90 protein-coding genes, 1 tRNA gene and 8 pseudogenes (2 of these 99 only partly in view) are annotated in these 115,343 nt (G+C 61.2%); 55 read left to right on the top strand and 44 right to left on the bottom strand.

The features are described from left to right. The 10 genes and pseudogenes from surA to AB4N42_RS05965 form a co-directional block, all read left to right on the top strand. Nucleotides 1-242: the final stretch of a peptidylprolyl isomerase SurA gene (gene surA, locus AB4N42_RS06010; RefSeq protein ID WP_033864455.1), read on the top strand. Its footprint begins 1,075 nt before the window's first position; the window shows 242 of its 1,317 coding nt (coding positions 1,076-1,317); its start codon lies off the left edge, out of view; it ends in the stop codon at nt 240-242. Further along, nucleotides 239-1,228: a 4-hydroxythreonine-4-phosphate dehydrogenase PdxA gene (gene pdxA / locus AB4N42_RS06005; protein ID WP_460115971.1), complete on the top strand. Its 990-nt coding sequence runs from the start codon at nt 239-241 to the stop codon at nt 1,226-1,228. The genes surA and pdxA overlap by 4 nt, the downstream gene beginning before the upstream one ends. Next, nucleotides 1,225-2,045, top strand: a pseudogene (rsmA, locus tag AB4N42_RS06000) (16S rRNA (adenine(1518)-N(6)/adenine(1519)-N(6))-dimethyltransferase RsmA). Before pdxA ends, rsmA begins: the two are co-directional and overlap by 4 nt. 107 nt (nt 2,046-2,152) lie before the next feature. Further along, nucleotides 2,153-2,533, top strand: a complete 381-nt coding sequence (gene apaG / locus AB4N42_RS05995) for a Co2+/Mg2+ efflux protein ApaG (protein WP_030139227.1) — start codon at nt 2,153-2,155, stop codon at nt 2,531-2,533. Continuing rightward, nucleotides 2,533-3,408: a symmetrical bis(5'-nucleosyl)-tetraphosphatase gene (locus AB4N42_RS05990; RefSeq protein WP_431147327.1), complete on the top strand. Its 876-nt coding sequence runs from the start codon at nt 2,533-2,535 to the stop codon at nt 3,406-3,408. Before apaG ends, AB4N42_RS05990 begins: the two co-directional genes overlap by 1 nt. A 33-nt stretch (nt 3,409-3,441) precedes the next feature. Beyond that, nucleotides 3,442-3,771, top strand: a complete 330-nt coding sequence (gene glpE / locus AB4N42_RS05985; protein ID WP_431147324.1) for a thiosulfate sulfurtransferase GlpE — start codon at nt 3,442-3,444, stop codon at nt 3,769-3,771. Between the two features lie 300 nt (nt 3,772-4,071). Beyond that, on the top strand, nt 4,072-5,994 hold the full coding sequence (locus AB4N42_RS05980; RefSeq protein ID WP_030139230.1) for a PrkA family serine protein kinase: 1,923 nt from the start codon (nt 4,072-4,074) through the stop codon (nt 5,992-5,994). 103 nt (nt 5,995-6,097) lie between these two features. Continuing rightward, nucleotides 6,098-7,369: a YeaH/YhbH family protein gene (locus AB4N42_RS05975; RefSeq protein WP_030139231.1), complete on the top strand. Its 1,272-nt coding sequence runs from the start codon at nt 6,098-6,100 to the stop codon at nt 7,367-7,369. Then, on the top strand, nt 7,366-8,931 hold the full coding sequence (locus AB4N42_RS05970; RefSeq protein ID WP_030139232.1) for a SpoVR family protein: 1,566 nt from the start codon (nt 7,366-7,368) through the stop codon (nt 8,929-8,931). The genes AB4N42_RS05975 and AB4N42_RS05970 overlap by 4 nt, the downstream gene beginning before the upstream one ends. Before the next feature lie 64 nt (nt 8,932-8,995). Then, nucleotides 8,996-10,222, top strand: a complete 1,227-nt coding sequence (locus AB4N42_RS05965) for a multifunctional CCA addition/repair protein (protein ID WP_258648402.1) — start codon at nt 8,996-8,998, stop codon at nt 10,220-10,222. A gap of 17 nt (nt 10,223-10,239) precedes the next feature. On the opposite strand, the gene folK is transcribed toward AB4N42_RS05965, so the two are convergent. Both folK and folB read right to left on the bottom strand, forming a co-directional pair. Continuing rightward, complete coding sequence (gene folK / locus AB4N42_RS05960) at nt 10,240-10,758, bottom strand: 2-amino-4-hydroxy-6-hydroxymethyldihydropteridine diphosphokinase (protein ID WP_030139234.1); 519 nt, start codon at nt 10,756-10,758, stop codon at nt 10,240-10,242. Continuing rightward, nucleotides 10,749-11,102, bottom strand: coding sequence for a dihydroneopterin aldolase (folB, locus tag AB4N42_RS05955; RefSeq protein WP_030139235.1), 354 nt, complete (start codon nt 11,100-11,102; stop codon nt 10,749-10,751). Before folB ends, folK begins: the two co-directional genes overlap by 10 nt. Nucleotides 11,103-11,176: 74 nt before the next feature. Between folB and plsY the strand changes: the two genes are divergently transcribed. Beyond that, nucleotides 11,177-11,746 (top strand): glycerol-3-phosphate 1-O-acyltransferase PlsY, encoded by a 570-nt coding sequence (gene plsY / locus AB4N42_RS05950; RefSeq protein WP_003206189.1) that lies wholly within the window; start codon nt 11,177-11,179, stop codon nt 11,744-11,746. An 8-nt stretch (nt 11,747-11,754) separates the two neighbouring features. Here the strand turns inward: plsY and tsaD are convergent, their stop codons facing one another. Beyond that, nucleotides 11,755-12,780 carry a tRNA (adenosine(37)-N6)-threonylcarbamoyltransferase complex transferase subunit TsaD gene (gene tsaD / locus AB4N42_RS05945; RefSeq protein ID WP_030139236.1) on the bottom strand — a complete coding sequence of 342 codons (1,026 nt, stop codon included), beginning with the start codon at nt 12,778-12,780 and terminating at the stop codon, nt 11,755-11,757. A gap of 199 nt (nt 12,781-12,979) precedes the next feature. On the opposite strand from tsaD, the gene rpsU reads away from it, so the two are divergent. From rpsU to AB4N42_RS05920, 5 genes are all read left to right on the top strand, one after another. Further along, nucleotides 12,980-13,195: a 30S ribosomal protein S21 gene (gene rpsU / locus AB4N42_RS05940; protein ID WP_002551877.1), complete on the top strand. Its 216-nt coding sequence runs from the start codon at nt 12,980-12,982 to the stop codon at nt 13,193-13,195. Nucleotides 13,196-13,674: 479 nt separating this feature from the next. Next, on the top strand, nt 13,675-15,633 hold the full coding sequence (dnaG, locus tag AB4N42_RS05935; protein ID WP_030139237.1) for a DNA primase: 1,959 nt from the start codon (nt 13,675-13,677) through the stop codon (nt 15,631-15,633). Nucleotides 15,634-15,700: 67 nt separating this feature from the next. Then, complete coding sequence (gene rpoD / locus AB4N42_RS05930) at nt 15,701-17,548, top strand: RNA polymerase sigma factor RpoD (RefSeq protein WP_030139238.1); 1,848 nt, start codon at nt 15,701-15,703, stop codon at nt 17,546-17,548. A 122-nt stretch (nt 17,549-17,670) separates the two neighbouring features. Further along, nucleotides 17,671-21,414, top strand: coding sequence for an EAL domain-containing protein (locus AB4N42_RS05925; protein ID WP_460115970.1), 3,744 nt, complete (start codon nt 17,671-17,673; stop codon nt 21,412-21,414). A 15-nt stretch (nt 21,415-21,429) separates the two neighbouring features. Beyond that, a tRNA-Ile gene (locus AB4N42_RS05920) sits at nt 21,430-21,506 on the top strand. A 59-nt stretch (nt 21,507-21,565) separates the two neighbouring features. Here AB4N42_RS05920 and AB4N42_RS05915 read toward each other — a convergent pair. From AB4N42_RS05915 to AB4N42_RS05900, 4 genes are read right to left on the bottom strand one after another with little or no spacing between them, the layout of a single operon-like run. Beyond that, on the bottom strand, nt 21,566-22,039 hold the full coding sequence (locus AB4N42_RS05915; protein ID WP_407683029.1) for a DoxX family protein: 474 nt from the start codon (nt 22,037-22,039) through the stop codon (nt 21,566-21,568). Nucleotides 22,040-22,065: 26 nt separating this feature from the next. Beyond that, nucleotides 22,066-22,821, bottom strand: a complete 756-nt coding sequence (locus tag AB4N42_RS05910) for an HvfC/BufC family peptide modification chaperone (RefSeq protein WP_407683028.1) — start codon at nt 22,819-22,821, stop codon at nt 22,066-22,068. Then, a complete protein-coding gene (bufB, locus tag AB4N42_RS05905) occupies nt 22,818-23,672 on the bottom strand; it encodes an MNIO family bufferin maturase (protein ID WP_258648417.1) in 855 nt (284 codons plus the stop codon). Before bufB ends, AB4N42_RS05910 begins: the two co-directional genes overlap by 4 nt. A gap of 27 nt (nt 23,673-23,699) precedes the next feature. Beyond that, on the bottom strand, nt 23,700-23,972 hold the full coding sequence (locus AB4N42_RS05900) for a BufA1 family periplasmic bufferin-type metallophore (RefSeq protein WP_030139242.1): 273 nt from the start codon (nt 23,970-23,972) through the stop codon (nt 23,700-23,702). A gap of 222 nt (nt 23,973-24,194) precedes the next feature. On the opposite strand from AB4N42_RS05900, the gene AB4N42_RS05895 reads away from it, so the two are divergent. The 13 genes and pseudogenes from AB4N42_RS05895 (at nt 24,195) to AB4N42_RS05835 (ending at nt 38,877) form a co-directional block, all read left to right on the top strand. Beyond that, nucleotides 24,195-24,767 carry a sigma-70 family RNA polymerase sigma factor gene (locus AB4N42_RS05895; RefSeq protein ID WP_030139243.1) on the top strand — a complete coding sequence of 191 codons (573 nt, stop codon included), beginning with the start codon at nt 24,195-24,197 and terminating at the stop codon, nt 24,765-24,767. Continuing rightward, complete coding sequence (locus tag AB4N42_RS05890; protein WP_407683026.1) at nt 24,764-25,405, top strand: DUF1109 domain-containing protein; 642 nt, start codon at nt 24,764-24,766, stop codon at nt 25,403-25,405. Before AB4N42_RS05895 ends, AB4N42_RS05890 begins: the two co-directional genes overlap by 4 nt. A 102-nt stretch (nt 25,406-25,507) precedes the next feature. Next, complete coding sequence (locus AB4N42_RS05885; RefSeq protein ID WP_460116371.1) at nt 25,508-27,937, top strand: hypothetical protein; 2,430 nt, start codon at nt 25,508-25,510, stop codon at nt 27,935-27,937. A 35-nt stretch (nt 27,938-27,972) separates the two neighbouring features. Further along, nucleotides 27,973-28,434: an Lrp/AsnC family transcriptional regulator gene (locus tag AB4N42_RS05880; protein WP_018607342.1), complete on the top strand. Its 462-nt coding sequence runs from the start codon at nt 27,973-27,975 to the stop codon at nt 28,432-28,434. 276 nt (nt 28,435-28,710) lie between these two features. After that, nucleotides 28,711-30,394 (top strand): annotated as a pseudogene (locus AB4N42_RS05875) (flavin monoamine oxidase family protein). 12 nt (nt 30,395-30,406) lie between these two features. Further along, nucleotides 30,407-31,201 (top strand): carbon-nitrogen hydrolase family protein, encoded by a 795-nt coding sequence (locus AB4N42_RS05870; protein ID WP_198797839.1) that lies wholly within the window; start codon nt 30,407-30,409, stop codon nt 31,199-31,201. A 48-nt stretch (nt 31,202-31,249) separates the two neighbouring features. Beyond that, nucleotides 31,250-33,691 carry a pyrroloquinoline quinone biosynthesis protein PqqF gene (gene pqqF, locus AB4N42_RS05865; RefSeq protein WP_460115969.1) on the top strand — a complete coding sequence of 814 codons (2,442 nt, stop codon included), beginning with the start codon at nt 31,250-31,252 and terminating at the stop codon, nt 33,689-33,691. A 170-nt stretch (nt 33,692-33,861) separates the two neighbouring features. Beyond that, nucleotides 33,862-33,936 (top strand): pyrroloquinoline quinone precursor peptide PqqA, encoded by a 75-nt coding sequence (pqqA, locus tag AB4N42_RS05860; protein WP_003177660.1) that lies wholly within the window; start codon nt 33,862-33,864, stop codon nt 33,934-33,936. Nucleotides 33,937-34,015: 79 nt separating this feature from the next. Continuing rightward, nucleotides 34,016-34,926, top strand: a pseudogene (pqqB, locus tag AB4N42_RS05855) (pyrroloquinoline quinone biosynthesis protein PqqB). Nucleotides 34,927-34,937: 11 nt separating this feature from the next. Beyond that, nucleotides 34,938-35,690 carry a pyrroloquinoline-quinone synthase PqqC gene (gene pqqC / locus AB4N42_RS05850; RefSeq protein ID WP_460115968.1) on the top strand — a complete coding sequence of 251 codons (753 nt, stop codon included), beginning with the start codon at nt 34,938-34,940 and terminating at the stop codon, nt 35,688-35,690. Then, nucleotides 35,687-35,962 carry a pyrroloquinoline quinone biosynthesis peptide chaperone PqqD gene (pqqD, locus tag AB4N42_RS05845; RefSeq protein WP_030139251.1) on the top strand — a complete coding sequence of 92 codons (276 nt, stop codon included), beginning with the start codon at nt 35,687-35,689 and terminating at the stop codon, nt 35,960-35,962. Before pqqC ends, pqqD begins: the two co-directional genes overlap by 4 nt. Beyond that, entirely contained in the window at nt 35,955-37,085 is a 1,131-nt protein-coding gene (pqqE, locus tag AB4N42_RS05840; RefSeq protein ID WP_085987043.1) for a pyrroloquinoline quinone biosynthesis protein PqqE, read from the top strand. The genes pqqD and pqqE overlap by 8 nt, the downstream gene beginning before the upstream one ends. Continuing rightward, nucleotides 37,051-38,877 carry an alpha/beta hydrolase family protein gene (locus AB4N42_RS05835; RefSeq protein ID WP_460115967.1) on the top strand — a complete coding sequence of 609 codons (1,827 nt, stop codon included), beginning with the start codon at nt 37,051-37,053 and terminating at the stop codon, nt 38,875-38,877. The genes pqqE and AB4N42_RS05835 overlap by 35 nt, the downstream gene beginning before the upstream one ends. Before the next feature lie 148 nt (nt 38,878-39,025). On the opposite strand, the gene AB4N42_RS05830 is transcribed toward AB4N42_RS05835, so the two are convergent. The 11 genes from AB4N42_RS05830 to bioB all read right to left on the bottom strand — a co-directional run bounded on the left by AB4N42_RS05830 (nt 39,026) and on the right by bioB (nt 52,065). Then, nucleotides 39,026-39,184 (bottom strand): YqaE/Pmp3 family membrane protein, encoded by a 159-nt coding sequence (locus AB4N42_RS05830; protein ID WP_003177654.1) that lies wholly within the window; start codon nt 39,182-39,184, stop codon nt 39,026-39,028. Nucleotides 39,185-39,516: 332 nt separating this feature from the next. Beyond that, nucleotides 39,517-41,295, bottom strand: a complete 1,779-nt coding sequence (locus tag AB4N42_RS05825; RefSeq protein ID WP_323154453.1) for an acyl-CoA dehydrogenase C-terminal domain-containing protein — start codon at nt 41,293-41,295, stop codon at nt 39,517-39,519. A gap of 269 nt (nt 41,296-41,564) precedes the next feature. Further along, nucleotides 41,565-43,361 carry an acyl-CoA dehydrogenase C-terminal domain-containing protein gene (locus AB4N42_RS05820; RefSeq protein WP_323154452.1) on the bottom strand — a complete coding sequence of 599 codons (1,797 nt, stop codon included), beginning with the start codon at nt 43,359-43,361 and terminating at the stop codon, nt 41,565-41,567. Between the two features lie 91 nt (nt 43,362-43,452). Beyond that, complete coding sequence (locus AB4N42_RS05815; RefSeq protein WP_030139256.1) at nt 43,453-44,742, bottom strand: GGDEF domain-containing protein; 1,290 nt, start codon at nt 44,740-44,742, stop codon at nt 43,453-43,455. Between the two features lie 225 nt (nt 44,743-44,967). Beyond that, nucleotides 44,968-46,773 carry a phenylacyl-CoA dehydrogenase gene (locus AB4N42_RS05810; protein WP_030139257.1) on the bottom strand — a complete coding sequence of 602 codons (1,806 nt, stop codon included), beginning with the start codon at nt 46,771-46,773 and terminating at the stop codon, nt 44,968-44,970. Nucleotides 46,774-47,049: 276 nt separating this feature from the next. Next, nucleotides 47,050-47,346, bottom strand: coding sequence for a hypothetical protein (locus tag AB4N42_RS05805; RefSeq protein ID WP_030139258.1), 297 nt, complete (start codon nt 47,344-47,346; stop codon nt 47,050-47,052). A 119-nt stretch (nt 47,347-47,465) separates the two neighbouring features. Beyond that, a complete protein-coding gene (bioD, locus tag AB4N42_RS05800) occupies nt 47,466-48,146 on the bottom strand; it encodes a dethiobiotin synthase (protein ID WP_030139259.1) in 681 nt (226 codons plus the stop codon). Then, nucleotides 48,143-48,952 carry a malonyl-ACP O-methyltransferase BioC gene (gene bioC, locus AB4N42_RS05795; protein ID WP_460115966.1) on the bottom strand — a complete coding sequence of 270 codons (810 nt, stop codon included), beginning with the start codon at nt 48,950-48,952 and terminating at the stop codon, nt 48,143-48,145. The genes bioD and bioC overlap by 4 nt, the downstream gene beginning before the upstream one ends. Continuing rightward, the gene (locus AB4N42_RS05790; RefSeq protein ID WP_323154449.1) at nt 48,945-49,676 is read right to left on the bottom strand and encodes an alpha/beta fold hydrolase; all 732 of its coding nucleotides are present in this window, start codon (nt 49,674-49,676) and stop codon (nt 48,945-48,947) included. Before AB4N42_RS05790 ends, bioC begins: the two co-directional genes overlap by 8 nt. After that, the gene (gene bioF, locus AB4N42_RS05785; RefSeq protein ID WP_460115965.1) at nt 49,669-50,847 is read right to left on the bottom strand and encodes an 8-amino-7-oxononanoate synthase; all 1,179 of its coding nucleotides are present in this window, start codon (nt 50,845-50,847) and stop codon (nt 49,669-49,671) included. The genes AB4N42_RS05790 and bioF overlap by 8 nt, the downstream gene beginning before the upstream one ends. Nucleotides 50,848-51,009: 162 nt before the next feature. After that, the gene (gene bioB, locus AB4N42_RS05780) at nt 51,010-52,065 is read right to left on the bottom strand and encodes a biotin synthase BioB (protein WP_030139263.1); all 1,056 of its coding nucleotides are present in this window, start codon (nt 52,063-52,065) and stop codon (nt 51,010-51,012) included. Between the two features lie 90 nt (nt 52,066-52,155). Between bioB and AB4N42_RS05775 the strand changes: the two genes are divergently transcribed. The 5 genes from AB4N42_RS05775 (at nt 52,156) to rarD (ending at nt 57,890) form a co-directional block, all read left to right on the top strand. Next, nucleotides 52,156-52,896, top strand: coding sequence for a ComF family protein (locus tag AB4N42_RS05775; protein WP_198797849.1), 741 nt, complete (start codon nt 52,156-52,158; stop codon nt 52,894-52,896). A 59-nt stretch (nt 52,897-52,955) separates the two neighbouring features. Continuing rightward, complete coding sequence (locus AB4N42_RS05770) at nt 52,956-53,720, top strand: TOBE domain-containing protein (protein WP_431147293.1); 765 nt, start codon at nt 52,956-52,958, stop codon at nt 53,718-53,720. 67 nt (nt 53,721-53,787) lie between these two features. Continuing rightward, nucleotides 53,788-55,689 carry a PhoX family protein gene (locus tag AB4N42_RS05765; protein ID WP_030139266.1) on the top strand — a complete coding sequence of 634 codons (1,902 nt, stop codon included), beginning with the start codon at nt 53,788-53,790 and terminating at the stop codon, nt 55,687-55,689. A 117-nt stretch (nt 55,690-55,806) separates the two neighbouring features. After that, nucleotides 55,807-56,781: a serine/threonine protein kinase gene (locus tag AB4N42_RS05760; protein WP_030139267.1), complete on the top strand. Its 975-nt coding sequence runs from the start codon at nt 55,807-55,809 to the stop codon at nt 56,779-56,781. A gap of 221 nt (nt 56,782-57,002) precedes the next feature. Beyond that, entirely contained in the window at nt 57,003-57,890 is an 888-nt protein-coding gene (rarD, locus tag AB4N42_RS05755; RefSeq protein ID WP_198797850.1) for an EamA family transporter RarD, read from the top strand. 216 nt (nt 57,891-58,106) lie between these two features. Here rarD and AB4N42_RS05750 read toward each other — a convergent pair whose 3' ends face one another. Continuing rightward, nucleotides 58,107-58,625, bottom strand: a complete 519-nt coding sequence (locus AB4N42_RS05750) for a glycine cleavage system transcriptional repressor (RefSeq protein WP_030139269.1) — start codon at nt 58,623-58,625, stop codon at nt 58,107-58,109. 578 nt (nt 58,626-59,203) lie between these two features. Here AB4N42_RS05750 and AB4N42_RS05745 point away from each other — a divergent pair. Then, nucleotides 59,204-61,381, top strand: coding sequence for a malate synthase G (locus AB4N42_RS05745; protein ID WP_460115964.1), 2,178 nt, complete (start codon nt 59,204-59,206; stop codon nt 61,379-61,381). 225 nt (nt 61,382-61,606) lie between these two features. Here AB4N42_RS05745 and AB4N42_RS05740 read toward each other — a convergent pair whose 3' ends face one another. Continuing rightward, on the bottom strand, nt 61,607-62,053 hold the full coding sequence (locus AB4N42_RS05740) for a response regulator (protein ID WP_030139271.1): 447 nt from the start codon (nt 62,051-62,053) through the stop codon (nt 61,607-61,609). A 253-nt stretch (nt 62,054-62,306) separates the two neighbouring features. Here AB4N42_RS05740 and AB4N42_RS05735 point away from each other — a divergent pair, with 253 nt between their 5' ends. The 9 genes from AB4N42_RS05735 to AB4N42_RS05695 all read left to right on the top strand — a co-directional run bounded on the left by AB4N42_RS05735 (nt 62,307) and on the right by AB4N42_RS05695 (nt 73,343). Next, nucleotides 62,307-64,247 (top strand): putative nucleotidyltransferase substrate binding domain-containing protein, encoded by a 1,941-nt coding sequence (locus AB4N42_RS05735; RefSeq protein ID WP_460115963.1) that lies wholly within the window; start codon nt 62,307-62,309, stop codon nt 64,245-64,247. Then, a complete protein-coding gene (locus AB4N42_RS05730) occupies nt 64,244-64,951 on the top strand; it encodes a 3'-5' exonuclease (RefSeq protein WP_460115962.1) in 708 nt (235 codons plus the stop codon). The genes AB4N42_RS05735 and AB4N42_RS05730 overlap by 4 nt, the downstream gene beginning before the upstream one ends. Nucleotides 64,952-65,288: 337 nt before the next feature. Then, complete coding sequence (locus AB4N42_RS05725) at nt 65,289-65,846, top strand: RNA polymerase sigma factor (protein WP_460115961.1); 558 nt, start codon at nt 65,289-65,291, stop codon at nt 65,844-65,846. After that, entirely contained in the window at nt 65,843-66,817 is a 975-nt protein-coding gene (locus tag AB4N42_RS05720) for a FecR domain-containing protein (protein ID WP_460115960.1), read from the top strand. The genes AB4N42_RS05725 and AB4N42_RS05720 overlap by 4 nt, the downstream gene beginning before the upstream one ends. A gap of 220 nt (nt 66,818-67,037) precedes the next feature. Next, nucleotides 67,038-69,464 (top strand): TonB-dependent siderophore receptor, encoded by a 2,427-nt coding sequence (locus AB4N42_RS05715; protein WP_460115959.1) that lies wholly within the window; start codon nt 67,038-67,040, stop codon nt 69,462-69,464. 230 nt (nt 69,465-69,694) lie between these two features. Next, a complete protein-coding gene (locus tag AB4N42_RS05710; RefSeq protein WP_460115958.1) occupies nt 69,695-70,825 on the top strand; it encodes a PepSY-associated TM helix domain-containing protein in 1,131 nt (376 codons plus the stop codon). Further along, nucleotides 70,822-71,004, top strand: coding sequence for a hypothetical protein (locus tag AB4N42_RS05705; protein ID WP_460115957.1), 183 nt, complete (start codon nt 70,822-70,824; stop codon nt 71,002-71,004). Before AB4N42_RS05710 ends, AB4N42_RS05705 begins: the two co-directional genes overlap by 4 nt. Nucleotides 71,005-71,339: 335 nt before the next feature. Further along, nucleotides 71,340-72,638, top strand: a complete 1,299-nt coding sequence (locus tag AB4N42_RS05700) for an MFS transporter (RefSeq protein WP_258648429.1) — start codon at nt 71,340-71,342, stop codon at nt 72,636-72,638. 75 nt (nt 72,639-72,713) lie between these two features. Next, nucleotides 72,714-73,343 (top strand): glutathione S-transferase, encoded by a 630-nt coding sequence (locus AB4N42_RS05695; protein ID WP_460115956.1) that lies wholly within the window; start codon nt 72,714-72,716, stop codon nt 73,341-73,343. Nucleotides 73,344-73,541: 198 nt separating this feature from the next. On the opposite strand, the gene creD is transcribed toward AB4N42_RS05695, so the two are convergent. The 4 genes and pseudogenes from creD to rloA2 all read right to left on the bottom strand — a co-directional run bounded on the left by creD (nt 73,542) and on the right by rloA2 (nt 77,761). Beyond that, entirely contained in the window at nt 73,542-74,915 is a 1,374-nt protein-coding gene (gene creD / locus AB4N42_RS05690) for a cell envelope integrity protein CreD (protein ID WP_460115955.1), read from the bottom strand. Between the two features lie 172 nt (nt 74,916-75,087). Continuing rightward, nucleotides 75,088-76,505: pseudogene (gene creC, locus AB4N42_RS05685) on the bottom strand (two-component system sensor histidine kinase CreC). Next, the gene (gene creB / locus AB4N42_RS05680; protein WP_202334991.1) at nt 76,505-77,185 is read right to left on the bottom strand and encodes a two-component system response regulator CreB; all 681 of its coding nucleotides are present in this window, start codon (nt 77,183-77,185) and stop codon (nt 76,505-76,507) included. Before creB ends, creC begins: the two are co-directional and overlap by 1 nt. A gap of 69 nt (nt 77,186-77,254) precedes the next feature. Beyond that, nucleotides 77,255-77,761 (bottom strand): retropepsin-like aspartic peptidase RloA2, encoded by a 507-nt coding sequence (rloA2, locus tag AB4N42_RS05675; RefSeq protein ID WP_202334990.1) that lies wholly within the window; start codon nt 77,759-77,761, stop codon nt 77,255-77,257. Nucleotides 77,762-78,007: 246 nt separating this feature from the next. Between rloA2 and AB4N42_RS05670 the strand changes: the two genes are divergently transcribed. Beyond that, nucleotides 78,008-78,895, top strand: a complete 888-nt coding sequence (locus AB4N42_RS05670; RefSeq protein ID WP_030139285.1) for an acyltransferase — start codon at nt 78,008-78,010, stop codon at nt 78,893-78,895. Here AB4N42_RS05670 and AB4N42_RS05665 read toward each other — a convergent pair whose 3' ends face one another. Next, the gene (locus AB4N42_RS05665; RefSeq protein ID WP_030139286.1) at nt 78,896-79,465 is read right to left on the bottom strand and encodes a DUF2780 domain-containing protein; all 570 of its coding nucleotides are present in this window, start codon (nt 79,463-79,465) and stop codon (nt 78,896-78,898) included. 306 nt (nt 79,466-79,771) lie between these two features. Here AB4N42_RS05665 and AB4N42_RS05660 point away from each other — a divergent pair, with 306 nt between their 5' ends. The 3 genes and pseudogenes from AB4N42_RS05660 to AB4N42_RS05650 all read left to right on the top strand — a co-directional run. Continuing rightward, nucleotides 79,772-80,200 (top strand): DUF3757 domain-containing protein, encoded by a 429-nt coding sequence (locus tag AB4N42_RS05660; protein WP_217860507.1) that lies wholly within the window; start codon nt 79,772-79,774, stop codon nt 80,198-80,200. Between the two features lie 95 nt (nt 80,201-80,295). Continuing rightward, complete coding sequence (locus AB4N42_RS05655; protein WP_460115954.1) at nt 80,296-80,871, top strand: hypothetical protein; 576 nt, start codon at nt 80,296-80,298, stop codon at nt 80,869-80,871. Between the two features lie 97 nt (nt 80,872-80,968). Beyond that, nucleotides 80,969-81,153 (top strand): annotated as a pseudogene (locus tag AB4N42_RS05650) (hypothetical protein); the annotation flags it as partial. A 152-nt stretch (nt 81,154-81,305) separates the two neighbouring features. Here AB4N42_RS05650 and fdhA read toward each other — a convergent pair. The 8 genes and pseudogenes from fdhA to AB4N42_RS05610 all read right to left on the bottom strand — a co-directional run bounded on the left by fdhA (nt 81,306) and on the right by AB4N42_RS05610 (nt 91,481). Beyond that, nucleotides 81,306-82,506 (bottom strand): annotated as a pseudogene (gene fdhA / locus AB4N42_RS05645) (formaldehyde dehydrogenase, glutathione-independent). Between the two features lie 155 nt (nt 82,507-82,661). Next, nucleotides 82,662-83,519 carry a formyltetrahydrofolate deformylase gene (gene purU / locus AB4N42_RS05640; protein WP_072389895.1) on the bottom strand — a complete coding sequence of 286 codons (858 nt, stop codon included), beginning with the start codon at nt 83,517-83,519 and terminating at the stop codon, nt 82,662-82,664. A gap of 204 nt (nt 83,520-83,723) precedes the next feature. Then, nucleotides 83,724-84,356 carry a sarcosine oxidase subunit gamma gene (locus AB4N42_RS05635; protein ID WP_460115953.1) on the bottom strand — a complete coding sequence of 211 codons (633 nt, stop codon included), beginning with the start codon at nt 84,354-84,356 and terminating at the stop codon, nt 83,724-83,726. Nucleotides 84,357-84,549: 193 nt separating this feature from the next. Next, a pseudogene (locus AB4N42_RS05630) lies at nt 84,550-87,568 on the bottom strand (sarcosine oxidase subunit alpha). Then, nucleotides 87,565-87,894, bottom strand: coding sequence for a sarcosine oxidase subunit delta (locus AB4N42_RS05625; RefSeq protein ID WP_030139292.1), 330 nt, complete (start codon nt 87,892-87,894; stop codon nt 87,565-87,567). Before AB4N42_RS05625 ends, AB4N42_RS05630 begins: the two are co-directional and overlap by 4 nt. 14 nt (nt 87,895-87,908) lie before the next feature. After that, on the bottom strand, nt 87,909-89,159 hold the full coding sequence (locus AB4N42_RS05620) for a sarcosine oxidase subunit beta (protein WP_030139293.1): 1,251 nt from the start codon (nt 89,157-89,159) through the stop codon (nt 87,909-87,911). A 22-nt stretch (nt 89,160-89,181) separates the two neighbouring features. Continuing rightward, on the bottom strand, nt 89,182-90,435 hold the full coding sequence (gene glyA / locus AB4N42_RS05615) for a serine hydroxymethyltransferase (protein WP_030139294.1): 1,254 nt from the start codon (nt 90,433-90,435) through the stop codon (nt 89,182-89,184). 341 nt (nt 90,436-90,776) lie between these two features. Next, complete coding sequence (locus AB4N42_RS05610; RefSeq protein ID WP_460115952.1) at nt 90,777-91,481, bottom strand: TraX family protein; 705 nt, start codon at nt 91,479-91,481, stop codon at nt 90,777-90,779. A 195-nt stretch (nt 91,482-91,676) separates the two neighbouring features. Between AB4N42_RS05610 and AB4N42_RS05605 the strand changes: the two genes are divergently transcribed. After that, complete coding sequence (locus tag AB4N42_RS05605) at nt 91,677-92,717, top strand: threonine aldolase family protein (RefSeq protein WP_030139296.1); 1,041 nt, start codon at nt 91,677-91,679, stop codon at nt 92,715-92,717. A 234-nt stretch (nt 92,718-92,951) separates the two neighbouring features. Here AB4N42_RS05605 and gbcB read toward each other — a convergent pair whose 3' ends face one another. Beyond that, nucleotides 92,952-94,052: a glycine-betaine demethylase subunit GbcB gene (gene gbcB, locus AB4N42_RS05600; RefSeq protein ID WP_030139297.1), complete on the bottom strand. Its 1,101-nt coding sequence runs from the start codon at nt 94,050-94,052 to the stop codon at nt 92,952-92,954. A 284-nt stretch (nt 94,053-94,336) separates the two neighbouring features. Between gbcB and gbcA the strand changes: the two genes are divergently transcribed. Then, the gene (gene gbcA, locus AB4N42_RS05595) at nt 94,337-95,632 is read left to right on the top strand and encodes a glycine-betaine demethylase subunit GbcA (protein ID WP_407683010.1); all 1,296 of its coding nucleotides are present in this window, start codon (nt 94,337-94,339) and stop codon (nt 95,630-95,632) included. A gap of 119 nt (nt 95,633-95,751) precedes the next feature. Here the strand turns inward: gbcA and AB4N42_RS05590 are convergent, their stop codons facing one another. The 9 genes from AB4N42_RS05590 to AB4N42_RS05550 form a co-directional block, all read right to left on the bottom strand. Beyond that, complete coding sequence (locus tag AB4N42_RS05590) at nt 95,752-96,996, bottom strand: metallophosphoesterase (protein ID WP_460115951.1); 1,245 nt, start codon at nt 96,994-96,996, stop codon at nt 95,752-95,754. Nucleotides 96,997-97,023: 27 nt separating this feature from the next. Further along, a complete protein-coding gene (locus tag AB4N42_RS05585) occupies nt 97,024-98,892 on the bottom strand; it encodes a c-type cytochrome (protein WP_460115950.1) in 1,869 nt (622 codons plus the stop codon). Nucleotides 98,893-99,044: 152 nt separating this feature from the next. Next, a complete protein-coding gene (locus AB4N42_RS05580) occupies nt 99,045-102,497 on the bottom strand; it encodes an alpha/beta fold hydrolase (protein ID WP_460115949.1) in 3,453 nt (1,150 codons plus the stop codon). A gap of 1,130 nt (nt 102,498-103,627) precedes the next feature. Then, nucleotides 103,628-104,398, bottom strand: coding sequence for an electron transfer flavoprotein subunit beta (gene etfB, locus AB4N42_RS05575; protein ID WP_030139312.1), 771 nt, complete (start codon nt 104,396-104,398; stop codon nt 103,628-103,630). Between the two features lie 15 nt (nt 104,399-104,413). After that, nucleotides 104,414-105,634, bottom strand: coding sequence for an electron transfer flavoprotein subunit alpha (etfA, locus tag AB4N42_RS05570; protein WP_258648436.1), 1,221 nt, complete (start codon nt 105,632-105,634; stop codon nt 104,414-104,416). Further along, entirely contained in the window at nt 105,634-107,583 is a 1,950-nt protein-coding gene (dgcB, locus tag AB4N42_RS05565; protein ID WP_460115948.1) for a dimethylglycine demethylation protein DgcB, read from the bottom strand. Before dgcB ends, etfA begins: the two co-directional genes overlap by 1 nt. A gap of 164 nt (nt 107,584-107,747) precedes the next feature. After that, nucleotides 107,748-109,808 (bottom strand): dimethylglycine demethylation protein DgcA, encoded by a 2,061-nt coding sequence (gene dgcA, locus AB4N42_RS05560; protein ID WP_030139309.1) that lies wholly within the window; start codon nt 109,806-109,808, stop codon nt 107,748-107,750. A gap of 15 nt (nt 109,809-109,823) precedes the next feature. After that, nucleotides 109,824-110,354 (bottom strand): DUF5943 domain-containing protein, encoded by a 531-nt coding sequence (locus tag AB4N42_RS05555; protein ID WP_460115947.1) that lies wholly within the window; start codon nt 110,352-110,354, stop codon nt 109,824-109,826. Between the two features lie 79 nt (nt 110,355-110,433). Continuing rightward, nucleotides 110,434-111,411 carry a dipeptidase gene (locus AB4N42_RS05550; protein WP_030139307.1) on the bottom strand — a complete coding sequence of 326 codons (978 nt, stop codon included), beginning with the start codon at nt 111,409-111,411 and terminating at the stop codon, nt 110,434-110,436. 234 nt (nt 111,412-111,645) lie between these two features. On the opposite strand from AB4N42_RS05550, the gene AB4N42_RS05545 reads away from it, so the two are divergent. From AB4N42_RS05545 to AB4N42_RS05530, 4 genes and pseudogenes are all read left to right on the top strand, one after another. After that, nucleotides 111,646-112,047, top strand: coding sequence for a lysozyme inhibitor LprI family protein (locus AB4N42_RS05545; RefSeq protein ID WP_258651022.1), 402 nt, complete (start codon nt 111,646-111,648; stop codon nt 112,045-112,047). Nucleotides 112,048-112,135: 88 nt separating this feature from the next. Then, entirely contained in the window at nt 112,136-112,390 is a 255-nt protein-coding gene (locus tag AB4N42_RS05540) for a type II toxin-antitoxin system RelE family toxin (protein ID WP_030139305.1), read from the top strand. Next, the gene (locus AB4N42_RS05535; RefSeq protein WP_030139304.1) at nt 112,374-112,697 is read left to right on the top strand and encodes a helix-turn-helix domain-containing protein; all 324 of its coding nucleotides are present in this window, start codon (nt 112,374-112,376) and stop codon (nt 112,695-112,697) included. The genes AB4N42_RS05540 and AB4N42_RS05535 overlap by 17 nt, the downstream gene beginning before the upstream one ends. 34 nt (nt 112,698-112,731) lie before the next feature. Next, nucleotides 112,732-113,149 (top strand): annotated as a pseudogene (locus tag AB4N42_RS05530) (DUF3010 family protein). Between the two features lie 254 nt (nt 113,150-113,403). Here the strand turns inward: AB4N42_RS05530 and AB4N42_RS05525 are convergent. After that, nucleotides 113,404-114,363 (bottom strand): GlxA family transcriptional regulator, encoded by a 960-nt coding sequence (locus tag AB4N42_RS05525; RefSeq protein WP_030139302.1) that lies wholly within the window; start codon nt 114,361-114,363, stop codon nt 113,404-113,406. A 192-nt stretch (nt 114,364-114,555) separates the two neighbouring features. Here AB4N42_RS05525 and AB4N42_RS05520 point away from each other — a divergent pair, with 192 nt between their 5' ends. After that, nucleotides 114,556-115,343: the 5' portion of a choline ABC transporter substrate-binding protein gene (locus AB4N42_RS05520; RefSeq protein ID WP_030139301.1), read on the top strand. 157 nt of this gene lie beyond the right edge of the window; the window shows 788 of its 945 coding nt (coding positions 1-788); its start codon is at nt 114,556-114,558; its stop codon lies off the right edge, out of view.

The raw sequence follows: 115,343 nt of genomic DNA, 5'->3' as shown, positions 1-115,343 counted from the left end.
TCATGGCCGAAACACCGCAGGGCCAACTGTCCAAGCCGTTCAAGAGCCCTTATGGCTGGCACGTGCTGGAAGTCCTTGGCCGCCGCGCCACCGACAGCACGACCCAGGCGCGCGAGCAGCAGGCCATGACGGTATTGCGTAACCGCAAATACGACGAAGAGTTGCAAACCTGGCTGCGCCAGATTCGCGACGAAGCCTACGTCGAAATCAAACTCCCTGGCGCAGACCAGGCAGCGCAGTGAAACCCAAGCGCTTCGCGCTGACCCCCGGCGAACCAGCCGGCATTGGTCCCGACCTGTGCCTGCTGCTCGCCTCGCAAGCCCAGCCGCACCCCCTGATTGCCATCACCAGCCGCGACCTGCTCATTGAGCGGGCCGCGCAGTTGGGGGTGGCGGTCGACCTGCTATCGGTCACGCCGGATGCCTGGCCGGATGCTCCGGCGCCTGCCGGCTGCCTGTATGTATGGGATACCCCGTTGGGCGCCCCGGTCGTGACGGGACAGTTGGATACCGCCAACGCGGCGTTCGTCCTGGAAACCCTGACCCGCGCAGGCCAGGGCTGCCTGGACGGAGCCTTCGCTGGCATGATCACCGCGCCGGTGCACAAGGGCGTGATCAACGACTCCGGCATACCGTTTTCCGGCCACACGGAGTTCCTGGCCGACCTGACCCAGACCGCGCAAGTGGTGATGATGCTCGCCACCCGAGGCCTTCGCGTGGCGCTGGTCACCACTCACCTGCCCCTGAAGGATGTCGCCGACGCCGTAACATCGCAACGCCTGGAACGGGTCACGCGGATACTGCACACCGACCTCCGGGAAAAATTCGGCATCGCCCAGCCTCGTATCCTGGTGTGCGGGCTGAACCCCCATGCCGGCGAAGGCGGACACCTGGGCCGCGAAGAAATCGACATCATTGAACCTACATTGGAACGCTTGCGCAGCGAGGGCATGGATTTGCGTGGCCCGCTGCCGGCCGACACTCTGTTTACCCCCAAATATCTGGAGCACTGCGACGCGGTGCTGGCGATGTACCACGACCAGGGCCTGCCCGTGCTGAAGTACAAAGGCTTCGGCGCGGCGGTCAACGTGACCCTGGGCCTGCCCATCATCCGTACCTCGGTGGACCACGGCACTGCCCTGGACCTGGCCGGCAGCGGCAGGATCGACACCGGCAGCCTGCAAGTCGCACTGGAAACCGCCTACCAGATGGCCGAGACCCATTTATGACCGAGCAATACCAACACCGTGCGCGCAAGCGCTTCGGCCAGAACTTCCTGCATGACGCTGGCGTGATCGATCGCATCCTGCGCTCCATCAATGCCAAGGTGGATGACCGCCTGCTCGAGATCGGGCCGGGCCAAGGTGCCCTGACCGAAGGTTTGCTCGGCAGCGGCGCACAACTGGACGTGGTGGAACTGGACAAGGACCTCGTCCCGATCCTTAACCAGCAATTCGCCGGCAAGAGCAACTTCAACCTGCACCAAGGCGACGCGCTGAAATTCGACTTCAACAGCCTGAACGCCGCGCCGGGCAGCCTTCGAGTCGTGGGCAACCTGCCATACAACATCTCCACGCCGCTGATTTTTCACCTGCTGAACAATGCCAGTCTGATCCGCGACATGCACTTCATGCTGCAGAAGGAAGTGGTCGAGCGCCTCGCCGCCGGTCCTGGCGGCGGCGATTGGGGGCGTTTGTCGATCATGGTCCAGTACCACTGCCGCGTGGATCACCTGTTCAACGTGGGGCCTGGCGCGTTCAACCCACCACCGAAAGTCGACTCCGCCATCGTCCGGCTTGTCCCCCACGCGGTCCTGCCGCATCCGGCAAAGGATCATCGCTTGCTGGAACGCGTCGTGCGCGAAGCCTTCAACCAGCGTCGCAAAACCCTGCGCAACACCTTGAAGCTGTTGCTCAGCAGCGCCGAAATCGAAGCCGCATCGGCGTCGATGGCAGCCTGCGTCCCGAGCAGCTGGACCTGGCGGCTTTCGTGCGCCTGGCCGACAAGCTCAGCGAACAAGTCACGCCCACGACGGCTGCCAACTAACAGGCCACGACCGCTATCGGGCAGTACGCCGGTCTGGTTTACTACCCGATACGTGGCCTAGACTAATCTCTTGAGTCATGTCCGCGTCCCGCTTAAGGCCTTTTTGCATGTCCGATCCTCGTTATCAGGTCGACGTCAGCGTCGCCACCCGCTTTCTGGCAGAACAGTCGCAACCCGAACACAACCGTTTCGCTTTCGCCTATACCATCACGGTGCGCAACAACGGCTCTTTGCCGGCCAGGCTATTGTCGCGACACTGGGTCATCACCGATGGCGACGGACACGTCGAGGAAGTCCGCGGCGAGGGCGTGGTCGGCCAGCAACCGTTGATCGACGCAGGTAAAAGCCACAGCTATAGCAGCGGCACGGTGATGACCACCCAGGTCGGCACCATGCAGGGTACCTACCAGATGTTGGCCGAAGACGGTAAACGCTTCGACGCCATCATCAAGCCCTTTCGCCTGGCGGTGCCCGGAGCGCTGCACTGATGGCCACGTATGCGGTGGGCGACCTGCAAGGCTGCCTAGACCCGCTCAGGTGCCTGCTGGAACGGGTAGCGTTTGATCCACAAAAAGACACGCTGTGGCTGGTGGGCGACCTGGTCAACCGCGGCCCGCAATCACTCGAAACCCTTCGCTTTCTCCATGGCATCCGCGATTCGCTGGTCTGCGTGCTTGGCAACCACGACCTGCACTTGCTGGCCGCCTGGCAGAACATCGAGCGCCTGAAAAAATCCGATACCTTGAAAGAGATCCTGGACGCGCCTGATTGCGTCGAGCTGCTCGAATGGCTGCGCCAGCAAAAGCTCATGCATTACGACGAGACGCGCAACCTTGCACTGGTCCATGCCGGCATTCCGCCCCAATGGTCCCTGCGCAAGGCATTAAAGTGCGCGAGCGAAGTGGAGCAGGCGCTACGGGACGACAACCTGTTCGGCCCCTACCTGGACGGCATGTACGGCAACGAACCGGTCAAATGGGACAATGACCTGACCGGCGCGGCCCGCCTTCGGGTCATTACCAACTATTTCACCCGCATGCGTTTCTGCACACGCGACGGCAAGCTGGATCTCAAGGGCAAGGAAGGCATCGAGACCGCCCCACCCGGTTATGCGCCATGGTTCAAGCACAAGGAACGCAAGACCCGTAACCTGAAGATCATTTTTGGTCATTGGGCGGCCCTTGAAGGTCAAAGCGACGAGCCCGGGGTCTTTGCCCTCGATACCGGCTGCGTATGGGGCAGCGCGTTGACGCTGATGAACGTCGACACCGGCGAACTGCTGCGCTGCGATTGCGACGATAAAGGCCGCCCCAAACCACATCCATCGACCACCGCATCATTGCCGGCCGGCACTGCCCTTTGATCGGCTTTGCGCTTCAGGCCACAGGAGTCCTAAATGACCGAATTCAAACGCATCCCTCCCGAACAGGCCCACGCCCTGCGTGAACAAAGCGCCGTTGTCGTCGATGTGCGCGACCCCGCCACTTTCGCAGCTTTGCACATCAGTGGCTCCAAGCATCTGGATAATCATTCCCTTCATGCTTTCATCCAGGCCGCTGATCTCGATGCGCCTACCATCGTGGTCTGCTACCACGGCAACTCCAGCCAGAGTGCGGCGGCCTACTTGATCAGCCAGGGCTTCAGTGACGTCTACAGCCTGGACGGTGGTTTTGAGCTGTGGCGCTCGACTTACCCTGGAGAAACCGAGCAAGGCTCCCACGAATAATTTTTTATGCCGTGCAAGCCCACGCGAACCGCGGGCTTGGGCGATGGCAGACGAACGGTCTGCCATAACTAATTACGTATTCCACCTTTACCTCTCAGATTCCGAACTATCCTTAGCCTCAGGCCATCCAAAACAGGGGAGAGCCGGTACACCGGCGCGCGGGTCATCGGGAGTCAGCTTCCAGGAGTCGATATTCCTGGAAGCATTCTGGGGGGTAAAACGGCAACTGGGTTCCCAGCGGCTGTCCAGCATCGACTGATTGATCCGACACCGGCTCCACGTATCGAGCGAGGTGACGTCATGAGTATTTTTAGCCACTTCCAGCAACGTTTCGAGTCCACGCGGCAGGAGGAGTACTCGCTGCAGGAATACCTCGAACTCTGCAAGCAGGACCGCAGTGCCTACGCATCGGCCGCGGAGCGTCTGTTGCTGGCCATTGGAGAACCGGAACTGCTGGATACCTCGACCAACTCGAGGCTCTCGCGGATATTTTCCAACAAGGTGATCCGCCGCTACCCGGCCTTTGCCGACTTCCACGGGATGGAGGAATGCATCGAGCAGATCGTGTCCTACTTCCGCCATGCCGCCCAGGGCCTGGAGGAGAAGAAACAAATCCTCTACCTGCTCGGCCCCGTCGGCGGCGGTAAATCATCACTGGCCGAGAAGCTCAAGCAACTGATTGAGAAAGTGCCCTTTTATGCCATCAAGGGGTCGCCGGTGTTCGAGTCCCCGCTGGGGCTGTTCAACGCCACCGAAGATGGCGCCATTCTCGAGGAAGATTTCGGCATTCCGCGCCGCTACCTCAACACCATCATGTCGCCATGGGCCACCAAGCGCCTGGCCGAGTTCGGCGGTGACATCAGCCAGTTCCGGGTGGTCAAGCTCTACCCATCGATCCTCAACCAGATTGCGGTCGCCAAGACCGAGCCTGGGGATGAAAACAACCAGGACATTTCCGCCCTGGTGGGCAAGGTCGATATCCGCAAGCTGGAGGAATTCCCACAGAACGACGCCGACGCCTACAGCTATTCTGGCGCGCTGTGCCGGGCCAACCAGGGCCTGATGGAATTCGTCGAAATGTTCAAGGCGCCCATCAAGGTGCTTCACCCGTTGCTGACCGCCACCCAGGAAGGTAACTACAACAGCACCGAGGGGTTGGGGGCGATTCCGTTCAGCGGCATCCTGCTGGCGCACTCCAACGAATCGGAATGGCACACCTTCCGCAACAACAAGAACAACGAAGCCTTCATCGACCGGATCTACATCGTCAAGGTGCCTTACTGCCTGCGGGTCACCGACGAGGTGAAGATCTACGACAAGCTGCTGTTCAACAGCTCGCTGTCCAAGGCCCATTGCGCGCCCGACACACTGAAGATGCTGGCCCAGTTCACCGTGCTGTCGCGCCTCAAGGAGCCGGAAAACTCCAACATCTATTCGAAGATGCGGGTCTACGACGGCGAAAATCTCAAGGACACCGATCCAAAGGCCAAGTCGATCCAGGAATACCGCGACAACGCGGGCGTGGACGAAGGGATGAACGGCCTCTCCACTCGTTTCGCGTTCAAGATCCTGTCCAAGGTCTTCAACTTCGATCCGCATGAAATCGCCGCCAACCCGGTCCACCTGTTGTATGTGCTTGAGCAACAGATCGAGCAGGAACAATTCCAGGCGGAAACCCGCGAGCGGTACCTGCGCTTCCTCAAGGAATACCTGGCGCCCCGCTACATCGAGTTCATCGGCAAGGAAATCCAGACCGCCTACCTGGAATCCTACAGCGAATACGGTCAGAACATCTTCGATCGCTACGTGCTGTACGCAGATTTCTGGATTCAGGACCAGGAATACCGTGATCCGGAAACCGGCGAGATCCTCAATCGCGTGGCGCTCAACGAGGAACTGGAAAAGATCGAGAAACCGGCGGGCATCAGCAATCCGAAGGATTTCCGCAACGAGATCGTCAACTTCGTCCTGCGCGCCCGGGCCAACAACAACGGCAAGAACCCTACGTGGCTCAGCTACGAGAAGCTGCGGGTGGTCATCGAGAAGAAAATGTTCTCCAACACCGAAGACCTGCTGCCCGTCATCAGCTTCAACGCCAAGGCCAGCAAGGAGGACCAGCAAAAACACAACGACTTCGTTACACGCATGGTCGAACGTGGCTACACCGACAAACAGGTACGACTGCTGTCCGAGTGGTACCTGCGGGTCCGGAAATCGCAGTAGTACAGCGACAAGCTACAAGCTATAAGCTGCAAGAGAAAAGCGCGTGAGCCTGCTTTTGCTCGCAGCTTGTAGCTCACGACTTGAAGCTCCCCCGGAGGGGCCTATGAGCTATGTGATCGACCGACGCCTCAATGGCAAGAACAAGAGCACGGTGAACCGCCAGCGTTTTTTGCGGCGCTACCGTGATCACATCAAGAAAGCCGTCGAAGAGGCGGTCAGCCGCCGCTCCATTACCGACATGGAACACGGCGAACAAATCAGCATTCCCGGTCGCGACATCGACGAGCCGGTGCTTCACCATGGCCGCGGCGGCAAGCAGACCGTCGTGCACCCTGGAAACAAGGAATTCACCAGCGGCGAGCACATCCCTCGCCCACCCGGTGGGGGCGGAGGCAAAGGCCCTGGCAAGGCTGGCAATTCCGGCGAAGGCATGGACGAGTTCGTGTTCCAGATTACCCAGGAGGAATTCCTTGAATTCATGTTCGAGGACCTGGAGTTGCCGAACCTGGTCAAACGCAACCTGACGGGCACAGACACCTTCAAGACCGTGCGGGCCGGTATCAGCAACGAGGGCAACCCCTCGCGCATCAACATCATCCGCACCCTGCGCTCAGCCCACGCCCGCCGCATCGCCCTGTCAGGTAGCAGCCGGGCGAAACTGCGCGAAGCCAAGGAAGAACTGGCCCGTCTCAAGCGCGAGGAACCCGATAACTTCGGCGACATTCAGGACCTGGAAGCGGAGATCGAGAAACTCAGCGCGCGCATCCACCGCGTGCCGTTCCTGGATACTTTCGACCTCAAGTACAACCTGCTGGTGAAGCAGCCAAACCCCAGTTCCAAGGCCGTGATGTTCTGCCTCATGGACGTATCCGGCTCCATGACCCAAGCGACCAAGGACATTGCCAAGCGCTTCTTCATCCTGTTGTACCTGTTCCTGAAGCGGAACTACGACAAGATCGACGTGGTGTTCATCCGTCACCACACCAGCGCCCGGGAGGTCGACGAAGAAGAATTTTTCTATTCCCGGGAAACCGGTGGCACCATTGTTTCCAGCGCCTTGAAGTTGATGCAGGAAATCATGGCCGCACGTTATCCAGCCAACGAATGGAATATCTATGCGGCGCAGGCGTCCGACGGGGATAACTGGAACGACGATTCGCCCATTTGCCGCGACATCCTGATCAACCAGATCATGCCGTTCGTCCAGTACTACACCTATGTGGAAATAACTCCACGCGAACATCAGGCCCTGTGGTACGAATACGAACGCATCGCCGAAGCCTTTTCCGACACGTTTGCCCAACAGCAACTGGTCTCGGCCGGGGATATCTACCCGGTCTTCCGTGAACTCTTCCAGCGCAGGTTAGTGACATGACCGCCAAAAAAGAGCAGAAGCGCCAGCCCATCTCCACCGGTTCCGAATGGACATTTGAACTGATCCAGGCCTACGACCGCGAAATCAGTCGTATCGCGGACCGTTATGCCCTGGACACCTACCCGAACCAGATTGAAGTGATCACCGCCGAGCAGATGATGGACGCCTATGCGTCGGTCGGCATGCCGCTGGGCTATCACCACTGGTCCTATGGCAAGCATTTTCTCAGTACGGAAAAATCCTATAGCCGAGGCCAGATGGGATTGGCCTACGAAATCGTGATCAACTCCGACCCGTGCATTGCCTACCTGATGGAAGAAAACACCATCTGCATGCAAGCCTTGGTGGTGGCGCATGCGTGCTATGGGCACAACAGTTTCTTCAAGGGCAACTACCTGTTCCGTACGTGGACCGATGCCAGCTCGATCATCGATTACCTGGTATTTGCCAAGCAGTACATCATGCAGTGCGAAGAGCGCCACGGCATCGACGCCGTGGAGGACTTGCTGGACTCCTGCCATGCCTTGATGAACTACGGCGTGGACCGCTACAAGCGCCCCTATCCGATTTCCGCTGAAGAAGAGCGGCGCAGGCAGAAAGACAGGGAAGAACATCTGCAGAAGCAGATCAACGACCTATGGCGGACCATCCCCAAGGGCGCGGACAAATACAGCGAGAAGGACAACGCGCGCTTCCCTGCCGAGCCCCAGGAAAACATCCTCTATTTCATCGAAAAGCATGCGCCGCTGCTGGAGCCTTGGCAGCGGGAAATCGTGCGGATCGTGCGCAAGATCGCCCAGTATTTCTATCCGCAGCGCCAGACCCAGGTCATGAACGAGGGTTGGGCGACGTTCTGGCACTACACACTGATGAACGACCTGTACGACGAGGGCCTGGTCACCGACGGCTTCATGATGGAGTTCCTCACATCCCATACCAGCGTGGTGTTCCAGCCCGGCTTCGACAGCCCGTATTACAGCGGCATCAACCCTTATGCGCTGGGCTTCGCGATGTACCGCGACATTCGGCGGATGTGTGAAAACCCAACCGAAGAGGATCGTCGCTGGTTTCCTGAGCTGGCCGGGTCGGATTGGTTGTCCACGATCAAATTCGCGATGAGCAGCTTCAAGGATGAGAGCTTCATCCTGCAGTACCTTTCGCCCAAAGTGATCCGCGACCTGAAGCTATTCAGCATCCTTGACGATGATCAGAAGGACGACCTGCTGGTACCCGCGATCCATGATGAAAGCGGTTATCGCATCATCCGTGAAACCCTGGCGGCGCAGTACAACCTGGGCAATCGCGAACCCAACGTACAGATCTACAGCATCGACCGCCGTGGGGATCGCTCGCTGACGCTCCGTCATCAACAGCACAATCGCAAGCCGCTGGGCGATTCAACCGATGAAGTCCTCAAGCACCTGCATCGCCTCTGGGGATTCGATATCCACCTCGAAACCCTGCAAGGCGAACAGGTGATGAAAACCCATCATGTCCCCCCGCGAAATGAACAAGCCGAAGGAGACTACGGCCGCCTGGACTTGGCCGTCATACATCTTTGATAGCGTTTTCGCCTCCGGCGGTCCGGCGTAAAGGTTTATCCTGTCGGCCCAACGGAGGTTTTTTATGCAAATCTACAAAGTTGGCGGCGCCGTTCGCGACCGCCTGCTGGGGATTCCCGTCACCGACATCGATCGGGTCGTGGTGGGGGCCACCGCCGAGGAAATGCTCGCCAAGGGCTTCCGCCCCGTAGGGGCTGATTTCCCGGTATTTCTTGACCCGAAGACAGGCGAGGAATATGCCCTCGCCCGCACGGAACGAAAGAGCGGCAGGGGTTATGGTGGCTTCGTGTTCCATGCCAGCCCCGAGGTGACGCTCGAAGAAGACCTGATCCGCAGGGACCTGACAATCAACGCGATTGCCGAGGATGATCATGGCAATCTCATCGACCCCTATCATGGCCAGCGTGATATCGAAGCACGGATGCTGCGTCACGTTTCCATGGCTTTCGCCGAAGATCCCCTCAGGGTCCTGCGTGTTGCTCGTTTTGCCGCGCGCTATGCCCCGCTGGGCTTCAAGGTTGCAGACGAGACTCTCGAGCTGATGCGCCAACTCAGCGGTTCAGGAGAGCTGGAAGCACTGACGGCAGAACGCAGCTGGAAAGAAATCTCACGCGCGCTGATGGAAAACCAGCCGCAGGTATTTATTCAAGTGCTTCATGACTGTGATGCGCTCAAGGTCCTGATGCCCGAAGTCGATGCATTGTTCGGCGTACCACAACCTGAAGCCCATCATCCCGAAATCGACACGGGCGCTCATACCCTAGGCGTGCTGGAACAGTCAGCACGGTTCAAGCAGCCGCTGTCGGTCCGTTGGGCTTGCCTGTTGCATGATTTGGGAAAAGGCCTGACGCCCGAGCATGAATGGCCACGCCACATCGCCCATGAACACACCGGGCTGAAACTGATCAAAGCGGTCAACGAGCGTTTCAAGGCGCCCCGCGACTGTCAGGAATTGGCGCTACTGGTGGGCCAATACCACACCCATGGTCATCGCGCGCTGGAACTCAAGGCATCCACTTTGCTTGAGCTGCTGCAGAGTTTCGATGTGTACCGGCGCCCCCAGCGCTTCGAGGAGTTCATCGCCGCATGCGAGATGGACGCACGCGGACGCAAGGGGCTTGAAGAGCGAAGTTATCCACAGGCCGATTATCTGCGGGGCGCTGCGTCAGCGGCCCGGGCAGTAGCGGTGCAACCGTTGCTGGAGAAAGGCTTCAAGGGACCGGAACTCGGTGAGGCGATCAAGCGTGAGCGCCTCAAGGCGCTGAAGGCTTACAAGGAAGCGGCGAGCTGACGACGTCGGCCGCCGCTTTACAGCAGATCCAACGGCGTAAGCTGCTTCCCTCGCCACTCGAATGCCACCGGCGCTAGCACCTGGTCGATCTGTGCTTCTTCCCACAACGTTGCAAAGCTCTTGCCCACGCCCGGATGAATCCGATCCGGCGCAATCAACGACAAAGGCCATAGCACAAAGGCATTCTTGAGGATTTCCGCGCGCGGAAGGATCAACCCATCGAAGTTGCCAACCTGTTCGCCATACAACAACACGTCGATATCCAACGGCAAACCCTTGCGGTCCGGCGCGTAACGACCATTGTCGGCCTCGATGAATTTGAGCCGGCGATCCAGCTCCATCAGCGGTAGGTCAGTGAAGGCCGACACGACAAAATTGAAGAACGGACCGCTCTTGATGCCTACCGGCTGGCTCTCGAACACGGCCGAGCAGCGCATATCGACCAAAAAACCGGCCAATGCCTCAAGCCCTGCGGACAAATGGGTTTCGCGCTCGATATTGCTGCCGAGCCCGAGGAAAACCTGTGTCAGCGACATCCGCGCTCGATCTCCACGCCAACCCCACTGGCAGCCGGAACGGCGCCAGGCTTGGTTACTTTCAGGCGCAGCCAGGTAATCTCGAACTCGTCCATGAGTTCCTTGGCCAAACGCTCTGCAAAGGTCTCGACCAGCTGGAACTGCGCCAGCTCTGCGAACGCCTGGATACGCGCCGAAACGCTGGCGTAATCGAGAGCCAGGGTAAGGTCGTCGCCCGCGGCGGCCGGGCGGTTGTCCCAGGCGAAGCTCAGGTCAAGCCGCAGACACTGTCGGATGCCTCGCTCCCAGTCGTAGGCACCGATTACCGTGTCGACTTCCAGGCCCTCGATAAACACTCTGTCCAAGCACTTTTCTCCGCAGCACGACAAGGGCGCAATGCGCCGTTAGAATCAGGGCGTCCTCGCCCGGAATGGTTAGCATGTTTTGGTTACTGGCGATCCTCGCCTACCTGCTCGGCTCACTGTCCTTCGCCATTTTGCTCAGCCGCCTGACCGGTCGCCCGGATCCGCGAATGAGTGGCTCGGGCAATGCCGGTGCCACCAACATGCTGCGCCTGGCCGGACGCAAACTCGCCATCCTGACCCTGCTTGGCGACCTCTGCAAAGGCCTTGTCCCGGTATTGATCGCCAGCCTTGCAGGGCTCTCGTTGCAGCAACAGGCCTGGATCGGCGTCTGCGCCGTCATCGGCCACCTGTTCCCGCTGTACTTTCGCTTTCGTGGCGGCAAGGGTGTCGCCACCGCCGCCGGCATGCTGCTGGGTCTTTATCCCCCTGCCGCCCTGCTGGCTGTCTGCGCCTGGCTGCTGACCTTCTACCTGACTCGGACCAGCTCCCTGGCCGCGCTGATCGCCACGCCGCTGACCCTGCCGTTGCTAGCCTGGCAGGAACCGGCGGCCCTGCTGCCAATGACCGCGCTGGTTGCACTGATCGTCTGGCGCCACCGGGGCAATCTACGCGACCTGTTCGCCGGGCGCGAACGGCATTTTTAAATGACGCTTCACAGCGGCGCCAACTGCTCCATGGGCCAGCGCGCCTGCACGCTGATCGCCAGGCTTTCCTGCTGGCCGGCCAGCAAACGTTGGCAACCAGCAAAAGCGATCATCGCGCCATTATCTGTGCAGAACTCCGGCCGGGCGTAGTAAACGTCGCCCTTCATGTCGCCGAGCATTTTTTCCAATGACAATCGCAAGGCTTTGTTGGCACTCACCCCGCCGGCGATGACCAAGCGCTTGAGCCCGGCCTGTTTCAAGGCGCGCTTGCACTTGATGGTCAAAGTCTCCACCACGGCTTGCTGGAATGCCAGGGAGATGTCGCAACGGGCTTGCTCACTGTCGTCCCCGGCGCTGACGCACTGCTGCCAGGTATTCAACGCGAAGGTTTTCAGGCCGCTGAAGCTGAAATCCAGGCCAGGCCGATCGCACATCGGACGAGGGAAGACGAAACGTCCTTCAACCCCTTGGGTTGCCAGCCGTGCGATTTCCGGTCCGCCCGGATAATTGAGGCCCATCATCTTCGCGGTTTTGTCGAAAGCTTCCCCGGCGGCATCATCGAGCGACTCCCCCATGAGGGCGTACTGACCGATTCCGTCCACGCGGACAAGCTGCGTATGACCACCCGACACCAACAAAGCGACGAACGGAAATTCCGGCGGTTGCGGTTCCAGCATTGGGGCCAGCAGGTGACCTTCCATGTGGTGCACGCCCAAGGCCGGAATGCCCCAGGCAAAGGCCAGCGCCTGGGCACAGGAAGCGCCGACCAGCAGCGCGCCGACCAGGCCCGGCCCTGCGGTATAGGCGATGGCATCGATCTCGGTCGGCACACAGCCGGCTTCGGCCAGGACCTGGCGGATCAAGGGCAGCATGCGCTTGACGTGGTCACGGGACGCAAGCTCGGGCACCACGCCGCCATAGGCGCGGTGCAGGTCGATTTGACTGAACAAAGCATCGGCCAGCAGGCCACGCTCGCTGTCGTAGAGAGCAACGCCGGTTTCGTCGCAGGATGTTTCTAATCCCAGTACTAGCATGGGTTTGCGCCTTGTAGAGGCTGAATTCGAAGGCGCGCATAATAGTCGCCGCGTTGTGCCCCGACCAGCGGTTTTCGATCAGAGGCTTTGCATTCCGAGCGTTGAGGGGTTAACATCCGCAACCCTTAAAAACCGACGTCTTCAAGTGCTCTTTTGCCGCGAGGATGTTGACCCCGGTAATGAATGAAGGTAGCTCTGGATGCCAGCCGTCAAAGTAAAAGAGAACGAACCCTTCGACGTAGCTCTGCGTCGTTTCAAGCGCTCCTGCGAAAAAGCCGGTGTTCTGGCTGAAGTTCGTAGCCGCGAATTCTACGAGAAGCCGACTTCCGAGCGTAAGCGCAAAGCAGCAGCCGCTGTTAAGCGTCACGCCAAGAAAGTTCAGCGCGAACAGCGCCGCGCCGTACGTCTGTACTAATACACAGACGTCCGTCGCAAGCTTCTTGCCAAGCCCGGCCATCAAGCCGGGCTTATGGCATTTGCGGAAAACGCTTGATGCTTCACTGTCAAAGCCGCAGACGCGACCTAGACAACCCGCTTCACCGCGTCAGACCTGGCTCTTTTGCCAGCGGTGCACGTCTCTTCTGACGAGCCTTCCAAGGCTACTGACGAGCACACCCTGATTCCTCTAACGACGATCAGCCCAAGGCACCCGCTTGCGTGCCCGCTTGATGAGCTATCCGTGGCCAGACCGGCCGTTACCGGACTCAGCGCAACACATTCATACAGTCGAATACTGATAGTCATTAACGTCAGTGGATAATCGGCAGATACACTTCCCGACAGCAATGATGCAGACGACCCGGTCGAGCCACCTGTTTTCCGTGCCTCAAAACCAGGAACCGATGACGCCTGCTGATCTCGGGCCCTTTTTCGCGCAGTGATGATGAGAACGCCATGGCCGGGCTGATTCCCCAGAGCTTTATTGACGACCTCCTGAACCGCACCGACATCGTCGACGTGGTCAGCTCTCGCCTGCAAATGAAGAAAGCGGGCAAGAACTACACGGCCTGCTGCCCGTTCCACAAAGAAAAAACCCCATCTTTCAGCGTCAGCCCCGACAAGCAGTTCTACTACTGCTTTGGCTGCGGCGCGGGCGGCAATGCCCTCGGCTTCATCATGGACCACGACAACCTGGACTTCCCCCAGGCTGTCGAAGAACTGGCCAAAGCCGCTGGCATGGAAATTCCTCGCGAGGAAAGCGGTCGGCAGCACAAGCCGCGCCAACCGACCGACTCGCCGCTTTATCCACTGCTGACCGCCGCGGCTGATTTTTATCGCCAGGCCCTGAAAAGCCATCCGGCCCGCAAGGCGGCGGTGGATTATCTCAAGGGCCGCGGCCTGACCGGCGAGATTGCCCGTGATTTCGGCCTCGGCTTCGCCCCGCCCGGCTGGGACAATCTGTACAAGCATTTAAGCAGCGACACACTGCAGCAGCGCGCGATGATCGATGCCGGCCTGCTGGTCGAGAATGCCGAGACCGGCAAGCGCTACGACCGCTTCCGTGACCGCGTGATGTTCCCGATCCGCGATACGCGCGGGCGAATCATCGCCTTTGGCGGTCGGGTACTGGGCGATGACAAACCTAAGTATCTGAACTCCCCGGAAACGCCGGTGTTCCATAAAGGCCAGGAGCTTTATGGCCTGTACGAAGCGCGCAAGAACAACCGCAACCTCGACGAGATCATTGTCGTCGAAGGCTACATGGACGTCATCGCCCTGGCCCAGCAAGGCTTGCGCAACGCCGTTGCAACCTTGGGCACGGCCACCAGCGAAGAACACATGAAGCGCCTGTTTCGCGTGGTGCCGAGCGTGCTGTTCTGCTTCGACGGCGACCAGGCCGGGCGCAATGCCGCCTGGCGTGCGCTGGAGGCAACGTTGCCATGTTTGCAGGACGGGCGACGCGCACGCTTTCTATTCCTGCCCGAGGGCGAAGACCCGGACACCCTGGTGCGCTCCGAAGGCACCGATGCATTTCGTGCACGGATCAACCAGCACGCGCAGCCGCTGGCCGATTATTTTTTCCAGCAACTGACCGAAGAAGCCGATCCGCGCTCCCTCGAAGGCAAGGCGCACATGGCCACCCTCGCGGCACCGCTGATCGACAAGGTGCCGGGCGCCAACCTGCGCACGCTCATGCGTCAACGCCTGAGCGAAATCACCGGCCTCAACAACGAAGCGATGAATCAACTGGCCCACAGCGCCCCTCAAGAGGCGCCGCCAGCCTATGACCCAGGCATTGATTACGACGCGATGCCGGATTTCGCCGACTATCATCAACCCCAGCAGGATTACGCCCCGCAGCAGGAATGGACGCCGAAAAAGAACGCCGGTGGCGGCAAGAAATGGGACAAGAAACCCTGGGACAAGAACGGCAAGCGCGGCGATCGCGACCAGCCACGTGCCCCGCGCGTGCCGGCCGCCGTCGAACCACCAACACTGGCCGCCTTGCGCACCTTGCTGCATCACCCGCAACTGGCCGGGAAAGTAGAGGACGCCGGGCACTTCGCCGCCGAGGACCACAGCAACACACAATTGCTGGTGGCACTCCTTGAAGCCGTGCAGAAGAACCCCAAGCTAAACTCATTCCAGTTGATCGCGCGGTGGCACGGCACCGAGCAAGGGCGCCTGTTGAAGGCGCTGGCCGAGAAGGAATGGCTGATAGAGGGAGACAACCTTGAACAACAGTTTTTCGACACCATTACTAGCTTGTCCGCCCGCCAACGCGAGCGAAACCTGGAACAACTTCTGCGCAAAGCTCGCCAGAGCGAGTTGACCAGCGAAGAGAAAAACCAATTGCGGGATTTACTCAGCCGCAATGTTTGCGCATCAAACCCGACCTCAACTGGCGCGTGAGGTCACAGCTCAGGTATAATCCTCGGCTTGTTTTTTGCCCGCCAAGACCTTCAGTGGATAGGGTGTTATGTCCGGAAAAGCGCAACAGCAGTCTCGTATCAAAGAGTTGATCCTATTGGGTCGTGAGCAGGGCTACCTGACTTACGCGGAGGTCAACGACCACCTGCCGGAGGATATTTCAGATCCGGAACAGGTGGAAGACATCATCCGCATGATCAACGACATGGGGATCAACGTATTCGAGGTTGCTCCAGATAAGGATGCCCTTATGCTGGCCGACGCCGATACCGACGAGGCGGCCGCTGAAGAAGCGGCCGCAGCGTTGGCAGCGGTCGAGACCGACATTGGTCGCACCACGGACCCCGTGCGCATGTACATGCGTGAAATGGGTACGGTAGAGCTCCTCACACGTGAAGGCGAGATCGAAATCGCCAAGCGTATTGAAGAAGGTATCCGTGAAGTGATGGGCGCGATCGCGCACTTCCCTGGCACGGTTGACCATATTCTCTCGGAGTACACCCGCGTCACCACCGAAGGTGGCCGCCTGTCCGACGTTCTGAGTGGCTACATCGACCCGGATGACGGCATTGCGCCGCCTGCCGCCGAAGTGCCGCCACCGATCGACTCGAAAGCCGCCAAGGCCGACGATGACACCGATGACGAAGACGCCGAAGCCAGCGACGACGAAGAAGAAGCCGAAAGCGGTCCGGATCCCATCATCGCTGCCCAGCGCTTCGGCGCCGTGGCCGACCAGATGGAAATCACCCGCAAGGCGCTGAAGAAGCATGGTCGCAGCAACAAGCAGGCCATCGCCGAGCTGTTGGCGCTGGCCGAGCTGTTCATGCCGATCAAGCTGGTGCCCAAGCAGTTCGAAGGCCTGGTGGAGCGTGTTCGTAGCGCCCTGGATCGCCTGCGCCAGCAAGAACGCGCCATCATGCAGCTGTGCGTTCGTGATGCGCGCATGCCGCGTGCAGACTTCCTGCGCCAGTTCCCTGGCCACGAAGTCGACGAAAGCTGGACCGATGCATTGGCCAAAGGCAAGAGCAAGTACGCCGAAGCCATTGCCCGCCTGCAACCGGACATCGTTCGTTGCCAGCAGAAGCTGAGCGCGCTGGAGGCCGAGACTGGCCTGAGCATCGCCGAGATCAAGGACATCAACCGTCGCATGTCGATCGGCGAGGCCAAGGCCCGTCGCGCGAAGAAAGAGATGGTCGAAGCGAACTTGCGTCTGGTGATCTCCATCGCCAAGAAGTACACCAACCGCGGCCTGCAATTCCTCGATCTGATCCAGGAAGGCAACATCGGCCTGATGAAGGCGGTGGATAAGTTCGAATACCGTCGCGGCTACAAGTTCTCGACTTATGCCACCTGGTGGATCCGTCAGGCGATCACTCGCTCGATCGCCGACCAGGCCCGCACCATCCGTATTCCGGTGCACATGATCGAGACCATCAACAAGCTCAACCGCATTTCCCGGCAGATGTTGCAGGAAATGGGTCGCGAACCGACGCCGGAAGAGCTGGGCGAACGCATGGAAATGCCTGAGGACAAGATCCGCAAGGTACTGAAGATCGCCAAAGAGCCGATCTCCATGGAGACCCCGATCGGTGATGACGAAGACTCCCATCTGGGTGACTTCATCGAAGACTCCACCATGCAGTCTCCGATCGATGTCGCCACTGTCGAGAGTCTCAAGGAAGCGACTCGCGAAGTACTTTCCGGCCTCACTGCCCGTGAAGCCAAGGTGCTGCGCATGCGCTTCGGCATCGATATGAATACCGACCACACCCTTGAGGAAGTCGGCAAGCAGTTCGATGTAACCCGTGAGCGGATTCGTCAGATCGAAGCCAAGGCGTTGCGCAAACTGCGCCACCCGACGCGAAGCGAGCATCTGCGCTCCTTCCTCGACGAGTGACCTTCAAAACCCCCGGCCCTGCCGGGGGTTTTGCTATCTGCAGATAAAACGCCCTTCGTTGCCCTCCCGCCCTGTTGCCCGTCTACACTCGAAACATCCTCCCAAGCCATGACGAGACCGTGATGCCCAGACTGACGGCCGTGCTTTTGCTGTCACTGATGACCTGGACCGCGACGGCCGGCGCGTTGACGCTCACCGATGAAGAGCACCGCTGGCTCAAGGACCACCCCGACCTGCGCCTGGGCGTCGATGCCTCGTGGCCACCGTTCGAGTTTCGCGACGATCAGGGCCGCTACCAGGGCTTGGCCGCCGATTACGTGGAAATCATTCGCCGGCGACTGGCTGTCACGTTGACGCCCATTGAACCGGTGAGTTGGACCGTCGTGCTGGAACAGGTCGCACAGGGCAGGATCGATCTCCTGCCGGGCATCATGTCCACCCCTGAACGGCAGAACTACCTGGCTTTCACCCGCCCATACCTGGACTTTCCGATTGTCATCCTGGCCCATCACGGCGGCGCCCAGCCGCGCAATCTTGAAGACCTCTACGGTCTGAAAATCGCCGTTGTGGAGAACTATGCCCCCCACGAACTGTTGCGCAATCACCACCCCGACCTGAACCTGGTGGCACTGCCCAACGTCAGCTCAGCCTTGCAGGCGTTGGCAACCGATGAGGTGGATGCCGTCGTCGGCGACTTGGCGTCCAGCGTCTGGAGCTTGCGCCAACTCAAGCTCGACGGACTCTATGTCAGTGGCGAGACCCCTTATCGTTATCAGCTCGCGATGGCCGTCCCGCAGGAAAACAAGATTCTGGTGAGTATCCTGGACAAGGTCATGGCGGACATGTCCCCCGCCGAGGTCAGCGAAATCCAGGAAAAATGGATCGGCAACGTGCGCGACTATCGGCAGTTCTGGTCAGATTTGTTGCTGTACGGCCTGCCAGGGCTGCTTCTACTGGTGGGTATCCTGGCAGTGGTGATTCGCATCAACCGCCGCCTCAGCTCCGAGATAGCCAGGCGAGTCGACCTGGAGCAAGAGCTGCGCAGCAGCGAATACCACTATCGCGGACTGGTCGAAAGTCTATCGGCGATTGCCTGGGAAGCACGGGTCAGCGACTTCACCTACAGCTACGTCTCGCCCCACGCCGAAGAATTGCTCGGCTATCCGCTCAGCCATTGGCTCATCCCGGGGTTCTGGCGCAACATCATTCACCCGGCCGACCTCATCCGCGCGCAGACCTATTGCGACCACGAGGTGCTTGCCGGGCGCGACCATTGCATCGACTACCGGGTGATAACCGCCGACGGTCGCTGCCTGTGGGTACGGGACATCGTCAGCCTGATCGAACACGGCCATGAGCCATTGATGCGCGGGTTGATGATCGATATCAGTGAAGCCAAGCACACCGAGGAAGCGTTGCGCCTGTCCGAACAGAAGTTCGGATCGGTGTTTCGCCAGTGCCCGGACATTCTGGTCATCGCCCGGCTGCTGGACGGCTGCCTGCTGGAAGTCAACAAAGCCTTTGAAGAGCAGATCGGCCTGAGCGCCGACCAGGTGGTAGGCAAGAGCGCCACCGACCTGGATATATGGGGCATACAGGGTGTGGGCCCGAGCCTGTTGCAGCGTCTGCAAGCCGGAAGTATTCGCAACCTGGAGATGCCCTTTCGGCGCAGTAACGGCCAGGTCTTCACCGGGTTGATCTCCGCGGAACCGTTTGACCTCGACACCACCCCGGCGCTGGTCGTGGTGGTCCGTGATATCAGCCAGCTCAAGGAAACCCAGCAACAGTTGCAGACCTCCGAAGAGAAGTTTGCCAAGGCCTTCCACGCCTCGCCCGATGGCCTGCTACTGTCCCGGCAGAGCGATGGCTTGCTGATCGAGGTCAACGACGGTTTCAGCCGTATCACCGGTTTCAATAGCTCGCTTTCGGTGGACCGTTCGACGCTCGACCTGGGCATCTGGGTCAACCTCAACGAGCGCAAGCAGATGCTCGACCTGCTGCAACGGGACGGCTTCGTCAAGGATTTCAGCTGCCATATCCGCCGCAACGACGGGCAGATCCGACTCTGCGAGGTGTCCAGCCGTCCGCTGCCCATCGGCAACGAAGACTGCATGCTGACCATCGCCCGGGACATCACCGAACGCCACCTCATGCAGGAAAAACTGCAACAGGCCGCCACGGTCTTCGAAAGCACCGCCGAAGGCGTATTGATCACCGACACGCAGCAGCACATCAGCGCCGTGAACCGCGCCTTCACCGAGATCACCGGCTACAGCGAAACCGAAGCCTTGGGTCATACGCCTCGCTTGCTCGCGTCCGGCCTGCATGACAGCGCGTTCTATGCGGCGATGTGGCATCAATTGACGGCCGAAGGGCACTGGCAGGGCGAGATCTCCAACCGCCGCAAGAACGGCGAACTCTACCCCAGCTGGCTGACGATCAGCGCCGTCCGCAACCGCGAACAACAGATCACGCACTTCGTCGCGGTGTTCGCTGACATCTCCAGCCTCAAGCACGCCCAGGCTCGCCTCGACTACCAGGCACACCACGACCCGCTGACCGGCCTGCCAAATCGCACCCTGTTCGAAAGCCGTCTGCTGACGGCCCTGAACAACCAGCAGGAAAACGGCGGCCAGGGCGCGGTCCTGTTTCTCGACCTGGACCGTTTCAAGCACATCAACGACAGCCTCGGGCACCCGGTCGGCGACCTGCTCCTCAAGGGCATCGCCGTGCGACTGCGAGAACAACTGCGCGATATCGACACGGTCGCGCGACTGGGCGGTGACGAATTCATCATCCTGCTGCCCGGCCTGCAACAGCCCAGCGATGCCGAGCACATCGCGCATAAACTCTTGAATTGCTTCGCCGCGCCATTCCAGGCCGGCGAACATGAGTTTTTCATCAGCGCCAGCATCGGCACCAGCCTGTATCCGCAAGACGGCGGCGATGTCGCCACGCTGGTCAAGAATGCCGATGCGGCGATGTACCGTTCCAAGGCCAAGGGTCGCAACCGGGTTGAAAGCTACACCCGCGATCTCACGGCCCAGGCCAGCGAACGCGTCGCCTTGGAACACGAACTGCGACGGGCCATTGAACGCAACGAGCTGTCGCTGTCCTTCCAGCCGAAAATCAGTCTCGCCGACAACCGGCTGGTGGGCGCCGAAGCGCTCATTCGCTGGACGCACCCGACCTTCGGTGACGTGCCGCCCGAACATTTCATCCCGTTGGCGGAAGAAAACGGCATGATCCTGCAGATCGGCGATTGGGTATTGGAAAGCGCATGCCGCCAGCTCTGCGAGTGGAACAGCAACCATGAAAGCCTCGGCCCGCTGTCGGTCAACCTCGCGGGAGCCCAACTGCGCCAACCCAACCTGCTGGGCCGCATCGAGCAACTGCTGCGGGAAAACCAGCTTGAGCCTGGCTTATTGCAACTGGAAATTACTGAAAACTTCATCATGAGCCAGGCCGAAGAGGCGCTGACGGTACTGCACCAACTGAAGAAACTCGGCGTGCAACTGGCCATCGACGACTTCGGCACCGGCTATTCCTCCCTGAGCTATCTCAAGCGACTGCCGCTGGACATCCTCAAGATCGACCAGTCATTTGTCCGCGGTCTGCCTGACGACCCCCACGATGCCGCCATTGTGCGAGCAATCATCGCCCTGGGGCGCAGCATGCAGTTCACCATCATCGCCGAAGGCGTCGAAACCCTGGCCCAACAGCAATTCCTCACCGAAGAAGGCTGCGAACAGATCCAGGGCTACATCGTCAGCCTGCCCCTCTGCGCCGAGGAATTCGCCGCAACGTTTCTGCGTATGACCGTATCGGATTTTTCGGATAGCACAGCCGAGAAACCGTCGCTATAATCCGCGGCCTACTGAGGGCCCATAGCTCAGTTGGTTAGAGCAGAGGACTCATAATCCTTTGGTCCACGGTTCGAGTCCGTGTGGGCCCACCAAATTGAAAGCCGCGCATTGCGCGGCTTTCGTCGTTTCCAGGGTACAAGGATTTAATGAATCACTTGATGCCAAGTGATCGATCCAGCGAGATCGCACCGCCGCCGCGGGCGACGATGAGCAATTGCAAGCCTGCCCAGGAAAGGTGGGTTGCCCAGGCGTCAGGGTAGACAAACACCTCGATTACAAACGTCATGCCCAGCAATGCCAATGCCGACAGTCGCGAGAACAGGCCTAGCACAAGCAGCACTGGAAAAAGATGCTCACTGTAGGTTGCCAGGTGCGCGGCCAGTTCCGGTGTGACCAGCGGCAGTGCGTATTCTGTGCGAAACAGCTCGTAGGTGCTGGGCGTGATCGTCAGAAAACCACTGACCTTGGTACGCCCTGACATCAGGAAGATGGCTGCGATGGATAGCCGCGCAACCAGCACCAACAACGAGTCACCCAGCATCGCGCCAAGTCGGTCTGCGATGCTGTTCCACATGCCCCGCAAGGATTTGTCGGCTGTGGACGAAGGATTTCTTATGGCGTCCATGATCTGCTCCGCTGGCTAAGTTGCGGTTATGGGATGCTTACAGAGGCGAACGCGTCGGCGCTGAATAAGCGGGTAATGAGTTCTGAAAAATCCAGGTCAGGCTGAACCTCAAGGGCCTTTTCCGCGGCCTGTTCGAGCGGTAGATGGGCTGCGCAGGCATCCAGGAACCTGCAATCGGCAGCACTGGCGGCCTGCCAAAGAACCTTGCCTTGCTTGCGCGTCAGCAGCGCTCCTTCGCCTCGCCAATCGAGTTCATCGGGCATGTCCCGCCCTTCACGATTGAACCGCCAAAGGGTGTAGGCGGGGTTGTCCGGGAACCACGCCCACCGGCAAGCGGCCTTCGGTGTGAGTCGGCTGCGGGCCAAGTCCTGTGGGGGCAGCTTCGCCAGTTCGCTCGGATCGACGTCGGGTTCATCTTCGGCGCAATGGACGTGCGTCCAGAGCAGATCAAGGCGGGCGACGTCGCCCAGATAAGGCATTTCCCGCGCGTGCTCGAAAGCGTCGAGAAAATCCGGGAATCCAGCCCCGTAATGCAACAACCGGGAATCGGTCGGGGGCGCCTGCCGGGCATGAAGCGTCGCGGCAGCCTTGAGCCACTCTGTACCGACCAAGCGTTCGACGGTGGGAAAGTTCGCCAGTAATGCGTCCACCGATCCTTTGAGAACAGTATTGCGGTACACCATGAAACCGGGCTGTTCGATCAGCGCGGTCATTCCAGTCGAATGTCGCTCATATAACGCGTCGACGAACGCATCCTGGAAACTTGCCAGCGAGGTGTTCATATCGTCACTTCCGATATACGCCGGCTGCCGATGCTCAACAACCCCTGCGCCCTGTCTCGTTCAGCCAGCAAGACATCGAACCCGGGAATATTGTCGTCGCGCTCGATCAAGGTCGGGCGCCTGCCGATCCGGTCGATAACGCGTTGATACAACAACCAGACATCATCAGCGATGGGCGCATCGTGAGTATCGATCAGTAGTTGCGTGTCCCCCGGATCCACTGCGTGACCTGCCAAATGTATTTCCATGATCGCCTTGGCCGGAAAGGCATCCAGATACTTCGACGCATCGAAGCCCAGGTTATGCGCGCTGATATGGACGTTATTGATGTCCAGCAACAACCCGCAGCCAGTCCTTGTACTCAGTTCGGTCAGGAACTCTATTTCGCTGAATTCATGCCCCGGCAAACTCAGATAATGAGTGGGGTTTTCAATGGCAATCGAACGTCCCAGGGCGTCTTGTGTTCGTTGGATATTGCTTGCGATGCGCTGCAATGCCTCGACTGTACGAGGGAATGGCAACAGATCAGGATGATATTGGCCACGCCATGCGGACCAGGCCAGATGTTCGGAAATCAATGCAGGCTGTACACGGTCGACCAGTGCCTTGAAACGCTTCAGATGGCTTTCGTCCGGTGGGCAATCGGCAGCCAGTGAAAGTGAAACACCGTGCAGCGACAGCGGGTGCTGGCTCCCGATTGCCTCCAGCCACGCGAGACGGGGGCCACCTTCAACCATGTAGTTTTCCGGATGAACTTCGAACCAGAGTCCCTCGGCAGCGCAGTCAAGCGCATCGGAGTAATGGTTCGGTTTCAGGCCGAGTCCGGCCCCCATCTGGAATACGTTTTTCATGATCGGTGAACCCCCTTGGCACTGCGATTACATAGGCGTAAGAGAGCCCATGCCTTTTGGCGTCTTGATGGAGGTGCACGTACCGGCAGGCACGTTTTTCCAGGCATTGGCCTGATAGTCCATTTTGGCGGTGCCCGCACAGGTCGTGCCTGCCCCCGCTTTGCAATCGTTCTTGCCGGCCATGGAAACGCCGTAGCATTTTTCCATGGCGCCTGCTGCGGCAGGCGTTTCTGCGGCGATGGCACCGGCGGCGAACGAAGAGAAGGCAACGGCGAGGGCGGCAAGTTTGAGGTTGTTCATGATGTGCTCTCCAGAAAATGGGTTGGTCGCTGCATCAATGCTTGGGCATTGTGTTTGCGATCCACCAAGTAGTTCGATGCCGTTCCGGATTCGGTTACAGCGACCACAAAATATTTTTGGGGCCAGCAAAAAATGCCTCACGCCGGGAAGCCGCATGTAAGATTCGCTGCCGGCATTAGCAGCAACGAGATAATTTTCCCTTTCGTGTAACCAGAGCGAACGATGGAACGAACTACGGATAACGATGCTTTGCGCAGCCGAGAGCTCCATCTTCAGGCCTTGTTTCTCTCCGGCCTGGATGGAGACGAAAGGGCTTATCGCACGTTTCTATCGGAGCTAAGCGGTCATCTTCGCGGCTTTTTACGCTCAAGGCTTCAACAGCGCCCCGGAGACATCGAAGATCTGCTGCAAGAGGTTTTACTGGCCGTTCATAATGCGCGCCAGACGTATCAAGCAGATCAACCGTTGACGGCATGGGTCTTTGCCATTGCGCGTTACAAGCTCATCGACTTTTTCCGTGGGAGATCACGCCATGACGTGTTCAATGACTCCCTCGACGATGCGGCAGAGCTGTTTGCCGAGCCGCATCTTGAACCTGCGCAGGCCAGTCGCGACCTGGGCAAGTTGCTTGAGCAACTACCTGAACGCCAGCGTCTACCTATCGTACGCGTGAAACTGGAAGGGCTGTCTGTGACGGAAGCCGCTCAAACGACGGGGTTATCCGAGTCTGCGGTGAAGATAGGGATACACCGAGGGCTGAAAGCCCTGGCGTCGAGAGTGAGAGGTGCACGATGAAGACTGATGATTTGATTTCCCTGCTCGCCTCGGGCGTGACCCCGGTCGATCGACGGGCGCCCGCCAAGCGATTCAGTATCGCGGTGCTGGCCGGCCTCCTGGGCGCCCTTTTTCTAGTGGTCGCACTGAAAGGCGTGCGCCCAGACTTGGGCCAGGTCATGGCGACACCGATTTTCTGGGCCAAGATCGCGTTTCCGCTCTGCCTGATGATCGGCACGCTGGGCATGGTCATGAGGCTGGCCAGGCCTGGAGTGGCCTCGGGACCCGGTAAAATCCTCATCGTCGCAGCTGTCACTGCGGTGTGGGTTGGCGCGATCTATGTCCTCATGGTGACCGCACCTGATGATCGCGTCGCCGTCATTCTGGGCGATACCTGGCGGGTGTGCGCGCTCAATATAACCCTGCTGTCGATTCCGGGATTCATCGCGGTGTTCTGGGCTCTGCGCGGCCTCGCTCCCACGAACCTGACGCTTACAGGAGCCTGCGGCGGACTGCTGGCAGGCTCAATGGCGACGATTGCCTATTCTCTTCATTGTCCCGAAATGCAGGTCCCATTTTGGGCAGTCTGGTACTTGTTGGGCATGTTGGTGCCGACGATACTGGGCGCGCTGCTCGGGCGACGCTGGCTGCGCTGGTAGCAGGCCCTTCGGTTTTTCCAGGGCCCTACGACTGCGACGCCACGCGCCTCTACTTAGTGTCGGTTCACCTACGACAAGAAACCCCATCCCACCGAGACCTCCATCATCACCAGCCCCAGCCTGTCCCGACTGTTCCTCGAACTCTTCTGGCAACTCGGCATCCTGGTGGTGCCAGCCTTCTTCGTCACCATCCTGCCGCCGCCGCTGGCCTTGCTGGCGGTGGTATTGCTCGGTTTGCTGATGGGGCTGGCCGCGCGGCTGGGCTTTCAGCCGATGGGCCGAGGCATTGCCCGGCTGACAGTCGGAGCGGTGTTTGGCCTGGGCTTCAGCCTGGGTCGGGCGCTGCCCGAGTGGTGGGGCATCCTGGTGGCTATCGTTGCGATCATCGTCGGCCTTGCCTGCGTCAGCAAATGGGAGCGACGTCTTGGGCTGGCGCCGGTTACCACCAAAGGGCCGAGCGCCTGGGGTGGCAGCGAGCCGCTGTTGACGCCTGAAGGAGAACCGATCCGGCAGTTCAACCACAGCGAAATCGCCATGGGCGGTCCTGTTTACTGCGACTATCTGTTTCCCGACGGCGTACTTCTGCAAGGGCTTGGCTCTTCAGCGGTATTTTCCAGCGACGGTCGTTATTTCGCCGCGCCCGTGCCGTCCCGCCAGGAATGGGGACTGGTCATCCTCGATCGCCAGCAGCGCAAGGTCTACCGCTGCGCCGAAAGCGAGTTCTGGGAATTGGATTCCTTCAATCCTGACGAACTGATCGGCCGTCATAGCCCCCTGGTGGACAACGGTGCTCGCCAAGCGCGGCTTGAGGATCTGCTGCGAACCGCACAGGTGGCGGACCTGGTTCCCGTCGCTGACCTGTGGCTTGAACCAGGCTGGCACCCGGACAATGTAGCGCCCACCTTCGAGCGGCCCAGCGCCGACGGCCAGCATCGCCTGGAGGGCGATCTATTGCTGCCCGCGACCTTCCGTGATCTGGACCAGCCATTGGCGCCGCTGTATTCCCCGCACTATGCCATCAGCGTCGACGGGCAGCCGTCGGGGCTGGTCATGGCAGCCGATGCACCTTTGGTCTGGGGCGCCACTGAACCCGCGCTGGTGTGTCTGGCCCGAGAGCAAGCCAACGATGCGGACAGCGATCAGTATTGGTTGTGGCAAGCGGAAAATGGCTGGCGCGCCCTGCCCTCGCCCTGGGTGAAAAGCGCCGCCGAGCCTTCCTTTTACTGGCACGAGTTGCTGAGCCTCGAGGCGAACCGTGTGCACATCGGCACGTACCTCGACTATCCGCGACCGAGCTCCGGCCGTTACGGCTATCGCCTGGACAGCATCCACAGCGATACCGAAACCCAGACAGGTCACGACGCCCAGGGTCGCGTGCTGGTTGGTGAATTCAAGCTGACCCGGATGTCCATCGTCATGCCGCTGGACAGTCGCGGCCGGCGAGGAAACTCGTGCATCGAGACACAGTCGATGCTGGACGGCAAACGCGCTTGTCTGACCTGGATGCGCGACAACCCCGACGGACTCGGAAGTTATCGCTGCCAGATCGGCGATTGGTCCTTGCCGGGAAGTTGGTTGCTTGATCATCGGGTCTCCGATTGCGGGCGCTACCTGGCGCTGCTGCCCTTTGAGCACGCAACGACAGTGGCGACCCACGCGGTGGTCGCAGACTTGCAGGAACGACGCCTGCTGCAAGGGCCCGCCCTGTGGGTGGAGCGCATACTCGATTTCCGCGATGGCCGCTTGAGCCTGGCGGTCGTCGAAGGTCGTCTTGATAACGATCTGGAAAGCAGCCCATTAATGCGCTTCAACGTCGTCGCGCCACAGGTCGGAGGTGACGCTTCGTTCTTCCGTTCCAATGAACACTCCCGGCTGTTCTACAACACCGTTCAGCTACAGCCGGAAGATTCGCAGCTCCACATCGTTGAGCCACGGCGCCTGGTGGACCGCCCCCAAGCGGCCACCGCCGACGGCGACTTCATCCAACCCGCGCCGAATGACCAGGATGCCGCCTGGCTATTCGGCAGCGAAACGGAATACGCCGACAGTTGGGTGCGTGCCGGTACGCCTCGCCTCGGCGGGCACCTGTTGACGGCGTCGGGCTGTGCATTGGTTGACCTGGCGCCGTCGATGGCCTGGTCATCCAATAGCCGATATCTGGCGTTGACCTGCATGGCAACCGACGTGACAGAACTCTGTGGAAACTACCGGGGCTGGCAGTTGCTGCTGCTCGATGTCCAAGACCATACGCTGCGGATACACCCGCGGTGGCTGGGTCATCGGCCGTTGTTTGAAAGCTTCGACGAGCAACAACTACAGGTACGCTGTTTCAAGCGCGATTGGGAAATTGAAGGCAATGACGACCGAGGTTCGGTGCAGGCGTTTTCACTGGGCGACTTGCTGCAGTTGCCGGCCGAGCCCCTGATCGGCCAGGACGGTCTTTGGCTCAGGTCTTCCCAGGCGCACCTCGCCCCGGCTTGGCGAGCGCTGGCCTTGCCTGCCACCCGCTACTTCGAACGCCGGAGCCTGTAACATGCCCGCCATTGATGCATGCGCCGGAGCTGACCTTGACTGATACCCGCCCTCCCGTCCTCGACGAAATCGATCGCCAACTGATCGCGGCGCTGCAAATCAACGCGCGGGAAAGTGTTGCGATGCTGGCCCGGCAACTGGGCATCGCCCGCACGACCGTGACCTCGCGCCTGGCTCGATTGGAGAAAACCAAGGTCATCACCGGATATGGCGTGCGCCTTGGGCAGCGAGTGATCGATGGCGGTTTGCAGGCTTATGTCGGCATCAAGGTCCAGCCACGCTCCGGCAAGGACGTGTTGCGACGCCTGAGCGCGATGGCCCAGGTCCAGCAGTTGTGCGCGGTCAGCGGCGAATTCGATTACGTGGCCTGGTTGCGCACGGATTCGCCGGAGCAGCTGGATCAGTTGCTGGACCAGATCGGCAGCGTGGACGGGGTGGAGAAAACCACCACCTCGATCATCCTCAGCAGCAAGATCGATCGGGGCCAGCCGGTCTAAAGCCAACCCAAAAACCTGTGGGAGCGGGCTTGCTCGCGATAGCGGTGTGTCAGTCAACATTCTCATGGCTGATCCACCGCTTTCGCGAGCAGGCTCGCTCCCACATGGGACCAGGATTCGTCATTACGATTGCGAGATTGCTACAAATGACGAAAAACAGCGCAAAACGACGACACATTGCGTCTTATTAACGTGTTTCTCCCTCTCTAGAATGGCTGGCATCTTTTCCTATACTCAGACGCGAACGTCGCGTCGAGTCGCCCATCAAGGTCCGCCATGAACAAGAACAATCGCCACCCAGCAGACGGCAAGAAACCCATCACCATTTTTGGGCCGGATTTTCCGTTCGCCTTTGACGACTGGATCGAACACCCGGCCGGCCTGGGCGTCATTCCGGAACATAATCACGGCGCCGAAGTGGCGATTGTCGGTGCCGGCATCGCTGGCCTGGTGGCGGCGTACGAGTTGATGAAGCTGGGCCTCAAGCCCGTGGTCTACGAAGCGTCGAAAATGGGCGGGCGCCTGCGCTCCCAGGCGTTCAACGGCGCCGAAGGCATCATTGCCGAGCTCGGCGGCATGCGGTTCCCGGTGTCGTCCACGGCGTTCTATCACTACGTCGACAAGCTGGGCCTGGAGACCAAACCCTTTCCCAACCCGTTGACTTCGGCCTCGGGCAGCACCGTCATTGACCTGGAAGGCCAGACTTACTATGCAGAAAGCATGGCCGACCTTCCCGCGCTGTTCCAGGAAGTCGCCGACGCCTGGGCCGACGCATTGGAGGCGGGTTCACGCTTCAGCGAGATCCAGCAAGCGATCCGCGACCGCGACGTGCCACGTCTCAAGGAACTGTGGAACACCCTGGTGCCGCTGTGGGATGACCGCACCTTCTATGATTTCGTCGCCACCTCCAAGGCGTTCGCCAAGCTCTCGTTCCTGCACCGCGAAGTGTTCGGCCAGGTCGGCTTCGGCACGGGCGGCTGGGACTCGGACTTCCCCAACTCGATGCTGGAAATCTTCCGTGTGGTAATGACCAACTGTGATGATCATCAACACCTGGTCGTCGGCGGTGTGGAACAGGTGCCTCACGGTATCTGGAAGCACGTGCCGGAGCGTTGCGCACACTGGCCAGCAGGCACCAGCCTCAATTCGCTGCACCTGGGCGCGCCTCGTGCCGGCGTGAAACGCATCGCTCGGGCCGATAATGACCGGTTCAGCGTCACCGACGTCTGGGGCGACACGCGCGAATATGCCGCCGTGCTGGTCACCTGCCAGACGTGGCTGTTGACCACCCAGATCGAATGCGAAGAGGCGCTGTTCTCGCAGAAACTGTGGATGGCCCTGGACCGCACCCGCTACATGCAGTCGTCGAAGACCTTCGTGATGGTCGACCGGCCGTTCTGGAAGGACAAGGACCCGGAAACCGGCCGCGACCTGATGAGCATGACCCTCACCGACCGCCTGACCCGTGGCACCTACCTGTTCGACAATGGCGACGACAAGCCGGGCGTGATCTGCCTGTCATATTCGTGGATGAGCGATGCGCTGAAAATGCTGCCTTATCCTGTGGAAAAACGGGTGAAGCTGGCCCTCGATGCCCTGAAGAAGATTTATCCGAAGGTGGACATCGCCGCGCGGATCATTGGCGAACCGATCACCGTGTCCTGGGAAGCGGACCCTTACTTCCTCGGCGCATTCAAGGGCGCCTTGCCGGGCCACTATCGCTATAACCAGCGCATGTACGCGCATTTCATGCAGGACGACATGCCCGCCGAACAAAAAGGGATCTTTATCGCTCGGCGACGACGTCTCATGGACACCCGCCTGGGTTGAAGGCGCGGTACAGACCTCGCTCAACGCCGTGTGGGGAATCATGAAACACTTCGGCGGTGAAACTCACCCCGAGAACCCGGGTCCAGGTGATGTGTTCGACGAAATCGGTCCGATCGCCCTGCCCGAATAAAAGGAGTTGTCGATGCGCGTAGCCCTTTACCAATGCCCACCGTTGCCCATGGACCCGGCCGGCAACCTGCAGCGCCTGCATCAGATCGCGCTGGAAGCCAGGGGCGCCGATGTGCTGGTGGTGCCGGAGATGTTCCTCACCGGCTACAACATCGGGGTCGATGCGGTGAATGTACTGGCGGAGGTCTACAACGGCGAATGGGCGCAGCAAATCGGCCGTATCGCCAAGGCGGCCGGCCTGGCGATTCTCTATGGCTACCCTGAACGCAGCGAAGACGGGCAGATCTACAACGCTGTCCAACTGATCGATGCCCACGGTGAACGCCTGGCCAACTACCGCAAGAGCCACCTGTTCGGTGACTTGGACCACACGATGTTCAGCGCCGGCGACGCGGCGTTGCCGATCGTGGAACTCAACGGCTGGAAGCTCGGTTTCCTGATCTGCTATGACCTGGAGTTCCCGGAAAACGCGCGGCGCCTGGCACTGGCCGGCGCCGAACTGATCCTGGTGCCTACCGCCAACATGCAACCCTACGAGTTCATTGCCGATGTCACCGTGCGCGCACGGGCGATCGAGAACCAGTGCTTCGTCGCCTACGCCAATTATTGCGGCCACGAAGGCGAATTGCAGTATTGCGGCCAGAGCAGCATCGCTGCACCGGACGGCAGTCGGCCGGCGTTGGCGGGCCTGGACGAAGCATTGATCGTGGGCGATCTCGATCGACAGCTGATCGATGATTCCCGCGCGGCCTACAACTACCTGCACGACCGTCGCCCCGCGCTTTATGGCGACTTGCCTAAACACTGATCCGGACTAATCCGCTAGCATGAGCGCATCCCCATCCTGGAAGCGCTCATGCCGGTCCCCGATCCCCTCCGCCCCCACATTGAAACCCTGGCCAACGGCCTGCAGGTGACATTGCGTCATGTTCCCGGCCTCAAGCGCTGCGCCGCTGTGTTGCGGGTGGCGGCTGGCAGCCACGATGCGCCCGAGGCCTGGCCGGGCCTGGCGCATTTCCTCGAGCATCTTTTCTTCCTGGGGACAGAACGCTTTCCTACCGGACAGCACCTGATGGCCTACGTGCAAGGTCACGGCGGGCAAATCAATGCGCGCACCAGCGAACGCACCACCGACTTTTTCCTGGAGTTGCCACCGGCAGCCCTGCCCGGCGGACTGGACCGGCTGGCCGATATGCTCGTCCATCCGCGCCTGGACGAAAACGATCAAATGCGCGAACGCGAGGTCCTCCACGCTGAATTCGTCGCCTGGTCCCAGGACGCAGCGGCCCAGCGACAGATGGCCTTGTACGAAGGGTTAGCGGCGAGACATCCGCTACGGGGATTTCATGCGGGCAATCGCGACAGCCTTGGCGTATCGCAGCAGGAATTCCAAACGGCACTGCGGGATTTCTACCAGCGTTTCTATCAGGGCGGCCAAATGACCCTGAGCCTGGCTGGCCCGCAGGACATCGAAGCCTTGCGGACCCTGGCCATCCAATTCAGCGAGCACGTGCCCACCCATGAAACAGCGCTCCGGCAGGCACCGCCGAGGCTCATGGCGTCCGCCGACGCCAGTTATCAGCAGACGCGGGAAGGCGGCCTCGATTTGCTGTTCGCCTTCGAACACCTGCCCGCCGCCTCGCCCCGAGCCTTGGATTTCCTGTGCCATTGGCTGAACAACCCTAAGCCTGGCGGCTTGCTCGCGACACTGCGCCAGCAAGGCCTGGCTGACAGCCTCAAGGCCACCGCGTTGTATGAATTTGCCGGCCAAGCGCTGCTGCATATCGAACTCAAGCTCGACAGCGGAGAAACACCCGTCGATAGCCGGCCGTTGCTGCGCGACTGGCTGGGCTTTTTTACCGCCCAGGACGACTGGGCGTCACTGCGCCAGGCATACACCTCGCTTCGGCAACGTCAGCAAGAAACAGCGACCGCCTTGCAACTGGCCCGCTGGGACTGCGAAGAACGCGAAGGTCCGCTGTCGGAAAAAGACTTGATACGCCTCAGGGAAATCCTCAGGCAACTGCACCCCGTGGAGAACGTCGCCGGACAATGGCACGTGCCAGCGCCCAACCCATTTCTGCAAACCATCAGTGAACCACCCCGCGCCGGTTTGATCCGCGGCCAGACCAGCGCCCACCGTGGCTTGCGCACATTTGCCCAGGACCGCAGCCGGGGCCGCCGGGAACGCTCGCCCATGCAGTTCAGCCAGGCATTGCCGGATACCTCACCTGAAGGTGCGGTATACCTGCGTTGGCAACTGCCGGCACAAGCACCGCTCGATTTTCAACTCAGGCTAGATCGACAATTGACGGATTTGCGCGAAGACGCCCGTCAGGCCGGTGTCGACATTGCCTTTGAACCCAGCGGCCAGCAATGGCTATTGAAACTGCTCGGCTTGCAGGCACCAATGCCGTTGGTCCTTGAACACTTGCTGACGAAGCTGGGACAGCCACTGCCGCCCGTCCCGGCCCGGGACGACGCGCCGCTGATACCGATCCGACAGCTGTTGCGCGAATTGCCGAATCATTGCCAGCAAAACCCACGGTCATCCTCGCAACCCTCATCCGGCAGCGATCAGGGTGTCTGGGCGCACGCCCACTGGGACGGTTTGGCCGTCGGTCTGTCGGCGGCCACCCAGGCCGCCATTGGGCCCGTATTGGCGCGAGTCCCTGGTATCGCCCGAGAGGAAGCTCCGACAACGAGCGTGCCTGCGCCGATGCGTCGCTGGCATTCGCTCCAGACCCAAGGCGACGAACAGGCCGTGCTGCTGTTCTGTCCCACGCCCACCCAGGATTTGGCCGATGAAGCCGCGTGGCGCCTGCTTGCCCATCTGTGCCAAGCCCCGTACTACCAACGCCTGCGGGTCGAGTTGCAGTTGGGCTATGCGGTGTTCAGTGGCTTGAAACAGATCGACGGCCGGACCGGCTTGTTGCTGGGCGCGCAATCCCCCACGGCGTCGGCGGCGCAGTTGGTCGAGCACATGGAGCAGTTCCTGGACGGCTTGGTGGAGCTGATCGAGCAGATTGACGATGCGACCCTGGCCAGCCATCGACAAGCCCTGGGCAGCCAGCTGCAAAGTACCGTGCTGCCGGTTGCCCAGGTCGCCGAAGTGCTCTGGCAAGGCAAGCTGGCCGGTCGTCCATCGGACTACCTTCAACAGTTACCCGACGCCATAACAGCTATCACGCGCAGACACTTGATAGACGCGGCCCAGCGCCTGGCCGACGCCCATGGCGGACGGTATTGCCTGAGCAACGCGCCGTGTCCGGGAATGCCTTGGCAAGCGGGGCATTGATCGTTACGGACCGTGCAACGAGCTTTCTCAAAGAATCGCGGCGAACGAATTTGTCAGATTTAGTAACATAGCCGCCTAAGCATCTGAACATCTCCCTGCGGAGGTGGACTATATGTATAGGCTCCACCTGTACCATCTAACCGAAGCATCCCAACCAAAGGAGTATTCCCATGTCCTGGTCCAAACCCGCATATATCGATCTGCGTATCGGCTTCGAAGTCACCATGTACTTCGCCAGCCGTTGATAGCTGCAGGCGGTAGTAAGCAACACCACGCCTCGGTCATCCGGGGCGTTTTTTATTTCGGTTTGCAGATGGAGCGGCCATGTTCGTCCAGATTCTAGGTTCCGCCGTCGGCGGCGGTTTCCCCAGTGGAACTGCAACTGCGCCAATTGCGCAGGTTTTCGCAACGGCAGCCTGCGGGCCCAGGCGCGTACCCAGTCGTCCATCGCGATTTCCGATGACGGCGTGAGCTGGGTGTTGTGCAACGCCTCACCGGACATCCGCGCCCAACTCCAGGGTTTCGCCCCGATGCAGCCTGGCCGGGCCCTGCGGGACACAGGCATTGGCGCGATCATCCTGATGGACAGCCAGATCGACCACACCACCGGCCTGCTCAGCCTGCGTGAAGGCTGCCCGCACCAAGTCTGGTGTACCGACATGGTCCATGAAGACCTGAGCACCGGCTTCCCGCTGTTCAACATGCTGACCCACTGGAACGGCGGGTTGAGTTGGAATCGCATTGAACTCGACCAGAGCTTCACCATCGCCGCCTGCCCGAACCTGCGCTTTACGCCACTGCCCCTGCGCAGCGCCGCCCCGCCCTATTCCCCGCACCGCTTCGACCCGCATCCGGGCGACAACATCGGGCTGATCGTCGAAGACCTGCGCACCGGCGGCAAGCTGTTCTACGCCCCAGGCCTGGGCAAGGTCGACGAGTCGTTGCTACAGATCATGGCCGGCAGCGATTGCCTGTTGGTGGACGGTACGATGTGGGACGACGATGAAATGCAGCGCCGTGGCGTCGGCACCCGTACCGGTCGGGAAATGGGCCACCTGGCGCAGAACGGCCCTGGCGGCATGCTTGAAGTGCTGGAGCGGCTGCCAGAGCAGCGCAAGGTCCTTATTCATATCAACAACACCAATCCGATCCTGGACGAGGATTCGCCCGAGCGGGCCGAGCTGGTGCGACGCAATGTCGAAGTCGCCTACGACGGCATGAGCATCGAACTGTAGGAGGGCCCGAAATGACTGACACGCCATTGACCACCGCAGAATTTGAAGCAGCCTTGCGCGCCAAGGGCGCCTTCTACCATATCCATCACCCGTATCACGTGGCGATGTACGAAGGCCGTGCCACGCGCGAGCAGATCCAGGGCTGGGTCGCGAACCGCTTCTATTACCAAGTGAACATCCCACTCAAGGACGCCGCGATCCTGGCCAACTGCCCGGACCGGGAGATCCGCCGCGAGTGGATTCAGCGCCTGCTCGACCATGACGGCGCACCCGGTGAAGATGGCGGCATCGAAGCCTGGCTGCGGCTGGGCCAAGCGGTGGGCCTGGACCCCGACCAGTTGCGTTCCCAAGAACTGGTGCTGCCGGGCGTGCGCTTCGCCGTAGACGCCTACGTCAACTTCGCCCGCCGGGCCAGTTGGCAGGAAGCCGCGAGCAGCTCGTTGACCGAACTGTTCGCCCCGCAGATCCACCAGTCGCGCCTCGACAGCTGGCCCCAGCATTACCCGTGGATCGACCCGACCGGCTACGAATACTTCCGCACCCGCCTGGGCCAGGCCCGGCGCGACGTGGAGCATGGCTTGGCGATCACGTTGCAGCACTACACCACGCGCGCTGGCCAGGACCGCATGCTGGAAATCCTCCAGTTCAAACTGGACATTCTCTGGAGCATGCTCGACGCCATGAGCATGGCCTACGAACTGAATCGCCCGCCCTATCACACCGTGACCGACCAACGGGTTTGGCATAAAGGAATTACCCTATGAGTTTCGATCGCAGCCAAACCCCCAACTGGCGCCCCGGCTATCGCTTCCAGTACGAACCGGCCCAGAAAGGCCACGTGCTGCTCTATCCTGAAGGCATGATCAAGCTGAACGACAGCGCTGCGCTGATCGGTGGCCTGATCGATGGCGAACGCGATGTGGCGGCAATCATCGCTGAGCTGGATAAACAATTTCCCGGTGTGCCTGAGCTCGGTGACGACATCGAGCAATTCATGGAGGTCGCCCGTGCACAGCACTGGATCACCCTTGCCTGAGAAGCCCGCCGTTGGCCTGCCGTTGTGGCTGCTGGCCGAGCTGACCTATCGCTGCCCGCTGCAATGCCCGTACTGCTCCAACCCGCTGGACTTTGCCGAGCAAGGCAAGGAGCTCAGCACGGAGCAGTGGTTCAAGGTGTTCCGCGAGGCGCGAGAAATGGGCGCCGCGCAATTGGGCTTTTCCGGCGGCGAGCCGCTGGTGCGCCAGGACCTGGCCGAGCTGATCGGCGAGGCGCGCAAGCTGGGTTTCTACACCAACCTGATCACCTCAGGCATCGGCCTGACCGAACAGAAGATCAGCGACTTCAAGAAGGCTGGCCTGGACCACATCCAGATCAGTTTCCAGGCCAGCGACGAGCAGGTGAACAACCTGCTGGCCGGCTCGAAGAAAGCCTTCGCGCAAAAACTCGAAATGGCCCGGGCGGTGAAAGCCCACGGCTATCCCATGGTGCTGAACTTCGTGACCCATCGGCACAACATCGACAAGATCGACCGTATCATCGAGCTGTGCATCGCCCTCGAAGCTGACTTCGTCGAACTCGCCACGTGCCAGTTCTACGGCTGGGCGCAGCTCAACCGCGTCGGCCTGCTGCCGACCCGGGAACAGCTGGTGCGGGCCGAGCGCATCACTAACGAATACCGGGCCAAGCTGGAAGCCGAAGGCAACCCGTGCAAACTGATCTTTGTCACGCCGGACTACTATGAAGAACGCCCCAAAGGCTGCATGAATGGCTGGGGCAGCATTTTTCTCACCGTCACGCCGGACGGCACGGCATTGCCGTGTCACGGCGCCCGGCAGATGCCGGTGCAGTTCCCGAATGTGCGCGACCACAGCATGCAGCACATCTGGTACGACTCGTTCGGCTTCAACCGTTTCCGCGGTTACGACTGGATGCCCGAGCCCTGCCGCTCGTGCGATGAGAAGGAAAAGGACTTTGGCGGCTGCCGTTGCCAGGCGTTCATGCTCACGGGCGATGCCAGCAATGCCGACCCGGTGTGCAGCAAATCCGAACACCATGGGATAATTCTCCAGGCTCGCGAAGACGCCGAGCACGCCACGCAAACCATCGAGCAACTGGCCTTTCGCAATGAACGAAACTCACGCCTCATCGTTAAAGGCTGATCCGCTCAGCGCCGCCCAGGCTGTCGCGGCAGGCATCGATTTTGCCGAACTGCAACTCGGGCCCCTAGGTCTGTTCTGGAATGAATACCGCCCCGCGGACGGAGCCTGTCGGATCTGGCATTGGCGAGATGGCCAGGCGCATTGCCTGACCCCGGATGGCTTCAGCGTGCGCAGCCGGGTCTATGAGTATGGCGGCGGGTCGTTCTGCCTGAGCGATGACGGCGTGCTGTTTGTCAACGAGGCCGACCAACAGTTGTATCACCAATTGCTGGGAGACCCGCGCCCCGTGGCGTTGACCTCGGGTGAACGTCGATATGGCGATCTGCACTTCGCCGCAGGGCACGTGCTAGCGGTGGAAGAACAGGCCAACCAGCATCGTCTGGTGTCGATCGGGCTGACCGATCATCAGCGATGCGTATTGGCCGAAGGCGCGGATTTCTATGCCGCGCCGATCCTGAGTCCTGATCAAAAGCGTCTCGCCTGGATCGAGTGGAGTCGCCCCCACCAGCCCTGGACGGCCACGCGGCTGATGCTGGCCGAGCGCAACGATGCAGGTTGGGGCGAACCGGTCTGCATGGCGGGTCACGGTGCGGAGGAGTCCATCCAGCAACCGCGCTTCGATGCTTCCAATCGTCTTTATTGCCTGACCGATCGAGGCGGTTACTGGCAACCTTGGGGTGAATACGTGGGCGTCCTGAGGCCATTGGCTGCCGCCGAAGCCGACCACGCCCCCGCACCCTGGCAACTGGGCGGTTGTACATGGCTGCCCATCGACGAAGAGACTTACCTGGCGAGCTGGACCGAGGTAGGTTTTGGTCGGCTGGGCTTGTGCCATGGTGACGCAACCGAAGACTTTACCGGGACCTACAGCCGCTTTCGCAGCCTGGCGCAAGATGAGCGTTTCATCTATGCCATTGCCGCCTCGCCAACCAGCCCGTCGGCGGTCATCGCCATCGAACGACAGAGCCACGACACCACCGTGCTGGCTGGCGGCATTGCACCGCTATTGGCCGAACAGATCAGCCGTCCACAGACCCTGCGCTACCCCGTTGCTTCAAGTGAAGCCCACGGGTTCTTTTATCCGGCCATGGACGCCAACCCGAAACCGCCGCTGGTGGTATTCATCCATGGCGGGCCGACTTCCGCCTGTTATCCGATATTTGATCCGCGCATCCAGTACTGGACCCAGCGCGGCTTTGCCGTGGCCGATCTCAACTACCGCGGCAGCAGTGGTTATGGCCGGGCCTACCGGCAGGCATTGCATCTGAATTGGGGCGTGGTGGATGTCGAGGATGCCTGCGCCGTCGTTGCGTACCTGGATGAGCAAGGCCTGGTCGATGGCCGCTGCGCCTTCATTCGTGGCGGCAGCGCCGGTGGGTATACGACCCTTTGCGCCTTGGCATTCCGGGATGTGTTCCGTGGCGGAGCCAGCCTCTATGGTGTCAGCGATCCGGTTGCCCTGGGCCGCGCCACGCACAAGTTCGAAGGCGACTATCTGGACTGGCTGATCGCCGACCCGCACGTAGATGCCGAGCGCTATCGGGCCCGTACTCCGTTGCTTCACGCAGACAGGATCCGCGCGCCGATGATTTTTTTCCAAGGCGAGCTGGATGCCGTGGTCGTGCCGCAACAGACCCGCGATATGGTCAAGGCATTGCAGGACAAAGGTGTTCCAGTGGAGGCGCATTACTACGCCGACGAGCGCCACGGCTTTCGCAAGGCCGTGAACCAGGCGCATGCGCTGGAGCATGAGTGGTTGTTTTATCGCAAGGTGATGGACGCTGGCTTATAGCAGTGACGAGCTTTTGTGGCGACGGAGCTTGCTCCCGCTGGGTCGCGAAGCGGCCCCAAGCTTTTTGCGATCGCTGCGCAATCCAGCGGGAGCAAGCTCCCTCGCCACAAAGGAATCCTCAATAAAGGAATCCTCTGGCCGCAGGGCTTCAACGCTTGGCGATGATATACACCGCGTGCACGATGCCGGGGATATAACCCAACAGCGTCAGCAGGATATTCAGCCAGAAAGCCCCGCCGAAACCGACTTGCAGGAACACACCCAGCGGTGGCAGCAGGATGGCGATGATGATGCGAATGAAATCCATGGATGACTCCCTGATGAGCGATGGCCACGTTGCCATAGCCATGGACACCTGCCCGCTCGTCGGGGTTCAGTAATTGCTCGCGGGAGGCCTCGAAAGCGTCCGCCGATAAAAAACGCGGACAAAAGAAAACCCCGCCGAAGCGGGGCTTTGCAGACTGTTTCCCTGACATCCATTTCACTCCGCCTTCCTGGCAGAATCCTACGTGTCCGTGTTGTTACTTTTGCGCGTCCTGCGCTACGTCCATGGAAGCTAGATTAGCCCTGGATCCAATCGGACGATAGAGGGAAATCGCCAGCACGTCATGTAAGCATTTGCTTACATGACGGCATGTTTCAGAATTGGCCGGGTTCCAGCAGGAACAACGACTCACTGCCGGCCTTCACCGAAGCGCTCAGGGAATGGATCCGCGGCAACAGGCGGGCGAAGTAGAATCGCGCCGTGCCCAGCTTGCTGGCATAGAACTCATCCTGGTTTTCCTTGCCCAGGGCCGCCCTGGCCATGAGCGCCCACATGTAGGCGTATGCGGTGTAGCCAAATGCCTGGAGGTATTCCACCGACGCCGCGCCGATTTCGTTCGGATTGCTTTTCGCCCGGTCCAGCAACCATTCGGTCAGTTCGTCCAGCGTGCCGACGGCATCGTTCAACGGCTTGGTGAACTCCGACAACTCGCTGCTTGCCGTGGCGGTGAAATGGCGAATCTCATCGGCGAACAATTTATAGAACGCCCCGCCACTGCCGACGATCTTGCGTCCCACCAGATCCAGCGCCTGGATACCGTTGGTGCCTTCGTAGATTTGTGTGATGCGCACGTCGCGCACCAGTTGCTCCTGGCCCCATTCGCGAATGTAGCCGTGACCGCCAAAGATCTGCTGGCCGTGAACGGTGGTTTCCAGACCCAGGTCGGTGAGGAAGGCCTTGGCGACGGGGGTCAACAGCGCGACCAGATCTTCCGCACGCTTGCGCGTGGCGGGGTCTTCGCTGAACTTCGCGGTATCCAGTTGCATCGCGACGTAGGTGGAAAATGCGCGGCCACCCTCGTTCGAGGCTTTCATGGTCAGCAGCATGCGACGCACGTCCGGGTGGACGATGATCGGGTCGGCGACCTTGTCCTTGTTCTGCGCGCCAGTTGGCGAGCGGCTTTGCAGGCGGTCACGGGCGTATTCGATGGCGTTCTGGTAGGAGCGCTCGCCGGTGGCCAGGCCCTGGATACCGACGCCCAGGCGCTCGTAGTTCATCATGGTGAACATCGCCGCCAGGCCTTTGTTCGGCTCGCCTACCAGATAACCCACGGCCTCGTCGAAGTTCATCACACACGTGGCGGACGCCTGGATACCCATTTTGTGTTCGATCGACCCGCAGTTGGCCGCGTTCCGCGCGCCCAGGCTGCCGTCGGCATTGACCATGAATTTCGGCACCAGGAACAGCGAGATGCCTTTCGGCCCAGCCGGAGCGTCCGGGAGTTTCGCCAACACCAGGTGGATGATGTTTTCGGTGAGGTCGTGTTCGCCGCCGGTGATGAAAATCTTCGTACCACTGACCTTGTAGGAACCGTCAGCCTGGGGCTCCGCCTTGGTGCGGATGATCCCCAGGTCGGTACCGGCGTGAGGCTCGGTCAGGCACATGGAACCGGCCCAGATACCGGCGTACATGTTCGGCAGATACGCCGCTTTCAATTCCTCGCTTGCATGGGCGTTGATCGACAGGCAAGCCCCGGCGGTCAGCATCGGATACAGGCCGAAGGACAGGCTGGCCGAGTTGACCATTTCCTCGACCTGGGCCGAAACGGCCTTGGGCATGCCCATGCCGCCATAAGCCGGATCACCGCCAACGCCGACCCAACCGCCTTCGGCGTAAGTCTTGTAGGCCTGTGGGAAACCTGCCGGCGTGGTGACAGCGCCGTCCGACCAGTGACAACCTGCTTCGTCAGCTGCACGACTGAGGGGGGCGACGCTTTTACTGGTGACCTTTCCGGCTTCCTCCAGAATCGCTTCGACAGTTTCAGCATCCACGGTCTCGGCCAGCGCCGGCAGTTGGGCCCAGAGTTTTGCGACCTCGAACACTTCATTGAGGACGAAGCGCATATCGCGCAGGGGCGCTTTGTAGTCAGCCATGGCAAACCTCGCAAGATCTAAACAATTGGTTCGTAGGAAAGCGGTTTCGCAATGGGCCAGAGTGTACCCCAACAACTTTTGCGACACATAGGGTCAACCCATGACTGTTTTGTTATCTTTAGTCACGGTCAAAAGTTGATGTTTTACCGTGGCGAGGGAGCTTGCTCCCGCTGGGGTGCGCAGCAGCCCTCTTTTGAGCGCTACGCACTGGAGCGCCAGCCCGGTCACGCGGGAGCAAGCTCCCTCGCCACGGAGAATGTCTCAGCCCATCAAAGCGCAAACAATTCCGCCGGCAACTTCATCAGGCATTCACTCCCAGCCTCGACGGCGGCCCGATGAGCGGTCGTGCGCGGCAGCAGGCGCTTGAAATAAAACTCACAGGTCGCCAGCTTGGCCCGGCAAAAATCTCCATCGCCGTCGCCACTGTCGAGCTGTGCCTGGGCCACCAACGCCATCCGCAGCCACAGATAGGCCAGGATGATGTAGCCGCTGTACATCAGGTAATCCACCGAGGCAGCCCCTACCTCATCGGGGTTTTTCATGGCCGCCATGCCAACCTGGGTCGTCAGTTCGCCCCACTGCCGGTTGAGGCCATCGAGCTGCGCAACGTATCCGTCGAGCTGCGGATGCCCGGCATTGGCGGCGCAGAACTTGTGGACGATCCTGGTGAAGCCGCGCAGTAACTTGCCCTGACTGCCCAGGACCTTGCGCCCCAGCAGGTCCAGGGCCTGGATGCCATTGGTGCCCTCATAGATCGGCGCGATCCGACAGTCGCGCACCAGTTGCTCCATGCCCCATTCGCGGATAAAACCGTGGCCGCCAAACACCTGCATGCCGTGGTTGGTCACCTCCAGTCCGGTATCGGTCATGAAGGCTTTGCAGATTGGCGTGAGAAAAGCCAACAAGTCTTCGGCCTCCTGGCGGGCGGTTTCGTCGCTGCTCAGGTGCGCGGTGTCGAGCAATTGCGCAGTGAAATACGTCAACGCCCGGTTGCCTTCGTTGAAGGCTTTCATCGTCAACAGCATTCGACGCACGTCGGGATGGACGATGATCGGGTCAGCGACTTTTTCCGGTGCCTTGGGGCCAGTCAGCGAACGCATCTGCAGGCGATCGTTGGCGTACTTGATCGCGCCCTGGAAACTCGCCTCGCCCAAACACAGGCCCTGCATGCCAGTGCCGAGGCGGGCGTGGTTCATCATGGTGAACATGCAATTGAGTCCCTTGTTCGCCTCGCCGATCAGGAAACCCTTGGCGCCGTCAAAATTCAGCACGCAGGTGGCCGAGGCCTTGATGCCCATCTTGTGCTCGATCGACCCGCAGGAAACGCCATTGCGTTCCCCGGCCTCGCCCGTGGCGTCCGGCAGGAACTTCGGCACGATGAACAGCGAGATGCCCTTGGTGCCGGCCGGCGCATCCGGCAGCTTGGCGAGCACCAGGTGAATGATGTTGTCGCTCATGTCGTGCTCGCCGGCGCTGATGAAGATCTTGCTGCCAGTCACTGCGTAACTGCCGTCAGCCTGAGGCACGGCGCGGGTCTTGATGATCCCAAGGTCGGTGCCGCAGTGGGCTTCGGTCAGGCACATGGTGCCGGTCCACTGGCCGGCGGTGAGTTTGCTGAGATAGGTCTGCTTCTGCTCCTCGGTGCCGTGGGCGTGGATGGCCGACATGGCCCCGTGGGTCAGGCCGGGATACATGCCCCAGGACGTATTGCTCGACCCGATCATTTCGCTGATGACCAACCCCAGGGAACTGGGCAGGCCCTGGCCACCATACGCCGGATCCGCCGCCAGGCCGTGCCAGCCGCCTTCCACATACTGTGCGAAAGCCTGCTTGAAACCTGTAGGCGTAGTCACCACGCCATTGTCGAAATGGCAGCCCTCTTCGTCACCTGGGCGATTGAGTGGCGCCAGCACGTGCTCGCAGAACCGGGCGCCTTCCTCGAGGATGGCGCTGACCATATCCGGACTGGCATCGCTGGCACCCAGTTCGGCATAGCGGCCATGGAAATCGAAGACGTGGTCGATCAGAAAGCGCATGTCACGCAGGGGGGCTTTGTACTCGGGCATGGTGGTTTTCTCCGGTAGCAGATCGTTCCAACCTACTGCCGGCCATCAAGCCTCACAATCACAGTCCAGACGCTGAATGCGCCATCATCACTCAACCCGCGGCGGCTTCCATGCGCACCGCGCCGCGACGATTCTGGCCGAAGGCGATCACACAGTTTCGACCCGCGCCCTTGGCGTTATAGAGCGCCTGGTCTGCCGATTTGAGCACTTCTTCGGGCGTACGCTGCTCGATGCGCTCGGCCACGCCGATGCTGACGGTCACCGATACGCTGGAGGCGCCAGCGCCGGCGCGACGCTGCCGCCCTTGTTGATCGTCCTGGGGGCGGCTGTCGGGATTGCGCAGTTGAATCGCGTACGTCTCGATGGATTGGCGGATGACTTCCAGATGGGGCATGCACTCATCAATGGTCTTGCCTGCGAACACCAAGGCGAATTCCTCGCCGCCGTAGCGATACGCCCTACCGCCACCGCCGATCTTCGACAGCTTGCTGGCCACCAGGCGCAGCACCTGGTCGCCGACGTCGTGGCCGTGGGTATCGTTGAATTTCTTGAAATGGTCGACGTCGCTCATTGCGAGCACGTAATTGCGCCCCAGGCGCTGCATGCGTTCGTTCAGCGCCCGACGTCCCGGCAGGCCGGTGAGTTCGTCGCGGAAGGCCATTTGATAAGCCTCGTGGGCAACCGCGGCGGCGATCATCAACATCACTTGGCTGCACATGATGTTCAGGGTGAACGGCAGGATGAAGGTTTTCGGCAGCATCCAGAACAAGCCAAGCAAGCCCACCAATTGCGCCGCGTGCAGCGGCCGGGGGTTGCGCCAGTATTGCCAGGCCAGCAGCAGGAACGCAGCCGCGAACATTGGGTAGGACAATTGGATCAGGCTCATCCAGGCGCCGTGCAACGCGGGCCAGCGGATCTCCGAAAGCCACAACAACAACGGCTGGGGGAAACTTTGCTCCAGCGCCAGGGCCACGCTGCCGAAGACCAGCAACACCGCGAACCGGGCCACCATGTCCTGGAACAGATGGGTGCGCTCCTGCCACGCGGCGAACAGCCCGAACAACAGCGGCAGCAGCAGGCAGACGAGATGGAAGACCACCGCCGCGTCTTCACGCACCTTGCCGTTATCGCGGTAAAAATCGGTCTGGGTATCCAGCAGGAAGTAGGCGATGTACACCGTGACCATCAGAAACAGCTCGCGCTGACGGCGGTAGACGGCGCAATACGCGCCTCCCAGAAGCAGCACCAATGTAGGCAGCACATTGAACAGGGAGGTGAAGAAGACGTTGAGATCCTTGACGTAGGCAGCCGCAAGCCCCGACAACAACAGCAGCAGTGACGGTAGGAAATGGCTCAGACGTACAGCGGAAGAACGCGGCAAGGGTAAAGCTCCGACCCGGCTGATCAAAGATGGCATTGTGCACGCGAGGTGTGACCGATGTCACACTGCCATCGCTGTAACGGCAGGTGGGGAAGTTTTCTTAGGGTTGGGTTGGATGAATATTGTTTCAGAATCACACTTGATGCCCACAAGGAAATTGTGGTGACCATGAAAAAGCCGCTGCTCCCGAAGAAGCAGCGGCTTTTGTGAAGAACAACCTAAAGCTTAGTAGCCCAGTGCGAAGTCTTCTTCTTTCATGTCCATCAGGTTGTTAGCGCCCGACAACATGGCCGCAACGTGAGTGCGGGTGCGCGGCAGGATGCGCTGGAAGTAGAAGCGCGCGGTCTGCAGCTTGGCGGTGTAGAAGGCTTCTTCGCTGGTGCCGGCTGCGAGTTTCTCCGCCGCCAGGCGCGCCATGTCGGCCCAGAAATAAGCCAGGCAGGCGTAACCGGAATACATCAGGTAATCCACCGAGGCCGCGCCGACTTCTTCGCGATCCTTCATGGCGGCCATGCCGACCTTCATGGTCAACTCGCCCCATTCCTTGTTCAACGCAGCCAGGGGTTCGACGAACTCCTTGACCGCTTCGTTGCCTTCGTTGCCCTGGCAGAACTTGTGGACGATCTTGGTGAAGCCCTTGAGCGCTTCGCCCTGGGTCATCAGCACTTTACGACCCAGCAGGTCGAGCGCCTGGATGCCGGTAGTGCCTTCGTACAGCATCGAGATACGGCTGTCGCGCACGTTCTGCTCCATGCCCCACTCGGCGATGAAACCGTGACCACCGTAGATCTGCACGCCGTGGTTGGCCGATTCGAAGCCGACTTCGGTCATGAAGGCCTTGGCGATTGGCGTCATGAACGCCAGCAGCGCGTCGGCTTTCTTCTTCTCTTCTTCGTCCACGCCATACTTGACGATATCGACCTGCTTGGCGGTGAAGTAGACCATCGCTCGGTTGCCCTCGGCGAAGGCTTTCATGGTCAGCAGCATGCGACGAACGTCAGGGTGGACGATGATCGGGTCAGCGGCCTTGTCCGGCGCTTTCGGGCCAGTCAGGGAACGCATCTGCAGGCGATCACGGGCGTATTTCAGGCCGCCCTGGAAGCCGATCTCGGCGTGGGCCAGGCCTTGCAGCGCGGTGCCCAGGCGTGCGGTGTTCATAAAGGTGAACATGCAGTTCAGGCCTTTGTTCGCCGGGCCGATCAGGAAACCGGTGGCCGCGTCGAAGTTCATCACGCAGGTGGCGTTGCCGTGGATGCCCATCTTGTGTTCCAGGGAGCCGCAGCTCACGGCATTGCGCTGGCCGACGGTGCCATCGGCGTTAGGCAGGAATTTCGGCACGATGAACAGCGAGATGCCCTTGGTGCCCGCAGGTGCATCCGGCAAGCGTGCCAGCACGATGTGGACGATGTTGTCGGCCATGTCGTGTTCGCCGGCCGAAATGAAGATCTTGGTGCCGGTCACTTTGTACGAACCATCGGCCTGAGGCTCGGCCTTGGTGCGCAGCATGCCCAGGTCGGTGCCGCAGTGCGGTTCGGTCAGGCACATGGTGCCGGTCCATTCGCCGGACACCAGCTTGGTCAGGTAAGCCTCTTGCTGCTCGGGCGTACCGTGTTCGGAAATGGTGTTCATCGCACCATGGGACAGGCCCGGGTACATGCCCCACGACCAGTTGGCTTCGCCGACCATCTCGCTGACTGCCAGGCCCAGGGACTCCGGCAAGCCTTGACCGCCATGCTCGACATCGTGGGCCAGGCTTGGCCAGCCGCCTTCGACGAACTGCTTGTAGGCTTCCTTGAAGCCGGTCGGGGTTTTCACGCCGGACTCGCTCCAGGTGCAACCTTCGATGTCACCCACGCGGTTCAGCGGCGCCAACACCTGCTCACAAAACTTGGCGCCTTCTTCGAGAATGGCGTCAACCATGTCCGGAGTTGCGTCCTGGCAAGCCGGAAGGCTCTGATAATGCGCTTCGTAGCCGAGCAGTTCGTCACGAACGAAGCGAATATCACGCAAGGGGGCCTTGTAGTCAGGCATAGCGATAACCTCTGCTGATGTAACCGGGGATGAACGACCGCGGCGAATTGTTGTAGCGGTCAAACAGGTGTTTGAAACATACGTTTACGCCCAAACCTTGTCAAGCGTCGATCCTTCGCCGTTCGTCATCGACCCCTGGAAAATATCGGACACAGAAAAACCATCGCGTTGAAAAATCAGCGATGCCTGCAAAAAAAGATTAGTCGAGCAATAAGACACCAGAGACAAGAACGCCGCGAATAATCGCGGCGTTCTCATAAATCTCAGGTGCTTGTATCAAGCGAAAGTATCAATCAACGTACCAAGCATCTCATCGGAAGCCTTGGCGACATTCACGCCCAGCTGTACTTGAAACTTGCCTTGGGCCATTTCGACCATGTTGCTGGCCACATCCGATTGCTGGCTGCGATCCACCGAACGCAGGCGATCGACCTGGACTTCGGACGACTGGCTGGTGACCGAACGCTCGATTGTATTGTTGGCGATCTGGCTGGAGGCCTGATCGACACGGTTCTGCCCTGTCTGAATCGTGCTCAGACCGGCATAGAACGCGGTGTTTCCTGAGATTTCCATGGCAGGGCTCGTCTACTTGAAGGGGTCGACACCGGCATTGAAACAGAAGCCCTGGAAAAACACCCGACAAAAACACTAATGGCACAGTGCCTCGTCATAGGCAAAACCTTGGCGGGTTCTCAGTCCAGCAAATCCAATTGCAGGTGCTCGGCTACCGCTTTAGCCGTCACGCTCTGGATCCGCGCCACCCGGCCCAGGCAAGGCGCCGGCAGGCGTTCGGCCAGGGTCGCCAGGTTTTCTTCGAGGCGCGAGGTGGCCGGGTCGATGATATTTGCCACCCAACCGGCCAATTGCAAACCGTCACGGGCAATAGCCTCGGCCGTCAACAACGCATGGCTGATACACCCCAGGCGCACGCCCACCACCAGGATCACCGGCAGCCCCAGCGCTATCGCCAAGTCGGAAAGATTGTCCTGGCCGGCCAGCGGCACGCGCCAACCGCCCGCGCCTTCGATCAAGGTGAAGTCGGCGTCCAGCGCCAGCACTTCGCGCATCGGCCCCAGCAGCGACTGCACCGTCAACGCCACACCGGCTTCCCGGGCGGCCAGGTGCGGTGCAATGGCCGGTTCGAATGCCACCGGATTGACCTGTGCATAAGTCAGCGGCACCGAGCACTCGGCCAGCAACGCCAAGGCGTCGGCATTGCGCAGGCCCTTGGGCGTCACGTCGCAGCCGGAGGCCACCGGTTTGCCGGCAGCCGTACTCATGCCGGCTTGTCGCGCCGCGTGCAGCAGGCCCGCCGCAACGGTGGTCTTGCCCACATCGGTATCGGTGCCGGTGATGAAATAAGCCTGGCTCATAGCGGTTTCTCCAACACGGCGTAGACCACCTGATAGGTCGCGGGCAGGCCCTGGGCCTGGCGGAACTGCTCGTAGGCTTCGACCAGCGCGAGGATTCGCGCCCTGCCCGTCAATCCTCCGGGTCGGCCCGGGTTCAGATTATGAGCGCCCAATGCTTTCAATTCGTGGGTCAGGCTACGTACATCCGGGTAGTGCAATACGTGGGGCTGATTTTCCAGGCGGAGGACATTCAATCCGCTGCTTGCGCATAACTGTTGATAAGTCTCGAAATCACGGAAACGGTTGACGTGCACCCAGCCATCCACCTGACGCCAACTGTCACGCAATTCGTACAGCGTGCCGACACAAAGGCTGGTAAAGGCAAACACGCCGCCCGGCTTCAATACGCGATGGGCCTCGCTCAGCACCGAGGCAAAATCGGCGCACCATTGCACCGCGAGACTGGAGAAAACCAAATCACAGCTCGCCGCCTGCAAAGGCAGCCGCTCAGCATCACCGGCGATGAAATGCGCGGCCCCGCCTCTTGGTCGAGCATGGTTGAGCATGCCCTCGGCAATATCCAGCGCGAAGCCGGTCTCCTCGCCGAAACGAGCACCCAAGGCCCGGGTGAAATAACCGGTGCCACAGCCCAGGTCCATCCAGCGCTGCGGATCAAGCGACGAAGGCAGTCGCCCGAGCAATTGTTGCCCCACGTCACGCTGCAGTTCAGCGACGCTGTCATAGCTGGCCGCCGCCCGGGAAAACGAGGCCGCGACCTGACGTTTATCGGGCAAGGCGCCAAGTAGCTTCACAGACAAATCAGTCATCACCGGACTCATGCAAGAAAGCCTGGATCGCCCCCGCCACGCCGTGGGGGTCTTCCAGAAGAAATGCGTGGCCGGCCTGTTCAATCAGGCCGATTTCGACATCCGGCAACAGCGCCAACAACTCGCCCGCCGCTTCGGCTGGCACCAAGGCATCGAGCCCGGCAAACAAATGCAATTGCGGGCCGCGAAACCCCTGCAATGCCACACGAGTGTCGAGCAGCGTCAACAACTCGAGCCCGGCCATCAGCACTTCAGGCGCTGTATTCGGAGCGCCGCCCAGCAACAATCGCGACAACCCCCGTGGGTCGCCGCAACCTTGGGCACACAGCAAACTGAAGCGTTTGAGCGTCTGGCGCGGATCCGCAGCACACCCGGCAAGAAACCCATCGAAGGTCTCGCCGGCCATCGCGCTCGGCCATTGATCATGAGCCACGAAAGACACATTGCTGGCCAACGTCAGCAAGCCACAGCAGCGCTCGCCCCGACGCGCCGCCAGTTCCGAGGCCAACATGCCACCCAGGGACCAGCCTCCGAGCCAGGCATCCTGAGGCAACGTCGCGTCCAACTCATCGAGCCAGTCCGCCAGATTGCTCGAAGCCAGCGCCGGCAAGGGCTCGATTTCCACCTGCAAGTGCTCATCGAGCCCCTGCAGCGCAGCGGCCAACGGTTCGAGAGGCGAAACGCCCAGGCCCCAACCAGGCAGCAATATCAGTCGATCACGCATGACTCGGCTCCGGTCCCAGTTGGACAAAACACTCCGCCAGTGCCTCTAACAATAGTTGCACCTGGGCTTCGCTGTGGGCGGCGGTCAGGGTCACACGCAGGCGAGCACTGCCGGCGGGGACGGTCGGTGGACGGATCGCGGTCACCATCAGCCCCCGTTCACGCAGCATCCGTGACAGTTGCATCGCCCGCCCGGCATCTCCGATCAGGATGGGCTGGATCGGCGTGAAACTGTCCATCAATTGCAAACCAATCTGCTCGGCGCCCTGGCGGAACTGGCGAATCAGTCGCTGCAAATGCTCACGCCGCCAATCTTCGCTGCGCAGCAGTTCAAGGCTCTTGAGCGTGGCGCAGGCCAAAGCCGGTGGCTGGCTCGTGGTGTAGATGTAGGGACGCGCGAACTGGACGAGGCTTTCGATGAGTTCCTCACTGCCCGCCACAAAGGCGCCAGCGGTGCCAAAAGCCTTGCCCAGCGTGCCGACCAGCACGGGGACGTCTTCCTGGCTCAGACCGAAATGTTCGACGACACCGCCGCCGCTGGTGCCCAGCGTGCCGAAGCCGTGGGCATCATCCACCATCAGCCAGGCGCCCTTGGCCTTGGCTTCATGGGCGAGGGCCGGCAAGTCGGCGACGTCGCCGTCCATGCTGAATACCCCATCGGTGACCACCAAGGTGTTACCAACCGCTTTTTCCAGGCGCTGGGCCAGGCTCCGGGCATCGTTGTGCAGATAACGGTTGAAACGCGCGCCGGACAACAAACCGCCATCGATCAATGAAGCGTGGTTGAGGCGATCCTCCAGCACGGTGTCGCCCTGCCCGATCAACGCCGTGACCGCGCCGAGATTGGCCATGTAGCCGGTGGTGAAAAGCAACGCCCGTGGGCGGCCGGTCAGCTCGGCCAATGCTTCTTCCAAGGCGTGATGCGGCCCGCTGTGGCCGATTACCAGATGAGAGGCCCCGCCGCCGACGCCCCAACGCGCGGCACCTTCGCGCCAGGCCTCGATGACTTGCGGGTGATTGGCCAGGCCCAGGTAATCGTTGTTGCAGAACGCCAACAGCGGCTGGCCGTCGACCACCACTTCCGGACCCTGGGGGCTTTCGAGCAGCGGGCGCTGGCGATAGAGATTTTCAGCACGACGGGCAGCCAGGCGTGCGGCGAGATCGAAGGGCATGCTGGCCTCAACTGTTTAAAGACTGGCCAAAGCCCCTTGTGGGAGCGAGCTTGCTCGCGATAGCGGTGAGCCAGTCGACATAAATGTTGAATGTTCCATCGCCATCGCGAGCAAGCTCGCTCCCACAGGGTCTTGCATTCCAATCAGGGAATCGGTGCGTGATCAAACAGCGGCGTTATAGAACTGCTCGCTGCTCTTCTGCTCCACCAGCGCCTGTTCAATGGCCGCCTGGTGCACTTCATCGGCATGTTCTTCACGGGCTTCCGGCTGGATGCCCAGGCGCGCGAACAGTTGCATGTCCTTGTCAGCCTGCGGGTTGGCGGTGGTCAGCAGCTTGTCGCCGTAGAAGATCGAGTTCGCGCCGGCGAAAAACGCCAGGGCCTGCATTTGCTCGTTCATCGCTTCGCGGCCGGCGGACAAGCGCACGTGGGATGTCGGCATGAGGATCCGCGCCACGGCCAGCATGCGGATGAAATCGAACGGATCGACATCCTCGGCATTCTCCAGCGGCGTGCCCGCGACTTTCACCAGCATGTTGATCGGCACCGACTCCGGGTGCTCCGGCAGGTTTGCCAGTTGGATCAGCAGGTTGGCGCGGTCGTCCAGGGATTCGCCCATGCCGAGGATGCCACCGGAGCAGATCTTCATCCCAGAATCACGCACGTAGGCCAGGGTCTGCAGGCGCTCGCTGTAGGTGCGGGTGGTGATGATGCTGCCGTAGAACTCCGGCGAGGTATCGAGGTTGTGGTTGTAGTAATCCAGGCCGGCCTGGGCCAGCGCTTCGGTCTGTTCCTGGTCGAGGCGGCCCAGGGTCATGCAGGTCTCCAGGCCCATGGCCTTCACACCCTTGACCATCTCCAGCACGTAAGGCATGTCCTTGGCCGACGGGTGCTTCCACGCCGCGCCCATGCAGAATCGGGTCGAACCGATGGCCTTGGCCCGAGCCGCCTCTTCGAGGACCTTCTGCACTTCCAGCAATTTCTCTTTTTCCAGCCCGGTGTTGTAGTGGCCGGACTGTGGACAATATTTGCAATCTTCCGGGCAAGCGCCGGTCTTGATCGACAGCAGCGTGGAAACCTGGACGCGGTTGGCGTCGAAGTGCGCGCGGTGCACGGTCTGCGCCTGGAAAAGCAGGTCGTTGAATGGCTGGACGAAGAGTGCTTTGACTTCGGCCAAAGACCAGTCATGACGCAGGTTGGCAGTGGTGCTGGCGCTCATGGGCATTTCCTTGATTATGCTTGGCTGGCGCCTGGGACACTCAATACCCACAGGCGCGACACGGATGTTCGGCATATTTAAGGAAGTGTCATGCGCTGTCAACCTCGATACAAATGGCCGGTTTACATCTGGTTAAAAAACAAACAATCCTGTCTGTTATGCGGCGAACCCACGGACACACCGCAGCCAATCTGCACGCCTTGTGAAAGCGAGTTGCCCTGGCTTGGCTATCAATGCAATGTCTGCGCGCTTCCGCTGCCCATGTCAGGGCTCCGCTGCGGACAATGCGCCACGCGACCGCCGGCTTTCGAACGGGTCGTGGCGCCGTGGATCTATGACTTCCCGGTGGACACGCTGGTCACCCGCTTCAAGCATCAGGCGAAGTGGCCGCTTGGGCGCTTACTCGGCGAACTGTTGGCGCAGTCGATCCAACATCATTTTGATGAAGGGCTGGAGCGTCCCGACGCGTTGGTGCCGGTGCCACTGGCGGCTCGACGCCTCCGGCAGCGCGGTTTCAACCAGGCGGCGCTGCTGGCCCGCTGGCTCAGCGAGCCGTTGCAGATTCCTTGCGACGAGAATCTGCTGCTGCGCGTCCAGGACACCCCTGCGCAACAGGCCCTTGATGCCCGGGCGCGACGTCGCAATCTTCGCCAAGCCTTTGCCCTGGCACCTGACGCTTTATTGATGAACCGCCACTTGGCCCTGGTGGACGATGTGCTCACCACGGGTGCCACGGCCCAGACGCTAGCACGCCTGTTACTCGATGCTGGCGCCGCCCGGGTCGATGTGTATTGCCTGGCCCGCACGCCAAAACCCGGCGACCCCGCTTGACGCGCCGCCGCCGAGGCGCCAACGTCCGGGCATCAAATCCCTGCGCGCAGTTTTTCGTCATGTCATTGCCTACGCTCCTGACCCAGCACATCGTCCGCCGACCACAGCGCATCGCCCTGTTGCAGCACATCGCCGAACAGGGCTCGATCACCCGCGCCGCCAAGAGCGCGGGCCTGAGCTATAAGGCCGCATGGGACGCGATTGACGAACTGAACAACCTGGCGGACCAACCGCTGGTCGTACGCAGCGTGGGTGGCAAGGGCGGTGGTGGCGCAAAACTGTCGGAGGAAGGCCAACGTGTCCTGCGCCTCTATCAGCGCTTGCAAACCTTGCAGGCGCAACTTCTGGAAGCGAGCGAGGACGCAGGGGACCTGGGGCTGCTCAGCCGACTGATGCTGCGCACCAGTGCCCGGAACCAGTTGCATGGCAAAGTCCTCGGCATCGACGCCCAAGGTCACAACGACCGGGTGTGCGTGGAGCTGGCTCGCGGCCTGGTCATCGACACGCAGATCACCCACGACAGCACGCTGCGCCTGGAACTGGAAACCGGTACCGAAGTGGTCGCCTTGATCAAGGCCGGTTGGCTGGAACTGTACCCCGCTGATCAGCCAGAGCATCCGGGGACCAATACGCTGCGCGGGGTAATCGAAGACATCGCCGCCGCCGAAAACGGCCCCAGCGAGGTGCGCATCGGCCTGCCCAATGGCCAGACCTTGTGTGCCCTGGCTCATCCGTCGCTGCTCAGAGAGCGAAACCTTGACGCCGGCTCACCGGTGCAAGTGTGTTTTTCGCCGTCGAATGTGTTGCTGGGCACGCCGTTGTAGGCCGCTGAAACAAAAGCTTCATCGACCCGCTTTAAGGTGACTGCCAAAACCAGCAGGGAGCCTGATGATGAGCCTATTAGAAGATAACCAATCCACCGACCTGGAAAACATCGTCGGCTTGAGCCGTCGCCGCTTCATTGGTGCCGGCGCCCTATGCGGTGCAGCGATGTTCCTGGGCGGCAACCTGCTGAGCCGCAGCGTCATGGCCGCCGCCGTGAGCGAAGGCAACAAACGCATGCTGGGCTTCGACGGCATCGCCGCCGCGACGACAGACACCATTACGCTGCCGCCAGGCTACAAAGCCTCGGTGTTGATCAGTTGGGGCCAGCCACTGCAAAAAAACGCACCGGCATTCGACCCCAGCGGCAACGGCACCGCCCGCGCGCAGGAAGTGCAATTTGGCGACAACAACGACGGCATGAGCCTGTTCCCAATGCCAGGGGACGAAAACCGTGCGTTGATGGCAATCAACAACGAATACACCAATTATCGCTATCTCTTCCCCCATGGCGGTCAGCCGCAGTCGGCCGAAGAGGTGCACAAGGCCCAGGCCTGCGAAGGCGTGTCGGTGATCGAGATCGAACGTCGTCGCGGTCAATGGCAGTTCGTCCAGGATTCTCGCTACAACCGCCGGATCCATGGCAACACGCCGATTCGCCTGAGCGGCCCGGCTGCCGGTCACGACTGGGTGAAAACCAGTGCCGACAAAAGCGGCAAGAAAGTGCTGGGCACCTTCCAGAACTGCGCCAATGGCATGACGCCGTGGGGCACTTACCTGACCTGTGAAGAAAACTTCACCGACTGCTTCGGCAGCAGCAAGGCCGACCTGAAATTCGATGACGCGCAAAAGCGCTACGGCGCCACCGTCACCAGCCGCGAGATCAACTGGCACCCGCATGACCCGCGCTTCGACCTGGCGAAGAACCCCAACGAACTCAATCGCCATGGCTGGGTGGTGGAAATCGATCCATTCGACCCAAAATCCACTCCGGTGAAACGCACGGCCCTGGGCCGTTTCAAACACGAAAACGCCGCCCTCGCACAAACCCATGACGGTCGCGCCGTGGTGTACATGGGCGACGACGAACGCGGCGAATTCATCTACAAATTCGTCAGCCGGGATCGCATCGACCACCGCAACGCCAAGGCCAACCGCGACTTGCTGGACCATGGCACCCTGTACGTGGCGCGCTTCGACGCCGGCGATGGCAACCCGGACCATCCGAAAGGCAAGGGCCAGTGGATCGAGCTGAGCCACGGCAAGAACGGCCTCGACGCCAGCAAGGGCTTCAATGGCCAGGCCGAGGTGCTGATCCACGCGCGCCTGGCCGGCAGTGCCGTGGGCGCGACTCGCATGGACCGCCCTGAGTGGATCGTGGTCAGCCCGAAAGACGGCCAGGTCTATTGCACCCTGACCAACAACGCCAAGCGCGGCGAAGACGGCCAACCGGTGGACGGGCCAAACCCACGGGCCAAGAACGTCTACGGGCAGATCCTGCGCTGGCGCACCGACCGCGACGACCACGCCTCCAACACCTTCGAGTGGGACCTGTTCGTGGTCGCGGGCAACCCGACGGTACATGCCGGCACCCCGAAAGCCGGGTCGTCCAACGTCACTGCACAGAACATGTTCAATAGCCCCGACGGCCTGGGCTTCGACAAGGCCGGCCGGCTATGGATCCTCACCGACGGCGACTCCAGCAACGCCGGGGACTTCGCCGGCATGGGCAACAACCAGATGCTCTGCGCCGACCCCGACAGTGGCGAAATCCGCCGCTTCATGGTCGGGCCGGTGGGCTGTGAAGTGACCGGGATCAGTTTTGCACCGGACCAGAAGGCCCTTTTCGTGGGCATTCAGCACCCGGGTGAAAACGGCGGTTCGACCTTCCCCGAGCACCTGCCCAATGGCAAGCCGCGGTCTTCGGTGATGGTGATTACCCGCGAAGACGGCGGCGTCATCGGCGCCTGACACTTTGTGGCGAGGGAGCTTGCTCCCTCGCCACAAAGTCTCAACGATCAATCCCGACTGCTTTGCGCTACCATGCTGGGCCGGACGCGGCAGCCCTGCCGCTGCGCAGGAGTCAGCATGTCCCATCCGTTCGAAACCCTCACGCCCGACCTGGTGCTCGATGCCGTTGAAAGCATCGGCTTTCTCAGCGACGCCCGCGTGCTGGCCCTCAACAGTTACGAAAACCGCGTCTATCAGGTCGGCATCGAAGACGCCGAGCCGCTGATCGCCAAGTTCTATCGCCCCCAGCGCTGGACCAACGAAGCCATTCTGGAAGAACACCAATTCACCTTCGAACTGGCCGACCGTGAAGTGCCGGTGGTGGCGCCGTTGATCCATAACGGCGCCAGCCTGCACGAACATGCCGGGTTTCGTTTCACCCTGTTTCCCCGCCGCGGCGGCCGCGCGCCGGAGCCAGGCAATCTCGATCAGCTTTATCGCCTGGGCCAGTTGCTCGGGCGCCTGCACGCGATCGGCGCGACCCGTCCGTTCGAACACCGTGAAGCGCTGGGCGTGAAGAATTTCGGCCACGACTCGCTGGACACTGTGCTGCAAAGCGGCTTCGTCCCTCGTAGCCTGCTGCCGGCCTACGAATCGGTTGCCAGGGACTTGCTCAAGCGCGTCGAGGATGCCTACGCCGCCACGCCCCACCAGAACATCCGCATGCACGGCGACTGCCATCCCGGCAACATGATGTGCCGCGACGAGGTGTTCCACATCGTCGACCTGGACGATTGCCGCATGGGGCCGGCGGTGCAGGATCTGTGGATGATGCTTGCAGGGGATCGCCAGGAATGCCTGGGGCAGCTGTCGGAGTTGATGGACGGTTACCAGGAATTCCATGATTTCGATCCGCGGGAATTGGCACTGATCGAACCTCTGCGAGCCCTGCGCCTGATGCATTACAGCGCCTGGCTGGCCCGCCGCTGGGACGACCCGGCGTTTCCGCGGAGTTTCCCGTGGTTTGGCAGTGAGCGTTACTGGGGCGACCAGATATTGGCGTTGCGCGAGCAATTGGCGGCGCTCAATGAAGAGCCGTTGAAGCTTTTTTGATTGGATTGGGTTCCACCAGTCACTGCGAATCCCCTGTGGGAGCGGGCTTGCTCGCGAAAGCGGTGGATCAGCTTGCATGGATGTTGAATGTGCAGCCGCCTTCGCGAGCAAGCCCGCTCCCACACAGGGTTCGCAGTGGAACGCTCACAAAGGTTCACAGCACAACCAGACAAATCTCCTTACAATCACTCCTTTGTTAGCTGCCTAAGCAAGGATTCTGCATGCAAGCCGCCAACCCGCGTCGCGGGTACATCCTGGGCCTGAGTGCCTACATCATCTGGGGTCTGTTCCCGATCTATTTCAAAGCCATCGCCAGCGTGCCGTCGGTGGAAATCATTATCCACCGGGTGCTGTGGTCCGCCCTGTTCGGTGCGGCGTTACTGATGGTCTGGAAACACCCAGGCTGGTGGCGCGAGTTGCGGGACAATCCGCGTCGCCTGGCGATCCTGGCCTTGAGCGGCACGTTGATCGCGGCCAACTGGCTGACCTACGTCTGGGCGGTAAACAACGGGAGGATGCTCGAAGCCAGCCTGGGCTACTACATCAATCCGCTGATCAACGTATTGCTGGGCATGCTGATCCTCGGCGAGCGCCTGCGCCGCATGCAGTGGCTGGCGGTGGGGTTGGCGGCAGTCGGCGTGGCCCAGCAGGTCTGGCAAGTGGGCAGCCTGCCGTGGGTGTCGCTGGCACTGGCGCTGACGTTTGGCTTCTACGGATTGATCCGCAAGCAGGCGCCGGTCAAGGCCTTGCCCGGGCTGGTGGTGGAAACCTGGATGCTGGTGCCGATCGCCATCGCCTGGTTGCTGTTCAATCCATCGGCCACCAGCGCCCAAGCCGCGTTCTGGACCACCTCCGAAGCCTGGTGGCTGGTGGCGGCCGGCCCGGTGACGCTGGTCCCACTGGTGTGCTTCAACGCCGCTGCGCGGCATTTGCCTTACACCACGCTGGGTTTCTTGCAGTACATCGCCCCGACGCTCGTGCTCCTGCTCGCAGTGCTGCTGTTCGGTGAGCATCTGTCGTCCAGCACGTTGGTGGCGTTCATCTTTATCTGGGCCGGACTGGCGGTGTACAGCATCGATGCCGTGATCAGCATGCGTCGGCGCAACTGATCAAAAAACGCACAACCTTCTACAGGCCACGTCCGGCGTGGCCTGCGCGTTTCCTTCCCAAGGTTATCCACAGCGTGATCCCCGCCGTTTGTGCACAAGCCCTTGAAAACTGGTGGTTTTTTGATCATCGACCGCTGAGCCCCGGCGGGCTTGGGCTGGGGCCGGGTCTCTACAGGTTATCCACAGGCAGGCGCAGTTTTTCCTTGGATAACCTTGTCAGGCTTCGTCGCTGAGTTTCAGCTCAACCATCAACTCATCGGCCAAGGTCTCCAGGCGTTCCTGCAGTGTTTCCAGCGACAGGGTCAGGGGCACCCCGAGAATCGCCTCGGCATGAAACAGCAACTCACTGCTCATGGGCGCCGGCCGGACGTGGGTCACCAGACGCTCGACATTGACGCCCTGCTCGCTCAACAAGCGGGTGATGTCCCGCACGATGCCAGGACGATCATTGCCCACCAGCTCCATGGCAATGGGTTTCCAGGTGCAGGACTCTTCAACGGCGCTTTCCGCGATCAACACGCGAATGCCGTGGACCGACAATCCCTGCAAGGCTTCGATCAATTCTTCATGGGCCTCGGCCGGAGCGCTGAGGCGCAGGATCCCGGCGAATTGCCCGGCCAAGTGCGACATGCGGCTTTCCAGCCAGTTACCACCATGCGCGGCGATGCAATCGGCGATGCGCTCGACCTGCCCGGGTTTGTCCGGGGCGAAAACAGTGATGACGAGGTGGTCCATGGCGCAGTCCTCTTGTTGGGGAAGAAAGAGTATAGGCAGGGCGCACAAATCCTGTGGCGAGGGGATTTATCCCCGCTGGGGCGCGAAGCGGCCCTTAATCCTTATACCTCGGCGTGCCATACGGATTGGGTCGATATGCGATGGGGCTGCTTCGCAACCCAGCGGGGATAAATCCCCTCGCCACAGTTGTGTGTGCACTTCAGAGCCCGCCTATAAATCGTGTACAGGTTTTAATATTTATCTGGAACAATCCATCTGTTTTTTGAGAACATCCCGTTCCGCGCTGTGACTGTACTGCTTTAGTCGGTCGCAGAACGACGCAATTAGTCTAATTTTCACATGCGCAATTGATCATGTAGTATGCCGCAGCGCGCACTACATAATCGTACTGCGAGATGTTCCACCGATGTCTGCCCAGGCCGGTCGCATCCCTGTAAAGCCCCGTCAGCAAGGCTTGATCACCCAGCCGCCAGCGATGGCATGTACTGGTTCAGGGGTTTGTGGTTTAAATGTCCGAGGCTTCATTGTCAAAATCGAAGAGCTGAAAAGCGAAATAGCTGAGCAGAGTGAGGCAAGCAATGACTGAACACGTTCAAGTCGGTGGCCTGCAGGTCGCCAAAGTCCTGTTCGACTTCGTGAATAACGAAGCCATTCCCGGAACCGGCCTCACCGCCGACGCATTCTGGGCCGGCGCCGACAAGGTCATTCATGACCTGGCTCCGAAGAACAAAGCCCTACTCGCCAAACGCGACGATTTCCAGGCGCGGATCGACGCCTGGCACCAGGCACGTGCCGGCCAGGCCCACGACGCCGTGGCTTACAAAGCCTTCCTGCAAGACATTGGATACCTGCTGCCAGAAGCGGCGGACTTCCAGGCCACGACCCAAAACGTCGATGACGAAATCGCCCGCATGGCCGGCCCGCAACTGGTGGTGCCGGTGATGAACGCCCGCTTCGCCCTCAACGCCTCGAACGCCCGCTGGGGTTCGCTGTATGACGCGCTGTACGGCACCGATGCCATCAGCGAGGCCGATGGCGCGGAAAAAGGCAAAGGCTACAACAAGGTCCGCGGTGACAAGGTCATCGCCTTCGCCCGTGCCTTCCTCGACGAAGCAGCCCCGCTGGCCGCCGGCTCCCACGTTGACTCCACCGCCTACAAAATCGTCGACGGCAAACTGGTGGTCACCCTCAAGGGCGGCAGCAACAGCGGCCTGCGCGTTGATGCCCAACTGATCGGCTTCCAGGGCGATGCCTCGGCACCGACCGCGGTGCTGCTGAAACACAACGGCCTGCACTTCGAAATCCAGATCGACGCCAGCACCCCGGTCGGCCAGACCGATGCCGCCGGCGTCAAAGACATCCTGATGGAAGCGGCGCTGACCACCATCATGGACTGCGAAGACTCGGTCGCCGCCGTCGATGCAGATGACAAAGTGGTGATCTATCGCAACTGGCTGGGCCTGATGAAGGGCGACCTGGCGGAACAAGTCGCCAAGGGCGGCCAGACCTTCACCCGGACCATGAACCCGGACCGCGTCTACACCGCCGCAGACGGTTCGAGCGTGACCCTGCACGGCCGCTCACTGCTGTTCGTGCGCAACGTTGGCCACCTGATGACCATCGACGCGATCCTGGACAAGGACGGCAACGAAGTGCCGGAAGGTATCCTCGACGGCCTGGTCACCAGCCTGGCGGCGATCCACAGCCTCAACGGCAACACCTCGCGCCGCAACAGCCGCACCGGCTCGGTGTACATCGTCAAGCCGAAGATGCACGGCCCGGAAGAAGCCGCGTTCACCAACGAGCTGTTCGGTCGCGTCGAGGACGTGCTGAACCTGCCGCGCAACACCCTCAAGGTCGGGATCATGGACGAGGAGCGCCGTACCACGGTCAACCTCAAGGCCTGCATCAAGGCAGCCAGCGAGCGCGTGGTGTTCATCAATACCGGTTTCCTCGACCGCACCGGCGATGAAATCCACACCTCCATGGAAGCCGGCCCGATGGTGCGCAAGGCCGACATGAAGGCCGAGAAGTGGATCGGCGCGTATGAAAACTGGAACGTCGACATCGGCTTGAGCACCGGCCTGCAAGGTCGCGCGCAAATCGGCAAGGGCATGTGGGCGATGCCCGACCTGATGGCGGCGATGCTCGAACAGAAAATCGCTCACCCAATGGCCGGCGCCAATACCGCATGGGTGCCGTCGCCGACTGCCGCCGCGTTGCACGCGCTGCATTACCACAAGGTCGACGTGTTCGCCCGCCAGGCCGAACTGGCCAAGCGCGCCCGCGCTTCGGTGGACGACATCCTGACCATCCCACTGGCCGTCAACCCGAGCTGGACGCCGGAGCAGATCAAGAACGAACTGGACAACAACGCCCAGGGCATCCTCGGCTACGTGGTACGTTGGATCGACCAGGGCGTCGGCTGTTCCAAAGTGCCGGACATCAACGATATCGGCCTGATGGAAGACCGGGCGACGCTGCGTATTTCCAGCCAGCACATCGCCAACTGGCTGCGCCACGGCATCGTCACGCAAGATCAGGTGATGGAAAGCCTCAAGCGCATGGCGCCGGTGGTCGACCGCCAGAACGCCAGCGACCCGCTGTACCGCCCGCTGGCGCCGGACTTCGACAGCAACATCGCCTTCCAGGCGGCGGTCGAGTTGGTGGTCGAAGGCACCAAGCAGCCGAATGGCTATACCGAGCCGGTGCTGCACCGTCGTCGTCGCGAGTTCAAGGCCGCCAATGGGTTGTGATTGAGCGACAGTGATGCAAAAAAGCCCTGATCTCTCGATCAGGGCTTTTTCATTTGCAACACCTGACAGCCTTTGTGGCGAGGGAGCTTGCTCCCGCTCGGTTGCGCAGCGACCGCAATATAGCTCAATGGAGATTCCCAGGTCTGGAAAAGGGTCTGCTTCGCAGCCCAGCGGGAGCAAGCTCCCTCGCCACAAAAGCACTTCGGCACGATTGAAGAAGATGGGCTAAAGATCCATCCCCAACTCATGCTTGACCAACCCCAGCAGCTTTTCGGTGTCGATCGGCTTGAGCAAAAAGTCCACCACGCTCAGGTGCATGGCTTCGATGGCGTCCTTCACATCGGCGTCGCCCGACACGATGATGATCGGCAACGCGGCACGCTCCGACTCACGCACCAGGCGCACCAGTTCCAGGCCATCGACGTTGCCCATGCGCAGGTCGGTGATAAGCAGGCCAATGGACGGCTTGGTCTCCAGCATCTTGAGTGCGGTTTCGCCACTGGCCGCGGTCATGCAGCGGATGCCGTCCAATGCCAGGATCTCCGACAGCAGCTCGCGGGCGTCCTTGTCGTCATCGACGATCAATACACGCTGCGGCGGCAGGTCGGGTTCCAGCATGACGGCACTCAGCGCCTCGCGCTCGGCGTCACTCAAAATATCGTGGTCGGACATGATGCTCTCTACGTTCCTTGAATCGATCCCCTGGCACAGTGGTCAGACATCGTTCTGCGGCGCTTCAATGTGCACTTCGTCGGATTTTTTTCCAAGAGCATTCGAGGAAGAATTTTCCGAGGCGAAGCGTAGGATATTTCTGTAGTTCCGGCCTGATAGTGGCGACCTAGACTTACGTCCAATGGGCACTCCACGTTCAGAGGCCGACCATGGCGAACAGATCCGACCACAACAAATCGAAAAAGATTGCGCCATGGTGATGAAAAAAGCGGACGCCTTTATCCAGGCAGGGAAAACCGCGGTGTTGCAGAACATCCAGGGCACTTTGCAGTTCCTGCAACGCTTCCCCCCGTTCAACCAAATGGAAAACGCCCACCTGGCCTATCTGGTGGAGCAATGCCTGCTGCGTTTCTACGCGCCGGGCGAAACGATCATCAAGCCGGCCGACGGTCCGGTAGAGCACTTCTATATCGTCAAGCAAGGCCGCGTGGTGGGCGAACGTCCCCATTCAGCGAAGGGCGGCACCGAGACCACTTTTGAAATCACCACGGGCGAATGTTTTCCCCTCGCCGCGCTGTTGGGCGAGCGAGCCACCCGCACCGAGCATCGGGCCGGTGAAGATACGTTCTGCCTGCAGTTGAACAAGCTGGCCTTCATCAAGCTGTTCGCCCTGTCCGGCCCGTTTCGCGATTTCGCCCTGCGAGGGGTCAGCAGCCTGCTCGACCAGGTCAACCAGCAAGTGCAGCAGAAATCTGCACAGACCCTGGGCACGCAATATTCCCTCAATACGCGCCTGGGTGAGCTGGCGATGCGTCACCCGGTCAGTTGCAGCCCTGAAACGCCGCTGCGCGAGGCCGTGAAGCTGATGCACGACCAACAGGTCGGCAGCATCGTCGTGGTCAATGAACATAAAGCGCCGATGGGGATATTTACCCTGCGCGACTTGCGGCAAGTCGTGGCCGACGGCAGCGGGGATTTTTCCGAGTCGATCGCAATGCACATGACCCAGGCGCCGTTTTTCCTGTCACCGGACCACAGCGCCTTCGACGCGGCCATCGCCATGACCGAGCGCCACATCGCCCATGTCTGCCTGGTCAAGGACCAGCGCCTGTGTGGCGTGGTGTCGGAGCGGGATCTGTTTTCCCTGCAACGCGTCGACCTGGTGCACCTGGCCCGGACGATTCGCAACGCCCCACGGGTGGAAAACCTGGTGACGCTGCGCGGCGAGATCGGCCAACTGGTGGAGCGAATGCTGGCCCACGGCGCGTCGTCAACGCAGATCACCCACATCATCACCTTGCTCAACGACCACACCGTGTGCCGGGTCATCGAGTTGACCTTGGCCGACAAAGGCGACCCGGGCGTGCCGTTCAGTTGGCTGTGTTTCGGCAGCGAAGGCCGCCGCGAGCAGACCCTGCACACCGACCAGGACAACGGCATTCTTTTCGAAGCCCGCGATGCCGCCCACGCGGCGCAGATCCGTGGCCTGCTGCTGCCCATCGCCCAGCAGATCAACCAGAGCCTGGCGCTGTGCGGCTTCACCTTGTGCAAAGGCAACATCATGGCCGGCAACCCCGAACTCTGCCTGTCCCGCGCTGAATGGGCACGGCGCTTCGCGGCCTTCATTCGCGAAGCGACGCCCGAGAACCTGCTGGGTTCGAGCATCTATTTCGATCTGCGAGTGGTCTGGGGCGACGAGCAAGGCTGCGAGCAACTGCGCCAGCAGATTCTCGATCAAGTGGCCGACAACCGCTTGTTCCAGCGCATGATGGCCGAGAATGCCCTTCGCCATCGCCCGCCCGTTGGACGCTTCCGGGATTTCGTGCTCAGCCGCAAGAACGGCGAAAAAGCCACCCTCGACCTGAAGGTGCAAGGGCTGACGCCTTTCGTCGACGGCGCTCGATTGCTGGCATTGGCCAACGGCATCGAGGCCAACAACACCCTCGAACGCTTGCGGCAACTGGTCGTCAAGGAAGTCATCGAACCGCTGGACGGCGCGGCTTATGAAGAGGCCTATCATTTCATCCAGCAGACCCGGATGCAGCAACATCAATTGCAGACCCGGGAAAACCTGCCCTATTCCAACCGTGTCGACCCCGACAGCCTCAATCATCTGGACCGGCGGATCCTGCGCGAATCCCTGCGCCAGGCCCAACGCCTGCAGAGCAGCCTGACGTTGAGGTATCAACTGTGAGCCTGTTTTCCTGGCTGCGCCCGGTCCAGCCAACGCTTGGCGACGCCTTGCAGCAACGCCTGGCCAACCTGCCCGCCCCTGCCCCATTGGCTGAATGCAGCTTGCGGGAACAGCGTTGGGTGGTGGTCGACCTGGAAACCACCGGCCTTAACCTGAACAAAGACCAGGTGTTGTCCATCGGCGCCGTGGTGATCGAAGACGGTGCCATCGACTTCAGCCAGCAATTCGAGCGGACCTTGCAATGCGACAAGCAGAAGCTCGGGCCAAGCGTGCTGATCCACGGCCTGGCGCCGAGTGCCATCGCCGCTGGCAGCGACCCGGCCGAAGCCCTGCTGGCGTTCATGGAATTCGTCGGCGACAGTCCGCTGCTGGCGTTTCATGCGCCATTCGATTCCCACATGCTCGGGCGCGCCACGAAAGATTACCTGGGCTACCGACTCCAGCATCCCTTCCTGGACGTGGCCGACCTGGCGCCGATGCTTTGCCCGCAAGCCAACCTGCGCAAGTCCGGCCTGGACGAATGGATCGACTGGTTCAAGCTGCAAGTCTTCGAACGCCACAACGCCAGCGCCGACGCCTTGGCCACGGCGGAGCTGGCGCTGATCCTGTTCAGCCGCGCCCGCCAGCAGGAGATCCACAGCCCCCTCGCCTTGCAACAACGCCTCGGGCAATGGAAACGGCGGCAGCAGGCGCCTTCGCTTTAATCCAAGCCCTTGAGCACACCTAGCCCTTGGGGGAGCGAGCTTGCTCGCGATGGCGCAGCATCAGTCCCCCCAATGCGACTGCCCCACCGCTATCGCGAGCAAGCTCGCTTCCACAGGGGTATTGCATACCCCGACCAGCGCCAATTGCTTTCCCTCCCCCGCCTCTGCCACAATCGCGAACAATTCTCGTTACTTAAAACATCGGTGATGTTCCGTGTCGTCAGTCCCTAGTGTCCGGTCTCACAAGTACCGTCCCTTTTTTGACGAGTGGCTGCTGTCGTCAGGCAAGGCGCCGCGACGAGTCATAGCCCGCTATGGCGAGGAGCGGCAACACAGCATGACGGCAGCAGACACCGTCAAAAAAGGGACGGTACTTGTGAGACCGGGCACTACTCCTCATAGTGATTTGGTTGGTGCGTTGTACCGTGACCATCGCGGCTGGCTATTGGCATGGCTACGGCGCAACGTGGCCTGCGCGCAGCGGGCCGAGGACCTGAGCCAGGACACGTTTGTGCGCTTGCTGGGTCGCGAGGAATTGAAGGCGCCCCGGGAACCACGTGCGTTTCTGGTGGCGATCGCCAAGGGGCTGTTGTTCGACTACTTCCGTCGGGCCGCCCTCGAACAGGCCTACCTGACCGAACTGATGCTGATTCCAGAAGACGAGCAGCCATCGGTAGAAGAGCAACAACTCATCCTCGAAGACCTGAAGAACATCGATCGCCTGCTGGGCAAGTTGTCCAGCAAGGCCCGCGCCGCCTTCTTCTATAACCGCCTCGATGGCCTCGGCCACGCTGAAATCGCCGAGCGCCTGGGGGTTTCGGTTCCACGGGTACGGCAATACCTGGCCCAAGGCATGCGGCAGTGCTACATCGCGCTTTATGGTGAGCCGACATGACCGCAGCCCACGGAAAACCGGTTTCGGCCCGCGTTCTGGACGCGGCCATTGCCTGGCAGTTGTCCTTGGACTCGAGCAGCCGTCAGGACCGCGAAGCATTCGCCCAATGGCATGCCGCCGATGAGGAACATGCTCGCGCCTGGCAACAACTGGGCATGCTCGACCAGCGCTTCAACGTCGCCAGCGGCCCGGCGCGCGCCGTGTTGCTGCAATCGCGGGTCGGCATCCGCCGACGCCTGCGCAAGGTTGGCAGCGGACTGGCCAGCATCGTCGCGGTCATCGGCTTGGCGCTGTTCGCCGGTGATCGTTACCTGCCACTGGATTATTGGCTGGCCGACCAGCGTACCGCCACGGGTGAACAGCGCACGTTGCGCCTGGCGGACGGCACGTTGATCAACCTCAACACCCACAGTGCGCTGGACGTACGTTTCGACGACAAGCAGCGGCGTATCGTCCTGCAGGAAGGCGAGATCCTGGTGGAAACCGGCCACAACGATCCGCGTCCTTTCATCGTCGAGACGCGCGAAGGCAGCATGCGCGCGCTGGGCACGCGTTTCCTAGTGAGGCTCGAAGACCAGGGCACGCGCCTGAGCGTGCTGAAGTCCGCGGTGGCGGCGCATCCGCAGGCCACCGATGGAGAACAGATCCTGCGTGAAGGCCAGCAAGTGCTGATGCGCCGGAATGGCCTCGGGCCAACCCTGGCGTTGAAGCCCGGCGCCGATGCCTGGACCCGCGGCATGCTGGTGGTGGATAACGCGCGCCTTGAAGACCTGGTCCAGGAGCTGGGGCGCTATCGACGTGGTTATCTCGGCGTCGAGCCCCAAGTGGCTGACCTGCGGATCACCGGCAGCTTCCCGTTGCACGATACCGATCTGGCCCTGACCGCCCTGCTGCCAACCTTGCCGGTGCAGGTCGAGCATCACACGCGGTGGTGGGTGATGGTGGGGCCACGGGTCGACGCCAAACGCTGAAAGATGTTGCGCCAGTAATGGCTCCTTCGCGAGCAGGCTCGCTCCCACAAGGTTTGCATTCCCATGTGGGAGCGAGCCTGCTCGCGAAGGGGCCATGGATGCCAGCACAAAGCCACCAATATCAATCTTAATCTAAATTATTTTTATCCAGCCCTATCACTTTCCGAACTTCATCCGGCACACAGGCAATTGAGAAATATTTCCATTCAGGAGCCGCCGTATGTCCCGCCCGCTTGAGACCCTGTTGCGCCCCAGCCTGCTGGCCGTTGCCATTGCCCTTGCCGCCCCGTTGACCAGCGCCACGCTGCTGGCCGCCGAGCAGGCCTCAAGCTTGCGCGCCTACAACCTGCCCGCTGCGCCATTGGCCAGCACCCTGACCCAGATCGCCAGCCAGGCCGGCCTCGCCCTGAGCCTGGATCCGTCCCTGGCTTCCGGCAAGACATCGGCGCCGGTCCAGGGTCAGTTCGACGCCACTGGCGCGCTGCGCGAAGCCTTGCGGGGCACCGGTCTGCAATTGGAACAAAGCAGCGCCGGCACCTTCAGCCTGGTGGCCGCGCCTGAAGGAGTGCTGATGCTGCCGGAAACCAGCGTGATCGGCGCAGGCGTCAGCGAAACCGCGTGGGGGCCGACCGAGGGCTACGCCGCTACCCGCACCGCCGCCGGCACCAAGACCGATACGCCGATTGTCGAGCTGCCCCGCTCGGTCTCGGTGGTCACGCGCCAGCAGATGGACGACCGCTCCGTCCTCAACCTGAACGACGCCTTGCGCTACACCGCCGGCGTGCAAAGCAGCGGCTACGGTTCGGACTCACGTAACGATTGGCTGCTGGTGCGCGGCTTCGTGCCGACCCAATTCCTCGATGGCCTGCCGCTGCCCAAGGGCAACTACGTCACGCCGAAAATCGAAACCTGGAACCTTGAGCGCATCGCCGTGCTGCGTGGCCCGGCCTCCTCGGTCTACGGGCAGACGCCGCCTGGCGGCATGCTCGACATGGTCAGCCGTCGCCCACAATCTGAAAGCAGCCATGAAGTCGAATTGCAGGCCGGCAGCTACGAGCACAAGCAGATCAACTTCGACAGCACCGGCAAGGTCGATGACGACGGCCAGTTCCTTTATCGACTCAGCGGCACCGTGCGCGACAGCAACGCCCAGGTCGATCACATCCCGGACAAGCGCTACAACATCGCCCCGAGCCTGACCTGGAATATCAATGACGACACGCACCTGACCTTCCTGTCGCAATACACCCGCGACGACACCGGCATCACCGGGCAATTCCTGCCATTGCAAGGCACCAAGCTGTCCTCGCCGGCGGGCAAGATTTCCCATCACAAGAACCTGGGCGATCCGGACTGGGAATTCTACGATCGAACTTATTACGCGTTGGGCTATGCCTTTGAAACCCGCCTGAACGACACCTGGCAGTTCCGCCAGAACCTGCGCTATACCAAGAGTGATCTCGAGTTCCAGGGAATTACAGCGGGGACGTTCCCACCTGATCAGGCAGTGAGTCCCGACGGGACAGTCAAGCGCAGCGCCGGGATCGTCAACGAAGATGTCAGTCAGTTCGCCGTTGATAACAACATTCAAGCCGACTTCCAGACCGGAGCAGTGAGCCACACCTTGCTGCTGGGCCTGGACCACCAGCGCTCCAATGCAAATTCAAAATGGCTCTGGGGCTCCAACGGCGTCCCCGACAGCAACATCCACAACCCGATCTACGGGCAGGACTTTTCCAACGTCCAGTACTTCACCATGTACGACTATAACCAGAAGACCAACCAGACTGGTCTGTATATCCAGGACCAGATCGCCCTGGACAATTGGCGCCTGACCCTCGGCGGTCGTGAAGACTGGATTCACACTAGCACCGAATTCCACAACCAGAACAACGCGACCGACACCCTGCGCGACAAGAAATTCAGCGGCAACGCGGCGCTGAGCTATGTCTTCGATAACGGCGTGACGCCTTATATTTCCTTCGCGCAATCGTTCCAGGCGGCAGCGGGTTCTACCGTCAACAGCACCCAAGCGTTCAAGCCCACCGAAGGCGAACAATACGAAGCGGGTATCAAGTACCAGCCACCCGGCACCAAGACCTTGCTGACCGCCGCGGTGTTCGACTTGACGCAAAAAAACAACTCCGTCACCGAAAACAACATCACCCGCCAAGTGGGCGAGGTTCGCGTCCGCGGCGTCGAATTGGAAGCCTCCGGCGACGTGACCGACAACCTGAAGCTGATCGGTTCCTACACCTATAACGACAGCGAGATCACCAAGGGCACCGCAGCCGAAGAAGGCAAGCGCATGGCCCAGGTACCGCGTCACCAGGCCACCGCGTGGGCCGACTACACCTGGCACAACGGCCCGCTGGACGGTTTTGGTGTCGGTGCCGGCGTGCGTTATGTCGGCGATACCTACGGCAACACCACCAACACCGATTGGGGGCATGTCGGGTCCTACACGGTGTATGACGCTTCGGCCCATTACGACCTCGGTCGTTTGAACAAGACCCTCAAGGGCGTCACGGTCGCGGTGGACGCGAAGAACCTCTTCAACAAGGACTACCTGTCCACTTGTGACGGCTCCTACTGCTACTACGGCGACCAACGCAACGTCGTCGCCAGCGTGAATTACAAATGGTAAACGGTTAGCATTTGCGTAAACCTATTTAGAGGCACCCGCTGGATGCAACACGGTTCATGTAAGGGCACAAAACCGTGGCGAGGGAGCTTGCTCCCGCTGGGCTGCGTAGCAGCCCCAAAAAGCTTGGGACCGCTCCGCGATCCAGCGGGAGCAAGCTCCCTCGCCACAATGAGTACCCGCCAAGCGAACCGCGCTATTACTACAGGTGCCCTTTTGCATTCGGACCGATCATGAAAAGCAAAACCATCCGCCGCTGGTCCTTCGTCCACACCTGGACCAGCCTGATCTGCACAGTGTTCCTGCTGATGCTGGCGATCACCGGGCTGCCGTTGATCTTCCACCATGAAATCGAACACCTGCTGGGCGACGCTCCGCAGCTTCGGGAAATGCCGGCCGATACGCCGCCGCTGGACCTGCAACAACTGGTGGAAAAAGCCAAGGCCCATCGCCCGGGCGAGGTGGTCCAGTATTTTGGCTGGGACGAGGACGACCCCAACGGCATCATCACCATCATGGCGCCGACGCCGGGCACCGAACCCAACTCATCCCACACGTTCATGCTCGATGCGCGCACCGGCGAAGCCCTGGAAATGCCTTCGGCCAACGGCGGCTTCATGATGGTCATGCTGCGCCTGCACGTAGACCTGTTCGCTGGCTTGCCGGGCAAGTTGCTACTGGCGTTCATGGGTTTCCTGTTCGTGATCGCCATCGTCTCCGGCGTGGTGCTGTATTTACCATTCATGCGCCGCTTGAAATTCGCCACGGTGCGCCAGGACAAATCCACGCGCCTGCGCTGGCTCGACCTGCACAACCTGATCGGCGTCGTCACGCTGGTGTGGGCGCTGACCGTTGGCGTCACCGGCGTGATCGCCGCCTGCGCCGACTTGATCATCGCCGCGTGGCGCAACGACAGCCTCAGCGCCATGGTCGAACCCTATCGCAACGCCCCGCCATTGACCGAACTGGCACCGGCAACCCGCTTGCTGGACATCGCCAAGGACGTCGCGCCTGGCATGGAGCCGAGCTTCATCGCTTTCCCCGGCACGCTGTTTTCCAGCGAACACCATTACAGCGTGTTCATGAAAGGCAGCACCCACCTGACCTCCCATTTGCTGACGCCGGTCCTGATCGACGCCAGCACCCTGGACGTCACCGCCGTGGCTGAACGTCCCTGGTACATGGACATGATGAGCCTGTCCCTGCCACTGCATTTCGGCGACTACGGCGGCCGACCGATGCAGATCTTCTGGGCGACCCTGGACGTGCTGACCATCGTCGTCCTGGGCAGTGGCGTCTACCTGTGGATCGTTCGACGTAAAGCCGCCAAGCGCGCGACCGTCGGTGCGGAGGTCACGTCGTGAGGCCTCGGCAGTCAAATTTCTGGAAGGTATTCGCGATCCCCAGCGCAATCGGCGTGCTTTGCGCCGCCGGATTGTTCAGCGCCCTGCTCGGCGATGGCATGTGGGACGCCTTGAGCTGGGTCGGGTTGGGGATACCCTCCGCGCTGGCGGTGTGGGGATTGCTCCCGCGCCGCCGTTGACGACAGGCGTCAGGAATCGATCTGACGCCCGCTCCCCGCCATGTCATACGCCGACAACCTCAACGACGACGGTTTCCGACCAGGCAATCTCTGACATATTTATTGACAAATTAATCCTTGCACTCTTATAAAGGCGCCAGTTGTACGACAACCTACAACGCACCCATAACAAAATTCCGAGTGAAAGGCGAAATGACCCGCAGTCGATCAGCCTCCGAAATCTCCACCTCTCGCCGCTTCCTGACGTATATCGCCCGCGCCGTCGCCGGCTGACGTCCTCTCGCAGCCATGCTGCACCGAAGACACCAAATCCAAAAATAATTGATGGTGAAGTGATGAAAATCAAAGGCATCCGCTGGTGGATGGTCGGCCTGGTCACGGCCGGCCTGATGGTCAACTACCTGGCTCGAAACACCCTTTCCGTGGCTGCTCCGACGCTGATGAGCGAAATGAGCATCTCCACCGAGCAATACTCCCACATCGTCGTGGCCTGGCAGATCTGTTACGCGCTGATGCAACCGGTGGCCGGCTACATCATCGATGCCATCGGCACCAAGATGGGCTTCGCCATTTTCGCCTTCGCCTGGTCCATCGCCTGCGCCGCAGCGGCAATGGCCTCCGGTTGGCAGGGCCTGGCGTTTTTCCGCGGCTTGCTTGGCCTGACAGAAGCCGCCGGGTTGCCGGCCGCAGTGAAGACTTCCACCGAATGGTTCCCGGCCAAGGAACGCTCGGTTGCAATCGGCTGGTTCAACATCGGTTCCTCGATCGGCGCCGTGCTGGCGCCGCCGCTGGTGGTCTGGGCGATCCTGAACAGTGGCTGGGAACTGGCGTTCCTGATCGTTGGCGGCCTGGGCGTGGCCTGGACTTTCCTCTGGCTGGTCTTCTACAAGCACCCCCGTGACCAGAAGCTTTTGGACGACGCCGAGCGTGATTACATCCTCAGCGGCCAGGAAGCGCACTTCCAAGACCCGACGCCGAAAAAAGGCAGCTGGAAACGCATCATCGCCAGCCGCAACTTCTACGCCATCGCCAGCGCCCGGATCCTCTCCGAGCCGGCCTGGCAGACGTTCAACGCCTGGATTCCGTTGTACTTGATGACCGAGCGGCACATGAACATCAAGGAGATCGCGATGTTTGCCTGGCTGCCCTTCCTGGCCGCCGACCTTGGCTGCGTATTGGGTGGCTACCTGAGCCCGTTTTTCCACAAGTACTGCAAGGTATCGCTGTTCACGTCCCGCAAAATGGTGCTGTTGTTTGGTGCCTCCTGCATGATCGGCCCGGCCTGTATCGGCCTCGTCGCAAGCCCGTATACCGCCATCGCCCTGCTTTGCGTCGGCGGGTTTGCCCACCAGACACTCTCCGGTGCGCTATACGCCATCACCTCCGACTCCTTCGGCAAGAACGAAGTCGCCACGGCGACCGGCATGGGCGGGATGTTCGGTTACCTGGGTGCTGCCGCCTTCACGCTGTTGTTCGGCGTCATGGTGACGAAGATCGGCTACAGCCCGCTGTTCGTGCTGCTGGCGATCTTCGACGTGGTGGCTGCGTTCATCGTCTGGACCGTTGCCCGGGAACTCAAGCATCAGCCGACAACGCCGCAGCCCGACGCGCAAGCGCTGCAACCCGCAGCCTGATGCACGACGCGACCGGGCCACTTTTGGCTCGGTCGCGCTATGCTGCGCAACACGCCCCTGATCGAGACGTCCACCATGTCCACCCCCAGCATGACGCTGTTTCACAACCCTGCTTCGCCCTTCGTCCGCAAGGTCCTGGTGCTGCTGCACGAGACCGGCCAGCAAGACCGCGTGGCGTTGCAACTGAGCCTGCTCACGCCGGTCAAGCCGGACCGCGCGTTGATCGATGAAAACCCGTTGAGCAAGATCCCGGCCCTGCGCCTGGCCAACGGAACGGTGATCCATGACAGCCGTGTGATCCTTGATTACCTCGACCACCAGCACGTCGGCAACCCGCTGATCCCTCGGGATGGCGCGGCACGCTGGCGGCGCCTGACCCTGGCCTCAATGGCCGATGGGATCATGGACGCGGCGGTGATGATCCGTTATGAGACCGCGCTGCGCCCTGCGGAAAAACACTGGGACGAATGGCTCGATGCGCAACGGGACAAGATTCGTCGCGCCCTGGCCATGCTCGAAGCCGAGGCGATTGCCGAACTGGCGAGCCATTTCGACATCGCCGCCATCAGCGTCGCCTGTGCCCTGGGTTACCTGGACCTGCGCCACCCGGACCTGGAATGGCGCAAGGCCAATCCGCAGTTGGCGGCGTGGTTTGCCGAGGTGAGCCTGCGACCTTCAATGGCCGAGACGGTGCCCAGGGTTTAGTTTGGCATTGACTGATCCGGCCTCATCGCGAGCAAGCCCGCTCCCACATTGGGTTGCTTTGTTTTGACCACCGGGATCCCCTGTGGGAGCGAGCTTGCTCGCGATGGCAGCGCACCGGATCCAGAGGAAACAACCCAGTAATGAGCATCACCAACTTTTCTCCCTCTCGCTGATCCTCACGCAGCCCCAACGACCGGCTCATTTCACCTCTCCCAGATCGAAGCTCATCGCCGCCGCAGGTTTCGCGCCCACGCCGTACCAGTCCAGCTTGCGGGTCAGCACCATGAACACGCCCAGCAGACCGAACAGCAACAGCGAGCCCATCAGCAACGCGTAGTCTTCAGCGCTCAACAGGCCGTAGAGCAAGCCATACAACCCCGCCAACCCCGCGGAAAAGCCCAGGCCGTGGCCCACGCTACGCAGCACATGGCAGACGTAGAATCCGATCAACACCACGCAGGCACTGGCCGACACCAGGTACGCCAAGGTGAAGCCGATGTGTTCCGACAGCGACAGCAGCAACAGATAGAAGAACGCCAGGGCCACGCCCACCAACGCATATTGGACCGGGTGCACTGCCAGGCTCTTGAGCACTTCGAAGAGAAAGAACCCGGCGAAGGTCAGCGCGATGAACAGCAGCGCATATTTGATCGCTCGATCGCTCTTGAGGTACTGGTCCACCGGATCGACGAAACTTACACCGAACGCACGACTGCGGAACGCTTCACAGCCATCGGTGGGCACGCAGGCTTGAAGCGTCTCCAAGAGGTTGGTGGAGAAAAACGACGTCTGCCAATCGGCACTGAAACCCTGCTCGTTGATCTCGCGATTGACTGGCAAGTAGTTGCCGATGAAGCTGGGGTGCGGCCAGTCGGCGGACAGGTGCACTTTGGTGGCCTTGCCCACCGGAAGAATCTGTAGGTCGCCAGTGCCTTGCAAGCGCAGATCGAAGCCGAAAGTCAGCTCGGGGCTGCCCTGGGCAGTGATCATCGGCAACGGCACGTGCACACCCTGCCCCAACCAGCTGAGGCGCGAGCCAGGCAGGAAATCAACGGTCTTCTGGTTCAGCGTGAGGGTCAGCGCATTCTCGATACCGCGAATGTCGCTGATGCCAACGCTCAGGTACGGTTCATCGAAGCGGTAGTCGGCGAAATCCTTGGGGGCGACACCATAGTGCTCCGGCACCTTGAAGCGGCCATCGATCCGGTTGTCGGCATGAAACAGACGCGCCTCGTAGATGCCCCGGGCACGGGTTTCGGTGCGGATCTGACCGTCGAGTTCGAATTGTTCCGGCAAGAAGTACAACTCGCCACTTCGTTGGACGGTTTCCAGGAAACGCACGCCGGTCTTTTCGTTGGTGTTCCACACCTTCACGTCCCTGCGATACGGCACGATGATCATCGGCCCGACCAATTGCTGGCTGTAGCTGGAACTGCGGGCGATGTCCTGCAACACCCCATCGCGCAATTCCTGGCGCTCGTCGATAAGGCCGTTGATCATCAACAGCGGGATCATCAGCAAGAGGATCAAGAGGGCGATCATGCCCAGTTTTATAGCGAGACTGCGGTTCATGTGAGGCTCTCCCTGTTCGAATGGGGGAGAGTCTGGCGCGGCAGTGTGGGGGGTTTATGGGGCGAATGTGGAGATTGTGTGGAGAGTAGAAGTTATCCGACCCAAAGAGAAACCTGTGGCGAGGGAGCTTGCTCCCTCGCCACAACTGTATTTCATTTCCTAGGACGTGGTTTCAAGGCAACCGCAGCACCACTTCCACCCCGCCCTCGACATTGCCGATACTGAACTCACCACCATGCAACTGCACCACTTCCTCGACGAAATTCAGCCCAAGGCCTGTGCTCTTGCGGCCGGTACCCGGGCGAGGCAAAGAGTAAAAACGCTCGCTCAGGCGTGGCAAGGCATAGTCGGGAATCGGCTCGGCCTGGTTGAACAGGCGCAATTCGACGCGGTTGCCGGTGCGCTCGGCGCTGACCCGCAGCAGCCCGTTGGCAGGCGTGAAATCCAGGGCATTTTCCAACAGGTTGCCCAAGGCCTGGCGCAACAGGAACGGCTCTCCGGTCAGCGCCAGATCGGCGGCGATTTGCTGCTCGATCCTCAACTGGCGACTTTCGATCCAGCCACCACGCGCTTCCAACAATTCATCCATCAACGCCGCCAGCGGCACCGGGACTTCTTCTTCCAGCCCCTGGCGCTGCTCGACCTGGGCCAGGTTGAGCAAGCGTTCGATCAGTTGCTGCATGCGCACGCTTTCACTGTCGATGTTGCTGACGAACCGTTGTCGCTGGGCAGCGGGCATGTCGCTCTGCAGCAGCTCGGCGGCGCCACGGATCGCAGCCAGCGGGCTCTTGAGTTCGTGGGTCAGCGTATGGACGTATCGCTCGACGTACGCCTTGCCTTCGAGTTGCGTGCGCATGTGCTCGACAGCGCCGGCCAGTTGTTCGAATTCCCCCCCCGATAATGCGGCACCTCAACCCGACGGCCCTGGCTGACCGCCTGGGCATATACCGTCAAGCGGCGCAACGCCGCGCTGAGCCACCACGACAACAGGGCGCCCAGCAACAGGCCCAGCACGACCAACCCGGCGCCGTAGATCAGCAGCCGCCGCTCCGTACGGTCGATATAAGGCTGCAGCGAACTATTGGGCTTGGCGACTGTGACCACGCCGATGATCTGGCCGTTGTCACGGATCGGCGCCCCGACGTGCATCACCGAAGACGCCGGGTCATCCGGATCGCTGCGGGTCGAGCGGGCGCCGTAGTGGCCGCGCAGGGTCAGGTAGACGTCGTTCCAGCGCGAATAATCCTGGCCCACCGCCACGCCGCTAGAGTCCAGCACCACGATCCCCTTGGCATCGGTGACGTAGATACGATGGCTGACCTGGTTTTTCGGCAGGCCCCAGATCGTCGCCGCCGGCTGCCGATCTCCGTAGGATTTGAGCAATTGAGGCCAGCGATTCTGGCCGAGCGTCCCGGCCTTGAAATCGTCCCGCAGGATTTCGGCCATCAAGTTGGCCGTGTCCACCAAGGTCTCTTCGGTGGATTGGCGCACGCCAGGGCGGATTTCTTCCATCACCGTGTTGAGCACGAAATAGCCGGTCAAGCCGATAAACAGCACGTAGACCAGGAAAATACGGATTCCCAGGGACATCAACTGTGCCCCGGGCTGTAGCTGTAGCCAAGGCCCCGGTGGGTCTGGATCGGCTCGGCCTCGGCCCTGACCAGGCGCAACTTGGCGCGCAGGCTCTTGATGTGGCTGTCGATACTGCGCTCGTAGCCGGCGTCGCTGGCCACGCCAAGTGCATCCAGCAGCTGTTCGCGGCTGAACACCCGCTCGGGCTGCTCCAGCAGGCAATGCAACAGGCGAAATTCGTGGCGAGTCAGGTTCAACGGTTTGCCGCGATAGCTGATCTGCACGCGATCATGATCGACCTGGAACAACGCGGCTCCCGTCTCGACGACCGGTCGCGGCGCCACTCGCTTGAGAATCGCGCGGACCCTGGCGGCCACTTCCCGAGGGCTGAAAGGCTTGACCACATAGTCGTCGGCACCGATTTCCAGACCCACGACCCGATCGATCTCGCCATCCCGAGCGGTAAGAAAGATGACCGGAACGTCGCTGAAACGCCTGAGATTCTTACACGTCTCGAATCCACTGATATCCGGCAGGCCCACATCGAGGATGATCAGGTCCGCCGGGGTGTGCTTCTGGTGCTCGAGGGCGGCGGCGCCAAGGCTCAACCAAGTGGTGTCAAAGCCCTCGCCCTGCAGGGCGAACACCAGCGTATCGGCGATGGCGGCTTCGTCTTCGACAATCAGAATATGCGGCATGGCGTCCGAGCCCGACAGGAAAGTTGCCGGAACGGTGCCCCAAGCCTCGGGGCACGTCAATCGGGGAAATCAACAGTCCGGTTTATCCGCGGTAAACCGCCGCGCCGGGTTGACCGCTGCGCCGAACTCGCGAAGGGCCTTGGCGCCGATCAACAATGGGTAATTGAAACTGCTGCGGTCGGTCAGGTTGACCTCGACGGTGCGCTTGACGTTGCCCAGGCACAATTCCAGGTCAACCACAGGACGCTTGGTGGGTGCGATCTTTTCATCGTCGTCCTCGTCCTCTTCGGACCGGGTCTTGATTTTGCTGATCCGGGCGATCTTGTGCTCATAGATCTTGTTGCTCGCGCCTTTGGTCGCCAGGCGGAACCGTACCCAATCATCGCCGTCACGGGTGAACGTCTCGATGTCCTTGGCCGACAGCGAGGCAGTCAGCGCACCGGTATCCATCTTTGCCTTGAGCACTTCGCCGCCCATTTCCGGCAGCGCGATGTATTCATAGCGCCCGTACAGCGTGGGTTCGGCGGCCAATGCAGGAAGGGCCACCAGGGAAAGCAGGGCTAGAAGGGATTTCATGCAATAGGGCTTCCTGTGTGGGTGGTTTTTTAGACCGTGGCTGATGAATTCGTTCGGTTGACTTCGGTAGCAATGGCTAGGAGAAACTCCAGCCAAGCACTACTTCTGTGGCGAGGGGATTTATCCCCTCGCCACAGAGCACACCCAGCATACCGGCCAAAAGGTGAAACATTCGTCCATCGCAATTTGGCCTACCACCCGAAGCTTGCTTATCATGGCCCGCCCACCCGCTTTCAAGAGTCGTCTATGCGCCGCCTGCTCACCGGCTGTCTCGTCACCCTGTTGCTGTTGCTCAACACCCTGGTGCTGTTCGGGCCGCTCATGGTGTTCGCACTGCTCAAGCTGATCCTGCCCGGGCGCTTTCGCGACTACGCCTCGTGGGCGGTGATGTGGATCGCCGAGACCTGGGCTGAAATCGACAAGCTGATCTTCGCCCTGTGCATCCCCACTCGCTGGGACATTCGCGGTGGCGAAGGGCTGCGCGGCGACACCTCGTACCTGGTGATCAGCAATCACCAATCCTGGGTCGACATTCCCGCCCTCGTCCAGACCCTCAACCGGCGCACGCCGTTCTTCAAGTTCTTCCTCAAGAAAGAACTGATCTGGGTGCCCTTTCTTGGGTTGGCCTGGTGGGCGTTGGATTACCCCTTCATGAAGCGCTACACCAAGGCCTTCCTGGCGAAGAACCCGGAACTGGCTGGCCGCGACCTGGAAATCACCAAGGCCGCCTGCGAGTTGTTCAAGCGCCAGCCGGTCACCGTGGTGAACTACCTCGAAGGCACACGCTTCACGGCAGCCAAGAGCCAGGCGCAGCAATCGCCCTTCACCCACCTGCTCAAGCCCAAGGCCGGCGGCGTGGCGTTCGTGCTCGCGGCAATGGGCGAGCAACTGGACGCGGTGCTCGATGTGACGGTGGTGTATCCGCAGGAACGAATCCCCGGCTTCTGGAATTTGATCAGCGGCGCCGTGCCCAGGGTCATCATCGACATCAAGACTCGCGAGCTGGACCCCACGCTATGGCAAGGCGACTACGAAAACGACCCGGTGTTTCGCCAACACGTCCAGGATTGGGTCAACCAGCTCTGGGCCGAGAAAGACCAACGCATCGCCACGTTGCGCAACGAGCCCGAATGATCAGAGACCGGCGCCGTTCCCCCAGATGCCGCCCAGGTTCTGCAACAACGAACTGGCTACGCCTTGTTGACCGAGGTATTGCAGGATAATCGGGGCGAATTGACCAATCATGCCACTGTCCATGCCCAGGGCGCCGAAGGCATTGTTCAGGTCGTTGGTGTCCTTGACATTCCCCAGCAGGCCGTCGAGCAAGGCGTTCTTTTCCGACCCGCCGCCCAGTAAGCCGCCCAAGCCGTTGAGCCCGCCGATAGCACTGTTGCCGGCGATCTGGTCCAGCCCCGGCACGCTTTTGCTTAACTCGGAGAACTGCGGTTCGCTGAGGCGGTTCTTCGCCAACCCCAGCATTGCCCCTGCTCCACCGATGGCCTGCTCGGGGGTTATATCGAGTTCCGAGCCCAGCGAATTGAGCAGTCCGGCCGCTTTCGGCGCAGCGGCCACGGCGCCCTCCTGCTCGTCGCCCTGGATGGCCGTGATCATATTGGCCGCATCACCAAGGCTGAACTGCGCAAAGACCGGGCTGGCCGCCAACGACAGCAGGCAAGACAGTGCAAAACCGCGTGAAACCTTCATCCGGACATACCCTCTTGCCATTAAAAAGCCGCTTCGTAGGAAGCGGCGCGAAAACCGAGCGTTGGACTGGGGCATCGGGGAATTGTTCCATCATTAACTTAATAAGCTTCAACAGCATCTTCAGAAACTTCCTACAGACAATTCGGAAAGTTTTAGCTTTTAACTTAAACAACTCATAACCTGAGCAATTAGCTGTTAAATATTCATACATAATTCAAAATTGACATGACGACCTGTCAACTCTGACAGTAGCCCGCCCCGGAGACAGCCACAATAATGGCTACGGACCGAGCCAGGAGGCGCGCGATGTTAAAAATCTTATGGACCGGCAGCACCGCACTATTATCGTTGACTATGGGCCAGGTTCATGCGAGTGAAATAACCTGTCCTTCCGCCGCGAACATACATCGAAACATCGAAGCGGTAGAAGACATCTATTTTGTCGACGAACAAAATGCGTTCGAGTGGCAGAGCCAATCCGTTGTGGATGCAGTTAACCCACAATCGCTGTCATTCAAGGGTGCTGATTATGCATTGCATGTTGAAAATAATGGCGAGGGACTTCCCACGCATACGACCGTCACATGCAGATACGGCGAAATAAACTTGATACTTGAATATTCGAGCGTTCAAGAACCGGCCTATTCTGCGTGGCTGGATAACACCTGCAACAACCAAGACGTCAACCAGTGCCAATTGATAACCGCCGATTATTTTCTAGCCAACTTTGATTAGGGTTGATTGGGTTATGGTCCACCTGCTTCAGCTTTCGGCCTGCCCTTCCCGGCGCAGTTCCCGTAAAGTGCGGCTTCTTCTCCCAGAGTTCGCCTATGAACGTACAAATTGGCGGTGCGACACTCGCCGTTATCCTGACAGGCATGCTCATCGTCCTGGGTGTCAACGAATGCCAACGCGGCCCCCTCAACCCGGATATTGCCGACGACACCAGTGAGGAACAGAAGTCCTGGCTGACTGTTGAACATCGCATCAAGCGCTCGGACCCGGCCCTGACCGAAGTCATACGCGACCAGCAAGCCCTGATCGTGCTCTACCGTCCAGACGCTGCGACGCAGGCGTCAGAACCTTGGGTCGATCACATGCTGCGTGTGGTTGGCCATGGCCTGGCCGCACTCAATGGCGCCCCCGGCGGCAAGCAATACACGCAAGTCACGATCAAGGCACGGATGCTTGTCGATGATGACGTGGAACTGGTCTACGACATGTCGGGGTTCGACGCCATCAAGACGCGACAGGGCGGCTACGTGACGTTCGCCAGCATGCCGCGAAGCATGGTGTTCAGCCGCGAGGCCTTGACCCAGGCCCAGAATTATTGCCGTGGCCCTAGCGCCCGTGGATTTTATCCTGAGTTCTGCGAGCGGGTCCTGCCACCGAAGGCCCCTGAATGACCGTGGCGAGTGCAAAGCTCGCCCTCCCGTTTTGAAAAGCAAGGGCCGCTTCGCACCCCAGCGGGAGCAAGCTCCCTCGCCACGACTGCATCGGAACCGTATTCGCGCCGTGACCCACTGCGGGAAAACATCGCATTTCGCGAAGAGCTTAGCTCGGACGCGGTCGTGCTCCACGATTTCGCCTTGTTGTTATCCATTCCGCTGCGCGACGGATGCGACTTACTGGATGTAATCGGACGCAGGCTACAGGCGCAAGCCATGACCGCTACGGCAGTTACCTGATTAGCAAGGGCAAGCCGTTATTTCTTGAATTTTCCTGCCACACCCTTCGGATACGAGCCTGCACGAGATGGTTCGCGAACTTGGAACTGAGAGAAAGCACAAAATAAAAAGGGCGACATCACTGTCGCCCTTTTTCCGTCTTGCCTACAGCCTTATGCCGCGCTGAACAACTTGTGCGGATCGATCACAAACTTCTTCGGCACGCCCGCATCAAACTCGCCGTAGCCTTTCGGCGCGTCGTCCAGGCTGATGACCTGCACGCCAACGATTTCGGCGATGTTGATGCGGTCCCACATGATCGCCTGCATCAGTTGGCGGTTGTACTTCATTACCGGGGTCTGGCCGGTGTGGAAGCTGTGGGATTTGGCCCAGCCCAGGCCGAAGCGGATGCTCAGGCTGCCCATCTTCGCCGCTGCATCGACGGCGCCCGGGTCTTCGGTGACGTAGAGGCCGGGGATGCCGATCTTGCCGGCCACGCGGACCACGCCCATCAGCGAGTTGAGCACGGTGGCCGGGGCTTCGTGCTTGACGCCGTCATGGCCGTGGCCGCGGGCTTCGAAGCCAACCGCGTCGACCGCACAATCGACCTCAGGCTCGCCCAACAGCGCGGCGATCTGTTCGTGCAGCGGGGTGTCCTGGGACAGGTCGGCAATTTCAAAACCCTGGGCCTTGGCGTGGGCCAGGCGAACCGGGTTGACGTCGCCGATGATGACCACGGCCGCGCCCAACAGACGAGCGGAAGCAGCAGCGGCCAGGCCAACCGGGCCGGCACCGGCGATGTAGACGGTGCTGCCAGGGCCAACGCCGGCAGTGACGGCGCCGTGGTAGCCGGTCGGCAGGATGTCGGACAGGCAGGTCAGGTCACGGATTTTCTCCATGGCCTTGTCGCGGTCCGGCAGTTTCAACAGGTTGAAATCGGCGTACGGCACCAGCACGTATTCGGCCTGGCCGCCGGTCCAGTCGCCCATGTCCACGTAACCGTAGGCACCGCCGGCGACGGGCCGGGTTGACGGTCAGGCACACACCGGTGTGTTGCTCCTTGCAGGAACGGCAGCGCCCGCAAGCCACGTTGAACGGCACCGAGACCAGGTCGCCGATTTTCAGGTTCTCGACGTCGCTGCCCTTCTCGATCACTTCACCGGTGATCTCGTGTCCCAGGACCAGGCCGGTCTGGGCGGTGGTACGGCCGCGCACCATGTGTTGGTCGGAGCCGCAGATGTTGGTGGAGACCACGCGCAGGATGACGCCATGCTCGATCTTCCTGCCGCGCGGGTCCTGCATTTTGGGATAGTCGATTTTCTGTACTTCGACCTTGCCGTTGCCGAGATACACGACACCACGATTACCAGACATGCTTTCACCTCGCTGTTGTTTTTGTGGAACTGCGTTGCCCAGGCAGGCAGCGCGTTGATTGCTCGGGTTGATGCCTGAGCTTCAAGCGGCAAGCTACAAGCCGCAAGAAGCACGCATACCGCCTTTTCTTGCGGCTTGAAGCTTGAAGCTTGTGGCTAAAGCACCACGGTACGATTGGCGTTCAGAAATACTCGCCGCTCAATGTGATACCCCACCGCCCGGGCCAAGGTCAGCCCTTCGATGTCCCGGCCCTTGGCGATCAGGTCTTCGGGATAGTGGCTGTGGTCCACCACCTCCACGCCCTGGGCGATGATCGGGCCTTCGTCCAGGTCGTTGTTGATGTAGTGCGCCGTGGCGCCCACCAACTTCACGCCTTTGTTGTAGGCCTGGTGATACGGCTTGGCGCCCTTGAAGCCCGGCAGCAGCGAGTGATGGATGTTGATCGCCTTGCCATCGAGCTTGCGGCACAACTCCGGCGACAGCACTTGCATGTAGCGGGCAAGGATCACCAGCTCGGCGCCGGTGTCTTCGATCACCTGCCACACCTGTCGCTCCTGGGCCGGCTTGTCGTTCGGGTCCAGGGGGAAATGGTAGTAGGGAATCTGGTGCCAGTCGGCCAGCGGCTTGAGGTCCGGGTGGTTGGAGACTACGGCCACCACGTCCATGGATAACTGGCCGATGCGCTGGCGGTAGAGCAAATCGTTGAGGCAGTGATCGGCCTTGGAGACCATGATCACCACTTTGGGCCGGTAGTTCGGCGGCGTCAGTTCGAAGACCATACCGAAGGCTTGCGCACGCTCGGCCAGGCCGGCGCGAAAGCTCTGCTCATCGAAACCATCAGGCTGGCGAAACTCCACGCGAATGAAAAAGCGCGCCGAGAGCCGGTCGTCGAAGGAATGATGCTCGGTGACGTAGCAGCCCTGCTCGAACAGAAAGCGGGTCACCGCATCCACCGTGCCGAGCACGCTGGGGCAGTCGGCAGTCAAGATCCATGTGTCTGGGGCGCGGCTCATTGCGGTGACTCCTGTTTGTTATGGACAAATCCCCCGCTAAGCACAGAACCCTGTGGCGAGGGGATTCATCCCCGCTGGGCTGCGAAGCAGCCCCTAGACCTGCAACTTCAGAGTGTCAGGTTGATCACATCAAGCTTTTGGGGCTGCTGCGCAGCCCAGCGGGGATGAATCCCCTCGCCACAAAAAGACAGTGTCCGACCTTAGTCAGGCCTGCACGCTCAACCCATACTCAGCCGCCGCATCCTGCAACCACAGCCACCAGTAATCGGAGAAGCTGCGACGGATCACCAGTTCCCAGGTGTCTTCACTCGTGTGGCGGATCACCAGTTGCGACTTGGCGAACACCGTGCCCACCGCCTTGCCTACCGGAAAGTTGTTTGGGTGAACATCGTAGCTGGTGGATTTCATCAGCACGTCGCGTACGTTCGGGCCGGACAGTTCGAGGATCTGCTGGCCGCCGCTGACGTTGACGATCTGGATGTGCAGGTCGCCCAGGGCTTCGCGCAGCTTCTGCTCGGCGGCGAACTCTTCGCCGGTGGGCACCACCAGCAGCCATTCATCCGGGCCGAGCCATTGCAGGCTGGTCTCGCCCTTGATGATGACGCTCAGGGCGCCCGGCAATTCCAGGCCCAGGGCCTTGTGTACGCCGGCGGCGAACGCCGGGTCGTGGCCATCGCCACGAAGGGTCAGGTGGCCGAGGAGTTTTTTCTCGCGCACGGTCACGCCGGCGTTCTTGCGGCCCTTGCCCACCAGGCTGGCGAGGTCGGCATGGTGCAGCGACGACTCGGCCTTGGCCCCGGTGGTTGGGCGTTGTTGGTACACGTTGACTGCGGTCATATGGAGCACCTGTCTTGAATTCTGTAGTTCCGGCCTTTGTGGTGGCTGTCCTGCCGTCTTCGCGAGCAAGCCCGCTCCCACATTGGATTGATGCCTGGCTCAAATTCCTTTGGCGACTTCAATCCTGTGGGAGCGGGCTTGCTCGCGAATCAGGCGACTCGGTGAAGCTGCCCACCCACAGGACCAAAGTCCCTTAGATGTTCTGCCGATCCCCCTTCGGATCGAAGAACACCGAAGAAACGATCTCTGCCTCGATCACGCTACCGTCGGCCAATGGCGCGAACACGCGTTCGCCCAGGCGCTTCAAGCCGCCCTTGACCACGCCCATCGCAAACGAATAACCCAGGGAGTTATGCGCATAGCTGGAGGTGACGTGGCCGACCATCGACATCGGGATCGCCTGCTTCGGGTTGAACACCAGTTGCGCGCCTTCCGGCAGCCAGACATTCGGGTCGATCGGCTTGAGGCCCACCAGTTGCTTGCGGTCTTCACGCACGCAATCTTCACGGTTCATGCCGCGCCAGCCGATCCACGAGAACGGCTTGGTCCGGCCAACGCACCAGCCCATGTTCAGGTCGTCCGGGGTCATCGAGCCGTCCGTGTCCTGGCCGACGATGATGAAGCCCTTCTCGGCCCGCAATACGTGCATGGTCTCGGTGCCGTACGGGGTCAGGTTGTACTTCTTGCCGGCCTCGACGATCTGTTCGAGCACGCCCATGGCGTAGTCGGCCTGCACGTTGATTTCGTACGACAGCTCACCGGTGAACGAGATCCGGAACACCCGCGCCGGGACGCCGCCCACCAGGCCTTCCTTCCAGGTCATGAACGGGAAAGCGTCCTTGTCCAGGTCGATGTCGGTGACGTCGCCGAGCAGCTTGCGGCTGTTGGGCCCCGACAGGGTCATGGTCGCCCAGTGGTCGGTGACCGAGGTGAAGTACACCTTCAGGTCCGGCCATTCGGTCTGGTGATAGATCTCCAGCCATTGCAGCACGCGCGCGGCACCGCCGGTGGTGGTGGTCATCAGGAAGTGATTGTCCGCCAGACAGGCCGTTACGCCGTCGTCGAAGACCATGCCGTCTTCCTTGCACATCAGGCCGTACCGGGCCTTGCCCACGTCGAGCTTGGTCCAGGCGTTGGTGTAGACGCGGTTGAGGAACTCGCGGGCGTCCGGACCCTGGATGTCGATCTTGCCCAGGGTCGAAGCGTCGAGCAGACCGACGCTGTCACGCACGGCCTGGCATTCGCGCTTGACCGCGGCATGCAGGTCTTCGCCGTTCTTCGGGAAGTACCAAGGGCGCTTCCACTGGCCGACGTCTTCGAACTCAGCACCGTTCTTCACATGCCAGGCATGCAGCGCGGTGAAGCGCACCGGCTCGAAGATGTGCCCACAGTGCCGGCCCGCCACCGCGCCGAAAGTCACCGGCGTGTAGTTCGGACGGAACATGGTGGTGCCCATCTGCGGAATGCTCACGTTCAGCGAGCGGGCCGCGATGGCCAGGCCGTTGACGTTGCCCAGCTTGCCCTGGTCGGTACCGAAGCCCAGTGCGGTGTAGCGCTTGACGTGTTCCACCGACTCGAAGCCTTCGCGGGTGGCGAGTTCGATGGCGGCGGCAGTGACGTCGTTCTGCAGGTCGACGAATTGCTTCGGCGCCCGTGCGGTGGCTTTTTCGTGGGGCACTTGGAACAGCGCCAGGGTCGGTTCTTCGTGACGGCTCAGCGCTTTAGGCAACACGCCCTCGACGGCCTTGAAGCCGGCTTCGCTGGCCGCACGCACGCCGCCTTCGAAACCGTCGGCCAAGCTATCGCCGAGGCCATAGACGCCGTTGATACCGCCGACACAGACACGTTTTTGCGGTGCTTCGCCCGGTACGAAACCGAGGATGTCTTCACGCCAGATCGGCTTGCCGCCCAGGTGTGAAGCCAGGTGGACCACCGGGCTGTAGCCGCCGGAGCTGGCCACCAGGTCGCAGTCCAGCCATTCGCCGGGGCTGGTGACTTTGTGGGCACGGACGTCGATCGCGGCCACACGTGCCCCGGTGACGCGCTTGCTGCCACGGGCCTCGATCACGGCGCTGCCGGTGAGGATGCGGATGCCCTTGGCGCGGGCTTCTTCCACCAGCGCACCCCGTGGGTTACTGCGGGCGTCGGCCACGGCGACCACTTGCAGGCCGGCATCGAACCAGTCCAGGGCCACGCGATAGGCGTGGTCGTTGTTGGTGCTCAGGACCAGTTTCTTGCCCGGCGCCACGCCGTAGCGGCGGATGTAGGTAGAAACTGCGCCAGCCAGCATGTTGCCCGGCACGTCGTTGTTGCCGTAGACCAATGGGCGCTCGCAGGCGCCGGTCGCCAGGACCACGCGCTTGGCGCGAACCCGGTTGATGCGCTGGCGAACCTGGCCGATCGGTGCGCGGTCACCCAGGTGATCAGTGAGCCGCTCATGGATGGTCAGGAAGTTATGGTCGTGATAACCGTTCACGGTGGCGCGAGGCAACAGCACCACTTCCGGCATCGAGCGCAGCTCAGCCACTGCGGCCGCGACCCACTCGGTCGCCGGCTTGCCGTCCAGGCTTTCGCGGGAGTCGAGCAGGCTGCCGCCGAACTCTTCTTGCTCATCGGCCAGGATCACTCGGGCACCGCTGCGGCCAGCGGCCAACGCGGCAGCCAGGCCAGACGGGCCGGCGCCAACGATCAGCACGTCGCAGTGACGGTTCATGTAGTCGTAGGTGTCCGGATCGTTCTCGGTCGGCGAGCGGCCCAGGCCTGCGGCCTTGCGGATGTACTTCTCGTAGGTCATCCAGAACGATTGCGGGTACATGAAGGTTTTGTAGTAGAAACCCGGTGGCATCAGCTTGCCGCCGACCTTGCCGAGAATCCCCATCATGTCGTTGTTCACATTCGGCCAGCCGTTGGTGCTGGTGGCGACCAAACCTTGGTACAGCGCCTGTTGCGTGGCGCGCACGTTGGGAATCTGCGTGGCTTCGGTGGCACCGATCTGCAGCACCGCGTTCGGCTCTTCGGCGCCGCGCGGCGAAGATGCCGCGCGGACGGGAATACTTGAAGCTGCGACCGATGATGTCGACACCGTTGGCCAGCAACGCGGCGGCCAGGGAGTCACCTTCGAAGCCTTTGTAGGTCTGGCCGTTGAAGGTGAATGTCAGCACTTTGTTGCGGTCGATCCGTCCGCCGTTGGACAGGCGATTGATCTGGCTCATACCTTCTCTCCCAGAGCCTGTGCAGCCGCTTTCGGACTGTCAGCCTTGTCGGTGAACTGCGGCTTTTCGCCGATCTTGTAGGTTTCGAGAATCTCGTAGGTCACGGTGTCACGGGTCGCGTTGAAGTACTGGCGGCAACCGGCGACGTGATCCCACAGTTCATGGTGCAACCCGCGTGGGTTGTCACGGAAGAACATGTAGTCGCCCCACTGCTCGTCGGTGCAGGCGTTCGGATCCAGTGGACGCGGGATATGCGCCTGGCCGGATGCATGGAATTCCTCTTCGGAGCGCAGTTCGCCGCAGTGAGGACAGAAGATATGCAACATGGGGATTTCTCCTGTTAGTGGGCAACCGCAGCAGCGCCGTGTTCATCGATCAACGCACCGTTGTGGAAACGGTCGATGGAGAAAGGTGCGGCCAATGGGTGCATTTCACCCTTGGCCAGGCTCGCGGCAAACACGTTGCCCGAGCCAGGTGTGGCCTTGAAGCCACCGGTGCCCCAACCGCAGTTGAAGAACATGTTCGGCACCGGGGTCTTGGAGATGATCGGGCAGGCGTCCGGCGTGGTGTCGACGATGCCGCCCCACTGGCGGTTCATGCGCACGCGGGACAACACCGGGAACATCTCGACGATGGCCTGGATGGTGTGCTCGATCACCGGGTACGAACCACGCTGGCCGTAGCCGTTGTAGCCATCGATGCCGGCGCCGATCACCAGGTCGCCCTTGTCGGACTGGCTGATGTAGCCGTGCACGGCGTTGGACATGATCACGCTGTCGATGATTGGCTTGATCGGCTCGGACACCAGCGCTTGCAGCGGGTGGGATTCGACCGGCAGGCGGAAGCCCGCGAGCTTGGCCATGTGCCCGGAGTTACCGGCAGTGACCACGCCGACGCGCTTGGCGCCGATGAAGCCCTTGTTGGTTTCCACGCCGATGCACACACCGTTTTCCTTGCGGAAACCGATCACTTCGGTCTGCTGGATCAAGTCCACGCCCAACGCGTCCGCCGCTCGGGCAAAGCCCCAGGCCACGGCATCGTGACGCGCCACGCCGCCGCGACGCTGGACGGTGGCGCCCATCACCGGGTAGCGGGTGTTTTTCGAGCAATCCAGGTACGGGATCTCGTCGGCCACTTGCTTGGCGTTGAGCAGCTCGCCATCCACGCCGTTGAGGCGGTTGGCGCTGACGCGACGCTCGGAATCACGGATGTCCTGCAGGGTGTGGCACAGGTTGTAGACGCCACGCTGGGAGAACATCACGTTGTAGTTCAGGTCCTGGGACAGGCCTTCCCAGAGTTTCATCGCGTGTTCGTACAGGTGGGCCGATTCATCCCACAGGTAGTTGGAGCGCACGATGGTGGTGTTGCGCGCGGTGTTACCGCCGCCCAACCAGCCCTTCTCGACCACGGCCACGTTGGTGATGCCGTGCTCCTTGGCCAGGTAGTAGGCGGTCGCCAGACCGTGCCCGCCACCGCCGACGATGACCACGTCGTAGACCTTTTTCGGGGTCGGCGTGCGCCACATCCGCTGCCAGTTTTCATGATGGCTGAGTGAGTGTTTGAAGAGGCCGAAGCCCGAATAGCGTTGCATAGTCATTTACTCCAAAACCGACTCAGCGATAAACCGGGAAGTCCGCGCACAGGGCCGCCACTTGCTGCGCGACATTGGCCTCGACATCGGCGTCGCCGAGGTTGTCGAGGATGTCGCAGATCCAGCCGGCCAGCGTGACGCACTGGGTAACCTTGAAACCACGCGTGGTCACCGCCGGGGTGCCGATGCGCAGGCCCGAGGTCACGAACGGCGATTGCGGGTCGTTCGGCACGGCATTCTTATTGACGGTGATGTGGGCGCGGCCCAGGGCAGCATCCGCGTCCTTGCCGGTCAGGCCCTGGCGAATCAGGCTGACCAGGAACAGGTGGTTGTCGGTGCCGCCGGACACTACATCGTAGCCGCGCTTGATGAACACGCCAGCCATGGCCTGGGCGTTATCGATCACTTGCTGCTGGTAAGCCTTGAAGCCAGGCTCCGCCGCTTCCTTGAAGCACACCGCCTTGCCGGCGATCACGTGCATCAGCGGGCCGCCCTGGGCGCCGGGGAATACCGCGGCGTTGAGCTTCTTCTCGATTTCTTCGTTGGCCTTGGCCAGGATCAGGCCGCCACGTGGACCGCGCAGGGTCTTGTGAGTGGTAGTGGTCACCACGTCGGCGTACGGCAGCGGGTTCGGGTACAGGCCGGCGGCAACCAGGCCAGCGACGTGGGCCATATCGACGAACAACAAGGCACCGACCTTGTCGGCGATCTGGCGGAAGCGTGGGAAATCCAGGGTCTTGGAGTAGGCGGAGAAACCGGCGACGATCATCTTCGGCTTGCACTCGACCGCCAGGCGCTCGACTTCGTCGTAGTCGATCAGGCCGGTGGTGGTGTCGATGCCGTATTGCACCGCGTTGTAGAGCTTGCCCGAGGACGACACTTTCGCACCGTGGGTCAGGTGACCGCCGTGGGCCAGGCTCATGCCCAGGATGGTGTCGCCGGCCTGCAGCAGGGCCAGGTACACGGCACTGTTGGCCGACGAACCGGAGTGCGGCTGGACGTTGGCGTAATCGGCGCCGAACAATTGCTTGGCGCGCTCAATGGCCAGGGCCTCGACCTTGTCGACGTGCTCGCAGCCACCGTAGTAGCGCTTGCCCGGATAGCCTTCGGCGTATTTGTTGGTCAAGCCGCTGCCCTGGGCCTGCATCACACGCTTGCTGGTGTAGTTCTCCGACGCGATCAGTTCGATGTGATCTTCCTGGCGTTGCTCCTCGGCATTCATCGCCGCCAGCAGTGCATCATCGTAGCCTTGGATTTGGTCTTGCTTGCTGAACATCGCGTCTCTCCCAGCGGCGGCGGTGCGCCTTTCGTCTCGGTGAGGCACGGACCGTTTCGGTCGTGCCCTTTGGATGCGATGGTATGGCCGGCGCAGGCAGGTCAAATGCCTATGGACGCCACGCAAAGGTGCGTTTACGACATGCGCTCAAATGGAATGGAGCACCGGCACTGTGGCGAGGGAGCTTGCTCCCGCCAGACTCTGTAGGAGCTGGCGAAGCCTGCGATCTTTTGATCTTGATCTTTCACTCTTGATTCAATGAGCAGCGGAAAGATCGCAGCCTCGCTTCGCTCGACAGCTCCTACGTAGCCCAGCGGGAGCAAGCTCCCTCGCCACAAGGGCTATGCGGCAATCTGGCGAACCGCGAGCAGCACCAAGAAATGCCCTGGATACAGCGCATACGCCCAGCGCCGCATGGGCATTGGATGAAAACGACCCGCCTGTCGCAAAAGCACCAGCCCCAGCCATGGCGCGATCAGGCAAGCCACCAGCCCCCACAACGCCACCGCATCCCCCAGCCATGCCGCGCCATACAAGACCCGCCATTGATTGGCCGCCACGCAGACCAAGCCCGGCAACAACGCCAGCAATGGCAAGCGCTTGAACACCAACAGCGTCGCCAACGGCAGCAACACACCGAAGAAGCCGAACATCAGTTGCGACGAAAACAGCCCCGCCAGCAGTAACGCCGCTGCGGCCAGGCCGCGCGCCTCGAGGGTAGGCGTCCGCCAACAGCGTGCCACCAACAACCCGAGAACCAGCGTCGGCATCACGTTCAGCGTCGTGGGGTCGGGAATGAACAAGCGATAAGGGATTTCGCTGACGGCACTGAACAGCAACAGCCAGCCCAGGTAGCGCCACGAGCCGGCACTTGGCCCGCCGCGCGCCAGGTTTGCCGCCATCGCCAGGCAAAACCACGGAAACGCCAGCCGCCCCGGCACATATAGCCAATCGACGGAAAAACCGACATATCGCAGATGATCGAGAATCATCGACAACAGTGCCAACCATTTGAGCAAGTCCAGGGCACCATCACGTCGTCTCATGTTTATATCGGCCCAGTTACTTGGTCTTTTTCTGACAGAAACATCCCTTATGTTCCTCCGCCAATCTTGGGTAAAGTGCGCACCAGTATCGATCACGGCGTTGTGGACCCAAGCACGCCGAACCATGGAACCCCTCATCCGGGGCATTCCGCCAGGGATCTCTTACCCAGGACTCTCTATTCAAGGAGCAAGGCCATGACCGACAAGAGCCAACAATTCGCCAGCGACAACTATTCCGGTATTTGCCCCGAAGCCTGGGCCGCCATGGAAGAAGCCAACCAGGGCCACCAGCGTGCCTACGGTGATGACGATTGGACCCACCGCGCGGCAGATGGCTTTCGGGAGCTATTCGAAACCGACTGCGAAGTGTTCTTTGCGTTCAACGGCACGGCTGCCAACTCCCTGGCCCTTTCGTCGCTGTGCCAGAGTTATCACAGCGTGATCTGCTCGGAAACCGCCCACGTCGAAACCGACGAATGCGGCGCACCGGAATTCTTTTCCAACGGTTCCAAGCTGCTGGTGGCGCGCACCGAGAATGGCAAGCTGACCCCCGAGTCGATCCGCGAGGTCGCCCTCAAGCGCCAGGACATCCACTATCCCAAGCCGCGCGTCGTGACCCTGACCCAGGCCACGGAAGTCGGCAGCGTCTACACGCCGGATGAAATCCGCGCCATCAGCGCCACCTGCAAGGAACTGGGGTTGAACCTGCACATGGACGGCGCACGGTTCTCCAACGCCTGCGCCTTCCTCGGCTGCACCCCAGCCGACCTGACCTGGAAAGCCGGCGTCGACGTGCTGTGCTTCGGCGGCACTAAGAATGGCATGGCGGTGGGTGAAGCCATCCTGTTCTTCAACCACGACCTGGCCGAAGACTTCGACTATCGCTGCAAACAGGCCGGGCAGTTGGCGTCGAAAATGCGCTTTCTCTCCGCACCGTGGGTCGGCTTGCTGCAAGACGACGCGTGGCTCAAGCACGCCCGCCACGCCAACCGCTGCGCGCAACTGCTGGCAGAACTGGTCAGCGACATCGACGGCGTGGAACTGATGTTCCCGGTCCAGGCCAACGGCGTGTTCCTGCAACTCTCGGAACCGGCCATCGCCGCACTGACGGCCAAGGGCTGGCGTTTCTACACCTTCATCGGCAAGGGCGGCGCACGCTTCATGTGCTCGTGGGATACCGAGGAAGCGCGGGTGCGGGAATTGGCGGCGGATATTCGGGAAGTGATGGCGGGCTAAGTAGAAATACACTCAAGACCGGGCCGGGACACCCGTGGCGAGGGGATTTATCCCCGCTGGGCTGCGAAGCAGCCCCAAAGCAGTCAACTCGGTCTGCCTGAAACACCGCGATTGCAGGTTTTAGGGCTGCTTCGCAGCCCAACGGGGATAAATCCCCTCGCCACAGGAAATCCCTCTAGGCACAAGTAAATCCCTCCAGGTACAGAGGGATTTACACCTGCCTGAGCGAGCAAATCAGAAATCAATCCGCACATCCCCCTTCGGCACGCTGCAGCACGACAGGATATAACCCTCGGCCTCGTCGTCCTCGGTGATGCCGCCGTTGTGCTCCATCTCCACTTCCCCGCCCAGCTTCAGTACTTTGCAGGTGCCGCAGATGCCCATGCCGCAGGCCTTGGGGATCATCATGCCGAGCTTGGCGGCAGCGGCGTGGACGGTTTCTCCCGGCCCCACGCGAATGCTCTTGCCCGATGAAGTGAACTCCACCAGGTGCAGGTCAGCCGCATCGACTTCTGGCGCGTCGGCAGCCTGCTCGGCCTGCTCCACCGCGTCGGCACGGGCTTCCGGCGGCGTCGCGCCGAAGGACTCCTCGTGGTAGCGCTTCATGTCATAGCCAGCGGCTTCCAGCAGGCGCTTGACCGCAGTCATGTACGGGGTCGGGCCGCAGCAGAACACCTCGCGCTCGAGGAAGTCGGGCACCATCAGTTCCAGCATCTTGTGATTCAGGTAGCCGCGATACCCGGCCCACGGCTCGCCCAGGCCATGCTTTTCGCAGATCAGGTGCAAGCTGAAGTTGTCGATCCGCGACGCCATGTGCTCCAGCTCGCGGTGGTAGATGATGTCCTTGGGCGAGCGGGCGCTGTGGATGAAAGTCATGTCGACATTGGCGTTGGTGTCGTAGAACCAGCGCGCCATGGACATGCACGGCGTAATGCCCACGCCGCCACTGAGGTAAAGCACTTTCGGGCTCGGGAAATCGATAGCGTTGAACAGCCCCACCGGCCCATGTACCGCCAGTTCCTGGCCCTCGTGCAGGGTGTCGTGCAGCCAGTTGGAAACCTTGCCCCCCGGCACGCGCTTGATCGTCACGGAGAAACTGTAGGGCACCGACGGCGAGCTGGAGATCGTGTAGGAACGCATGATCGGCTGGCCTTCGATTTCCAGCTCCAGGGTGACGAACTGCCCCGGCTTGAAAAAGAACATGATTGGCTGGTCGGCCATGAAGCAAAAGGTGCGCACATCCCAGGTTTCCTGGATGACTTTGACGCAACGCACGATATGTCGGCCATTGGCCCAGGTCTGGGTCGTGACCGGGTTCAGGAAATTATTGGACATGCTGATCTCCACGGCCGACTGTCGGCCTTCATGAGGGCGATTGTGCGCAGGCACCTGAGTGACCATTTACCTATCTGCGACATTCACATACTTATCGCGACCAGCCCCCAACGACCGGGGCTTGCGCGTCGGGAACAGATTGGGCCATGTCGCCCATGGATAAGGTTGCGCCCCTGCGCGGCCCCACACTCGCCCCAACAGACAAACAGATTTTTTTGCCTTGCGTAGCACAACCGATCAGCCACTTTTTTGATGGTCACGTAGAGGACCATGAGGACAAAACGATGGACGTCACCACTACCCTGAGCCTGGGCGATCCGCTGGAACCCGCACGCAAGGCCACCGCGCAAATGCTGCAAGAGCGCGAGCGTACCTTTTCGCTGCCGCAACCGTTCTACAGTGACGAGCGCCTGTTTGATATCGACATGCAGGAAATCTTCCAGAAAGAATGGTTGATCGCCGGCATGACCTGCGAGATCCCGGCCAAGGGCAACTACCTGACGCTGCAGATCGGCAAGAACCCGATCATCGTGATTCGCGGCGCCGAGGGCGTGGTGCACGCCTTCCATAACGTCTGCCGCCACCGCGGTTCGCGGCTGTGCACCAGTGAAAAGGGCAAGGTCGCCAAACTGGTCTGTCACTACCACCAGTGGACCTACGAGCTGGACGGTCGCCTGCTGTTCGCCGGTACCGAGATGGGCGCCGACTTCGACATGAAGCAGTACGGCCTCAAGCCTGTGAACGTGAAGACTGCTGGCGGCTACATCTTCATCAGCCTGGCCGAGAACCCGCCGGCGATCGATGACTTCCTGTCGACACTGAACCACTACATGGAACCGTACGACATGGAAAACACCAAGGTGGCGGTGCAAACCACCTTGATGGAAAAGGCCAACTGGAAGCTCGTGCTGGAAAACAACCGCGAGTGCTACCACTGCAACGCCTCGCACCCCGAATTGCTCAAGACCCTGCTGGAATGGGACGACGTCACAGACCCGCGCGCCGACCAGGCGTTCAAGGACCACGTGGCCGCCTCCGCCGCCGCCTGGGAAGCCGAGAAGATCCCTTACGCCCACGCCAGTTTCGGCCTGCGCAACCGCATCGTGCGCATGCCGCTGCTCAAGGGCACCGTGTCGATGACCATGGACGGCAAGCAGGGCTGCGCCAAGCTGATGGGTCGCATCAAGAACCCGGACCTGGGCTCGATGCGCATCCTGCACCTGCCGCACTCGTGGAACCACTGCATGGGCGACCACATCATCGTCTTCACCGTGTGGCCGATCAGCGCCCAGGAAACCATGGTCACCACCAAGTGGCTGGTGCACAAGGACGCGGTCGAAGGCGTGGACTACGACGTGGAGCGCATGCGCCAGGTCTGGGACGCCACCAACGACCAGGACCGTCGCCTCGCCGAGGAAAACCAGCGCGGCATCAACTCCACCGCCTACCAGCCAGGCCCGTACTCCAAGACCTATGAGTTCGGCGTGGTGAACTTCGTGGACTGGTACAGCGAGCGCATGCTCAATAACCTGGGGGCCGAGCCGGCGCCGTACCTCAAGGGCGTGCCGGTCCAGGGCTAAATCAAAAGCATCGTCGGATCGCCGCCCGGAGCAAGCTCGCTCCCACAGGGGGTCTTCAGCGCACCGAAGACCCCATGTGGGAGCGAGCTTGCTCGCGATAGCGGCCTGACATTCACCGACTACTGGGAAGACCACCGCACACTGCCATCCTCCCCATAAAACGTCTCGACAATCTCCTCCCCCCTCAACTGCACCTTCACATACCCATTCAACACCCGCTCCGGATACGCCTCGTCCCCCGCCAGCTCAGTTTCCGACCACAGCACCCGCGCATGCCCATTCAACTCGCTGGTGGTGCCATAGGGAATCGCTCCATGCCCGGCGCAGCGCGCATGCAAGCCGCCTTGCGCCGCATAGCAGATGCCGTTGTGCAGATGGCCCCAATACCAATAATCCGGCTCACGCCCCAGGGCGTCACAGACCGGTTGGTAGAGCGCAGTCTTGTGGTGCCCGGAGATATCGAAGCCCTGGTGATGACTGAGGACCATGAGCTTCTTGCGCTTGGGCAGGGTTTTCATCCACTCGATCTGCTGGGTGTTGAGGGTGCCGTCCATGTACAGGTTCATGGCGTCCGAGGCGTAGGCGCTGTCCAGCCCAACCACCAGCCAATCGTCGTTGTACAGCGCAAAGTAACTGGTGCCTTGCTGCACCGGGAACCGCTTGGCCAGTTCCTTGAAATAACCATGTGCGCCGCTGTACATCTCATGATTGGAGTTGAGGGTGAACGAGCCGTGCTTGCCTTGGGGCCAGCCGACCATGTCGACGTCTTCCTGGGAGTGGGTGTCGGCGTAATACACGTCGCCCAGGTGGATGGTGAAATCGGCCAGGGCCAGTTGCATCTGGTTGGCGACGGCCACGGCGGGCGCGTGGCTGTCGAACGGCCCCGTGCCCCAGTCACCGGCGATGGCGAGCACCACGTCGTTGTCCATTTTCACCAGCGCCGGGGTCGTGGCGAACGTCGCATGGTGGCGCAGGTTTTCGATCCACTTGAGTAGCGCCTCGCTCCACAGCAGGTCCAACAGTTCCCACTTGCGACAACCCAATAACGTGCCGTCCTTGAGCACCCGGGTCGGCAACTCGTCTTCGCTTTGCGGCAGCGGTGTGGCGTTGCCGATCTTCAGGATCGACAGGCCGTGCGCCAACTCCCACGGCACCGCCGGTTCATCGTCCGGCAGATCACCGTGGTCGATCACGTGACGGGCCTGGTCGTGGCCTCGCTCCAGCAATTTGACGATGGCCTGGAACTCCTCGGGCTCCAGGTCGTTGACGAGTTTCTTCCAGGACATTTCCAGCCGCGTGACCAACCCGTGCAGGCGGACCTTGACTTTGTCGAACTCATGTTCCCAATGGTGCAGTAATGACATGTGAACGCTCCTTCGTTTTGCCCCGGGCTACAGGGTCTTCATGAATTCAATCAGGGCCCGCTTGTCGACGTCCGACAGCTGCGTGCCGTACAGGTGACCGCCGTTGTGGTTGCCTTCCAGGCGGGTGTCGTATTTGAAATCCGCCGACGCCTTCATCTGCGCGCCGCTGGTGACGAAACCGACCTTCTGCGGGTCGTAGATATCGGAACCCGTGTAGAACACTTGCGGACGTTGCTCCGGCGCTTGCAACAGATCCCACAGGGTCGGCACCGAGCCGTTGTGCAGGTACGGCGCGCGCAACCAGATGCCGTCGGTGGGCGTGTTGCTGTAGCTCTGGGTCTTGCGGTAGGCGCCAAAGTCGAACGGTGGTTTCTTGAAGCCATGGAACGCCGTCACCAGGCCAGTCGTGAACGAGTTGAGCCTATGGGGATCGGTGCCCAACTGGTCGATGTTGGTGGTGACCTGGCCGGTGTCGCTACGGCCGAAATCATGGCAAGCGGCGCAGTTTTGCTCCCAGATCGGTTTGCCCTGGGCGACTTTCCCTTGGTCCAGGGCGAACGGCCAGGCCGGTGCCTTGTGGCCCAGCAGCCAGTTGGTCACCCGGTTGAAACTCGGCGGCAGCACCGACTCCGGCGTCGCGCCCACGGCCATGGCCGCTGCGTAGTTGCGTTCGTGGATCTTGTTGTTATTGCCGTCCCAATGCAGGTACATGGATTCGCGAGGTTTCTGGTTCCACACCTGGGGCAGGTCCACGGTGCCGATGGTCGAGTCATCCGGGAAGCCGAACACCACCATCTTGGTCGGGTTGAAGGTGTCGGTCCGCCCAGGCCCTTGGGCCGGACGCAGCTTCTGCCAGGCGTAGGCCTGTTTCTGTTTGAGCAACGCGCTCTTGGCCATCGGGATGATCAGGTAGCGGTTGTAGAGCTTTTCAAAAAAGCCCAGCTGGAACTTGCCGTTGATGGCCGCCATCACCGCGTCGGGGGTGAATTTCGGGTCGCTGGCGCATTCATAGGCGAACCATTGGAAGGCTTGCAGTTGCAAGGTATTGGCCGGCGCGGCGGCGACGGGCACCGCGACGTCAGAGGCATTGGCCCGGTAGGAACCGGTGTGGCACAGGGCGCAGTTCGGCTCCACGGTGGGGTAGCCGAGCTGCCGCTTGGCCATGCCGATGGGCAAGTCCTTGCCGTTTTCATAGAGGAAACCGAACACCTCGTAGCCACCCGGCTTGGGCAGTTTTTCCGGGCACATCTGCGGCAGCACGGCGAACAGGTAATACGGAATTCGCGCCTCGATGCCCAGGCCGATGGCGGCGTATTTGTAATGGTCTTCGTCGGAAGCGAAGTCCGGTTGCGGCACTTCCCGGATCATCTGGTACCAGGTCTGGTAGCCGATGAAACCCAACAGCAAGACCACCACCAACGTGCCGACCTTGAACCCGTGGCTCTGCCAGCGCAGCGCCCAGCCGGCGCGCCATTCCCGCCAGCCGGCGCAGAGCAACGCCAGCGGACGGTTGGCCACCGGGCTGCCGAGGTACAGCAGCACGCCCAGGACCAGGAACATGGTCAGGTCGCCCATTAACATCGGCACGAACAGCGAGCCCTGGTTGTTGGTGTTGATCAGGTAGATCCAGAACACCACCGCCACCAGGCGCGACAGCACGCACAACCACGAATGCACCACGAAACGCGGCGCGTTGAAGCCCGAGGGCATGTAGAAAAGGCTGATCCCCACCAGCAACATGCCGGCGTTCTCCAGCCAGGGATCGGACAGCACGGGTGGCAGGCCGAGCATGGACGTCAGCAAGGCCGGTGCAAACAGCGCCGGGATCGCGAAGAACATGTTCATGACGATTCCGACCCAGATGACGCGTTGGAACCAGCGGATGTAAGTGTTCATGGCATCCTTTTCCTTATTCCTGACTCACCACAAAGCCATGTGGCGAGGGAGCTTGCTCCCGCTGGGCCGCGTAGCGGCCCCCAAGACTTCAAAAGCGACGACTGCTTCGCAGCCGAGCGGGAGCAAGCTCCCTCGCCACGGAGGGCAGTCAGCTAGCCCAACGCAGTCTTCTCCAGGTGCTCAAGAATGATCGGATACACATCCACCACCGCATCCTTGCCGAACATGCAGTCGATGTGGCCGTACCCCGGTATTTCGTGGCGGCTGAACAGTTGCGGACCATGCATGTCGCACAGCCGTTCGTAGGTCTTGAGGGTGCTTTGCGGCAGGTAGCACTGGTTGTCGGCGCCGCTGATGAAGCAGATCGGTAACTTCAACCGGTCGAAATGCGGCATGTAGACGTCGTTGCCCTTGAAGTCCACCAGGTGCCCCTTGCGCACGATCAGCGCCAGGTGCTCGAAAGTCTGGATGTTCGACTCGCCGAACAATTCATGCAGGTTGTCGTGCAGGGTTTCATTGAGGGTGTCGTGGCGGTACAGCGAGGCGTACATGAACGTGATGCGATGGCAGACCGGGTTGGTGCAATAGCCTTGGGCCTCGATCCGGGCATAGCCGTTGAGGGCCTTGTCGTAGAGTTTGTTGAACCAGCTTTCCTTGGTGTCGGCGTAGGCGGTCATGGATTTGATGCCGATGGCATCGAGCATTCCCGGCAGATGCAAACCGGCCTTCAGACCGGTGGCGGTGGCGACCACCGTGTCGGCGGCGATCTGCGAGCAGACCACCGAGCGCACGCCCTGCAATCCCGCGAGCATCGACATGAAGAAGGTCGTCGCACCGTAGCAATGCACCACGCATTGCACCTCTCGGGCCTGGGTCGCCTGCTGGATCTGTTCGATGGCGGCCTTGAAATCGTACTGGGCGACCTGATCGCCGTTCCATTCATTTTTGCTGGCCGGCAGCAGGATGCTCACCCGAAGATCCAACAGCCAGACGTCGTATTCGTGTTTGCAGAGGTACTCCAGCAGGTTGGTGTGGATGGTGTCGGTGGAGAAGATATTCGAACCCACGCCCAGGCCATGGACCAGCATCACCGGACCTTTGCTGCCGGCCTGGTAGCGGGTCAGGCGCAACTCGACGTTGTCCTCGGTCTGGAAGAAATGCACCACGGGGGCCGGCGCATCCAGTGGCCTTTTCAAGCGGGGTGGTGCGTCCGGGTTGAAGTAGACGTCGCCAGCGAAGACACCGCCGTAGCTCTCCCACAGGATCCCGGCGAAGAACTTGCCGAACCGCGCCAGCGCCTCCACCCGCTCGCGCTCATTGCGGGCGTTGAGTACCTTCATCGTGGTCATCTGCTTGGCAAAATCGGCCGGCAGGATATGCATCACCCCGGAGCCGAGCACTGCGCCGGTCTTGTCCGGTCCGCGATAGAGCGTGACGTAGAGCGTGCTGGTGTCGTGCCAGATGTTCAACACGCCGTTGTCCTCGGGCACGGTCTTGAAGGCGCTGAAAAAGTAGTCGCTGCCGTCTTCGGCGGTCAGCTTCATGTCGTAGTTCATATGGCGCACGCCGACCTGCTCCTGGTATTGCTCGAACAGGTTGAACACGCCGTTGCTGGCAACCAGCGGCTTGGCCGACAGCAGAGGCGCATCGAGGGTGCCCACCAGGGTCGCGGCGTGCTCCGGTTCCTTGATCAAGCGATCAAGGTCGGCGGCGGTGATGGTCAGGGTGAATTCGATCGGTGAGTTATCGGCCTTGCCGCGCTTGGCCGCCGCTTCGTAAAGATTGAGGTCGGTGCCTTGGGGCTGGGTGAACGCCGTGGAGAAATACCCCTTCATGGTTTCGGTGAACTGCACGCCAAGGGTCGGCGCCGCCACCGGTTTGCGCGGGGCCGACGGCAGCGTGTAGTCGATCAGCCAGCCGCGATCCGCCGCCAGCAACCCCATGTTGCGCTCACTGACCGCCGAAATGGTCAGCAACGGGTTGACCGCCAGGGACGTCGGGATCACCGAGCCGTCCGCCACGTACAAGCCTGGGTAGACGTCGGTGCCGCTGGCACCGCTGAACACCTGGCCCTTGTGGTTGACCACGCCCTGGACCGCGTCTTCGCCCATCACACAGCCGCCCAGCGGATGGACCGAGACGATGCTGTGCTTGAGCAGTTTGGTCCAGATCGGGTTCTCGACCCAGATCCCGCCCAGGGCCTTGGTGCTCTGGTGCAGCCGTTCGTTGCCGAGGGTGACGTTTTCCTGCTCGCCGACACCCGGCCAGTCGATGCGTAGCTGATCCTTGTTGTCGAGGACCATGCGGCCCTTGCCGTTGTCATGGCTCATGATCAAGTAGGTCTGCATGTTGTGCAGTGCGCCGTAATACGGCCCGCGCAGAAAGCTCTCGGCCTCGCGGCCCTTGTACTTGAGGCTGGCACCGAAGCCAGTGTCGGTCGGCACGCCGATCATTTCAGCGAACGTCGCCATGCTCGGCACCATGGCCCGGCCCAGGGCTCCGGGGATCGAGCCCTCCTCGATCACCATCCGGCTGCGCCAGTCACCCTCGGTGCGCATGTCGATCACCGACGTGATGCACGGCCCCACCGGCTCGAGTTCCTTGGCCGAATGGGCGCCAAAGCCGATGCCGTTGATGACCTGGTCGCAGTTGTGGCCGAAGCCGAGGATGTCACCGTTGCCGCTCATGTTCTCGCCCAACTGGGCGGACATCGACAAGCCCTTGTCCCTCGAGCGCAGCATGATTTCGGTGGAGCCCAAGGTGCCGGCGGACACCACCACGATGTCTGCGCGGACAAAAAGCGTCGGCGCCGAAAACATCTCGCGACCGCTGTCCAGGTACTGGAAATGCACGATCCAACCATCGCCGTCGCGCTCCAGGTGCCGCACCTCGGCCTGGCAGAAAATCTCCGCGCCGTGGTTCCAGGCGTCCGGCAGGTAGTTCATCAGCGTGGTGTTCTTGGCCTTGTTGTTACAGCCCGAGACGCAGTCGCCACAGCCGTTGCACGGCAGTTGTTCGACGCCGACGTGGTTGAGGTTGTTGGGCAGTTTGTCGAAGGTCACGTTGATCGGCGGCTTGTAGAAATGCGCGCCCTGCTTGAGGTAATCCGCCGATTTCTTGTGGGCGTCGAGCTTGGGCAGGTTCGGCGAGGACGCCGGATAGGGATTGGGCTTGAGCATCTCCCGGGCCCGCGCATAACCGTCCTTGAGCAGCGTGTCGCTGTGCTCGCGCATCGCCAGCGGCCAACGCGGGTCCTCGAAGACCCCGGGTTCGGCTTCCAGCGCGACGTTGGCATTGATCAGCGATGTGCCGCCCAGGCCACAACCGACCACCACGTTCTGCTGGGCGTTGACGTGCAGGTCGAACAACCCGGTGCGCGAACCGATGTGACCGTCCGGATCATGCACCTGCAACTCCTCGGTGGCGGCGAGCAACGTGTTGGGGTACTCACCGGGCTGGATCTCCCGGCCCCGCTCCAGTAGACAGACCGTGCGCCCGGCCCGGGACAAGCGCGACGCGGCGATGCCGCCGCCGTAGCCGGAACCAATGACGATAACGTCGTAGTGTTCCTTTATTTCACTGATGGGGGTCGAGATCCGTGTCATGTTCAAGTCCTCTCAGGCAGAAGGGGCAACTCTGCGGTTGCCTGCAAATCCACAGGCGCACAAGCGCCTGGCCGCTATCCCGTATGGGTTGGAGCGGCAGTCAACGGTGTCGGTGGGAAAAGCTCAGGTGTTATAGGCGCGCACGCTGATTGGCTGCGCGACGATGAACACGTCTAGGCAGCGCGGTGGGAGGCGTCGGGATGCACGTCGGGGCTGAAGCGAGTAACGGGGTGGGGGCCTTGCTATCCATCGTGCGTTCTCCCTGAACCAGATATGGATAAAGTCGCGCTGTCCTTGTGCCCTGAGTGAAGACAGGCGACACCTGTACGTCAAGGCAGTTCCTTAGAACTGTATGAAATTTGATCTATCGCGTTTGGCGCTAAGCCCGCCGTGGCTTACAGGGTTCCGCGAACAAGTTATCCACATGGACACCCACAGCAAATGGGGACAACCAGGCTCGCGTCAGAAATTTTTTGCGCGTCGATGTGAATAAAATCCGTGACTTATCCGTCGGCAACGGTTTCCTGACGGATTGACTGTTTTTTGATCAGACCGCTGAGAAGCCTGAATATCAAGGGCTACAGAGCAGAGCGAACACCTTATCCACAGAAGCGCCAACAGTGTTTGGGGGTAAATTTGACGGTTCTGTGGAAAACCTATCGAACGCCTTCCAAATCGGTGTTTTCCGGACGTTTTCAAGAGGCCGGGGCGAATTTGGCTATTATTTAACCAACACCTTGCAGGCACCGTAGCGCTTGGCTTGCAGCGGAGAGCGAACATCTTATCCACAGAAGCGCCAACAGAGATTGGGGGCAAGTTTTCCTCGCACCGGGGGTTTATTCACAGAGAAAAGCCAATAAAAACCGATGGTTAGGTTGGCTATTTATTAATCGATGGGCTGGAGAGCCTGATTGGCATGGGCCGTAGCGAGGGGCCAACAGGTTATCCACAGAGGGACGCACAGGGATTGTGAGTAACGCTTAGTGGGTTAGCACAACATACAGGCGCACCGCCAATCCCCTGTGGGAGCGAGCTTGCTCGCGATTGCATTCTGCCAGCCATATAATTTTGACTGACCCACCGCTATCGCGAGCAAGCTCGCTCCCACAGGGATTGGCGGTGATTCGGGTTCAGCGAACCACCCCTTCTTCCACCAACAGCTTGAGAATCGCCTCGGCCCCCGCCTCCGGGCTCACGCCCTTGAGCACTTGCCCGCCTCCGCCGCTGGCCTTGGCCGTGGCGGCTTTCATGCGGTCGGCACCGCTCTTGGCCTTGATCACTTTCAGACGCTTGGGTCGTGGCTTGGCCGGCTGCAGGGTCGCCACCGCCAGCAACGCATCGTCGATGATCTCGACTTCCTCAGCGTGCAACGCCCCACGCCGCGCCGGGCCGTAGGCGCTTTGCCGAGGTTTGGGCGCAGCGTTATCCACAGTGGCGAGAAATGGCAGGCGCACCTTGAGCCGTCGCCGCTGGCCACGGGGCAAGGCTTGCAACACCAGGGCCGCGCCGTTTTCGATGGATTCGACCTGAGCCAATCCCACCACCAGCGGCCAACCGAGACTCTCGGCCAGCAGGAACGGCAGCATGCCCGAGCCTTCGCCGGTTTCCGCCTGGCTCCCGGTCAGCACCACTTGGGCGCCAGCGTCACGCAGATAGTCGGTCAGAGCCGGCAACGCATCGGCCCCGTTCGGGTTTTCCAACACGTGCAGTTCATCCAGCCCCATGCCCAGGTAAGCGCGCAGGGCCGGTTCGGCCACATCGCCGGCGTGCAGCACTTGCAGGTCATTGCCGGCCAATTGCAGGCCCAGCTCCACGGCGCGGGCGTCTTGCTCGGCGCGCCGGGGTCGACCAGAGGTCGGGTGGGCACCGATGGAGACGAGGCTGATCACTTGGGTACTCATGAACGTTTCCTTAGCTTAAGCCGCATCGCGCCTGGCTTCGTTGCGGTAAGCCTCTACCGCCGCGATCAGGGCCTGGAGAATCGCCGCGCTGTCACCGATCACCGACAGGTCCGCACGCTTGATCATGTCGCAACCCGGATCGAGGTTGATCGCCACCACCTTGTCGCAGGCGCCGATACCTTGCAGGTGCTGGATCGCCCCGGAAATCCCCACGGCCACATAAACCCGTGCCGTGACCCAGGTGCCGGACGCACCGACCTGGCGATCGCGAGCCATGAAGCCATCGTCCACCGCCACCCGCGAAGCGCCTTCGGTAGCGCCCAAGGCCGCCGCCGTCCTGTGGAAAAGTGCCCAGTCCTTGACGCCGTTGCCGCCGGAGAAAATGAATTCGGCCTCAGCCATCGGAATCGCGCCGGGGTCCACCGCCACGGCGCCAAGGTCTTCGATGCGCGACAAGCTGCGGGCCACGCTTGTGGATAACTCCACCGGCAAGGCTTCGTGACGGGTTTCGCTGACCGGCTCGGCGCATTCGGCAGCGGCCAGGATCAACCGCGCCAACGGCCGGGCCAAGTCCTGCAAGCCCGCACCGGCGCGGCCGATGCACGCCTCGTCCTTGACCTGCCAGACCCGTGTGGCCGGGCGTTCGCCCAAGGCCGCGGCGAAGCGTCGACCCAGTTCACCGCCGCCGCTGCGACTGTCAGGCAGCAGCCAATGACGCGGATTGAACTGGTTATCCACAGCCCGCAGGCCTTGCACCCGTTGTTCCGGTGCATAACCGCTGAATTCTTCGCCCTCGAGCACCAGCAAACGGTCCACGCCTGCGGTGGCGAAGGCACTTTCCTTGTGCTCGCCGAACACCACGGCCAGCACCGCGCCGTCGCTGCCGGCCAGCTGATGGGCCAGGCCCAGCAGGTCACGGTCATGACTGCTCAGGCGGCCACCGACCATGTCCGGCACGACGCTGATATAAAACGCCGGTTGCACGACTTGATGCAGCGGCAGTTGCACTTCAACGGCAGCGGTGCGTTTGCTCGCACCACCCTGCTGGGCGCCGCTGCGGTCAATGCGCTTGATGCCGTTGGGGCCGATGAAACCGACACCGTGCACATTCTTGCGAATGACGCCGTTGGGCCCCATCCAGCTGTGCTGCACCGGTTGCATGGCCGCGTGCAGCGGGTGCAGGCGGTTGCGGGCGATCCACTCGGCGCGAGGGTCGCGGCGGATAATGTCGCTCATTAATGCACCTCCGCGGGTTCACGTTTGGCCGGCGCCACAGGCTTGTTCGGGGCCGCGTCTTCAAGCAGCGCGTCGGCCACCAGTTCGGCAATGTCCTTGATCATCGGCCGTGGTTCGACCACGCCTTCGAGCATCGCGGTGCATTGTGGACAACCCACCGCCACCAGCTCGGCGCCGGTTTCGCGGATGTCGTCCATGCGCATGTCCGGGATGCGCTGCTTGCCCGGGATGTCCGTGATCGGCGCGCCGCCGCCACCGCCGCAGCAACGCGAACGGAAACCGGAACGCTGCATTTCCTTGACCTCGATGCCCAGCGCACGCAGCACCTGGCGCGGCGCCTCGTATTCGCCGTTGTAGCGGCCCAGGTAGCACGGGTCGTGATAGGTCACGCTGTCGCCCTTGTGCTGGCCAAGGTTCAGCGCGCCGGCGTCGATGATTTCCGCCAGGTAGGTGCTGTGGTGCTGCACCAGGTAGTTGCCATCGAAGGCGCCGTATTCGTTTTTCAGCACGTGGAAGCTGTGGGGGTCGCAGGTGACGATGCGGTTGAAGCTGTATTTGGCCAGGGTCTGGATGTTGCGCTTGGCCAACAGCTGGAACGTCGCTTCATCGCCCAGGCGCCGGGCCACGTCGCCACTGTCGCGTTCTTCGAGGCCGAGCACGGCGAAGTCGATTTTCGCCGCCTTCAGGACTTTGACGAACGCCCGCAGGGTGCGCTGGTTGCGCATGTCGAAAGCGCCGTCGCCGACCCAGAACAGCACGTCGGTGGATTTCTTCTCGCTGAGCAGGTTCAGGTTCAGGTCCGCCGCCCAGTTCATCCGCCCGCCCGGGGCGAAGCCGCCCGGGTTGTCGGTGGCGATGAGGTTTTCCAGCACCTCGGCACCCTTGTTCGGCGTCGCGCCTTTTTCCAGGGTCAGGTGGCGGCGCATGTCGACGATGGCATCGACGTGCTCGATCATCATCGGGCATTCCTCGACGCACGCCCGGCAGGTGGTGCAGGACCAAAGGGTCTCGGCATCCACCAGGCCGTTGACGATCGGCTGGTGCGGATTACCGCCATGCTCGCCCACCGGTTTACCTGGATAGGGGCTGCCGGCGAATTTCGCATCGGTGCCGCCGGCCAGGCCGACGACCATGTCCTGGATAAGTTTTTTCGGGTTCAACGGCTGGCCGGCGGCGAATGCCGGGCAGGCCGCTTCGCACTTGCCGCACTGCACGCAAGCGTCGAAACCGAGCAGTTGGTTCCAGGTGAAGTCCTTGGGTTTCTCCACACCCAGCGGTGCGGCGGGGTCGTTCAGGTCCAGCGGCTTCAAGCCCGTGGAGCGGCCACCACCAAAGCGTTCGGCGCGGCGGTGCCAGGCCAGGTGCAAGGCACCGGCGAAGGCGTGCTTCATCGGCCCGCCCCAGGTCATGCCGAAAAACAATTCCGACACACCCCACAGCACGCCGACACCCAGGATCGCCGCCACCAGCCAGCCACCGAAGTTTTCCGGAAGGATGCCCGCCACCGGCAGGGTCACCAGGAAGAACGACGCCGAGAAGGCCAGCAGGCTTTTCGGCAGGCGCATCCACGGGCCTTTCGATAAACGCGCTGGCGGGTTGCGCCGCCGCAGGTACATGAAGATCGCCCCCACGAACATCACCGCCGACATCAGCAGCAACGCATAGCCGAGGATACGGTTGTGCAGGCCAAAACCGTGGACGAGGATCGCCAACACAATCGATGCCACCGCACCACCCGCCGTGGCGACGTGGGTGTTGGCAATGTACTTGTCCCGCGCCACCACGTGGTGCAGATCCACCATGTAGCGCTTGGGCATGGCAAAGAGACCGCCGATCAGATCGACTTTCGACGGTCGTCCCCGGCGCCACATGTTCACCCGCCGCAGGGCGCCGAGGGCCGCGAGGCCCAGGGCTGCGAACAGCAGGATTGGAAGAAGGGTGTTCAACATAGGTGTTGCTCCCAAAGACCTCAGGGTCTTGCAGGTCGAGATGCCTTACTCGGTCACTGTGGGAGCGAGCTTGCTCGCGATTGCATTCTGTCAGTCACATTTGCATTGACTGACCCACCGCTTTCGCGAGCAAGCCCGCTCCCACAGGAGTTTGGTGCAAGCCGTTAGAAATCCTTGCACAACCGCAGGGCGTCGTAGATGGCGGCGTGGGTATTACGCTGGGCCACGCAATCGCCGATGCGGAACAGCAGGTAGCCATCGCCGCTCTGCTCCAGGCACGGCTGGGGCTTGATCGCGAACAGGGCTTCGACGTCGATCTGGCCCTTGTTGCGCGAACCTTCCTTGAGCGCGTAGTAGATTTCTTCGTCCGGCCGCACGCCGTTTTCCACCACAACCTGGTCCACCACACGCTCTTCCTTGGCGCCGGTGTATTCGTTCTCCAGCACCGCCACCAGCTTGTCGCCTTCGCGGTAGACCTTCTCCAGCATCATGTCCCCGGTCATGATCACTTCCTTGGGGTACATGCTGCGGTAGTAGGTCGGGAACGAAGTCCCGCCAATCGCCACGCCCGGTTTGATGTCGTCAGTGACGATTTCCACCTGGCTACCCTTGTCGGCGAGGAAGTCGGCCACCGACATGCCGGTGAATTCGCAGATGGTGTCGTAGACCAGCACGTTCTTGCCTGGCGCGACCTTGCCGTCGAGCACGTCCCAACTGCTGACCACCAGCCCTTCGGCGGCGCCCCAGTGTTCGTTCTGCTCCAGGTTCGGATGCCCACCGACGGCCAGCACCACCACGTCCGGACGCAGGTCCATGATGGTCGGCGCGTCAGCCGCCACGCCCAGGCGCAGGTCGACTTTCAGCCGCGCCAGTTCCAGCTGGAACCAGCGGGTGATACCGGCGATCTGGTCCCGTTGCGGGGCTTTCGAGGCGGTGGTGATCTGCCCGCCGATGAATTCCTTCTTCTCGAACAGGGTCACGTCGTGGCCACGTTCGGCGGCCACACGCGCGGCTTCCATCCCAGCCGGGCCGGCACCGACCACCACGACTTTGCGCTTGGGCCCGGTGGATTTCTCGATGATGTGCGGCACGCCCATGTATTCACGGGATGTCGCGGCGTTCTGGATGCACAGCACGTCCAGCCCTTGGTACTGGCGGTCGATGCAGTAGTTGGCGCCGACGCACTGCTTGATCTGGTCGATCTGGCCCATCTTGATCTTGGCGATCAGGTGCGGGTCGGCGATGTGGGCGCGGGTCATGCCGACCATGTCGACGTAACCACCCTCCAGGATCCGCGTGGCCTGGTTCGGGTCCTTGATGTTCTGCGCGTGCAGCACCGGGACCTTGACCACTTCCTTGATACCGGCGGCCAGGTGCAGGAACGGCTCCGGTGGATAACTCATGTTCGGGATGACGTTGGCCAGGGTGTTGTGGGTGTCGCAACCCGAACCCACCACACCGATGAAATCGAGCATGCCGGTGTCATCGTAATACTTGGCGATCTGCTTCATGTCCTCGTGGGACAAGCCGTCCGGGTGGAACTCGTCACCGCACAGACGCATGCCCACGCAGAAATCATCGCCCACTTCGGCGCGCACGGCCTTCAACACTTCCAGGCCGAACTTCATGCGGCCTTCGAAGCTGCCGCCCCATTCGTCGGTCCGCTTGTTGACCCGCGGGCTCCAGAACTGGTCGATCATGTGCTGGTGCACGGCCGACAGCTCGACGCCGTCCAGGCCGCCGGCCTTCGCGCGTCGCGCCGCCTGGGCGTAGTTGCCGATCACCCGCCAGATTTCTTCCGGCTCGATGGTCTTGCAAGTCGCACGGTGCACCGGCTCACGCACGCCGGACGGCGACATCAGGGTCGGCCAGTTGAAGCCGTCCCAGCGCGAGCGACGACCCATGTGGGTAATCTGGATCATGATCTTGGCGCCATGCTTGTGCATGGCGTCGGCCAGGTTCTGGAAGTGCGGAATGATGCGGTCGGTGGACAGGTTCACCGAGCTCCACCATTCCTGCGGGCTGTCGATGGCGACCACCGACGAGCCGCCGCAGATCGCCAGGCCGATGCCGCCCTTGGCCTTCTCTTCGTAATACTTCACGTACCGGTCGGTGGTCATCCCGCCGTCGGTGGCGTAGACCTCGGCGTGCGCGGTGCTGAGCACGCGGTTGCGGATGGTCAGCTTGCCGATCTGGATCGGCTGGAACATTGCTTCAAAAGCCATGGCGCGATCCTCGACTTACAACGGCTTGACGATGAACAGGCCGTCGTCGTGGCCTTCTTCGGAACCGCCGTAGACCTGCTCGGCCACGGTGCGGATCGAACTGCCGCGCGCGGCCAGGATCTGGTCCATGGCACCGGCGAACCAGCCGGTGAACATGTAATCGACCTTGCGCCCGACCTTGCCGTACACATAGACGAACGCCGAGTGCTGGAGCTTGACGCTGGCGGTGCCTTTGTCCAGGTCGATGTCCTGGATCTTGAACAGGCCCCAGCCACGCTGGGACAGGCGCTTCATGTAGTGCTCGAACACCGCGACGCCTTCCAGGCCGTGGCATTCGGCTTCTTTTTCACACCAGTGCCAGGCGGATTTGTAGCCGGCCTTGTAGAGAATCTCGGCGTAGGCGTCAGCGCCCAGCACTTCCTCGATGCCCATGTGGTTGTTGACGAAGAAGTGACGCGGTACGTACAGCATCGGCAGGGCGTCGGAGGTCCAGACACCGGTTTCGCTGTCGACTTCGATAGGCAGTTGCGGGGCGATCTTGGCCATGAAAACTTGACTCCGGAAATTCGTGATGTGCCTGCGGCGCGAGTGGCCGCAGGTAAAGGATTCAGTGATGCAGCGGGGTTTATTCGCCCCAGACGTCCTTGAGAACGTTGACCCAGTTTTCCCCCATGATCTTGCGCACCACCCGCTCAGGATGGCCGCGCTTGAGCAGCGTCTCGGTGAGGTTCGGGAATTCGCCCACGGTGCGGATGCCCAGGGGGTTGATGATCTTGCCGAAGCTGGTCAGACGACGGGCGTAGCCCTTGTCGTGGGTCAGCATTTCGAAGAAGTCCTGGCCGTGGCCCTGGGTGAAGTCGGTGCCGATGCCGATGGCGTCCTCGCCGACGATGTTCATGGTGTATTCGATGGCTTCGGCGTAGTCGTCGATGGTCGAATCGATGCCCTTGGCCAGGAACGGCGCGAACATGGTCACTCCGACGAAACCGCCGTGGTCGGCAATGAACTTCAGCTCTTCATCGGATTTGTTGCGCGGGTGCTCCTTCAGGCCGGACGGCAGGCAGTGGGAGTAGCAGACCGGTTTCTTCGATTCGAGGATGACTTCTTCGGAGGTCTTGGAACCGACGTGGGACAGGTCGCACATGATGCCGACGCGGTTCATCTCGGCGACGATTTCGCGGCCGAAGCCCGACAGGCCGCCGTCGCGCTCGTAGCAACCGGTGCCTACCAAGTTCTGGGTGTTGTAGCACATCTGCACCACGCCCACGCCGAGCTGCTTGAAGATCTCGACATAGCCGAGCTGGTCTTCGAAGGCGTGGGCGTTCTGGAAGCCGAAGATGATGCCGGTCTTGCCCTGCTCCTTGGCACGACGGATATCAGCGGTGGTTTTCACCGGGATCACCAGGTCGCTGTTCTCGCGGATCAGTTTCTGGCTGGCAACGATGTTGTTGATGGTGGCCTGGAAACCTTCCCACACCGACACGGTGCAGTTGGCTGCGGTCAGGCCGCCCTTGCGCATGTCTTCGAACAGGTCGCGGTTCCACTTGGCAATGATCAGCCCGTCGATAACGATGCTGTCGGCGTGCAATTCGGCTGGGCTCATCAGGCAGTCCCCTTGTTGGCGATTCATGCGCCGAATCGTGTGCCTGGCGCTTTGGGGCCAGCATATGCCGGAGGGCGGTGGCGACCGGGTGCAAAAACGACAGGGGAATTGCCGAAAGCGTCAATCCGCGACAATGGGCTGCAACGCCCCCCCTCCGACCATCTGTTATTTACCCGGCGCTTGCGCCAGAATCCGCGTCACCACTGGCTTTCACTGGATTTGAGCGACAACCCGATGAAATCGATTCTTCTTGCCCTGGCATTGATCAGCACCGTCGCCCATGCGACCGAAGACACCGAGCCCAACCCCTGCGACGAAGTTGAAAACGACGTCCAGACCCTGGCCTGCTCGGCTTATGGAAAGAAGGCTGCCGAGCAGTTGCTCAACGAAAACCTGCAAAGCCTCAATGAGCGGCTGCAGACCCGCTACGCCAGCGACAAGGCCCAGCTCAACGACATCACCGCCAAAATCAAGGCCGCCCAGCAACTCTGGCAAAAACAGCGCGACGCCGATTGCGCCATCGCCGCCTTCCCGGCCAAGCCCGGCAGCGACGCCTACAAAATCGCCGAAAACGACTGCATGGCCCAGGTGAGTGATGACCGGTCGGAGTTTTTGGAGTCGATTGGGCAGGAGTGAGGGCAATATTCAGACATCTTTCACGCGTTGGCTCTGGACGGGATATAAGTCAGGATTCGCAAATCTTATAAAAGACTTATATCCTTCCATGAACACTATTCACTGGACCAGAAAAGCCGTTAAGCAGCTTTTGAAATTGCACTCCGTCCATCAGGTTCAGGTTCGGGACGCCGTTACGACGCTCGCCCAGATGCCTGACGTGGTGAATGTCAAAGCACTTGTTGGCCATGGCTATGCGTACCGCCTGCGGGTAGGTAGCTATCGAGTCATGTTCGATTGGGACGGGGCGATCAAGGTCGTCAGCATTCAAGAGGTCAAGAAACGCGATGAACGAACCTACTGATATTCAGATCATCAACGACGCAGACGGAAATCCGGCATTCGTGGTCATTCCGTATGCGCAGTACGTTGCGCAAAAGCTGGAGCCCGACCTGATCCCGCATGAGGTTGTCAGCCGTATCGTCGACGGCGCCACGCCAATACGCGCCTGGCGTGAACATTTGAACCTGACTCAGGATGAGGTCGCCAGGCGCCTCGGTATTTCTCAACCCGCGTTTGCTCAGCAAGAATCTGTCGCCAAGCCTCGCCGGGCCACCCGCGAGAAAATTGCTGCGGCCTTTGGCATCCATGCTGATCAGTTGGAGCTATAAGAGCTGCCCGCCTCCATCCAGCAAAGGAATTCACATGAAAACGTGCGGCATTGAAATCAAAGGCAGCGAAGCGATCATCGCCGTTGCCTCGCTGGACCAGCAGGCGTTGAGCCACGTCGCATTGAACATCAAGAAGATCGCTCTGGACGATGACGATCAAGCCGCGAACGTCAAGGCCTTCGCCGCCCAGGTACGGGCGTTCGTGACGGACAATGGCATCGAGCGCATCGCCATCAAGAAGCGCAGCAAGAAAGGCGAGTTCGCCGGTGGGCCGACCACGTTCAAGATCGAAGGGGTGTTCCAGTTGCTGGAAGGTTGCGAGGTGACGCTGCTGTCGCCACAGACCATCAACGCCCAGAGCAAGAAACATGATTTCGCCCTGCCGAGCGACGCTGAACAAATATCAGCACGAGGCCTATAAAGCAGCCTGCTCGGCGCTGATGAAGAAATAGATCTCCTAAGACAAACACCGTACCTGTGGCGAGGGAGCTTGCTCCCGCTCGGCTGCGCAGCAGTCGTAAAACCGGCCTGCAGGGTTCACCTGCTGCACTGCGGTATCCGGTTTCAGGGCGGCTGCGCCCCAAGCGGGAGCAAGCTCCCTCGCCACGGGAAATTTTCCAGGCTCACTATTGCTTGCGATACCCCTTCGACCAATCAGTAAAGCCTTGTCCTCCAGCGCCAAACACGCCGATCGGATATAAGCCCGTCAAACCACCTCCCGCTCGTCCCCCTGCCGTCGTCGATCCTCCCTCGGACACCGGGCAAACCGAGCCCGGTAGCTGCGGGTGAAGTACGACGGTGACTCAAAGCCGCAGGCAATGCTCACTTCCAGCACACTCATGTCGGTCTGGCGCAGCAGTTGCCGGGCCTTTTCCAGGCGCAATCGCAGGTAGAAGCCGCTGGGGGTGTCGTTCAGGTGCAGGCGGAACAGGCGTTCGAGTTGCCGGCGGGTGACATTGATCGATTCGGCCAGCGCCAAGGTCGTCAGGGGTGGCTCGCTGTGGGCTTCCATCTCGCCAATCACATGCACCAGTTTCTTGTTGCGAATGCCGTAGCGGTTGGCGATTTCCATGCGCTGGTGATCTTTGCGCGGACGAATGCGACCGAGCACGAATTGTTCGCTGACCTGGATCGCCAATTCCGAACCGTGGGCCTGGCCGATGAGGTCGAGCATCAGGTCGATGGATGCGGTGCCGCCGGCGCAGGTAATGCGGCGGCGGTCGATCTCGAAGAGTTCCTGGGTCACGCTGAGCTGTGGATAGGATTCCTTGAACGCTTCAATCGCTTCCCAGTGCAGGGTGACGCGATGCCCGTCCAGTAATTCCGCATCCGCGAGGACGACGCTGCCGGTATCGATGCCGCCGAGGATAACGCCGTCATTGTCCAGTCTGTGCAGCCAGCGCTCCAACACCGGAGTGACGAATTTCAACGGCTCGAACCCAGCCACCACCCATAACGTCGCGCCTTTTTTCAGCGGCTCCAGCGCCGCATCGGCGTTGACCGACATGCCGTTGCTCGCCAACACCGCCCCGCCATCGGCGCTCAACACATGCCAGCGATACAGCTCGCCACGGAAGCGATTGGCGACCCGTAGCGGCTCGATGGCCGAAATGAAACCGATGGCCGAGAAACCCGGCATCAACAAGAAATAGAAATCCTGGGACATGGAACGCACTCGGTTGGCGGGCAGCGTGCGGACTTTGATACGCCAGTTGGAAGGGGTGTTCAAGTGCAAGAGTCGCTGTAGTGCAAGACCACGTCGCCGCTGTGCGTTTTGAACAAGCCACGGCTGCGTACTTTGGCATCACCGGCGCGCAGATGCCGGAACCCATAACAACAAGCTGCCGAGGAACCCGACATGAAAAGACTGATCAGCTCCTGCGTTCTTGCACTCACCGGTACCGCTTTCCTGACCTCGGCTACCCAGGCGGCCGAACCCGCCGCCTGCCGGGACGTGCGCCTGGGCGTGGTCAACTGGACCGACGTCATCGCCACCAGCGCCCTGACCCAAGTGATGCTCGACGGCCTCGGCTACAAGACCAAACAGACCAGCGCGTCCCAGCAAATCATCTTCGCCGGCATCCGCGACCAGCGCCTGGATTTGTTCCTGGGCTATTGGAACCCGTTGATGACCCAGACCATCACGCCGTTCGTCCAGGCCAAGCAGGTCAAGGTGCTGGAGCAGCCCAGCCTCCAGGACGCCCGCGCCACCCTTGCCGTGCCGACGTACCTGGCCGACAAGGGCCTGAAGACCTTCGCCGACATCGCCAAGTTCGAGAAGGAGCTGGGCGGCAAGATCTATGGCATCGAGCCCGGCTCCGGCGCCAACACCCAGATCAAGGCGATGATCGCCAAGAACCAGTTCGGCCTGGGCAAGTTCCAGTTGGTGGAGTCCAGCGAGGCCGGCATGCTCGCCGCCGTGGACCGCGCCGTGCGGCGCAAGGAAGCCGTGGTGTTCTTCGGCTGGGCGCCGCACCCGATGAACGTCAACGTGCAGATGACCTACCTCACGGGCAGCGAAGATGCCCTCGGTCCGAACGAAGGCATGGCCACTGTCTGGACCGTCACCGCGCCGAACTACGCCGAGCAGTGCCCGAACGTCAGTCGCCTGCTGAGCAACCTGACCTTCACCGCCGAAGACGAGAG

The organism is Pseudomonas sp. H2_D02 (assembly GCF_054677635.1).
This window is presented reverse-complemented; position numbering and strand designations above follow the sequence as displayed.

Bases quoted from the DNA above. Each gene is read 5' to 3' on its own strand.
- apaG (WP_030139227.1), top strand. From the start codon at position 2,153: ATGTCCGATCCTCGTTATCAGGTCGACGTCAGCGTCGCCACCCGCTTT.
- AB4N42_RS05990 (WP_431147327.1), top strand. From the start codon at position 2,533: ATGGCCACGTATGCGGTGGGCGACCTGCAAGGCTGCCTAGACCCGCTC.
- glpE (WP_431147324.1), top strand. From the start codon at position 3,442: ATGACCGAATTCAAACGCATCCCTCCCGAACAGGCCCACGCCCTGCGT.
- AB4N42_RS05980 (WP_030139230.1), top strand. From the start codon at position 4,072: ATGAGTATTTTTAGCCACTTCCAGCAACGTTTCGAGTCCACGCGGCAG.
- AB4N42_RS05975 (WP_030139231.1), top strand. From the start codon at position 6,098: ATGAGCTATGTGATCGACCGACGCCTCAATGGCAAGAACAAGAGCACG.
- AB4N42_RS05970 (WP_030139232.1), top strand. From the start codon at position 7,366: ATGACCGCCAAAAAAGAGCAGAAGCGCCAGCCCATCTCCACCGGTTCC.
- AB4N42_RS05965 (WP_258648402.1), top strand. From the start codon at position 8,996: ATGCAAATCTACAAAGTTGGCGGCGCCGTTCGCGACCGCCTGCTGGGG.
- folK (WP_030139234.1), bottom strand. From the start codon at position 10,758: ATGTCGCTGACACAGGTTTTCCTCGGGCTCGGCAGCAATATCGAGCGC.
- plsY (WP_003206189.1), top strand. From the start codon at position 11,177: ATGTTTTGGTTACTGGCGATCCTCGCCTACCTGCTCGGCTCACTGTCC.
- tsaD (WP_030139236.1), bottom strand. From the start codon at position 12,780: ATGCTAGTACTGGGATTAGAAACATCCTGCGACGAAACCGGCGTTGCT.
- rpsU (WP_002551877.1), top strand. From the start codon at position 12,980: ATGCCAGCCGTCAAAGTAAAAGAGAACGAACCCTTCGACGTAGCTCTG.
- dnaG (WP_030139237.1), top strand. From the start codon at position 13,675: ATGGCCGGGCTGATTCCCCAGAGCTTTATTGACGACCTCCTGAACCGC.
- rpoD (WP_030139238.1), top strand. From the start codon at position 15,701: ATGTCCGGAAAAGCGCAACAGCAGTCTCGTATCAAAGAGTTGATCCTA.
- AB4N42_RS05925 (WP_460115970.1), top strand. From the start codon at position 17,671: ATGCCCAGACTGACGGCCGTGCTTTTGCTGTCACTGATGACCTGGACC.
- AB4N42_RS05915 (WP_407683029.1), bottom strand. From the start codon at position 22,039: ATGGACGCCATAAGAAATCCTTCGTCCACAGCCGACAAATCCTTGCGG.
- AB4N42_RS05910 (WP_407683028.1), bottom strand. From the start codon at position 22,821: ATGAACACCTCGCTGGCAAGTTTCCAGGATGCGTTCGTCGACGCGTTA.
- bufB (WP_258648417.1), bottom strand. From the start codon at position 23,672: ATGAAAAACGTATTCCAGATGGGGGCCGGACTCGGCCTGAAACCGAAC.
- AB4N42_RS05900 (WP_030139242.1), bottom strand. From the start codon at position 23,972: ATGAACAACCTCAAACTTGCCGCCCTCGCCGTTGCCTTCTCTTCGTTC.
- AB4N42_RS05895 (WP_030139243.1), top strand. From the start codon at position 24,195: ATGGAACGAACTACGGATAACGATGCTTTGCGCAGCCGAGAGCTCCAT.
- AB4N42_RS05890 (WP_407683026.1), top strand. From the start codon at position 24,764: ATGAAGACTGATGATTTGATTTCCCTGCTCGCCTCGGGCGTGACCCCG.
- AB4N42_RS05870 (WP_198797839.1), top strand. From the start codon at position 30,407: ATGCGCGTAGCCCTTTACCAATGCCCACCGTTGCCCATGGACCCGGCC.
- pqqF (WP_460115969.1), top strand. From the start codon at position 31,250: ATGCCGGTCCCCGATCCCCTCCGCCCCCACATTGAAACCCTGGCCAAC.
- pqqC (WP_460115968.1), top strand. From the start codon at position 34,938: ATGACTGACACGCCATTGACCACCGCAGAATTTGAAGCAGCCTTGCGC.
- pqqD (WP_030139251.1), top strand. From the start codon at position 35,687: ATGAGTTTCGATCGCAGCCAAACCCCCAACTGGCGCCCCGGCTATCGC.
- AB4N42_RS05835 (WP_460115967.1), top strand. From the start codon at position 37,051: ATGAACGAAACTCACGCCTCATCGTTAAAGGCTGATCCGCTCAGCGCC.
- AB4N42_RS05830 (WP_003177654.1), bottom strand. From the start codon at position 39,184: ATGGATTTCATTCGCATCATCATCGCCATCCTGCTGCCACCGCTGGGT.
- AB4N42_RS05825 (WP_323154453.1), bottom strand. From the start codon at position 41,295: ATGGCTGACTACAAAGCGCCCCTGCGCGATATGCGCTTCGTCCTCAAT.
- AB4N42_RS05820 (WP_323154452.1), bottom strand. From the start codon at position 43,361: ATGCCCGAGTACAAAGCCCCCCTGCGTGACATGCGCTTTCTGATCGAC.
- AB4N42_RS05810 (WP_030139257.1), bottom strand. From the start codon at position 46,773: ATGCCTGACTACAAGGCCCCCTTGCGTGATATTCGCTTCGTTCGTGAC.
- AB4N42_RS05805 (WP_030139258.1), bottom strand. From the start codon at position 47,346: ATGGAAATCTCAGGAAACACCGCGTTCTATGCCGGTCTGAGCACGATT.
- bioD (WP_030139259.1), bottom strand. From the start codon at position 48,146: ATGAGCCAGGCTTATTTCATCACCGGCACCGATACCGATGTGGGCAAG.
- bioC (WP_460115966.1), bottom strand. From the start codon at position 48,952: ATGACTGATTTGTCTGTGAAGCTACTTGGCGCCTTGCCCGATAAACGT.
- AB4N42_RS05790 (WP_323154449.1), bottom strand. From the start codon at position 49,676: ATGCGTGATCGACTGATATTGCTGCCTGGTTGGGGCCTGGGCGTTTCG.
- bioF (WP_460115965.1), bottom strand. From the start codon at position 50,847: ATGCCCTTCGATCTCGCCGCACGCCTGGCTGCCCGTCGTGCTGAAAAT.
- bioB (WP_030139263.1), bottom strand. From the start codon at position 52,065: ATGAGCGCCAGCACCACTGCCAACCTGCGTCATGACTGGTCTTTGGCC.
- AB4N42_RS05775 (WP_198797849.1), top strand. From the start codon at position 52,156: ATGCGCTGTCAACCTCGATACAAATGGCCGGTTTACATCTGGTTAAAA.
- AB4N42_RS05770 (WP_431147293.1), top strand. From the start codon at position 52,956: ATGTCATTGCCTACGCTCCTGACCCAGCACATCGTCCGCCGACCACAG.
- AB4N42_RS05765 (WP_030139266.1), top strand. From the start codon at position 53,788: ATGAGCCTATTAGAAGATAACCAATCCACCGACCTGGAAAACATCGTC.
- AB4N42_RS05760 (WP_030139267.1), top strand. From the start codon at position 55,807: ATGTCCCATCCGTTCGAAACCCTCACGCCCGACCTGGTGCTCGATGCC.
- rarD (WP_198797850.1), top strand. From the start codon at position 57,003: ATGCAAGCCGCCAACCCGCGTCGCGGGTACATCCTGGGCCTGAGTGCC.
- AB4N42_RS05750 (WP_030139269.1), bottom strand. From the start codon at position 58,625: ATGGACCACCTCGTCATCACTGTTTTCGCCCCGGACAAACCCGGGCAG.
- AB4N42_RS05745 (WP_460115964.1), top strand. From the start codon at position 59,204: ATGACTGAACACGTTCAAGTCGGTGGCCTGCAGGTCGCCAAAGTCCTG.
- AB4N42_RS05740 (WP_030139271.1), bottom strand. From the start codon at position 62,053: ATGTCCGACCACGATATTTTGAGTGACGCCGAGCGCGAGGCGCTGAGT.
- AB4N42_RS05735 (WP_460115963.1), top strand. From the start codon at position 62,307: ATGGTGATGAAAAAAGCGGACGCCTTTATCCAGGCAGGGAAAACCGCG.
- AB4N42_RS05725 (WP_460115961.1), top strand. From the start codon at position 65,289: ATGACGGCAGCAGACACCGTCAAAAAAGGGACGGTACTTGTGAGACCG.
- AB4N42_RS05720 (WP_460115960.1), top strand. From the start codon at position 65,843: ATGACCGCAGCCCACGGAAAACCGGTTTCGGCCCGCGTTCTGGACGCG.
- AB4N42_RS05715 (WP_460115959.1), top strand. From the start codon at position 67,038: ATGTCCCGCCCGCTTGAGACCCTGTTGCGCCCCAGCCTGCTGGCCGTT.
- AB4N42_RS05710 (WP_460115958.1), top strand. From the start codon at position 69,695: ATGAAAAGCAAAACCATCCGCCGCTGGTCCTTCGTCCACACCTGGACC.
- AB4N42_RS05700 (WP_258648429.1), top strand. From the start codon at position 71,340: ATGAAAATCAAAGGCATCCGCTGGTGGATGGTCGGCCTGGTCACGGCC.
- AB4N42_RS05695 (WP_460115956.1), top strand. From the start codon at position 72,714: ATGTCCACCCCCAGCATGACGCTGTTTCACAACCCTGCTTCGCCCTTC.
- creD (WP_460115955.1), bottom strand. From the start codon at position 74,915: ATGAACCGCAGTCTCGCTATAAAACTGGGCATGATCGCCCTCTTGATC.
- creB (WP_202334991.1), bottom strand. From the start codon at position 77,185: ATGCCGCATATTCTGATTGTCGAAGACGAAGCCGCCATCGCCGATACG.
- rloA2 (WP_202334990.1), bottom strand. From the start codon at position 77,761: ATGAAATCCCTTCTAGCCCTGCTTTCCCTGGTGGCCCTTCCTGCATTG.
- AB4N42_RS05670 (WP_030139285.1), top strand. From the start codon at position 78,008: ATGCGCCGCCTGCTCACCGGCTGTCTCGTCACCCTGTTGCTGTTGCTC.
- AB4N42_RS05665 (WP_030139286.1), bottom strand. From the start codon at position 79,465: ATGAAGGTTTCACGCGGTTTTGCACTGTCTTGCCTGCTGTCGTTGGCG.
- AB4N42_RS05660 (WP_217860507.1), top strand. From the start codon at position 79,772: ATGTTAAAAATCTTATGGACCGGCAGCACCGCACTATTATCGTTGACT.
- AB4N42_RS05655 (WP_460115954.1), top strand. From the start codon at position 80,296: ATGAACGTACAAATTGGCGGTGCGACACTCGCCGTTATCCTGACAGGC.
- purU (WP_072389895.1), bottom strand. From the start codon at position 83,519: ATGAGCCGCGCCCCAGACACATGGATCTTGACTGCCGACTGCCCCAGC.
- AB4N42_RS05635 (WP_460115953.1), bottom strand. From the start codon at position 84,356: ATGACCGCAGTCAACGTGTACCAACAACGCCCAACCACCGGGGCCAAG.
- AB4N42_RS05625 (WP_030139292.1), bottom strand. From the start codon at position 87,894: ATGTTGCATATCTTCTGTCCTCACTGCGGCGAACTGCGCTCCGAAGAG.
- AB4N42_RS05620 (WP_030139293.1), bottom strand. From the start codon at position 89,159: ATGCAACGCTATTCGGGCTTCGGCCTCTTCAAACACTCACTCAGCCAT.
- glyA (WP_030139294.1), bottom strand. From the start codon at position 90,435: ATGTTCAGCAAGCAAGACCAAATCCAAGGCTACGATGATGCACTGCTG.
- AB4N42_RS05610 (WP_460115952.1), bottom strand. From the start codon at position 91,481: ATGAGACGACGTGATGGTGCCCTGGACTTGCTCAAATGGTTGGCACTG.
- AB4N42_RS05605 (WP_030139296.1), top strand. From the start codon at position 91,677: ATGACCGACAAGAGCCAACAATTCGCCAGCGACAACTATTCCGGTATT.
- gbcB (WP_030139297.1), bottom strand. From the start codon at position 94,052: ATGTCCAATAATTTCCTGAACCCGGTCACGACCCAGACCTGGGCCAAT.
- gbcA (WP_407683010.1), top strand. From the start codon at position 94,337: ATGGACGTCACCACTACCCTGAGCCTGGGCGATCCGCTGGAACCCGCA.
- AB4N42_RS05590 (WP_460115951.1), bottom strand. From the start codon at position 96,996: ATGTCATTACTGCACCATTGGGAACATGAGTTCGACAAAGTCAAGGTC.
- AB4N42_RS05585 (WP_460115950.1), bottom strand. From the start codon at position 98,892: ATGAACACTTACATCCGCTGGTTCCAACGCGTCATCTGGGTCGGAATC.
- AB4N42_RS05580 (WP_460115949.1), bottom strand. From the start codon at position 102,497: ATGACACGGATCTCGACCCCCATCAGTGAAATAAAGGAACACTACGAC.
- etfB (WP_030139312.1), bottom strand. From the start codon at position 104,398: ATGAGTACCCAAGTGATCAGCCTCGTCTCCATCGGTGCCCACCCGACC.
- etfA (WP_258648436.1), bottom strand. From the start codon at position 105,634: ATGAGCGACATTATCCGCCGCGACCCTCGCGCCGAGTGGATCGCCCGC.
- dgcB (WP_460115948.1), bottom strand. From the start codon at position 107,583: ATGTTGAACACCCTTCTTCCAATCCTGCTGTTCGCAGCCCTGGGCCTC.
- dgcA (WP_030139309.1), bottom strand. From the start codon at position 109,808: ATGGCTTTTGAAGCAATGTTCCAGCCGATCCAGATCGGCAAGCTGACC.
- AB4N42_RS05555 (WP_460115947.1), bottom strand. From the start codon at position 110,354: ATGGCCAAGATCGCCCCGCAACTGCCTATCGAAGTCGACAGCGAAACC.
- AB4N42_RS05550 (WP_030139307.1), bottom strand. From the start codon at position 111,411: ATGAGCCCAGCCGAATTGCACGCCGACAGCATCGTTATCGACGGGCTG.
- AB4N42_RS05545 (WP_258651022.1), top strand. From the start codon at position 111,646: ATGAAATCGATTCTTCTTGCCCTGGCATTGATCAGCACCGTCGCCCAT.
- AB4N42_RS05540 (WP_030139305.1), top strand. From the start codon at position 112,136: ATGAACACTATTCACTGGACCAGAAAAGCCGTTAAGCAGCTTTTGAAA.
- AB4N42_RS05535 (WP_030139304.1), top strand. From the start codon at position 112,374: ATGAACGAACCTACTGATATTCAGATCATCAACGACGCAGACGGAAAT.
- AB4N42_RS05525 (WP_030139302.1), bottom strand. From the start codon at position 114,363: ATGTCCCAGGATTTCTATTTCTTGTTGATGCCGGGTTTCTCGGCCATC.